We start from the raw sequence: 87,222 nt of genomic DNA on the forward strand, positions 1-87,222 counted from the left end.
CTCTTTTGGTGGTGAGAAACTTGGCAAACTGACAGGTCATAGCGATGCTATACAGAGTGCTATTACTACTTTTCCAACTTTCAAGGATGTGATTCTGAATAGCATCTCTGCCGAACTTGACAAATATAATGTAAAGTTCGACGAGAATGGTGATATCAACGGCGATATCCGCGTAAAGAATTTCCGTCCGTACGTCGGACTGGGTGTGGGACGCCTGGTACCCAAGCATCGCGTAGGTTTCCGTTTCGAGGCTGGCTGCCAGTTTATGGGAAAGCTTAAAGTATATCAGGACAATAAGGAGGTTAAGATAAACGAGTTGAACGATAGCGATGATGACTTATCAAAGATCATTGATAAATGGACCGTTTATCCAGTACTGAAACTTACGATTACTGGTCGCATCTTCTAAGCGAAAACAATAATCCCCACTCAAACGAGTGGGGATTGCTATTTCTGATAAAATAAGATTACTGCTTATCAAGCTCGGCCAGGTTTTCGGCAATCATCTCATCAGTAACGGTGTAGTTCTGTAGGTCGCCCTTGATGAATGAGTCGTAGCTTGGCATATCAATCAGACCATGACCTGAGAGGTTGAAGAGAATCACCTTCTCCTCGCCAGTTTCCTTGCACTTCTTAGCCTCGCGGATGGTGGCAGCGATAGCGTGACAGCTCTCAGGAGCAGGGATGATACCCTCGGTACGGGCAAACAGCATACCTGCCTCGAAGGTCTCAAGCTGTGGAATATCAACACCACGCATCAGTCCATCCTTCAACAGCTGACTGACAATCATACCAGCACCATGATAACGCAGACCACCAGCGTGGATGTTGCTTGGCTTGAAGTTATGACCCAGTGTGAACATAGGCAGCAGTGGGGTATAACCAGCCTCGTCGCCAAAGTCGTAGCGGAACTGACCACGTGTGAGCTTAGGACAGCTGTCGGGCTCGGCAGCGATAAACTCGGTCTTCTTACCATCGCACAGGTTGTGGCGCATGAATGGGAAGGCGATACCACCGAAGTTAGAACCACCACCAAAGCAGGCAATCACGATATCAGGATACTCGCCAGCCATCTCCATCTGCTTCTCGGCCTCAAGACCGATGATGGTCTGATGCAAACCTACGTGGTTTAATACCGAACCTAAAGTGTACTTACAGTTAGGAGTGGTAGTAGCCAGCTCAACAGCCTCAGAGATGGCTGTGCCTAATGAACCAGAATGGGTAGGATCCTTAGTCAGGATATCCTTACCAGCGCGGGTTGACATCGAAGGTGAACCCTCGACCACAGCACCAAAGGTACGCATGATGCTTGAACGGTAAGGCTTCTGCTGCATGGTAATCTTTACCTGATAAACAGCGCAGTCGAGACCGTAGATTTTTGCAGCGTATGAAAGGGCTGCTCCCCACTGTCCGGCACCGGTTTCGGTGGTTACGTTAGTGGTGCCTTCCTGCTTGGCATAGTAGCACTGAGGAATGGCAGAGTTGATTTTATGTGAACCCAGTGGGTTGGTACTCTCGTTCTTAAAGTAGATATGGGCAGGTGTTCCCAAAGCCTCTTCGAGCGCATAGGCACGAACCAATGGAGTTGAGCGATAGAACTTGTACTTCTCGAGCACCTCTTCTGGAATATCTATCCAGCGATGCTCTGTATCAAGCTCCTGTACACAGCACTCACGAGGGAAGATGTGTGCCAGATCGTCTACACCCAGAGGCTGCTTGGTTGCAGGATGGATGGGAGGCATTGGTTTGGTTGGCATGTCAGCCTGAATGTTGTACCACTGTGTGGGAATCTCACTCTCTTGGAGGATGAATTTTTTTTGTTTAGACATAATATAATACGTTTTAGAATTTGGAATTCTTGCTTAAGGCAAGCGGCAAAGCCGATCACCACTGCAAAGATAACATAATTAATTGAAAATTGATAAATGATAATTGATAATTTTGAAAAAAAGTGTACCTTTGCACACGATTATGTGGATGATTGCAATAATATTAGGCTATTTTGCAGTTTTGTTTGCCATCAGCCGACTGACTGCACGCCGTGCTACTAACGATACCTTCTTTCGTGGTAATCGTCAGTCGCCATGGTATATGGTGGCTTTTGGTATGGTTGGTGCGTCGATATCTGGTGTAACCTTTGTATCGGTGCCTGGTATGGTAACCAGTATCGATATGACTTATATGCAAACCTGTCTGGGTTTTATTCTGGGCTATTTTGCTGTTGCATTCATCCTGCTTCCGCTCTACTATCGTTTGAATCTCACAACCATTTATTCCTATCTGGGAAAGCGATTAGGCCCTCGTGCCTATAAAACAGGCGCCTCGTTTTTCCTGTTGTCGAAGATGACGGGCGCAGTGGTGCGTTTCTATGTGGTATGTATGATTCTGCAGCAGTTTGTGTTCGATGAGATGGGCATCCCGTTTGTGCTAACCGTATCGGCGATGGTGACCCTTATCTGGCTTTATACAAGGGGTGGAGGTATCAAAACACTGGTGTGGACCGATACTTTCCAAACCATCTGTCTGTTCTCGGCCCTTCTCCTTATTATATATAAGGTGGTGGGCGAACTGGGAATGACGATACCTGAGGCTGTTAGTGCGATAGCTGCCGACGAACATAGCCGTATGTTTGTGATGGACGATTGGGTTTCGAAGCAGAACTTCTGGAAGCAGTTTCTGAGCGGTGTGTTTATTGTGATTGTGATGACCGGACTTGATCAGGATATGATGCAGAAGAACCTGACATGTAAAACGCTGAAGGAAGCTCAGAAGGATATGTGTACCTATGGTGTGGCTTTTGTGCCTGCTAATCTGCTGTTCTTGTCGTTGGGTGTTCTGCTGGTGATGCTGGGCGAAACGGGCGTATCAGATACTTTGCTGCCTGGATTTGTTCAGCGTAGCGGATTGTCGGTACTGATTCCTTTCACAATAGGTATTGTGGCAGCCTCGTTCTCGAGTGCCGATTCGGCTTTAACATCGCTTACCACCAGTTATTGCGTAGATATCAGGGGTAGGGTAGGCGACGAGCAGTTGCGTAAGCGTGCCCATTTGGGTATCAGCATCTTGTTTGTGGTGATGATTCTGCTGTTCAGACTGCTGAACTCAACAAGTGTGATTGATGCCATCTATACGATTTGTGGCTATACATACGGTCCGCTGTTGGGACTCTTTGCCTTTGGCATGCTTACCAAGCGTATGCCACGCGATCGGTATGTGCCTTATATCTGCATCGCATCGCCTTTGCTATGCTATGCTATTGATGCGATAACCTGGCATTTGGCTGGTTATCGGTTCGGTTATGAGTTGCTGATGATGAATGGTACGCTTACCTTCCTGGCCCTTTTTGTTTCGAGTTCAGCAAACCCTCCAGGAACTCCTTCGGCTGAATGCCAAACTGTTTCTTGAAGCAAGTAGCAAAGTAGCGTGGGTCGTGGAATCCAACGCTATAAGCCAAATCGCTGACACGCAGATTGGGGTTCTCCATGCCCAGGCGTCGGGCCTCTTTCATTCTTACATCACGAATAAAAGCCGATACATTCATGCCTGTAATTGATCGTAACTTATTATATAAGGTAGAAGCACTGGTGCCCATGTCGGCAGCTAATGCATCGCGATCATAAGATTCGTCGTCGATGTGTTTATGGATGTTTGCCAGAACCTGATTAACAAAAGCTTCGTCGGGACTTGGGGCTTTGGCAATGTGTTTTACTTCTTCCTCAGCACTGAACTGACTGAATTCTGTCTGCATGCGTTTGCGATTCTCGATGATGTTATCGATGCGTAGTTTCAGATCGCCTAAGCGGAATGGCTTTCTCAGATATTCGTCGGCTCCGCTTTGTAATGCTTCCTTCTCGTCTTCCTCCTGTGTCTTGGCTGTCAGCAAGATGATGGGCAGGTGATTATAGTTAGGGTCGGCTTTAACGGCTTTGGTTAGTTCGATACCATCCATCTCGGGCATCATCACATCTGATATAATCAGATCGAGCTCTTTTTCATGTATCACTTTTATAGCCTCGGCACCATTGCGGGCTATGTATACATGATAGGTGGTCTTTAGCAGTTGCTGCATTAGCATCAGTAATTCCAGATTGTCCTCTACTACCAATAATTTATAGCCATCCTCAATAGGATCTTCTGGATCTGCATTTACATCTGGTACGATGGTATTGATATCTACGATGGTGTTCTTAGGAATATTGAAATCAATCTTATGCTTTTCGTCGATCTGATCAGGTGCAAAGGTTTCTTTCTTGATAGGGAGTCTGACGATAAACTCTGTGCCCTTTCCCTCTTCGCTGTGGCAGGTGATGGTTCCTCTGTTCAGATAAACCAGATCCTGCGTTAACGACAGACCTAACCCAGTTCCATTTGTCTGATGCTGTCGGTAATCGCCATCATGAAAGCGTTTAAATAGGTGTTTCATCTGTTTGGCAGAGATACCATCGCCATCGTCGCTCACCTTGATTTCTACCTCGTCGTATTTATCGTTGGTGATGGCGCTGATCGACACGGTGCCACCTTCTTTGCCATATTTGGCTGCGTTAGATAATAAGTTATAGATAATCTTATCCAACTTGTCGGTATCAATCCAGCCCATCATGCTTTCTGGCTGACAGTTGATACTGAACTTCATGTCTTTCTTGCCAATAAGTGGCTCCAAGCATTCGGCGGTTTGGCGTATATACTTCATCACATCACCCTGAGCAACCAGCAACCGTAGCTGGCCCGCATCAGATTTGCTGGTTTCCAGAATCTGCTGTAACAGTCTCACCATGCGCTGAATGTTGAATTGCATCAAGTCGTATTCATGACTGTACTGCGGTTCGGTGTCGCGCAACTTGTCGACAGAGGCCGAGATGACTGATAGGGGAGTTAGAAGCTCGTGCGTAATATTTGTAAATATGGCGCTGAGTCGTAATCTTCTTCGCACTTTTTGGCTTCGCAGGAATAAACGTCTTCCTACGAGGAGAATAATGGTCAGAATTACCATTATGATGAGGGCTAATAGTAAACGGTTGTCCATACTTTTATAATTATTGGTTGTGCAAAAATAGTTATTTTTTCGATATCAATCAACTTTTTTCGATAAAATTCGTCGTTTTAAGCGTTAAAATGTATAAAATTGGTGATTTTGTGTTCATTTTGCGTTAATTCACGCATTTTCAACAACAAAAAACTTAAATTAAACATCCATTTCAAAAACTTGCCATATCTTTGCATCAGAAAAAGATTTTAATGGTTAAGGTTTATGGTTGATTAATTTAGTTTTTTAAGTAATTTTTTTGGGGAAAAGGTTCGTCGTGAGACGAGCCTTTTCTCATTTATATTACTTATTCAACAAGAATCTCTCAGCCTCGATAGCCGCCTGGCAACCTGAACCTGCAGCAGAGATAGCCTGACGATATACAGGGTCGGCGCAGTCGCCAGCTACGAATACACCAGGAACCTTGGTCTTAGGTGTTCCGTCAATCTTCTTCAGATAGCCTGTTTCGTCCATATCCAGCCACTCCTTAAAGATGTCGGTATTGGGCTTATGGCCAATAGCCAGGAAGAAGCCGTCGATAGCAATGTCAACCAGTTCCTCATCGTCTTCACCCTTACGCTTAACCAGATGGGCACCTTCGACACCATTCTCGCCATAAAGACCAAGGGTGTTATGCTCGAACAGAATCTCGATGTTCTCGTTCTCCTTCACACGCTGCTGCATCACCTGTGAGGCGCGAAGGAATGGCTTGCGTACAATCAGATATACCTTCTTGGCCAATCCTGCCAGGTAAAGGGCGTCCTCACAAGCTGTATCGCCACCACCAACTACGGCAACTGTCTTCTTGCGATAGAAGAATCCGTCGCAGGTAGCGCAGGCTGATACGCCCTGTCCGTTATACTTGCGCTCATCGTCGAGACCTAAGTACTTGGCTGAGGCGCCTGTAGCGATAATCACGGTGTCGGCCTCAATCTCTGTACCGTCATCGGCTGTGCATACGTAGGGGGCCTTTGAGAAGTCGACCTTCACAATCTCGCCGTTACGGATATCGGTTCCAAAGCGCTGAGCCTGCTCCAGCAGGTCCATCATCATCTGGTTGCCGTCAACACCCTGAGGATAGCCAGGGAAATTCTCAACCTCAGTGGTCTGAGTGAGCTGTCCGCCAGGCTGCATGCCGCTATACTCGATTGGACTCAAGTTGGCACGCGAGGCGTAAATGGCAGCTGTATATCCAGCAGGACCGCTACCGATAATTAAACACTTAGTATGTTCCATATGATATCTGTTTATTTATATGTTGGCTATTACTTAAGCAGCTCTTCAATCTGCTTGGCAATATTCTCAATATTCTCAGTAGGCTCAAAACGAGCAACAACCTGTCCCTTCTTGTTAATCAGGAACTTAGTGAAATTCCACTTAATGTCAGCCTTCTGCTTATAGTCAGGATCCTCTTTCGAGAGCATGTCGTCGAGAATAGGAGCAATCTTGTGGCTCATGTCCCAACCAGCAAAGCCCTTCTGCTCCTGCAGGAACTTGTACAGAGGATCGGCGTCGTCGCCATTTACCTTAATCTTCTTAAAGCGTGGGAACTCAGTACCAAAGTTCAGCTTGCAGAACTCGTGGATACTCTCATCGGTACCAGGTGCCTGCTGTCCGAACTGGTTGCAGGGGAAGTCGAGAATCTCGAAACCCTGACTATGATACTGCTCATAGAGTTTCTCCAGTTCATCGTATTGTGGAGTGAATCCACACTTAGTTGCTGTGTTTACAATCAGCAGCACCTCGTTGGCGTACTCTTTCAGAGATACGTCTTTTCCTTTTCTGTCCTTGACAGTGAAGTCATAAACTGTTTTCATATCGTGTTGTAATAATATTCGGGTTGTTGTAATAAAAAAAAGATGCGGCCTTGGCATATGCAACTACCATGGACGCATCTTTTAATGTTCTTTGCGGTTTTATCTTACTTCTTCGCAGCCTTACCGTAGCGGCTCATGAACTTATCAACACGTCCTGCAGTGTCAACGAGCTTGCTCTTACCTGTGTAGAATGGGTGAGAGGTGCTTGAAATTTCGACTTTTACCACTGGGTAAGTTTCGCCTTCGAACTCTACAGTGTCATTTGTCTTTGCAGTAGACTTCGTAAGGAACATATCGCCGTTGGACATATCCTTGAATACGACGGGGCGATAGTTTTCTGGATGAATACCTTTTTTCATTTTGAGTTTAAATATTAATGTTAAAATACTATTTTCGCATAAAGCGGGTGCAAAGTTACGAAGATTTTTCCGAATTTACAAACTTTTTGTGCATTTTTCTTTGTTTACTCAATTTTTTGTGCTATTTTTGCAAGCATAAACAGTACTAATATGCGTAAATTTCAGTTTTTAACGTTTTTATTACTCCTTGTTTTGGTGGGATGCCAAGCCAAGAATAAAAAAGAGCAACAAGTGTATGGCATTGGTTTTTATAATCTTGAGAATCTTTTTGATACCACTCACGACGAAGGTAAGAACGATTATGAGTTTCTGCCTGACGGGTCGTTTAAGTGGGACACCGAGAAATATAAGTGCAAGCTGCATAACATGGCTCGCGTGCTGGCTGACATGGGTACCGATAAGTTGCCCGAGGTTGGTTGTGCTGCCATTGGTGTGGCAGAGGTTGAGAATGCCAAGTGCTTGACAGACCTATGCAATCAGCCTGCTTTGAAGGCTCGCAACTTTAAGTTCGTGCATATCGAAGGTCCCGATCAGCGTGGTATTGATTGTGCTTTGCTTTACAATCCCCAGCTTTTTAAGGTTAATCATGTAAAGCTTGTACCTTATATATATAATAGACCAGAGGATGCCGGTCGCGCTACTCGTGGTTTCCTGGTGGTTAGTGGTACGATGGCCAAAGAGCATGTTACTATTATCGTTAATCATCTGCCATCGCGTGGTGCACCATCGTATGCCCGTGAGGATGGTGGTTTGCAGTTGCGTGTAGTAAAAGACTCGTTGCAGAAGTATGATCCCAAGGTAAAGCTGTTTATCATGGGGGATATGAACGATGACCCCAACGATGCATCGATGGCAAAATGCCTGGGTGCTAGACGCGAAATAAGTGAAGTAGAGGAGGGAGGACTTTATAATCCTTGGTGGAATATGTTGGCCTCTGGTCAGGGTACACTTCAGTTCCAGGGCTCATGGAACCTGTTCGATCAGATTATCCTCTCGTCGAATCTGCTCAATAAGTCAGGTAAGGAGGATTACTCTACACTGAAACTCTTTGATTATCAGGTGTTCCGTCGCGATTACCTGATTCAGCAGGAAGGCGCATATCGTGGCAATACACTACGTACCACCGCTGGTGGCAAATGGCTGAACGGCTATAGCGATCACTTACCCACTTTGGTTTATTTGAAGAAGAACTGATGAGCGAAATAATAGAATCACATCCCTTCGAGCCTTTTATGCCTGGGCATGCAAAGCTATTGATGCTCGGCACTTTCCCTCCTGCTGAAAAGCGATGGTGTATGCGTTTCTATTACCCCAACTTCATCAACGACATGTGGCGAATCTTTGGCATCTGTTTCTTTGATAACAAGCAGCATTTTGTGTTGGAACAGGAGAAACGCTTTGATTTGGAACGGATAATCCCTTTCCTGAATGAAAAAGGAATTGCCATGTATGATACGGCCACCCGTATTCGCAGAACAAAGGATAATGCTTCGGATAAGGACTTGGAGATTGTAGAAGAGACCGATCTTGATGCCATGCTCAGAAGCTTGCCTTGCTGCGAGGCTGTGATAACAGCAGGCCAGTTGGCCACCGACGTTTTTTGTAACCATTATGGTATTAAAGGCCCTAAAGTTGGCGAATATGCAGAGTTTATACTTGACGACAGGGTGATACGACTCTATCGCATGCCAAGCAGTTCGAGGGCTTACCCCATGAAAACAGAGCGTAAAGCAGAATTTTATAACATCGTATTTAAATACTTAAGATTATGACAATCATTGGAATTGCAGGCGGTACCGGTTCGGGTAAGACTACCGTAGTAAAGAGAATATCCAAAGCGCTGCCTCCTCATTGTGCAGCAGTTGTTCCCCTCGACTCGTATTATAATGATACTACAGGCATGACTCCCGAGGAGCGTAAGGCTATCAACTTCGACCATCCAGACGCTTTCGACTGGAAGTTGCTCACCGAGCATATCAAGAAGTTGAAGAATGGCGAGGCTATTGAACAGCCCACCTATTCGTATATCGAGAGTAACCGCTTGAAGGAAACCGTTCATGTAGAGCCCAAGCCTGTGATTATTATCGAAGGCATCATGGCGTTGCATCACAAGAAACTACGTGATATGATGGACTTGAAGATATTTGTAGATACTGATAGCGATGTGCGTCTGATCCGTAACATCCGTCGCGATGTGGTAGAGCGTGGACGAACAGTAGAAATGGTACTGGATCGCTACGAAAAGGTGTTGAAGCCCATGCACGAACAATTCATTGAGCCAACAAAGAAGTTTGCCGACCTGATTGTTCCCTGGGGTGGAGATAACCGCACGGGTATCCACATCCTTAAGACATATATCGAAGGAATCGTTACGGGAGTGTAGTCACTTCCGTAACTTTTTCATCGCCATCTTTCACTTCCTCGGCTACAGGTATCTCCTGCGCTTTCTCTGCTCTACGCTTGTTAGAGTGAATCTTCAGCGAGTTGATGATTTCTGTAACTCCATAGAGCAGCGAGCACCAACCTAATATCGTCATAGCAATGCTGGCAGGACTCATGGGTTTAATCATCACATAAAGACCAGTGAGGAGAATGAACGATGGGAATATCCAATAACCAAAGCCGATACCGCCCAGTCGGCGTGCTCTTACCAATGCCATATACTGATTGATAGCACCCAGAACCAATATGGCACCGATGATGTACATCAGGGCAGTAATAAATATAGTTGGGGTGAGGGCCAACATCAGTCCAAGGATAATACTACCCAAACCAACAAGTGGGAAAGCCGGTTTGTCACCAGCTATCACCTGTCCGTTTTCGTCCATAATCTTATATTCGGCAACATGCTTGGTGGCATTGTAATATACCACCATCGAGATAACACCTGACAGCAGGAATAATATACCAATAGCAACTGTAATCCAAGTTACAGTATTATCTGGATACTTAATCAGCATGATACCAATGGCTATGGCGCAAATGGCACGGAAAATGGAACTCTGTAATATCTTCATATATAATAATTCTAAGTTTTACGCTGCAAAAATAATAAAATAAGGTGGAAAAAGCAAATTATTCTGTAATTTTGCAGCAAAATTTAATAGATGATGACAACTTTATACTTAGTACGACATGGCGAGACGGTAGATAACGCCAATCAGATTATGCAGGGACAAACTCAGGGCGAGTTGAACGAAAATGGTGTTCAGCAGGCTCGTGCGTTCAGTGAGCAGTGGAAGAATAAGGAGATTGATATTATATTGGCCAGCGATCTGAAACGCTCTATTGATACCGCCCGTATCATTGCCGAGCCACATCAGTTAGAGGTGCTTACTACGCCTTTGCTTCGTGAACGCGACTGGGGAAGCTTTACCGGGCGCTTTATTCCTGATTTGAAAGGCGAGGTTTGGCCTGATGATATCGAGACATTAGAAAACCTTCTTTCCAGGGCGGGCGAATTCATCGCGTATGTCAAGCAGACATTCCCCGGAAAGAAGGTGTTGGCCGTAGGCCATGGCATCATCAACAAAGCTATACAATCATTTTACTATCAAAAGCCAATGAACGAAATTCAAAGGATGCAGAACGCCGAGGTCCGCATCCTTGAGTTGTAAGTCTTATCGGCGTCCTCCCATGCGGCTACCCTCTGAGTGATTTGCACCAGACGAGTGGCTTGAGTTGCTGTGAGTGCTGCCGCCTATTGAGCGAGTTCCGTGAGAACTGCTGCTGTGCATGCTGCTGCTATTTGAACCACCGCGATAGCCTGAGAATGAACTGTTGTTGCGATGTGAATCAGAGTGGCGATATACATCGTCGTTACGATTGGTATTGTTGCGACGTTCGATGTTGCGGTTGTCGTAACGGCGCTGACTGTCGTTGTGACGATAGCTGTCGTGGCGACCATCGATACGATGACTATCGTGACGACCAGTTACACGGGTTGAACTGTGACGAGGGTTGCGGAAGTCGCCACGATTCCAGCGATCGTGCATTCCGAAGTGCTGTCTGTGAGTAGGACGGAAGTGCTCTCTGCGTCCATAGTAGTAGCCATGAGTGCCATGAATGTGCCAGGCATGTCCACCACGATAGGTTGCATAGAAGTGAGGACGGCCGAAGTAGAAGAAATCGCGATGCGGATAGCGGCGATAGATGCCGAAGTGCCAGTAACCAGCCTCCCAATAGAGTGGACGATAGAAGTAGCTGGCTGCAATGTATGCATTCCACTGCCAATCGTACAGGATATAACTCAAATCAAGATTTCTGCGCTCCCAGTAAGTGCCAAAAACATCATCGCGTCCGGCTACCCCCATCAGATAGTCGAGGTTTATCTCGTATGCAGCCTCATACTGCTCGTCGGTGAGGTTCAGCTCGTACGCCATCTTATCGGTGAGGAACAGGGCTTCGTTGCGGGCCTGCTCGTAGCTCATTGCACTCGCTGCCATTGTCGAGGTCAGCATCACCATCAGTGCGAAAAACATCTTCTTCATAATCGTATCATTTAAATGGTTTCACATTCTGTTTTGTTAATCACAGTGCAAAGAAACAACATTTTGGGTTTATACGCAAAGGATTTTCCCTAATAAGGTAGAGGAAATTCCCTAAAAGTATTTTTAAGAAAGAAAAAATTCGTATCTTTGCCCCCAGTATGAAGAAATTCTGGTCTATATTATTAATAATGTGTAGCCCTTTGGCTATATGCGCTCAGCAGCGTTCGCTTACCGATAGTGTTCAGTATCGGGTTGAGATGCAGGCTACTCTGTCGTCAGGCGATCATGAGCCCTTGTGGTTGAATGCCAACAAGTATGGACTTAGTTCGCTGAAAACCGCTAATGGCTATGTGCGTGGTGCGATAGAACGAAAGCTCAGTGCTGATGATGGGCGCAAGTGGGGGATTGGATACGGGGCCGATGTGGCTGTGGCTGCCGGTTTCACCAGTACGTTGGTGGTTCAGCAGGCTTATGTCGAAGGTCGCTGGCTGAAGGGAACACTGACTATTGGTGCCAAGGAATATCCGATGGAACTAAAGAATCAGGCATTGAGCTCAGGTTCTCAAACCTTGGGTATCAATGCACGTCCTGTGCCTCAGGTACGATTGGCGCTGCCTGAATACTGGACTATCCCTGGTACAAACAACTGGTTGGCGCTGAAAGGACATATCGCTTACGGCAAAACCACCGACGATGGTTGGCAAAAGGATTTTGTAGCTCCTCAGAACCGTTACACCGAAGGGACGCTCTATCATAGTAAGGCTGGATACCTGAAGATTGGTCCAGGTAACTTTTCTGCAGAGTTAGGCTTAGAAATGGCCTGCCAGTTTGGAGGAACTTCGTATATGAGATCGGATGATGGTGATAAGGTTTTCCATAATGCTTCTGGGCTAAAAGCATTCTTTCATGCTTTTGTGCCAGGTGGGGGCGAGGTTAACGAAAATACTTATCAGAATGACGAAGGAAATCAGTTGGGTAGTTGGATACTCCGCTTAAACTACGATGCCCCCCAATGGCGTATGAGTATCTATGCTGATAAGTACTTTGAGGACCATTCGGGTATGTTTATGCTCGAATATGATGGATATGGAACAGGTGCAGAATGGGAGGCTAAGAAGTCAAATCGCTATCTTTTGTACAATCTCAAGGATATCATGCTTGGAGCCGAGTTGCAATTGAAAGAAGTTTCCTGGCTGAATAATATTGTTGTTGAGTATCTCTATTCAAAATATCAGAGTGGTAGTGTGTATCACGATCACACACCTTCTTTTTCTGATCATATCGGTGGTCTGGACGAGTACTATAACCATCATATTTTTATGGGTTGGCAACATTGGGGACAAGTTATGGGAAATCCACTCTACCTTTCGCCCATTTATAACAGCGATGGAAAGATTGAGGTTAAGAACAATCGCTTTGCGGCTTGGCATTTAGGTGTAAGTGGTCAACCATTGCCCAAACTGCATTATCGCTTGTTAGCTTCATGGCAGGATGGGCTAGGCCGTTATAAGAGTCCTTATACCCATCGAAAGTACAATACAAGTGTTTTGGCCGAGATGGGATGGCAGTTCTTGGATGGCTGGAAGGCCGTATTTGCATGGGGCGCCGACTTTGGAGCTATCAGAGGCAATAATAACGGCTTTCAGTTTACAATCAGTAAATCAGGATTATTATAGATAAAATCATGAAACAGTTCTTATTATATATAATAGGTATAGGCCTGTTTTTTACAAGCTGTGATATCGAGACTTCCGATAATGGGAATCTAGATGGCTATTGGCATTTGGTTCGTGTTGACACCTTGGCCACTGGTGGCTATAGCGATTTGTCTGATACCCGTGTGTTTTGGGGAGTGCAGATGAATCTGATACAAGCCGTTGATCATGATAACGATACAGGTCATTACGGCTATCTGTTTAACTTCGACTATAATAATCAATCTTTACGCTTGTATAATGCTCATAAACACGATCGTGCTGCGGGCGATCCTTTGGTAAATGATGCTGAAGTGTTATCGCCCCTTGGTATCACAAAACTGGATGACTTGTTTGTGGTTGAAAAACTCAGTAATGACAAGATGGTTCTAAGAGACGATACCTTGCGTTTGTGGTTTGAGAAGATGTAGCCCTTAGAATTTCTTTCCAAACACAATACTGATAAATGTTTGGATAAGTATCTTTGCGTCGAGCCATAACGATTGATGTTCCAAATAGTTCAGGTCCATCTGTAGCCGAATCAACATTTTCTCCATTGTGTCTGTATAGCCATTATGCAGGGTGGCATAGCTTGTAACGCCTGGGCGCAGTACATATAGCAGTTCGTATCGTTTGTCGTGTTCCATAATCATATCGATATAATACTTTCTTTCCGGACGTGGTCCTACAAAAGCCATATCGCCCATCAGAACATTCCACAACTGGGGCAGCTCGTCTAAATGATGATCTCTAAGAAACCTGCCAACACGAGTTAGATTATTATTATGCTCGTGTTTAAACAGTGCGTATTCTTCTTGCTCAATATGAACCTTCAAACTTCTGAATTTCAAGATATAGAATGGGTTTCCGTTCAGGCCGATTCTTTCCTGTTTAAAGAAAGCGGGACCTCCGTCTTCTATACGTATAGCGACATAGATGAGTGCGAACAACGGCATAAATAGAATCAGGCAGATGAGTGCCAAACAGAAATCAATAGTTCTTTTCATGCCATCAAACTTTTAAAGGTTTTGAAGATAATCTTGAAGTATTCGCTAATGGTATAGTGGTTTATATACTTCATGTTCAGTTTAATCTTGTCTGGCATGATTGTTTCGATATATAAACGGTCTGGATCCTCTGCTTTTTCGAGTAATTCGCTTTCGTTTACATACTCTATTGAAGCATAATCGGTAATGCCAGGTCTTACGCTTAGTACTCTTCGTTGTTCATCAGAATACATATTAACGTATTTCCTTACTTCGGGGCGCGGACCTACTAAACTCATATCGCCTTTAAGCACGTTGAATAGCTGTGGCAGTTCATCGATTTTTGTTCTTCTGAGATAATAACCGATACGGGTTACTCGGTTGTCGCGTTTGCCAATAGTAAGTTGCCCATCAGCATCAGCACCAATTCTCATCGTACGGAACTTATATAATCCAAATGGTTGGCCATTTTTTCCAATTCGTTCTTGTATGTAGAATCCGTGTCCTTTACTCTCAATAATAATGAGAATATATATGAGTAGAAGCATAGGTGAAAGCACTACAAGCCCTACAAATGAGAAGATGATATCCAATAGTCTGATCAACTTATTATTTCTTTGAAGTTTTGTATGATATAATCCACTTCTTCGTCGGTAAGACGGGTGTAAAGTGGAAGGGTAATTTCGTTAATGAACTGATGATAAGCGTTAGGATAGTTGTTGATATCAAATCCTAAGTTCTTATATGCAGTCATCATAGGTAGCGGCTTAAAATGCACGTTACAGGTAATGCCTTGCTCGGCCATCTTTGTTATGATTTCGTTACGCACCTTGCCATCTTTGCCTAATAATCGTACCTGATACAGGTGTCCCGACGAGATGTGCTCGGATGTATAATGATCGCGCACCTGTAGATTCAGTCCATTAAGTTCCTGATCGTAATGCGTAATAAGCTCCTTTCGGCGTGCAAGCATGGCTGGATAGCGTTTCATCTGTACCAATCCGATTGCAGCTGTAAGGTCTGTCATGTTACTTTTGTAGGCAGGCGTCAGTACGTCGTACTCCCATGCACCAAGTTTTGTCTTGGTTAATGCATCTTTACTTTGTCCATGAAGTGAGTTTAACTGGAACTGGTTGTAAAGCCAATTGTCGTCGATGCCTTTTATGGGTTTCCACATCAGCGCTCCTCCCTCGGCAGTAGTGAAGTTCTTTACTGCGTGGAAAGAAAACGATGTAAAGTCGCTTACGCAACCTATTTTCTTGTCGTGCCAACTTGCACCAAAAGCATGAGCTGCATCGTCAACCACAATAACGCGTCCGATAGCTTCTTGCAGTTCGTTGCTGGGCCTGAATAAGTGCCGTTTGCTTTCTACTACACTGCTGATTGCTGTATAGTCACAAGGTACACCACCTATGTCTACAGGTATCACTACTTTGGTGTGTTCGTTTATAGCTGCAGCTAACTGGTCGTAATCCATCTCGTAAGAGTCGGGACTGGTGTCTACGAGTACAAGTTTTGCTCCAACATGGCACACAGGGCTGGCTGTGGCGGTATATGTATAGGCCGAGGTAATAACCTCATCACCAGGCCCTATTCCTAATATGCGCAGTATGGCTTCGAGACAGGCTGTAGCACTACTTTGACAAACTGCAACTCTCGATTCGCAGAAGTTGGCAATCTGCCTCTCGAACTCTTTAGTTCGAGGACCTGTAGTTATCCAGCCAGAAAGTAGTGCGGCTGTAACTTCCTGTGCCTCCTGTTCGGTGATATCTGGTGGCGAAAATGATATTTTCATCGTCTATCTGCTTGGTTTTACTTGAGCGGTCTTTTTACCTAATACGTTGAAGATGCCTACAAGGTATCCTATTCCGTAGCTCATGTGAATGTTGAAAAATACATATGGCATCAGCAATGCGAGTAAGGGCTGATGTGCACGAATCGCTCCCATGCTTCCTACTACTATACCAATGAAAAGATACAATAGCAGAACGGATGTATAAAAGTGCAGGAGTAATGGCCATATCATACATACGACTCCTCCGATGGTTAAGCCGAGAAGGAATAGAATGGGGAAGAACTGCCTTACTGTGGCTGGTGCTCCTAGTTTTTTGTTTACCAGGGGTTTGTATAGTCCGTACTGATAATACATCTTTCGCATTTTGCAGAGTGTATCGCGAGCAGTATAGTTTATGATAACCTGAGGTATCAGGTATATCTTTCCTCCAAGATTAAGCAGTCGTCCGTTAAACTCGTCGTCTTGGTTTCTTACCAGGTCGGTGTCAAACAGTCCTGTTTTGTCAAAGATCTCTCGTTTATAACAGCCGAAAGGCACCGTGTCTGTCTCCATTATTTTCGAGGCGCCGATTTTGTGCATGGAACCTCCTACACCAAACGGATGGCTTGAGGCAAAGGCGATAGCTTGACATATGGGAGTGTCTTTGGCAGGTTGTGTATTCCACACGCCTCCTACGTTATCGGCATTCAGCTGGTAAAGGTATCTTACCAGCTCCGAAATATAGTTGGTTGGATAGGTGCAGTGGGCATCTAAGCGCATAATCACTTCACCTTTAGCCGCCTTTAACCCTTTGTTCAATGCGTATGGTACAATACGCTCGGGGTTGTTCAGCAGTTTAAGGAAACTATATTGTGCTGTGTATCGTTTAATAATCCCGGTACTGTTATCTGTACTGTTTCCGTCGATAAATAACACTTCCATTGCCTCTTTTGGATAATCCTGCTCAAGAATGGATACAATACATGCTTCAATGTATTTCTCTTCATTGAATACGGGGCATATAATGGATACTGTATGAATGTTCATTACTTTAATAACGCAGAATTTCCAAAATCAGTGTGCAAAGTTACAACTATTTTTTTAATTATCTGCAAATTATTAATGATTATTGAGCTTTTGGCTTATTTCTTTCGTAGTACCATCCATGTAATCCATGAGAGCAGTCCTTGTATGCCAGATACTGCTACATAGGCCCAGGCAAAGTGAACGGGTGTGACGGATTGCATGAAAGTAACAACCATTGCCAGTAAACAAATACCTAGGATGATAGCGTTATAAGGTACTACGCTGATGGCATCGATGGTATTGCGGAATAGCATATAAGCTGCTTGTGGTAGTATAGCAAGAATCATGATACGTGTAAGATGGATGGTCGACACGTAGCTGCTTGAAAAAAGTAGCGTTGTGAGGAATTCTGTGAACAGCCAGAGTAGAGCGATGAAAACAAGGGCTGCCAGCGTGTATAATATTGATAAACGCATGATAAGGCGGTTGGCCGCAGCCATTTCGTGGCGGGCGATGGCTTGTGAGATATAAGGCAGCAGTATAATACCCAGGAATGAGAATAGGGGTGTAATGATGGTTACAAAGGTAATGCCAACAGAAAAGTAGGCTGTGGTTTGTAGGCCATAGTAGTTACTGATGTATATGAGTGGAAATGCGGCTAACGAGAACTGAAAGAAATCTGCTATCAGGCGCCCCGAAGAGTATTTGATAATGGTAGTAAGATGGGGGACCAGATTGGTATTCAAATTAATTGAACCACCTTGATGTATGTATCGCCATAATTCCCGGCCCATCAGATAAACTACAAGTAGGATAGTGATAACGAGCCACGAACCGAATACATTGCTTATGGTGAGTAGGGGCAGTAATACCAATGGAATGATGATGGCTAATTGCATGAATAGTTGGCTGCCATTGTACCACAAATACTTACCGCTGCCGCGATAATAGGCAAATACGTATTGTGCTATCGCCAGTATAAAGGCGTAGGCCATGGCAATAAGCATCAGATTACTATTGTTACTTTCACCAATGATGATAGGACGCATCTGCGATGAGAATAACAGGCAGATTGCCAATACTACAGTTGTTATACCAATAATATAAATAAGCGCAGCCGTAAGCAAAGGGGCTGTTTTACGTGGCGGGTTGCTGTTGCGGTAGATGGGGATGTAGCGTGGCAAGGCGATGCCAACACCTGCCAGCATAACAAACGAAAGGACCTGGACGGAACGCTTAATGACGTTGTACTGTCCGAACTCGTCGATGCTTAGTCGGTTGGCCAACAATTTGTTGATGGCAAATGAACAGAGCATGATGAGTATTTGGATGGTAAACGTCAGGATGATATCTTTACCCATTCCAGAATGCAGCTTCTCCTTAATATCTTTCAGCATGTTGGCTCCTTTTTTTGTAACAGATAAAGCAGGATAAATACTAAAGCAAACATGGCCAGATAGGTGGTGTAGGCATAGAATGAGGCCGAGAACGACCACATTAAGAATGCATAAAGTGCCACCAGTACTACCTGATTAAGGACTACCAAGCGATGGGCCGCCAGGGCTTTTACAGCCATGTTGCCTATGATGCCCATTACAAACATCACCACCATGGCTCCTGCCTCACCGAAATCCTCTACTAATGGGCGGAAAATAGTGAAGGTGTTTGAGATTCCAAAGAATCCGTTCTTGCCTATGTTGTTGTATTCCTGATAAATGCCCTGTACGCGATCTTCAAGTCCTAACAGGTTCGAAATGCCCATAAAGGTTCTGCTGCCCCATGTAAGGTCGGTGGGCATATACGACGTGTACCAGAAATCTACATTATGCATATGTCCGATGGTGTAGGTAATGAATTTCTCGCCGATCTCCAGAATCGTCTTTTCGCTCACTTCGCCCGTACGGAATACCATCGAGATAAAGAGGGTTAACAAGAAACCGACAACTATCAGTATGAATCGCAATATTATTTTTCCTTTGATGCGTATGGGGAGTTCGTATGTGTATGAACAAACAATATAGCAGGCAAAGAAAAGAATAAACGATGCTATCATACCCATCTTGAGCGATTGGGTAAGGGCTATGAAGGTGCAGGGGATAAGGGTGATAATACAGAGTGCCTTCTGCCATTTACCTACAAGCCGATAACAGAACCCACCGATGGCTGGTGCTGCATACGAAAATATAAGGAAGAACTGGCTAACTACGTTATACGCCTCGGCTCCTGCATAGCGGTCGCTTGATATGTCTTTATTCATTTCCAGAATCTCGCGCATATCCAGCAATGCCCTCAGGCTGAATCCATGAAGCACGATGGAGTAGAGTGGTGTTACCATAGCCGCTACCAGCATGAAGAGTAGTAATGGAGTAACCCATTGTTCCTTGAACTGTATCTGGACGCTTGTTGCTTCAGGCTGGTAGAAAGTATCGCTAAAGATGGTTCCTGCCACAAAGAATGTTACGCCTGCAAGTACAAAAACGCAGCCATCAAAACGTAGGTCAATATAGTCCTGTAACACTAGAGTTAAGATGCCAAAGCATACCCACATCGCAGCAAAGATACCCGCAGGCTCAAGCCTGAGGATATACTTCCACGATAGCAGAAGAATGATGGCGATTAATGCACAGAACAGGTATACCATGTGGCAGGTTGGTTATCGCTTTTTGCGCTCTCTTACTAAAATAACGCAGGCTGGGACAAACAATCCAAATAGCAGCGCGCCAAAAAGTACGCTTGCCTTTACTGGCGAGGTTTGTTTCTTAACACCTAATGGTGGTGTCAGTACGCGTATATCTGATTTTAGTGCCTTGGCCATCTGGGCTTCCTCCCGCTTCTGTAGCAGGAAAACGTAAACCTCATTCATAACTCTCCAGTCGCGTTCGTCAGATAGTCCGCCAATGGCTTTCTTAGGGGCCGATGCCAACATCTGTTTGCCTTCGCTCTCTTTGGCGCTTACGCTCTTGATCTGGAGCTGCAACTGCTTGATAGCATTCTCGGCAGACGAGAGTACGGCATGGTGCATAGCTGATAGCTGTTGATCGATATCTTTAACCAACGGACTGTTTTGACTTGAACTGGCAATTATCTTGTTTCGCTGCAATTGCAGTTTGTTGTATTCTCCTACCTGGTCGGCCAGTCCCTTGTTGTCGGTAATAAGCAGAGCCGGTAGTAATTCGTCTTTCTTCGATTCATCGCGCAGGTAGTCGCGTATGGCTTGGGTAACATAGAGTTGGTTGCTTAACGCAAGGTGAGCTGTCGAGATGTCTTTGGCTCCTTCGGCATATACTTTAGCCATCACCTCCAGGTCGGGCATCATGGTCTTACTCTTATAGTCGGCAACACGGTTGTCGAGTGTCCTCAGTTCATTTTCCAACGAGGCAAGTCGCTCTACGATATAACGCTCTGAAGCTGCCGATTGCGCCTCTTTGTCATCATTGGCCTCCTTGCGATATTCTGCAATAATAGTGTTGATGATATCGGCTGCTCGCTGTTTTGAAACATCCTTACATTTGATGTCGATGATTGATGCATCGCGACTGCTAACAGCCATCGTGATTGCTTTTTTCTTAAGTCTGGTAACCACAGCCATTGGTTCTGTTCGTTTAACGGTGATGGTTATTTCCTCATCTGTCATCCTGCTCAGGTTGGGTGTTGCTTTCACCTCGATATCGCCTATGCAACTTTTAACGGTATTGCCAACGTGGCCGTTTAGCTCATCGTTGTACTTATCGTCGTTCTTCTTAATCTTGTATATTTTGAAGTCACCGCTCTTGTTAAGATCCATTTTCAGGCTTACATCATCCTCATCTGTCAGCTGCTTGAAAGTGATGATGATGGGTAGCTGTTCGGCATACAGATCCTTGTTGCGGATGCCCTTGATGGTGTAAGTCATATCCAGATGCAGCTGATTTACTACATTAAGCAGTAACCAGGGTGATTGCATGGCATAGAGCTCGTTGTATACGTTTGACGAACCGAAGCCTATGATGCCACCAAGTTCGGCCAGTCCTCCTAATTGCCCCATAATGCCACTCATGCCGCCTTCGTCTCTAACCAGAATCTGTGCACTTCGTGTGTATTTGGGAGGGGTAACTACCAGATATACGATGGCCAGCAACAGGAATGTGACTACCGAAGTAGCATACCATTTCCATTTGTTGAGGCTTACTTTGATGAAGTCGCTGAGGGTAAATCTTTCTTTCATATGCTGTGGATGTTATTTTTAAATCGTCATATTGTAATGTGTTAACAATGCCTGCAGTTGCGTGTCGTTCTCGCCGCCAATGCGATTAGAGTTTGTAAGGCGGTCGTGGGTAAAGTACTGTCGCAGCAAGTCTGTATGATAACAGTTAATGCGCGAGTTGGTAAGTATTCGTTTCTCGGCTTTACAGCGAAGTCCCATCACATAAAGCCAGACATCATCTGCGTTAGGACATAGTCGGGTAAATACTGCCTCGTTTTTAACCTCTTCGTCGAATACGTGACTTGGATAGAAAACCCCGCCAACGCCTAGAGGAAAAAGCTTTGCACTATCGTAACTTAAACCAGCTGATGCGTGGTAATACTCCGGCCATTTGATATAGGGCTCAAGTTTACTATGAATATCTGTTGTTGGCATCTTGGCGTAATTGGTTATGATGGCCTGTGGATGTTTGTTGTGGGCCTCTATGAGTTCCTGAACGAGAAGACGTCCATAGAATACATCGTCGTCCACCGTGATGATATGCTTGTCTGCGAATTCCGATAAAGCATGTATTATTTTGGTGTACGATCTGATATCTTTGGCGTAGCGTATCTCTAAACCGTAATTACATAAGAAACGCAGATTACCTGGCAGATTCTCGTTGCAGAATTTCTGTTCGTTAAGCCATAGCACAATGCGCTCTGGGCGTATGGTTTGTTGTATCAGCGAATATATCGTATATACTACGCTGCTATTAACTCTTTTGTCATAGCTGGTAAGTGATACGATAACGGATGTGTCTTGTTGGGCCGATAACCTGATGGATTTGCGGATACGGATGTCGTACAGAGCTTTGAGTTTCATGAGATTTCCCATGAAAGCCCCCTTAAGAATATCCATCTTATTGCTCAGATACGACATGTTTACTTGAATACCAGAACTGCTATAGTGGTAAGTACAGATACGACCGAAATCCAGAACGAGCCGTTGGTCGTGTCGTTAGCATTAGCCGATTGGCGTTTGCGATAGTTGTTGGGCTGAACATAGATAACGTCGTTCTGCTCAACAAAATAGGCGGGCGACTTTGTCAAGGCTTCGGCATCCAGCATGCTCAGTACATAGGTGTCTTGTTGCCCCTTGGCATTCATTCTTAACACCTTTACTTTGTTGCGGTCGCCGTAAATCGTCATGTCACCAGCACGACTAAGTGCTTGTAGCAGCGTGGTACGGTCGTTCTCGATGGGGTAGAAGCCTGGTTCTTTAACCTCGCCAATTACCGAATAGCCTAGGTTCAGGTATTCTACTGTTACCACAGCATCCTTGGCCACACTCATTTCTTCCATTGTTTGTTTCAGGTGCTTAGCCAACTCTGTTCGAGTCAACCCTGCAGCCTTCGTTCGTCCGATTAATGGGAAGTCTATATAACCGTCTTTATCAATGGTATAACCAGATGTAGCTCTGCTTTGGTTTGTAGACTGAATCTCGTTGTAACCAATAATCTGTGATGTTACGGGCATGTTCAACACATTGTTCAGCTCGGCCGATTTTGTGTTAACCACAATCGATAATTTATCGGCAGGTTTTAAAACAATACTCTGCGTGTTGCTGGTGGCCAGTGTCCTTCCGTCTTCAAGTTCAGGAAAGTAGGCTACTGTTTTGGGTGTAAAACACGATGAGAGCATTGTTGCTGCACATAACGTTATGATTAAGTTCCTAATTTTCATTTTTTACTATTACTTTTATACTATATTTAAACGACTTTTCAGTCGGAATATTATAGAAATCGGCTACAAAAATACTAATTTTTTGCATAAAAACATGGTTTGTACCAGAAAAAGTGCTATCTTTGCAGCCGAAATTGTTAGCGAACAGTTCGATATTACGACATTTACGTCTTGGGGTTGACTGGATTTGACGGCGAGATGAAATGGTACGTAAGCACGCGGAGGCTTCTTTGGTTCCCTCCATAATCTGAGTCAAGGAAAATTTAATTGGCAACAATGAGTATGCTCTCGCTGCCTAATCGAAGTATAGTAGATTACTGGCTTTATTCCTTTACAAGGTAGAGGAACGAGACGTCGCTCCGAGGATGTTGTTCCGAATCCAAAGATCAAGCGGCGCAGGTTAAATCGGAAATAGTTTGTGCAGGCTCCGATGCACGGATGAAGTTTTAGGAGATAAGGTTGCGGTTGGTGGCTTGGGTCTTGCCGCAGCTCGAAAACGAAGGCCAAGATAAGCGTGTAGAAAGCGTATGGTTTCCTTGTGCGGACGAGGGTTCGACTCCCTCCAGCTCCACTATGTTACGCCAGAGGGGCCTCACCCTCGTGAGGGTTCTTCGCAAGCGAAGCGACTACGTCGATTACGACTCCCTCCAGCTCCACTATGTTACGCCCTCGCGAGGTCTCACCCTCGTGAGGGCTCTTTTTTTTCCATTAACCAGTAGAAATAATTACACGTTAATAATTATTAACAATCGGACTGATCCAAATTCAGATATTTCTTTTTATATTTGCAGCATCTATTAACTGAAAGATTGAAAACTTGTGATTATAAACGGTTTATGTGCTGATTATGGCAGCCGTTTCTGCCCATGTATTTTGGCGGTGACGGGTGGTTGTGTAGTTTGCAGTCAGGTCAATGGCAAGGCCTTTTGCGACTGTAAGGCCAGTGGTGGTATCTGCATCAAGCAGGAACTGCTCAGAAATGGTGGGAAGGCAAACCCCGGTAGGTTAACGTATGAATGCGAGGTGATATCGGTGATTCATTACGACGGCTTGGTATTTTTAAGGGTGAAGGTTCCTATATCATTAGAGAGGGAGGTGAAACGTCCGGGCGGCTTTGTGTTTGTACGCCGTAAAGATGCGGCTTCCTGGTACGATGTCCCATCTCCGTACAATTTGAGGAGATGATGGTGGGCAGCATCGGAATGACCCTTCTTTTTCGTGGTGTCAAGACGAACCAGTTCAAGGACTTGGCCGAGGGTGACACGCTACTGCTACGCGGCCCGTTCAACAACGGCCTGTTAGGATTGCAGCATCTGGAAGCGCAACAATCGAGTCGCTGCCTGATACTGACCAAGGGCATTGGTTTATTGCCATCGGTATCCGCAGTCAGATATCTTCAATCCAGACACAACGAAACAGAATTGTATGTTGACGAAGGAAATTTCTCACCTTCTATCCTGAAGTTCCAGCTCGATCTGTTTGAACTCCCATTTAAGCCTTTGACTCTGCTTGATGACGATGGTGAGCTCAGCACACCTGCCAAGCACGTTATCAGACGGTTCGTGGCCGATGGCGGCAGCCTGATTCATGTCGGTGCTTCGGAATATGTGATACACCAGGTGGCCGCCTATCTGCATTATATCGGCAACCGTCATGTAAAGCTTTCGGCCTGTAACAATGCCAGGATGTGTTGCGGCGAAGGTGTGTGCGGCGCATGCACAGAAATAACTGCCGACAGACGGGTTATTCATCATTGTAAAGAACAAGTAAAAATAAAATAAACGTTATATGAGAGTTATTATCATAGGAGGCGGATGGGCTGGTACAGCCGCTGCGATAGCTGCAAGAAAAGCTGGCGCCGAGGTTTGTCTGATAGAGAAAACAGATATGTTGCTGGGATGTGGCAATGCAGGTGGAATCATGCGTAACAACGGTAGGTTCACGGCTGCCGAAGAGATGATTGCGCTGGGAGGTGGCGAACTGTTCCAGTTGATTGACCGCATTGCGCTGCACCGCAACGTGGAGTTCCCAGGTCATCATCACGCCACACTCTATCCTGTCAACACCATCGAGGCGCATGTTCGTAGACTGGTTCTGGAAATGGGTGTTGATGTTCACTGTTCTACACACATCTGCGATGTAGTGTGTGATAACAATCAGTTGAAAGGTGTCTATGCCGACTCAGGCGACCTTTTCGAAGGTGATGTCTTCATTGAGACTACAGGTAGTGCCGGACCAATGGGTAACTGCTTGAAATATGGCAATGGTTGCTGCATGTGCGTGCTGCGCTGCCCAGCCTTTGGCCCGCGCATCAGTATCACTGAGCGCTGTGGAGGTCAGGATTATCAGGGCGAACGCCAGCCCGACATGTTCGGTGTGTTCTCTGGATCGTGCAAGGTGTCGAAAGAGAGTCTGTCGGCAGCGCTGCAGGAAGAATTGAACAGCAAAGGAGTAGCCTTGATACCACTTCCTAAGGAGGAAATCAACTACGACAAACTGAAGATAAAGGCCTGTAAGCAATATGCCATCAAGGATTTCTCTGAGAATATGATCCTACTCGATACTGGCGACGCCAAGCTCATGACCAGCTACTATCCCGTTGAGAAGTTGAGGCGGCTGCCCGGCATGGAAAATGCCCGTTACGTAGATCCATGTGCTGGCAGCAAGGGCAACTCCATACGTTACCTCTCAGTAGCCTACCGCTCAAATGCCATGACTGTGGATGGTATCAGCAACCTGCTTTGCGCCGGCGAGAAAAGTGGTCTGTTTATTGGTCACACAGAGGCCATTACCACAGGAACCTTGGCTGGTCACAACGCTGCACGACTGGCTGCCGCCAAGCCCTTGCTGACACTGCCGCAGACTCTTGCCGTAGGCGACCTCATTGCAGCGGCTAACAGTGCTATCAAGGAAAGGCACGACACCATGGAGCGCTTTACCTTCTCGGGGGGAAACTACTTCAACCGCATGAAGGAAAAGCAGCTATACACCACCGACATCGAAGCCATCAGACAGCGGGTGGAACAGGCTGGACTGCTGGGAGTGTATAATGAACATGTATAGCTATCAGAATGCGCTCCTATAAGGTTGACATAGAAGTCTTTGAGCGAATGCCTGTTGCAAGGGCTGTACTAGCTCAGAGTATCCCAGCCATTGTGGCTCAACTGATAGTGCTTCTTTACAACTGGGCCGACACTTTTTTCCTGGCACGTCTGAACAAGCCGGAACTGGTGGCGGCGGCTACTATTGTACTGCCCCTCTATCTGATGCTGACCGCCATCGGTAACCTGCCTGGAGTTGGCGGCGGAAGCCAGTTTGCAAATCATCTGGGCAAGCACGATTATACAGGGGCGCAACGTGTGGCATCGATCACCTTCTGGATGGGTATGATACTGGCATTGGTATGCTGTTTGTCCTTTCCGTTGTATAGTGACATACTACTGAGCCTCATCGGTGCCAACGAACGAACTCTTGCCCCCGCCCAGGAGTATGCGTTCTGGGTGATTACCATCGGCGGCATACCGGTCATCATGAATCTCGTGCTTGCCAATCTGGTCAGAGCAGAGGGCATGGCACTCCAGGCTTCCATCGGCATCTCGGCAGGAGGTATATTGAATTGCTTGCTCGATCCTCTGCTCATGCTGCCGAGCATGGGTAATATGGGTATTGTTGGTGCAGGTATCGCCACGGCAGTATCAAACATGGTTTCGGTATTGTGGCTGCTTGTCGTCATCTGGCGTCGCCGAAAGACTGGCGTGTTGACCTTTGCACCACAGCTTCTGCGCTACACCAGGCATTATATAGGCAGCATTTCCAAGGTTGGTTTCCCATCATCTATACAGTATATGCTGACGGTGGTTGCCGTAGCAGCCCTGACGCACTTTGTTGCCCAATATAACACTGAGGCAACAGCAGCCCTTGGCATTGTGAAACGGCTCGACTATCTGCCGCTCTACTTTACCATCGGACTTTCTCAAGGCATCTTGCCACTACTTGCCTACAACCACTCGTCGGGTAACGTTGTCCGGCGCAATCACGTGTTCAAGTGTGGCTGTATCATTTCGTTCGGATTTGCCATGCTGTGCTTCGCTGTCTTTGAAATTTGGGCATACCAATTGGCCATGTTGTTCACACAGGAATCGCTCACGGTATCATACATCGTACCTTTTCTCCGGATACAGGTAGTAGCCATGCCATTCATGGCGGTGTGCTATCCCTCCATCACGCTCTTTCAAGCTATGGAGCGTTCACGAGAGGCCCTTATCTGCAGTATCCTGCGAAAAGGTGTTGTCGATATTCCCCTGCTCATTGTCATGAATGCGCTATGGCCTTTGTTTGGCTGCATGTGGGTGCAGCCGATAGTTGATTTCACTTCAATGTTGGTTGCCTTTTACTTTGCCTCTCAGATTCGGGCTCAGATTCATGACTACTAATCAGCATTTCATTGCACCATTACAGCATGTGTTTTATTTCTCAATCAACCAGTATTCCATGTGGTTGGTTTTGCGTTTGCTCTTAAAATTGAACTGTACATCGTTCAGGGCGTTGCCTATCTTCTGGAATGGCGTTTCTGGGTCGAAGTTGGCATAGCGCGTGGCCAGCACCTGACTGATATCGCCCAGACTCCACCACTTGCCTTGCTCTGTTTCCTTGGGGCGGCGGAAGCTTTCGCCAATCATCTCAACCAGATCGTTCAGTTTCTGGAACGGCTCGTTCTCGGCCATCAGCTGCTTGATTTCATCATCGTTCAGCCAAAAGCGCTCACCTTTATTAAATAGGTATAGGGCCTGGGCAAATAGCTGCTCATGGTTCAGCGTGTCGCTGAAGTCGATGTTGCCCTCTACACCTACGCACACAAAACGGCGACTTCCTGTTGGGTCAACCAGAGGTTTCATTTGGTTGGTAGTGCCGATAAACGAGGTGTAACGGCGATACAACTTGATGGTCTTTCCGTATGGTGGACGAAACTTCACATCGCTCGACGACAGCAGATACTTCAGTACAATCTGCTGCGACGAGGTAGTCTTATCAAACTCATCAATGTTGATGAGGGCAAAACTAGTCAAGGCAATGTTCAGGTCGAACTCGTTCTTGAAGTTCAGCTTGTCGTTGTAGTAATCGCGCAGTTCGGGTGGCAGGATGATCTTGCAGAATCGCGTTTTACCACATCCCTGGCGACCAATCAATAGTGGCGTGAGTGCATTACCTGTCAACTGCTTATCGCTTTCGCGCCATTGTCCTACCATTCCCATCAGCCAATATCTCAGGTACTTGGGCCAATGCGGCTGCGAGGTGGGCACACGGGCTGCAAGTTCGGCTATGTAATCATGCCCGTCCCATTTGGGCAACTGATCAAGCCAGGTATTGATGGGGTCGAACTGCTCAATACGGGTCGAGTCGATAAAACGGTTCACGTTTCTGTCCCATGCTTTCAGTCCTAACTCGGTGGCTCTCAGCGTCATATCGTTACGCACATCTTCGGTAAGAGGCTTGAATCGCTGGTCGTTGCTGAACTTCTCGCGATACTCGGCCACACCTGTTAGCAGGTTCTTACGCATGTCGAAGTTCGAATTCAGGAATATCTCAGTCTTCATCGCCTGGATAGTATCTTCGGGCACACTCTTCAAGGGCTTAATCTTATGCTTCTCGCGATAATCCTCCTGTTCGGTCACGCTATAAACGGTCTGAAAAATCTTCTCAACCAGCATCTTGTCGCGATTCAGCACTGGGTGCAGCATCGTTAGCCCTTTGGCATGCGCCAATCGCCTTTGCGATTCTGGTAGTTGGCCACAAAGCAGATGCGTGGCAGTTTAATGCCACCCTCTATTTGTGTGGTAATCTGTCCGTCGCCCAGTCTGTGTGGATTCATCAAATGATATACCTCGCGTGTTTGGCGCACAGTATTCTCAATCATACCATTCTTGATGGCTGAGGCCATCTCAGCCAACTCTACACGGTTGATAACCTCTTTACGGCCTTCTTTTTTAAGTAATGTAATCTTCATATTTATGTTTATTAGTTATTTGTTTATGATAAAATCGCCCACAAAGGTACTACAAATATTCGAGAATTAATTACATTTTTAGAAATAATTTTTGCTATATAGCCTACATGCCTACATAAAAACGCTTGAAAACCGCATGTACAAAGGGTTTTGTGCGTTTTTAAGCCTACATAAAGTACCACAAAAGCCTACATAAAGCCTACATAAATTCGACCGAAAAGTAGCTTTTCGACATCCCAAAAGTAACTTTTTAAGGCACAAAAAGCTACTTCCTGCCTAGCGAAAACATACTTATTAATGTACTCGCAATATTTCTCCATAAAGGATGTAGTGAAATTCTCTAGAGAATTTTCGGCTAAGTGCCTTACTAAACATTGCTGAGTGCCTAGGCAGTAGCAAAATTCTCTAGAGAATTTTGTAACGAGTATTAAGGATAAAAGCTGCTAACCAGGCAAACAATATCTGTTAGTACGTGGGTAAACGGCAAAAAACATGTAGGCAGCATGTAGGCTTTATGTAGGCTTTTGTGGGGCTTTATGTAGGCTTTAAACTTTGTAACATATTGTGTAATAGGTGTTTAAGGCAAAAATATGTAGGCATGTAGGCTTATTGCATATTTTTTTATTGCAATTTCTCTGCCGCATTCAAAAATAATAATATTTTCATCGATTATTTTGTTTATTCTCTAGAAAATGTGTATTTTTGCAGCACTAAAAACGTATTACTTATGAAATATAGATTAAAGAAAGAAACCAAACCAACGTTGCCCACTTTTGGCAAGTACAAGGCTGTGGCAGTTCACTACCACACCGTAGAGAGCAGGCAACTTATTAAAGAAGTAGCCCAACGCATGGGTACACATACATCTAATGTATTAGCTGTCATGTCGAGTGTAGCCGAGGTTGTAAACAATCATTTACGTGAGGGCGATCGTGTGCGCTTAGAGGACTGGGGCATGATGAAACTCGAAATCGAAAGCGAAAAGGTTGACAATCTCAAAGATTTCAAAGCCAAGAAACACATCCGTGGTGTCCGCCTCCACTTCCTCCCTCAAAGCTACGAAGGCCACCAAGAACTCTACGAAGGTATCACCTTCGAGAAAGACAAAAACTATAGTGAAGAGTAAAATGTCAGACTTGGAAAAATAGTAGCGATATTTTGGTTGTTTCGAAAAATAGTTGTATATTTGCAGCAAAATCGGAATTAATTATGAACAATGCAGACTTTTGGACTTCCATCCACAACATAATTGCAGAGGGCTTTACGTCTGAAGGCCTGCAAAAACTTGATAGTTATGCAGAACAATTTATTAGCGGACGGTTGGTTTATCAACGATTTTCACCGCAGGAACAGCATGGCTGCGCAGCGGGAGGTGCTACAAATGTCATTGCATCCCTGCTCGCGGGAGCAGAAATTGGCTCAGATAGCCAGGATTCGTCAGCACTCAGCGACTACCAAAGAGAGTGCCAACTTGGAGCGCAGCAAGAAAGTGTAATAGAGCGATGGGCAAAAGCTGTTGGAGTCTGGACAGAAAGTGTTGATGAGCAGTTGCCCAAGGTTCTTGGCGAACAGATTGCAGAGGGTGGTGAGGCTAAAGTTTATGATCATGGCTCTACACTGATAAAATCCATTGGCCTTGATTATTTTATCCAGCCCATCTTTGCCCTCGACCGCATAACACTCCATAATACCTATTTCCCTGAGACTCGACTGACAGTTCTTGGCTTTGGACGCGACAAGAACGGGGAGTTTAAGATTATCGTTGAGCAACCCTTCATCGATGGTCAGCCAGTGAGCGATGAAGAGATTGCTGACTATATGCGTCAGATGGGCTTTGAACTAAAAAATCCTCGCAACTGGACCTATGCTACACCTGATATTTACCTCAGCGACATGCATGACGAAAATGTAATCCGTTCCAACAAGTCTGACGCTATTTTCGTCGTGGATTGCGACATTCGTATCAACACCCCTGAGTTAAGACAAGGAGGAACAAGACGGATTTCGAATATGATTGTTTTGAAATAATCAAATTTTGAGATTGCGCATCACCTTCGAGAAAGACAAACTTTACACAGAGGAATGAAAACGTCGCAAGAGTACATAGCTCTGTTACGAGAGCATCAGTCTGAGTTGCAGCAGCAGTTCGGAATAGTAAGCATGCGACTTTTTGGTTCAGTGGCTCGTGGTGATCATCGCGATGGTAGCGATATTGACTTATTCGTGGTTATGCCAGCCAAATTTTTTAATTACATTTTGGCTGCCCAGTATTTGGAGGAACTCTTAGGATGCAAGGTCGATTTGATTCAGGATCATGACAATCTGCGTCCATTCTTCCGCGAACAAATAGAACGCGATGGCATCGATATCTTTACTGTAGCTTAAAATCGTCGAGGATATTGCAGCAGTAACATGGCCAAAGGTCGTGGTTGGGAATAACTAAATAATAACTTCTACCTGCTCAACAAATTCTTTGGAAAGAGGCTGCATTTCAAGAAGAGGCTTATATAAGTTTTATGCCATCACGTACAACGTTGTCGTAGAATGGGGTAATGCTGCTGGCATCCCATTCGGCTTTGGTGTACATAACGGGATTGATTTGTTCGTTGAGTTTCCAACCTAACTCAACAAAGGGGAAACTTACATCATCGTAATCACTCTGTTCCAAGCGGTTCTTTGGCAGAACAATCAGGATATCCCAATCGGATCCTCTTTTTGCTTCGCCTCTCGCTCTTGAACCAAACAGAATAACCAGACTGCCTTTGGGGGCAGACTCACGTGCAACTGCTTTGATTTGGTCGAGTACCTTTCTGTTTTTATCTGTCATACAAAGATGTTTGTTTGTTCTGCTGCAAAAATAGACAAAATACTCCAAACATCCAAATGTTTTGCAAAATATTTCTATTCTTTAGTTGTGCCGCAGGTGAAGGGGTGTTACAGTCCACGTCATGTTAGTCGTTTTCTTCCAGCCACTTGGTAAGCACCTGGCAATACTCCTGGTGAGCATCGATAAAACAGGTGTGGCGCGAGTGGCGGAACAGATGCCATTGGCTGTGGGGGATATGCTCGTAGAGTGAGGCTGCTACAACGGGGGTACAGATGTCGCGTGTACCGCTACAGATAAGTGTAGGCTGAGAAATCTGGTCTAACTTATCGGTGTATTCGAAGTCCTTCAGACTGCCGAGGGGCTGATACTCGTTGGGGCCCCAGCCATAGAGGTAGGCTTCGGCACCAGCACGCTTGGGACGACGGAGACACTCGGGTGAGTGCTCATCAACACTAATAACAAACTGCTCAAAGTAATGATTGTTTGCCTGCAGATAGGCTTCATCATCCCATTTGCCTGTAGCTTCGGCATGGCGGATGGCTTCCTGATCTTCGTCCGACAGGTATTTGATAAGACGGTGCTGCTCGCTGGCCCATAAACTGCTGGAGGCATGGCCTGATGACAGAATGAGCGACTTGATGCCTTGGGGCTGATGGTCGATGACATAGGCGATGGCCTGCATGGCTCCCCACGACTGGCCTAGTATATGTACGGCATCGAGCTGAAGATACTCGCGGATGGCGATAAGTTCGTCAATCCACGTCTTCTGTGTCCAAAGTTCTGGGTGTCCGTCGAGATAAGAATTGCCGCAACCTATCTGGTCGTACGAGATAACCTGTCGTCCTGTTTCGGCGATGCAGTCGAGCACCTCGAAATAGTTGTGCGTACTACCTGGACCGCCATGCAGCAACAATAGCGGTGCTTTCTCCGATGCCTCACCTACTATGCGGTAGTAGGTTTGGTAGCCCATAAACGGCATGTAGCCTTCTGTAATCATATTCTATTCTTCGTCGTTGGATGTGCGAAGGATGATAGAGGTGGCACCAAGGGTGAAGAGGGTGCCATCGCTGATAACGCGACGCTCTTTTGGAGTGAGCTCTACGTTATCGATAAAGGTGCCGGTGTTGCTGTTGTTGTCTTTCAGCGTGTAACGCAAGCCACCTTTCTTATCACGACTAACGGTGATGGTGCAATGATTGAGATCGACGCTGGGATCTACTGTCTCGAAAGCGGTATTGGCGGGATTGCCTTTCTGATAACGCCCAATGATGTTGTCGCCCATACGAAGAGGGATAACCTGCTTGTAATGGAATACGTTTTCGATAACTACGATTGATCCGCAACCCTGTTCGTTGGCCTGCTCGTCGGGATTCTCGTCCTTCTGGCGCTCGCGAAGCTTGCTCACGCCGATACGGATACCAAACTCCTTGCCGCAGTCGGGGCATTTGAAAACCAACGACTGACCAGCCTCGTACTTGGTCTCATCGAAGGTGATGTACTGGTCGCACTTAGGGCAGCGTACTCTCTTCATTGATTATTTTTTCTCGTTATATTTGTAAACCCACGATTCGGCCAAATCCTTTTCTTTGGCTATCTTCTGTAACTGGGTATAAGCATCGGCTTGATTCTCATAGTGACCGTAAACGATACGGGTAATATTGTTGTGCACATAAATCTCGGCACCTTTGTAACCACGCTCTGCCAAGTTGTTGATGAAAATCTCAGCATTCTGCTTGTTAACATGGCTGGCCAGCACAATGCAGTAACCCTCGCGAGTACTGTCGGTCTTGATGGCAACGGGCTTGGTAGCCTCGGCTGGCTTAGCGGGCTTGATGGTATCGAGTATAGCCTCGGCAGTTTTAACTGCGGCAGGCTTCTGAGCATCCTTACGCTTAAAATCGATGGCGCTGGTGTTAGTGTCCTTCGAGGTCATCATGCCAAACAGAATCTGATTGTTCAGATTGTTGATGGTGCTCTTCATCAGCTCGGTCTTGCCAGTAGGCATAGCTACAAAGAACACAGCTAACAGGATGGCGGCAACAGCAACGGCATTGCGAATCCACGAGAACTTGATGCGAACCACATCGGTATCGTCGTCGTTGATATCAACCAAGTTCTGCTGCAGTACGCTGTTAACCTCGGGCTCGGGCTTGGGTTCGGGCTTCATCTCCACAACCTTGGCTTCAGGAGTTTCCTCAACCTCTGGTTGGGCGACACCCTTAATCATGCTCATCTCGAACGAGTTGAGTCCATACAAACTTGGCGTAAGAATGCCAGCCTCGCAAGGGGTGAACACGTAGTTACCATCCTCGTTAAGCTCTATTATACCTATATTATTAAGCTCGTAGCGACCTTCGTTCTGCAGGATTTGCGTCAGTTCGTTCACTTCGTCCTCAATACGCTGAAGGGCCTCTGGGTAGCTGATGTCGTAAGCCTCGATGTACGACTGGGCCAGAAGTGAATCGTTAATCTTAAGTTGTGGGTTAAAACCTAATGTACGGAGTGGGGGAAGGAAGGCCTGTTCGTCTTCCTCGTATCTTGCTTCAACATGGTGCGCCATGAATCCGCCCAAACCGGGCACAATCACGCAGTCGTTGTCGAGCAACAGTATCTCAATATGTCTTTCTAATTCAATCACGGGTGCAAAATTACTGTATTTTTTCGACATAAACAAATAAAAGAAACTTAAAATGCTTGTGATATTAAAAATTTAGTGTACCTTTGCACAAAATTTAGTTGTTAACAGTATGAATATTGCTATTGTAGGAACCGGATATGTAGGCTTGGTATCGGGAACATGCTTTGCCGATACAGGAGCAAATGTTACGTGTGTAGACGTTGATGAAAAGAAAATAGAACGCCTGAAGAACGGTGAAATCCCCATCTACGAACCAGGACTCGACGAGTTGGTAAAGAAGAATGTGGCCGCTGGTCGCTTGAAGTTCACTACCGACTTGGCCTCTGTACTCGATGATGTGGAGATTGTTTTCTCGGCTGTAGGTACACCTCCCGATGAGGATGGCTCGGCCGATTTGAAATACGTGCTGCAGGTGGCTAAGACCATCGGTCAGAACCTGAAAAAGTACGTGGTTGTTGTAACCAAGAGTACTGTACCGGTAGGTACTGCCAAAAAGGTACGTAAGGCTATCGAGGACGAATTGGCTAAGCGTGGTGTAGATATCGAGTTCGACGTGGCTTCGAACCCGGAGTTCCTGAAAGAGGGTAACGCCATTAAGGACTTTATGAGTCCCGACCGTGTGGTAGTAGGTGTTGAGAGCGAGAAGGCCAAGAAAACGCTGACCAAGCTTTACAAGCCTTTCCTGATTAATAATTTCCGTGTGATTTTCATGGATATTCCATCGGCCGAGATGACTAAATATGCTGCCAACTCGATGCTGGCTACCCGTATCTCGTTCATGAATGATATTGCCAACCTTTGCGAGCGTGTTGGTGCCGATGTTAACATGGTGCGCGCTGGTATCGGTAGCGATACGCGTATCGGTCGTAAGTTCCTGTATGCAGGTTGCGGTTATGGTGGCTCTTGCTTCCCCAAGGATGTAAAGGCGTTGATTAAGACTGCCGACCAGAATGGCTACTCGATGGAGGTTCTGAAGGCCGTTGAGCGTGTGAACGAAAAACAGAAGAGCGTGCTGTTTGAGAAGCTGGTTAAGGCATTTGGTAGCGTTGAGGCTCTGAAAGGTAAGACCATCGCCATGTGGGGACTCTCGTTCAAGCCTGAGACTGATGATATGCGCGAATCAACTGCCCTTGTGATGATTGCCAAACTGCTTGAGGCTGGCTGTAACGTACGTGTTTACGACCCCATTGCTATGGATGAGTGTAAGCGTAGAATCGGCGAAACGGTAACCTATTGTCGCGACATGTATGATGTGGTGCTGGATGCCGACGCTCTGTTGCTGCTCACCGAGTGGAAGGAGTTCCGCCTGCCAGGATGGGGGGTAATCAAGAAGGCTATGAAGCGCCCTCTGGTTATCGATGGTCGTAACATCTTTGATACAGAGGAACTTGATGAGAATGGCTTTGAATATCATTGTATAGGTAAGTAAATGAAGAGGTTATTAACGATATCAATGTTGATGGTTTTTCTGGTGTCTTGTAACCAGAAAAACTCATCAGCGTTGCCCGACGATAAGGCGGCAAAGGAGATGCTCCAGGGAGTTTGGGTAGATGAGGAGAGTGGCGATGTGTCGTTCCGTGTAAGTGGCGATACGCTCTACTTTGCCGATGCTACCAGTATGCCTACCTATTTCCGCATCTACAAGGATTCGCTTTATCTGGCATCGGGCACGGCTTATAGTATCGTTAAACATACCGAACATCTCTTCTGGTTTAATAATCAGAATGGTGATTTGTTGAAACTGCAGAAGAGCGACAATGCTGATGATGCTGATATAGAGACAACTGCTCCGAGTGTGCTAACCTATACCCATCAGGTTAAGATCGACTCGGTGGCTGCCTATAACGGCAATCGCTACCATTGGTATATTGCCATTAATCCTACCAAGTATAAAGTCACAAAGCGTACTTTTAACGAGGACGGACTGGAAGTAGAGAATGTGTACTACGATAACATCATGCACATTAGTGTTTTCCAAGGTGCGCGACAGATCTATTCGAGTGATTTCCATAAGCAGCAGTACCAAGGTCTGGTACCTGCCGAATTCTTAAACGATGCCATCCTGGCTAATATGACCTTTAGTCATATTGATGCCGCAGGCTTGCATTTTAACGCTACACTATGTATCCCTGATGGCGCTACCTGTTATATGGTGGAATCAACCATCAGTTATACGGGTGTGCTATCGATGCAGTTAGTAGAGTATTAATCTTTCTCGGCTAACCACGCATCGAGCAGCATACGTGCTATAGATAATTTTTCGGGGATAGTAGGCAGGTTGTCTTTACGGAACCAGCCACCTTTGGCTATCTCGCTAGCTTGCAGGTGAATATCGCCTGATACATAGTCGGCATTAAAGCCTACCATCAGTCCGCAAGGGTAGGGCCAAGGCTGCGAACCAAAATAGCGGATGTTGGTAATCTTTACGCCTGTTTCTTCGAAAGCCTCACGGGCTACCGCTTCTTCGAGTGTTTCGCCCGTCTCTACAAATCCTGCTACCAATCCGTAGAAATCAGTTCGGAAGTTCTTGGCGCGAACCAGCAGAACCTCGTCGCCTTTGTGTATCAGCACGATGACTGCTGTAGCTAATTGTGGCCATATCTCTTTGCCGCACTCAGTACATTTCTTTGAGATATCAGTATCCATTCGCATAGGGGCGCCACACACACCACAATACTTGGTGTTGGCATCCCAATACAGCAGTTCCTGACATTTGCCTGCCTTCTGGTACAGGGCTTTATCAAGTTTGTAATAGCTCTGTCGCAAACCGCACATCTCGTAGCGTGGGTCGTCGCAAACCGGACTGTCTATCTTATATGTTTTTACCTCAACGCCATCCAGCGGGGTTACAGTCATTACGTTGGTCCAAGGTTTTACCTCGGTGGGTGGTTCTTCCTGAAAGGGGATGGTATAACCGCCATCTGCGGTTTTTTCTAACAATAAGTCTTCTTTACAGAATACGAAATAATGTTGTTTCATTTTCCAAACAGTTGTTTACGGTCTCTCTCGAGGGCTGGTTTTACCCATGCCTCGGGTACAAACTTCCAGTTGTTATTTTTCTGTGGGTCGATAGTACCCAGACGTTTGATTTCTTCAGTCAGATAGTGGCGCTGATCCAGTTCGGTGTAGAAGAGCACACGACTCTCGAGCGAATCCTGTGGGATACCTGCGCCACGAGTCAGCAACTCGCCACCGCCATTGGCGCGATAGCTGTTCATTACTACCTTATACCATTTCTTCTCGTCGAATGGCTCACCGTTCGACATTCGTAGAATTCTTACCTTCTGTCCGTCGGGCTTGGTTACATCCACCTCGTAGTCGATGCCGCAAGCCGAGTCGAAATTAAAGGTGTAGTATTGGAATCCAGTACGCTGCTGATCTTCCTTCGAATCGTCGTTTAAGCGCAATGCGTGGTCGTTGGGCGATGTCATAGTGTTACACCACATATCGTACGAGAACTCCAGGTGTTTTCTGATTTCCTCGCCAGTCATCTTGAGCACAAACAGCAGATTCTCAAAGCGATACAGCTTAAACATATCGGCCTGTGTAACCTCGCCGGCATCGATGGTGGTATCGAATGCCAAGGGGGCGTTGAACGATATGTCGGCTTTCGAGATGCTCATCTGCAGATTGTGAATCAGATCAGTAAATGCTGAGTTGCCAAAGAAACTTTCGCGGGTGTAGATAGGATTCTTAAAGTATCCAATCTTCTGACTCACGTATTCCTTAACCTTATCGATGGTAGGCTGGAAGTAGGTAATCATCTGCTTGTCGATCTTCTCGTCGCGCACATTTACAATGTTGCCGATAATACTTTTCTTGCTAAGCTTGCCATTCTTGTATGTCAGCGTAATCTCTGCTTCAGCCACGTTGTTTACATAGCATGAGGGATCTACACAAAGCACCTTTTCGCCAGCCTTGTTGGTAACCAGCATGTTGTGTACCTGATGGTCGTGACCAAAGAAGATAATATCGAAACCAGGAACTTCGCGGGCTACTGATTCAGTTGCGTCTTCCTCGTATTCAGCAGTTTTGATACCGCCGTTCAGACCAGAGTGGAACAAACCGAAAATCAAATCAGGTTTCTCGTTCTCCTTTACATACTTAATCCATTTCTTGGCGCATGCGGTCATCTCCTCGAACTCCAATCCTTTCCAGATTGATTTGTTCAGCCAGTTGGGGATGGCTGGTGTAAGCATGCCGATAACTACAATCTTAACACCATCTTTGTAATGTACAGAGTAGGGCTTCAGTCCTGTATAAATATGCTCAGGACGGGCCTCTGCGTTCTTGTATTCCTCTTTAACGATGTTGGCGCCCAGCAATGGACAGCGAACCTCGCGGATCCACTTATCGTAAACCTTATGACCAGGCTCGATGTCGTGATTACCAACGGTTTCGGCATCGTATTTCATGTAGTTGATAACCGAAGCTGCGATGTTCTCGTCTTCGGGCATCACATAGTTCGACCAATATACGCAAGGCTGACCTTGCAGGATATCGCCATTATCTATCAGCAGGAAATGATCCTCACCATACTTTTTACGCTGCTTTTTGATATAGGTGTTGGCACGCGAAAGGGTTCCCTTAATGGGGCGCTGCTCCATAAAGTCGTAAGGAAAGAAATGTCCATGCACATCGCTGGTTTCAATCACCTTGATTTTGACGGTCTTTTTATCTTTTGCCTCGATGGGTGATATTGATAACAACATGGAAATCAGTAAGATAGTGATCTTTTTCATTAATTTTCTTATTTTTGTCTGCAAAATTACATAAATAAGTTGATATGCCCAAATATTTATTCGATTATTTTGAGTTTTGTTTGGCACATTTTTTGCTGGAAAAGTTGAAAAAATAGGAGGATTTTGATTATGGCATTTATTGATTATTACAAGATTTTAGGCGTAGATAAAACCATTGCGCAGAAGGATGTAAAGAAGGCCTATCTGAAACGTGCCAAACAGTTTCATCCCGATTTGCATCCTGATGACCCCAAGGCTCAGGCTAAGTTCCAGGCCTTGCAGGAGGCTTATGATGTAATTGGCGATCCTGAGAAGCGTAAGAAGTACGACCAGTATGGTGAGAAGTGGCGCGAGGCTGAACAGTTCCAAGGATTTGGAGGTGGCGGACAGGCAGGCGGCAACCCGTTTGGTGGTTTCGACTTTAGCAGTTTCCAGGGTGGCGGAGGCTTCTCATCGTTCTTCGAAGATCTGTTTGGGCGCAAAGGACAGCAAGGTGGCGGTTTTGGTGGTTTCCAAGGTTTTGGGGGCAGCAGGCAAGCTCGTACACATAGTGGTGAGATGAATGCTAACGTTACGATAGATCTTTACACTGCCATGTTAGGTGGCGAGGTGATTGTAACCCTGTCGAACGGTCAGAAGTTGAAGCTGAAAATTAAACCGGAAACGCAGCCAGGCACTAAGGTCCGACTGCGTGGTAAGGGGTATGATAGGGGCGATGGCACCTTTGGTGATCTCATCATTACCTATCAGGTAAAACTTCCAACAAATCTCACTGAGCGTCAGAAGGATCTTTTACGCCAGATGCTTCAGTAAGAACTCTTCGGCGCGGGTCAGATCCTCTGGGGTGTCGATACCAACCGTTTCGATATCGGTCATACCCACACGGATGCGGTAGCCGTTCTGTAACCAACGTAATTGCTCCAGGCTCTCTGCTTTTTCCATACTGCTTTGGGGCAATTTTGTTACTTCGGCCAAAACCTCACGGCGATAAGCGTAGATTCCCAAGTGTTTCAGGAATGGGTATACGCCAAACCACTCGTTACGCTCCTTGCCTCGGATATAAGGTATCACACTACGACTAAAGTAGAGTGCAAATCCGCGATTGTCGGTAACAATCTTTGGAGAGTTAGGATTCTCAATAGCCTCGATCGATTCGAACAGTTTGCCTAATGTGCCAATCTGAGTCTCTGGTGCATCAAAAAGGTGCATCAATGTCTCAATCTGCGAGGGCTGGATAAATGGTTCGTCGCCCTGTACATTGATGATCACATCTGCATCCGATCCGATTTTCTCGGCAGCCTCTTCGATACGATCGGTACCGCTCTTGTGGTCGGCACGTGTCATTACGGCTCTGCCACCAAAAGCCACTACAGCGTCAAAAATGCGCTGGTCGTCGGTTGCTACATATACTTCGTCGAGCACGCTTTTTACTTGCTCGTACACTCTCTGAATCACTGTTTTTCCGCCCAGTATTGCAAGCGGCTTGCCCGGATATCTTGTAGAAGCATAACGGGCAGGAATAATAGCCATAAACTTCATAACGGGTGCAAAGGTACGAATAAAAAGTGAAAAGTGAAAAGTGAAAAGTGAAAAATTATATTAATATATAGGTAAGTAATTTGGGCACCTCGATTATTTTATTTAAATTTGCACACTAAAATAGGATATATTGCAAATGAATATAAATAAACTTTCGATAATAGCACTTTCATTGTTTCTGCCTTTTACTGCAGATGCACAGAAGATAACACTCGGCTCGGCCACAACCAAGGATGGTGGCGAATATCAGGGCGAAATGGTCATGGGTAAACCCAATGGTAAAGGTAAGGCTGTGTATAAGAATGGCAACCTTTACGAGGGCGAATACGTTAAAGGTAAGCGTCAGGGTTTTGGTATTTTTACCTTTTTTGATGGCGAGAAATACGAGGGCGAGTGGTTTCAGGATCAGCAGCATGGTAAGGGAACATATTACTTTGCAAATAACAATCGTTACGATGGCTTGTGGTTCCGCGATTATCAGCAAGGCCATGGTGTGATGTACTACTATAATGGCGATAAGTATGACGGCGAATGGCGACAGGACAAGCGTTCGGGTTTTGGTACCTATACTTTTGCCAGTGGTGCTTTCTACAAAGGCGATTGGTTGAACGATAAAAAGAACGGCAAAGGCATCTACGACTGGGGCGATGGCTCTGTTTATGATGGCGATTGGAAGGAGAATATGCGCTCGGGCAAAGGTACTTTTAAGTATGCTGGCGGCGATGTGTATATTGGTCCTTGGACTGATGACGAGATGAACGGGCGTGGCATCTATAAGTTCCAGAACGGCGATGTTTATGAGGGCGACTACGTAAGAGGTGAACGTACAGGTCAGGGCATTTTTAAGTATGCCAATGGCGATGTATATACAGGTCAGTTCTTTAAGGGCGACAAGCAAGGTCAGGGCACGTTGGTATGGCAGAATGGCGATTCCTACGTAGGTCAGTGGAAGGCTGATAAGCAGGATGGTCGTGGTAAGCTTACCAAGAAGTGCGGCGATACCGTTGAGGGCACTTTCAAGGCTGGTCAGCCCAATGGCGAGTGCATTGCCCGTTTTGCCGACGGCTCTAAATTCAAAGGTATTTTTAAGAACGGTCGACGTAACGGTGCGGCTATCGAGGAGGATAAAGATGGCAATCGTTTCGAAGGCACCTATCTCGACGATGTGCGTGATGGCAACTTCGTAGAGAAAGACCGTAATGGTAAGGTAACAGCTCAAGGTACCTATACCCGTGGACATAGACAATTAAAGTAACAAACAACTTAAATATTTTACTGATTATGATTATTGATACAATTGAGAATCTGGGCAAATACGTAACACTTAATCCGTTGTTTGCCGATGTGGTTGAGTTCCTGAAAAGCAATGATCTTCAGACTGTAGAAGAGGGTAAGCACTTCATCAAGGATAAGGATCTGTTTGTAAATATCCAGGTGGCTAAGGGCAAAACCCAGGAGACAGCAGTTCTCGAAACACATATCGAGATGATTGATATCCAGATTCCTATCACCTGTGAAGAAACATTCGGCTATACCCCTCTGTGCGATCTGCCCGATTTTGAGTATAATGCTGAAAAGGATATTACCAAGTATGGCGACACCAAGTCTCAGACCTATGTAACGGTTAAACCTGGCCAGTTTGTCATCTTCTTCCCGCAAGATGGTCATGCCCCTTGCATCATCAACCAGCCTGAAATCAAGAAAGCCATTTTCAAGGTTAAGGCATAAACATTAAATGCAAAACAATAAAATACAATAACTATGGAAACAAAGAAACAATCTGTCAAGAAACCGGCAGCCAAAAAGACCTCGGCCAAGAAAGCTGCTCCTACACAGCCTGAACATATCGGCTTGGTACGTAACGATTCGTGGTTGGAACCTTTCGAAGGTGCTATCCGTGGACGTCACGACCATGCTGTCTGGAAGATGAACCAGCTCACACAGAACGGCAAGAAGACGCTGAGTCAGTTTGCATCTGGTCATCTTTATTTTGGTCTGCATAAGTTGTCAAAGGGCTGGGTGTTCCGTGAGTGGGCGCCTAACGCTACAGATATCTATCTGATTGGCGACTTTAATAACTGGCAGGAGAACGAGAAATACCGTTGCAAGCGTATCGAGGGTACGGGCAACTGGGAGTTGAAACTCAGCGAAAAAGCCCTGAAGCATGGCCAACTTTACAAGATGAAGGTAAAGTGGAATGGGGGAGAAGGCGAGCGTATTCCTGCCTGGTGCCGTCGTGTGGTTCAGGACGAGAATACAAAGATTTTCTCAGCTCAGGTTTGGAATCCTGAGGAGAAATACGAGTTCAAGAAAAAGAACTTCAAACCCAAGAAGAATCCCTTGCTCATTTATGAGTGTCATGTAGGTATGGGACAGGATGCCGAGAAGGTTGGTACCTATAAGGAATTTAAGGATAATGTGTTGCCACGCATTATCAAGGATGGTTATAACTGCATTCAGGTAATGGCCATTCAGGAGCATCCTTATTACGGTTCGTTCGGCTATCACGTATCATCATTCTTTGCACCAAGTAGCCGTTTCGGCACTCCCGAGGAACTCAAGGAACTTATTGATACTGCCCACAAGAATGGTGTGGCAGTTATCATGGATATCGTACATTCGCATGCTGTTAAGAACGAGGTTGAGGGTCTTGGCAATCTGGCAGGCGATCCTAATCAGTTCTTCTATCCTGGAGACCGTCACGAGCATCCGGCATGGGATTCGCTCTGCTTTGATTATGGTAAGGACGAGGTGCTGCACTTCCTGCTCTCAAACTGCAAATACTGGCTCGAGGAGTTTAAGTTTGATGGTTTCCGCTTTGATGGCGTTACCTCTATGCTTTACTACTCTCACGGATTGGGTGAGGCCTTTGGTGGTTATGGCGATTACTTTAATGGTCACGAGGATGATAACGCCATCTGTTATCTCACTTTGGCCAACAAGCTGATACACGAGGTAAATCCTGCCGCTATCACTATTGCCGAAGAGGTATCTGGTATGCCAGGCCTCGCTGCTAAGTTCGAGGATGGCGGATATGGCTTCGACTATCGTATGGCCATGAATATCCCCGATTACTGGATTAAGACTATTAAAGAGGTGCGTGATGAGGATATCAATGTATGCTCAATCTTCTGGGAGGTTAAGAATCGCCGTCCAGATGAGAAGACTATCTCGTACTGCGAGAGTCACGACCAGGCACTCGTTGGCGATAAGACCATCATCTTCCGCTTGATTGATGCCGATATGTATTGGCACTTTGCTAAGAAGGATGTGAACGATATTGCCCAGCGTGGTATCGCCCTGCATAAGATGATCCGCTTGGTTACCGCTGCAGCCATTAATGGTGGCTACCTGAACTTTATGGGTAACGAGTTCGGACATCCTGAATGGATAGACTTCCCACGCGAGGGTAATGGTTGGAGTTATAAGTACGCACGCCGACAGTGGAATCTGGTAGATAACAAGGATCTTTGCTACCATTGGCTGGGCGACTTTGATCGCGAGATGCTGAAGGTGATAAAGGGCGTGCGCAACTTCCAGGCTACACCTGTTACTGAGATATGGCACGATGATGGCGACCAAGTACTTTGCTTCATGCGTGGCGACTTGGTATTTGTGTTCAACTTCTCGCCCACACGTAGCTATACCGATTATGGATTCCTGGTACCCACCGGCTCGTATAAGGTGGTTCTTAATACCGATTCGAAAGACTTTGGTGGAAACGGCTTTGCCGACGACACTGTTACCCACTTCACAAACTATGATCCGCTTTATGTTGCCGATCATAAGGAGTGGCTCAAACTCTATATCCCGGCTCGCTCAGCCGTTGTGTTGAAGAAAATTTAAAATATGAATTATCGTAAAAAGAAACAAGAAGGTAGCGCCATAACCATACGCGTTGTGTGCGCTATCGTTTTTATTCTCTTCTCTTGGTGCTGGCTGTACTATTTCCAGTGCGATCTGCTGATGATGGCGCAGCATGTGCTCAGTCATGGCATAACGCATTATAACCGTTTGGTGGGTGCGATAGGTATCACCTTTGTGCTTTATCTGCTCCAGCACCTTATTCATAAGGTAACACACCTTAATAAGAGCTTTTATGCGCTTACTTATTTCCCATCTATGTTGGCTTTGGGCATGCTTACTGATATTGTGCCCGACCCAGCTAGTGGTATCACGCACAAGTTCTCGTGGTGGCTTATCATTGTTTATCTCTTACTTTGGGGTGGATGCACCTATTTCTTTACCAAACTGCAGGAGCTCGACGATGATCCAAATCCCCACATCCTGTCGCGTTCTATGTGGATGAACCTGCTTATTATGGTTCTCCTCATGATTATGACGGTTAGTATCGGCAATACCAATGCTGTATTCCATTATCGTATGCGAGCCGAACGCTGTTTGCTTGAGGACGATGTGGATGGTGCGTTGGCCGCAGGTAAAAAGTCTTTAGAGTGCGACGAGCATTTGGTGATGTTACGTATGCAGGCGTTGGCTCGTAAGGATGCCATAGGCGATAAACTCTTCGAGTATAAGGTGTGTGGTAACAGTAAGAGCATTCTGCCTACCGATAGACATTCTACCTTATTATTATATCCTGTCGACAGCGTGTATAAGTTCATGGGTGCAGCTCCTGCCTATCAGATGGAACCCATGCATTATCTCGAGTTGGTGCAGCACCATATGTTGTGTAAGGATACTGTACCCAGTAAGGTGGTAGCCGATTATCAGTTGACGGGTTATCTCATCGACAAGCAGATTGATAAATTTGCTGGTGAGGTAGGTAAGTATTACGCCCTGAACGATAGTCTGCCTAAGCACTATCGCGAGGCCTTGGTGCTCTATGGTCATCTGCGTTCCAAGCCTGTGGCTGTTTATCGTAACACCGTGTTAGACGAGGATTACGAAAACTTCCGCGAACTGCGCCGCCAGTATCCTAACAAAATGGAACAAAAAGGAAAGGTAGAAGACCAGTACTTTGGTACCTATTGGTATTACTACTGGTACGAGTGATAGAAAATAATTAAGCCTCCCAAAAGGAGGCTTAATTATTATTTGTAGAGATAGCGTTTGATACTTCTCTTTGGTGTCTTCTCGAATTCCTCTTCGTGGATTTCGATTTCAGAGATCTTCTCGTAAGCTGGAATCATTTCGTTCAAACCATTGCGGTTCTGCTCCATGATGTTCTTCAGATCCTCCTCTGAGAAGCCCATATTCTTAGCCTCGTCCATATCGGGGTGAACCAAAGCTACCAGTTTGTTATCACGCTGTACTACCACACTCTCAAGCACCATGGTCATCGAGTTCAACTTGTCCTCGATTTCCTCTGGATAGATGTTCTGTCCGTTAGGACCCAACAGCATGTTCTTCGAGCGTCCGTTAATAAATACGTTACCATCGGCATCCATTGTACCAAGGTCGCCAGTGTGGTACCAGCCATCGCGGTCGATAGTCTCGGCTGTGGCCTCAGGGTTCTTATAGTATCCCAACATCACGTTTGGACCCTTGGTGAGAATCTCACCAGGAATACGCTGTGGGTCGGGTGATACAATTTTTACCTCCTGATGCAGGGCTGCACGTCCGCACGAACCTGGGGCAAAAGTATGCCAGTCGCGATAGCAGATGATAGGTGCACACTCGGTAGCGCCATAACCTACGGTGTAGGGGAAGTCGATACGCTTCAGGAATCGTTCTACCTCCTGGTTCAGGGCAGCACCACCAATGATTACCTCGTACATGTTGCCACCAAAGGCCTTTAGCACTTCCTGACAGATCATCTCGCGAACCTTCTTTGAGATTACAGGCATCTGCAGTAGCAGTCGCATACGGTTGTTCTGTATCTTTGGGAATACCTTCTTGCGGATAATCTTCTCGATGATGAGAGGTACGGCGATGACGATACGTGGACGAATCTCAGCCAGGGCCTGTGCGATGATAGCGGGCGAAGGTACACGGTTCAGATAGTACACATGACAACCGTACAGGAACTCGAATATGAATTCGAATGCCATACCATACATGTGTGCCATTGGTAACATCGAGATAACCTTATCGCCAGCCTTGATGGTATTGCCCAATACGCTCACGGCAAAGTCGAAGTTCGACCAGAGTGCGCGATAGGGCAGCATAACGCCTTTCGAGAAACCTGTTGTGCCGCTGGTATAGTTGATAACGGCCAACTCCTCAGGACTCTCCTCCATATAATAGTGTACGTGCTCCTTACGGAAGTACTTGGGGAATTTCTTTCCATAGAGCTCATTAAGATGTTCGCGCGCATAGGTTAATTTGTCGGTACGCGAAATCATGAGTGAGTAATCGGGGTTGTTGATGATACCCTCGAGTGTTGGCATGGCTTGGGGATCGATGATGGTAGCCACATGGTCGCCCACAAACAGCAGGCGGGCTTCAGAGTGGTTCACGATGTTGTGTACCTGTTCGGCATTAAACTCATGCAGAATGGGCACAGCAATAGCGCCGTAGGTAAGTGTGGCTAAGAATGCCACTGCCCATTGTGATGAATTGCGACCGCAGAGGGCAATCTTATCCCCCTTCTGGATGCCGCTGTTTTCGAAAAGAATATGCAACTTTTCGATTTTTCTGGCTACGTCATGAAACTGCAGCGTCTGTCCCTTAAAGTCGGTCAGCGCGTCGCGATCCCAATTGTCAATAATACTCTTTTGTATAAGAGCGTTAAAACTAGGTATATGTTCCATAAGCTATTACTTATTCTTGTATAGATAGCGTTTGATACTCTTCTTTGGTGTCTTTGCAAACTCCTCTTCATGCAGCTCTATAGCCGAGATACGGCTGTAGACAGGAAGCATGTTGTTAAGCTCCTGACGATTCTGCTCCATGATGTGTTCCAATTCCTCCTGACTGAAGCTTACAACCTCGTCCTGGTCAGGGTGAACCAAAGCCACCAGTTTATCTCCACGCTGAATCACGATGCTCTCTGAAACCATAGCCATCGTATTCAGCTTGTCCTCAATTTCTTCTGGATATACGTTCTGTCCGTTGGCGCCCAACAGCATGTTCTTCGAGCGTCCGCGAATAAAGATGTGTCCGCTTGGCAGCATGGTGCCTAAGTCGCCAGTATGATACCAACCCTCTTCGTCGATAGCCTCGCGTGTGGCCTCTTCGTTCAGGTAGTAACCTAACATCATGTTGGTACCCTTGGTAACAATCTCGCCAGCCACGTTCTCTGGGTCGGAGCTCAGAATCTTCACCTCCATACGGTCGACAGGTTGTCCAACCGAACCGCCTATAAAGTCGTGGTAGTCTGAGAACGAAATCAGTGGGGCGCACTCGGTAGTGCCATAACCCACGGTGATGGGGAATCCGATTGAGAGCAGGAACTCCTCAACCTCCTTAGAGAGTGGGGCACCGCCAACAATCACCTCGTACAGGTTGCCGCCAAAGGCATTATATACCTCGTTGCAAATGCGGCTCTTAACCTTCTTGCTCACTACTGGCATGTTAAGCAATAGTCGCATGCGGTTGTTCTGTATCTTTGGGAATACCTTCTTGCGGATAATCTTCTCGATTATCAGCGGAACGGTAATAATACATGCTGGTTTTACAGTAGCAAACGCCTCGGCAATGATAGCCGGACTCGGAAGTCGAGTAAGGAAGAACAGATGGCATCCGTTACAGAATCCGAACAGGAACTCAACGGCCATACCATACATGTGTGCCATAGGCAGAATGCTCAGCATGTTGTCGCCGGCCTTCACGTTGCGACCAAGTACTCGCAAACAAAACTCTACGTTACCCCAAATAGCGCGGTAGGGCAGCATCACGCCTTTCGAAAAGCCCGTTGTACCGCTGGTGTAGTTAATCATCGACAACTCCTCGGCCGTATCCTCATGGTATTTTACATGCTCGGCACGGAATGCTTTGGGGAACTTGCTTCCAAACATCATATTAAGATGTTCGCGTGCGTATGTGATCTTCTCAGATCGCGATACGTGAAGCGAGAAATCGGGCAAGTTGAAGATAGCCTCCAAAGCTGGCATAGCTTCAGCGTCGATAGTCTTAACCGCAAAATCGCCTACAAACAGCAGGCGAGAGCCTGAGTGGTTCACAATATTCTGAATCTGCTCGCCGTTAAACTCATGCAGGATGGGTACGGCAACAGCACCATAGGTGAGTGTGGCTAAGAACGCAACAGCCCAATGGGCAGAGTTGCGACCGCAAATGGCAATCTTGTCGCCCTTTACTACACCGCTGTTCTCGAATAATATGTGGAGTTTCTCAATTTTGCGTGCAACGTCGTGATACTGAAGCGTGATGCCCTGATAATCAGTAAGGGCATCTTGATTCCAGTTGTCTACAATCGCTTTCTGTATTAAAGCATTAAAACTGCTAAATTCTTTCATTAAAACTGCACAATTTTTCAAATTTTGTGCAAAGGTAATTCATTTTTTGCACACTACCAAATGTTTTTGTGCAATTTTTAAAAAAATTACTCGTATCTCATTGATTTCGCAGGATGAATGTGCGAAATCAGGTAACTTGGTGCTATCAGAACAAACACACAGATAAGTAAGGTGGCTATGTTGATGAGTGCTATCAATGGCAGATTCAGCTCCATTGGTGCCTCGCTCACATAGTAGGTTTGTGGGTCGAGGGTGATAAAACCTGTGTATTTTTGGAGTAGCACGATGCCGATGCCCACGATGTTACCCCAGAACAATCCCTGACCGATGATGAATACCGAGAACCACAGGAATGTATGGCGAACGGTATTGTTACGGGCGCCTAAAGCCTTCAGGATACCAATCATCTGCGTGCGCTCCAGGATGATGATGAGTAAACCGCTAATCATCGTGAAGCCTGCCACGCAAACCATCAGTGCCAAGATAATCCATACGTTGATATCAAGCAGTTCCAACCACGAGAATACTTGTGGATACAATTCGTAAATGGTTTCGGATGTGAGCGAGTTGCCCTGTTCGTCGCTGGTGCGGTTGATGTTGTCGATAAACTGGTCGGCAGTATCGTTCACCTTCTCGAAATCCTTTACCAGCACCTCGATACCTGTTGCCTGATTATCAGTCCAACCGTTCAGTTTGTTGGCGGTATGCAGGTCGGTAAAACACAGCGTCTCGTCGAAGCGTGTCATATTGGTCTGGTAGATGCCGCTGATGGTGAACTTACGAGTGCGGACATCCTGGTTATCGATGAAATAGCCAAACACCTTGTCGCCTACCTTGAGGCGCATCTTGTCTGCTATCATCTTGGAAACCAGTAGTTTATACTTGCTTGTTTTATCACTAAATGAAGTAATGTTCCCTGCTGTAAGGTGCTGACTCAGAAAGGTAGTATCGTATTCTTCGGCGATGCCTTTGATGGCAATTCCTAAGAAATCTTCGTCGGTTTTTAGGATACCCTGTGTCATACTGAAGCGTTCAGCTTTGGCCACACCTGGCAGCTTGCTAACAGCCTTCATCAAGCTGTCGTTGGCGCAGATAGGGTGCGGATCAGAACCGCTGTAGTTCATGATGTTGTGTACCTGAATGTGACTGCCAAAGCCCACCACTTTGTCGCGAATGGTATGTTTAAAACCAAGTACTACGCTTACAGTTACTATCATCACAGCCAGTCCGATAGCCACACCGATGGTAGCTATACGAATAGCTGGGCGACTCACTTTTCGTTTGTCGCCCTGATCGCTATATATTCTTTTGGCTATGTATAGAGGAAAATTCAAAACTTCAATCCTTCAATTTTTAGTCCTCATCCACTCGTCCTGGGTAAGCTTCGAGTGCCTTGCGCAATACGATGAGTGCGCGCTCAAGGTCTTTCTTCTGTAATACGTAGGCGATACGTACCTGATTGATACCTGCACCTGGGGTGGTGTAGAATCCGGCTGCTGGGGCCATCATCACTGTCTCTCCCTCGTACTCGAACTCCGACAGGCACCAACGGCAGAACTTCTCGGCATCATCTACGGGCAGCTTGGCTACTGTATAGAAAGCACCCATGGGGATAGGTGAGTAAACGCCAGGAATGCGGTTCAGTCCGTCGATCAGGCACTTACGACGCTCGACGTACTCGTCGTACACATCGCGATAGTACTCCTCTGGGGCATCCAGCGAAGCTTCGGCCACAATCTGTCCGATGAGTGGGGGAGAGAGGCGGGCCTGACAGAACTTCATTACGGCCTTGCGTACCTCGGCGTTCTTGGTAATCAGAGCGCCGATACGGATACCGCACTCTGAATAACGTTTAGATACTGAGTCGATCAGGATCACGTTTTGCTCGATACCCTCAAGGTGGCAAGCCGAAATATATGGCGAACCAGTGTAGATGTACTCACGATACACCTCGTCGGAGAAGAGATACAGGTCGTACTTCTTCACCAGGTCGCGAATCTGGTTCATTTCGCGGCGTGTGTACAGGTAGCCCGTTGGGTTGTTGGGGTTACATATCATAATAGCGCGTGTGCGCTCATTAATCAGCTCCTCGAATTTCTCTACCTTGGGGAGCGAGAAACCCTCCTCGATGGTAGTGGCAATAGTGCGGATTTTGGCTCCTGCCGAAATGGCAAAGGCCATATAGTTGGCGTAAGCAGGCTCTGGTACGATAATCTCATCGCCAGGATTCAGGCAGCTCAGGAATGCAAACAGCACCGCCTCGCTACCACCACTGGTAATGATGATATCATCAGCTGTTACGTTAATATTGTACTTAGCATAATAGTCTACCAACTTTTCGCGATAGCTCTGGTAGCCCTGCGAGGGTGAATACTCCAGGATACTGCGATCTATCTGCTTCAGGGCGTCGAGTCCTACTTGCGGTGTTGGCAGGTCAGGCTGACCGATGTTCAGATGGTACACCTTGGTACCTCTTTTCTTAGCGGCTACAGCGAGAGGGGCGAGTTTTCTGATAGGCGACTCGGGCATCTCTAGTCCGCGAACTGATATCTCAGGCATCTTTCTATTTTACGATTTGACAATTTACTATTTCACTATTTTGCGGTGCAAAGTTACTAAAATATTTTTAAATCGTGCTTTTTTTCGATTTATTTGTTTACTTTTGCAGCAAAATTGTGAGCTTACGATGAATTTCGAGGAATTATTAGAAACGCGTGACGTTAGAAAAACCACGAAAGTCCGTCTTCCCTACGGTTACTTCTACAAGCGGTTGATCGATGGAAAGTACTCTAACTTCGTGGAGTTCCACGACGAGGTGGCCGATCATGTCGCCTTTAGTAATTGTGTGCGTACCGAGGCTGCCGATATGGATAAGGTAAAGAATAAGCACCAGTTGCACTTTGTGCCCAACGAGGGCGACGGTGGTGTTTATGCTATAGCGGTTGAGGTGGGTAACTTTGTTACTTTCGAGCAGCTGCTGAACGAGAATCCGGCTGTTGTGGCGCGCGAGGATTTTGCCAACAACACGTTGCGCGATCTGGTAGAACTCACCCATCAGCTTAACGAACAGGGCGTGTATCACGTATGTTTTGCCCCCTGTAATGTGCTGGCTCGCAAAAACGATGCTACCATCCGCCTGCTTTGTCATGGTTCGTTCTATGCCAAGTTGGATCAGGAGATACTGTATGACGGACTTGAGGATTACGTAGCGCCTGAGGTGCTGGCTGGTGGCGAGATTGATGCCCGTGCCGATGTGTACTCGATGGCCAAGTTTGTGGTGTGGCTGTTTCATTCATCTGGTCTGCCCTTCGAGTGGCGCCAGATTATCGCCAAGGCCACATCCGAGGATCCCGACCGTCGTTATCAGACGGTTCACGATTTCTACCATGCGCTTATCAGTCGCAAGCAGATGCGTCGCACAGCTCTGATAGGGTTTGCTGCAGTAGCTATTGCGCTGGCCATTGTGGGCAGCTATTTCTATATGTTGCCCCAGCCCGAGGACGTAGAGTACGTAAAGGCAGTTGAGGAGCCTATCCCCGATGATATGCTCGACGAGCAGAGCCTGCTTTACGGCTTGGGTGCCGATGCCGATTCGGCAACCATCGCCAATATCGTGGCCAAGCAGATGCGCATGAAGGATTCGCTCTCTATCGACGAGAAGGAGATGAAGGAGTATCAGGCCAAGGCCGAGCAGATATTCCGCAAGCAGTTTACCAAAGAGGCCGACCGCATCCTATCTAAGGTTTATAACAACAAGCAGATGAACCTTTCGGAAAAGGATTTTATGGCGCGCAGCCGTAGTATGACTCAGGAGTTGGCCAAGGCTGAACAGGATCTTGCCAAGCAGAGTAACCTGGGTAACGAGCGCTCGCAGCGCATTGCCAGTGAGATTATCGACCAGCTTACCACCAAGAAAATGGAGGCGCTGGACAAAGATTATATGGGAATTAAAAAGAATAAAACAGAAAACAAATGAGAAGTAGAACAGCAATGTGGTTTGAATGCAAGATCCGTTACGAGAAGGTAACCGAGGACGGCTTGCAGAAGAAAGTAAACGAAAATTATGTAGTCGACGCCCTGAGTTTCAGCGAGGCTGAGACCCGCATCACCGAGGAGATGTCGTCGTATATCAGCGGCGAGTTCGAGGTGGCCGATATAAAGAAAGCAGCTTACAAAGAGGTGTTCTTTACCGATGATAATATTGCCGATAAGTGGTACAAGGCTAAGCTCCAGTTCATCACGATTGATGAGAAGACTGAGAAGGAGAAGCGCTCAACCGTTAACTATCTGGTTCAGGCTGGTTCGATGAACGGTGCCATGAAGAATATCGATGAGGTGATGGGTGGCACCATGATCGACTATGTAGTTTCGTCGGTAGCCGAGACAACGTTGATGGACGTTTACGAGTACGGCAAGAAGAACGATAAGCCCGAATACGAGCAGCAGTAAAAACGCAAACGATACGATGATGGATTACGACGTTAAATCCCATCTGCACGAGGTGCTCGATACATTGCCACAAGGTGTTCGCCTTGTGGCTATCTCTAAATATCACCCTAACGAGTATATCGAAGCAGCCTACGAGGAGGGGCAGCGTGTGTTTGGCGAGAGTCACGAGCAGGAGCTGCGCCAGAAGCACCTTTCGCTGCCTCAGGATATCGAATGGCACTTTATCGGCCATTTGCAGACCAACAAGGTAAAGTACATTGCACCTTATGTAACAATGATCGAGGCTGTTGACTCGCTCAAGCTGTTGCGCGAGATTAACAAGCAGGCCGAAAAGTGTGGTCGCCGTATCAAGGTGCTGCTCGAACTGCATATTGCCGAGGAGGCTACTAAGTATGGTCTTTCGCTCGATGCCTGTCGCGAACTGTTGGCAGCTGGCGAGTGGCGCGAGATGCAGCATGTGCAGATTTGTGGTTTGATGATGATGGCTTCGTTTGTGGATGACGAAGCGCAGATTCGCCAGGAGATGCAGATCGCCCGCGATTTCTTCGACGAGGTAAAGGCTCAGTATTTTGCCGACGATGATGCGTTTTGTGAGCGTTCGTGGGGTATGAGCGATGATTATCCCATCGCCCTGCAGACTGGCTCAACCATGATACGTGTGGGCACTAAGATTTTTGGTCCCCGCGTTTATTAAAGTAGTACTGATCGCGCTTACGTGTAATCTTGCCAAAGTTGATGGCATGCACGGGGCAATAATGATAACAGGCTAAACAAGAGGTACACCGTCCGTTGTGAATCCACTCGGGCGGTGTTCCTTGTATATTATCCACAGGGCATACCTTTTCGCATTTGCCACATTTAATACATACATCCTCGTCAACCGTAAACTTCTTATCGTTTACCATACGGGCATTAAAGTAAGCACCAATCACGTACGAGTAGAGTCGGGGAGTACCGCCTTTCACTAGCTCCTCAACACCCGTCGTGCGCTCACGTATAACAGATATGATATGTGGCAGCATCTTTCGCGCCAGGTTAATCTTTGCGTGCTCCTTCTCCTCCGTGTCCGTGTACATAAACGGCAGGCACACGTAGCTCTCGGGCATCACAACGGCAAACTGTGTGGTGGCCTGTAAGCCGATAGCTGCTAAATCCTTGTTCAGTATCGTCATGGTTTCGCCCATGTTGTCGCCACATGTGGTCAGTGCCCAACAATAGGTGTTTTTTTTCGAAAAAGATAGTTTGGTGATAAACTCTCGTACGATTCTGGGTGGCTGCCAGCCATGGGTGGGGAAGCAGAAGCCGATGGTTTCGTTCTGCTTTAACTCAAACTGGTACTGTCCCTTACGTATCAAGTCGGGGATGTAGAATAGCTCTTCGCCGATGGCCTTTCTAATCTGCTGGGCCACCCATTTGGTGTTTCCTGTGCCTGTAAAATAGAATATCATGGTGCAAAATTACATTTTTTTGTTGATATTCTGATTAAAGTTTCGTGTTTTTCGCAAAAACAATATACCTTTGCATAGTCGAAACCTAAAAAAGCGACGAATTAAATATTATTAACGGTTAGTGATGCAAGATTTCGGGTTGTGGCGCATTAAGTGTGTGTACAATTCAAATCACAAAACAAAAACAATAAGTAAAAAATGAAAGCATTAAGAATTTTCTCTGTTGCATGCTGCATGGCAGCTGTTTGTTTAACATCGTGTATTAGTGATGATAGCAGTGAGGTTAAGAACCTTACTCCAAGCGAGATTGCTAGTTGCTTGAACGCCGTTCGTGGCACCCATAATGGTAAGGTGTACTATTCGGCTCCAACCCAGAAGGATGTAAATAACGTAGATTCAGTAGAGCTCAGCTGGTCTATCCTTACCGATAGCACCATGACCATCCACGATTTCCCTGCCCGTTTGCTGGCTCACAATATCGATAGCGTAAGTACTCAGGGTAAGGAGCTGCGTGCAGCCCTTCAGGCTGCCCCCGATCAGGACATTGATTGCTACATTGGTTTTATAAAGATTTCGCCTGTTTACTGGCTCATTAACCCCAAGGCTCCAAAATTCACCGTTAAGCTCAGCGATGGTGAGCACAAGGTACAGGTTGCTTTCTATTCTACCAACAGCTACTCAAGCGGTATCTATAACGCCAGCACTAAGGAGTTCTCGATGGAGATTATCGAGGGTGCCATCTATATGGACGATAAGCTTACCTCATATCTTAGCAAGAATACACCATTTGTTTTTTATCGCAACAAATAATAAGTGGTGATGAGCGATAATAGTGAGGAACTATTCCCTGTGGTAGCCGACGACGGCAGCGTTATCGGCTCAGCCACGCGAGGCGAGTGCCATAGCGGCTCTCGTCTTTTGCATCCAGTGGTGCATCTGCATGTGTTTAACAGTAAAGGCGAGGTGTATCTGCAGCGCCGCCCAGAATGGAAGGATATTCAGCCAGGCAAGTGGGATACCAGCGTGGGCGGTCATATAGATTATGGCGAGAACCCAGAACAGGCCTTGGTACGCGAGGTGCGCGAGGAACTTGGTATAACCGACTTTAAGCCCGAACGGGTAGGAATGTACGTGTTCGAGAGCGCGCGCGAGCGCGAGTTGGTATATGTGCATCGCACCGTTTACGATGGTCCTGTCACCCCTTCGGCCTCCGAGCTTGATGGTGGGCGGTTCTGGAGCATCCAGGAGATACGTTTGGCGATGGGCCGTGGATTCCTGACGCCTAATTTCGAGAGCGAGTTCCGCAAGTTCTTCTTGCCGTGATTTTTCTCCCTGTAATACTATATTTAAGCCCTGCAACCTGTGTTGTGGGGCTTATTTTTATACAGCATATATCCATAAAACCCAAACCCCAAAAATGGTTTCCTTAAAAATAATTAACAGACGCTTGGAGTACCAACTATAATGCTTACCTTTGCGCCACAAAAAAGGATTGTTTTCAGTAACACCAACACCAAAAAGGGAATTTTATTCACCAACACCAAACAAAAAGTTATGAGGTTAAAATGTATGATGGCCGCAGTGGCCTTATTGTTTTCAGGAGTTCTGCTATTCTTTACATCATGTGACAACCAACACGATTATCAGATTCAGGACGATGTTCTTTACACATTGCTTGCTCCCTACAACGTGGAGGGCATGGAACAACGTGGTGATAGCTTGTACGAGGCTGGACAGATTACCGACCTTTGCCGCAAGTTCTATCACGCTTACCCTCTTTGCAGTAAACATCACCAGTTTAACGCGGCCGTTCCCATTTTCCGTGAGATGCTGAAGGATGGTACTGAGGATTCGCTGGAGCGTTTGTTCCAGATTTATGCCGCTTCGGAGCTGACGATGATTCTGCGCTATCAGGGGCATATCGAGACCTCGATGCTCACGGCCATTGATGCCATGCAGCGATTCTCGCTCGACGAGGCGCTGCAGGATCAGATTGCCCTCGAGAGTTATATCCGCTTAGGAACCTTTGTGGGCGACGGTATGGTGTCGACAGGCGACTATGACGAGGCCGAAAAGCAGTTCCAGAAGTACTTCGATCTCTCGAACGAGATGAAGGCTGGCGTGCTGCGACTGGCCGAGTGGTATCCACGCCATTTCGAGCTGTTCGAGATTATCATCCGTGCCTATACCACCAGCGGTCAGTACGATCGTGTGCTGCCTTGGGTGGAGCGTTGCGAGGAGTCGGTTGATGAGTATTACAAGTCGCCCGAGTTTAAGGATATGCCTCATACCACGACTCAGTTTGTTGAGGGCTATCTTGCTGGTGCTCAGATATGTAAGGCCGTTGCGCTCGAGCATTTGGGCAGACCTGATGAAGCTGCTGAGGCTTACAATAAATACCTGAAGAGCGATATGGCTCACACCGTTATCGGTCGCCTTAATCGCGCCTTCTATCTCTCGGCCAGTCACCACTACCGCGAGGCTGCTATTATCTTCCAGAGTCTGGATAAGGCGCTGGCTGTTTATAGCCCCAGCATCTCGCTCGACTGGATTCACGAGTACTATCTGCCTAAGTTCGAGGCCAACCTGAATGCAGGTATGCGCGACTCGGCTTACGTGCAGGCCGCTATGATTTGCGAGCGCCTTGATACCACCCTGACTAAGTACATGCACGACGAGGGTAGTCAGCTGGGTCACATCTATGCCTCGCTGAAGAAGGAGGAGAAGATTATCGAGCAGGAAGAGCACATTATCAAGCAGCGCACCTGGGGCCTCTCGGGTTTCATTGTGCTGATGGTAGGCTTCTTCTCAAGCTATACCATTCGTAACCGCCGCCATGGTCGCCGTTTGGCCGAGGTAAAGGCTGCCCAGGAACGTATCGAGAGCGAGTTGCGAATTGCGCGCGACATCCAGATGAGTATGGTGCCTCACGAGTTCCCCAAGCACCACGGGCTTGATATGTTTGCCTTTATGGAGCCTGCCAAGGAGGTTGGTGGCGACCTGTACGGCTACGTGTTCGACCATAACAAGTTGTATTTTGCCGTTGGCGACGTGAGTGGTAAGGGTATCCCTGCCTCGCTGTTCATGGCGCAGGTTACACGTCTGTTCCATACCTTGGCCGACGAGCACCTGCAGCCCGCCCAGATTTGTAACATCATGAACAAGGAACTGTCGGGCGACGATAACATCAACGGTATGTTTGTAACCCTGTTTATCGGTCTGCTCGATCTCGATAGTGGTCACCTCAGTTTCTGCAATGCTGGTCATAATCCTCCTATCATTGATTGTGGCATCAAGGCTGCCGATTTCCTTACCATCGAGCCAAACGCACCTATTGGCTTGTGGCCCGAGGTAGAGTATATTGGCGAGGAGATTGAGAGTATCAAGGGCCGCACCCTGCTGGTTTACTCGGATGGTTTGAACGAGGCCGAGAATCTGGAGCAGAAACAGTTGGGTGATGAGCGCCTGCTCGAAATTCTGCGCTATACACCATTTGTATCGGCCCGCCAGATGATTAACCGTTTGCAGACCGAGGTTAACACCCATCGTAACGGAGCCGATCCTAACGACGATTTAACCATGCTCTGTTTGCGTGTAAGCTGATAATACCCAGCACAATCTTTCATACATAGAGTCCATGGGCGGGAGCTCGCAGTGATGCGGGTTCCTGCTCTTTTTGTAAAAAATATGGCAAAAATTTTGGTTGTATTAATTTTTTTTGTATCTTTGCCCCAAACAATCTTCTATTAATTTTGGAACAATGAAACCGAACATTCTATATACTATCATAAAATCACTATCTGCAAAGCTCAGTTTGTGGGTGGTATTGTTCGTGTCAATATTGTTTGCCGCCACTTTCTCCTTGATGTTCTATTATGCCCGCCAGGCGGTTCTCGACGAATCGCTGGGTAAGGCCGAGGATATACTTGATAAGTTTGAGATTTCGGTGGGGCAGAAGTTGCACGAGATTGAGGTCATAACCCGTCAGACCCATTGGTGGGTAGAGCAGAATCTGAACGACACACTCGAGATTGGGAAGTACACCCAGCAGATACTTGCCAACGAACCCACGATTATTGGCATTGCCACCGCCTTTGTGCCTGGCACCTATCCCGATCGTGGCGAAAAGGATTATATGATTTACTATCATCGCAAGAAAGGTAAGATAGTCAGAAGCGAGCAGTTTGCCCACGACTCGTATCTGCACCAGCAGTGGTACGAGGAGCCCATGACACGCGATAAGAATATGTGGACAGAACCTCGCGAGGATTACAGAACCGACGATGAGCCCATTATTACCTATGCCATGCCTGTACATAAGGATGGTAAGGTAGTTGGCGTGTATGGTGTTGATATCTCCATCTATTGGTTGACGAGAATCATTCACGAGCAGCGCCCGTTACCTAATGTAACTGGTTCGCTCATGACCCATTCGGGAGCTTTTGTCATCCATCCCGATACCTCGTTGTTGCGCCCACGCGCCATGTTTAAGCTGATGGAGATGTATCCTGAGGAGAAGTATAGCTTAACAGCCTATAGGATGATGAACGGCCAGAGTGGTACCGAGCAGCTCAGCCTGAACGGTACGCCCCGTGTGTTAGCTTATAAGCCTTTCGAGAAAACCCAATGGGAGATTACGGTGGCATGCCCCGAGGACGAGATTATGGGTAATTACAACACCATGATTCCACTGATGCTCGCAGTAGTGCTGCTGGCGCTGATAGCTATCGTAGTGTTCTGCTCAGTGTTTATCCATCGCGAACTGCACCCGTTGCGCGCTCTCGAGAAGTCGGCCCGTTTGATTAAGAACGGTCATTACGATGTGCCTATCAAGACCAGTAACCGCCAGGACGAGGTGGGTGTTCTGGCCAACAGTTTTATTACCATGCAACAATCCATCAGGCAGCACCTCGACGAGATCGACCACAAGAATCTGATGCTGGTTGAGCAGAACTGGCAGCTTACCGAGGCTCAGAAGCATAAGGCCGAGGCTGATAGGGTGAAGATGGCCTTCCTGCAGAACATGACCGATCAGATGGACGAACCTGTTAATGAGATATCGCGACTGGTAACCGAGGTGCGCCAGCATCATCAGGAGATGACCCACGAGCAGATTGTAGAGCTGGCCAATCAGGTTGATGCCCACACGTTTACCGTCACTCAGTTGTTGGGTAAACTGCTCGAAGTAGCCACTAAAAAACAAGAGGAGGACGAGGCATGAGTATATTATTAAATCGCATCAAACGCAAGCTGTCGCTCAAACTCAGTTTGGGCATCCTCTTGTTCCTGGTAGTGGTGTTCACATTCTCTATCGGCACCCTGTTCCTCTATTCGCGCCAGCTTGTAAAGCAGCAGGCTATGGCGCGCGCCAACCTTGAGCTCGAGAACTGTACCGAGCGTGTAAACGAGCTGATGAACGAGGTGGAAGTGGCCACCCGTACTGCCGTATGGCATCTGGGCGACGACATACGTCCCGACTCGCTGCTGAATTACATCCGATTGGTAGTAGGGCAGAATCCTAATTTCGATGGTTGTTCGGTGGCTATGGTGCCCGATTTCTTCCCCGATCGTGGCCGCTATTTCTCAGTTTATGCCTATAACCCGGAAAATGCCGATACGGTAGTGGCTAAGATCGAGAAGCCTTACGATTATTTCGACAAACCTTGGTATCGCACAGCCGCCACCTTAGGCAAACCCTGCTGGGTTGAGGCTTATGCCGAGGATTTGCAGGGCGTAGAGTCGACTGATTTCGACGATATGATTGTGTCGTACTGCGTGCCGATGTACGATCGCCACAAGCAACTGATGAGTGTCATCTCAACCGACTTGGCCATCGACTGGCTGTCGGAGGTGATATCGTCGTATAAGCCGTATCCTAAATCGTATGTCATGTTGCTGGGTGCCAATGGCCAGTATGTTGTGCATCCCGATACCACGAAGCTTAAGAGTCGTACCATCTTCAACGATGCCGACCCCACCAAGCAGCAGGATCTGATTTCGCTTGGTCACCAGATGATAGCCGGTAAGAAGGGTATGCTGAATGTAAAGGTGAACGGCGAGCCTTGTGTGGTGCTTTATCAGTCGCTTACCAAAGCCCCATGGAGCATGGCGCTGATTTGTTATGAGAGCGATATCTTTGTGAGCTACAACAAACTGCTCTACATTCTGATACCTGTGCTTACGTTTGGTTTGCTGCTCATTCTGGTATTCTGCCTCAATGTGGTGTCGATGATGGTGCAGCCGCTTAACGACCTGACCCGCCAGATCAGCTACATTACCGACGGCCACTTCCACGAGGCCATCAGCTTTAGTAGGCGTAAGGATGTGATAGGTCGCCTGCAGAATAATTTTGCTGAGATGCAACAGGCCCTGAGTAGTCATATCCTGAACCTGAAGCAAACCAACGTGGAGGCCGAGCGGATGAACCAGGATTTGGCCGAGGCCAACGAACAGGCGCATAAGGCCGACGAGAAGAAGAACGAGTTCTTGCAGGATATAACCCACCAGATACGTACGCCGCTCAACATTATCAATGGCTTTACCCAGGTGCTGCGCGACGATTACGAGAGCATCCCTCAGGAGGAGCTCGGCAATATTACAGAAACTATGCAAACCAACGCCATCCTCATCAGTCGTATGGTGGGTATGCTGATTGTAGCCTCGAATGCCGGTAAGGATGTAAAGGTGGATACCCATGAGCGTGTTTGTATTAAGGAGTTGATTCAGCATGTGGCCGATATCTATGCCTCGCGCCCGCCACATACCATCGACCTTACTACCGATGTGCAGGTGGATGATAAGCGTACGGTTAAAACCAATCGCGACTATCTTACCAAGGCCTTGAACGAGTTGCTGTTTAACGCCAAGAAGTTTACTACCGAGGGCCATGTAAAGCTGTCGGTAAAGACCGATGGACTTAAGGTGATGTTCTTTGTCGAGGATACAGGTCCTGGTATTAGTGAGAGTGTTCGCAAGAATCTTTTCGATACGTTCGAGAAGGGTGATATCTTTAGCGAGGGCTTAGGCTTGGGCTTGCCAGTATGCCGCCAGTTGGTGCGCCTGATTGGAGGCGAGCTGAAGCTGGATGCCACCTATACCAACGGCTCACGATTTGTGATTGTGATACCCGACGAAGAGGCATGGGTTGACCTGCACGACGACTTACGTTAACGTTTGAGTAAAAAAAACGTTCGCTTTCTCGTGTTGTTCGGCAAAAATGTGTATCTTTGCACCAAAAATCGACTAAAAACAATGGAACAAGTATTCAGTTACATTATCAGTCTTGGTGCATCGGTCATGATGCCCATACTGTTTACTATTATTGGACTTTGTATTGGATTAAAATTCGGAAAGTCCTTGAAGTCAGGACTTTACGTAGGTGTAGGATTTGTTGGTCTGGGCATTGTAACGGCCCTGCTAACTAACAATTTTGGCGATCCGCTTTCTGAGATTTCGCGTTTGTACAACCTCCAGCTCGGCGTGTTCGATATGGGTTGGCCAGCAGCAGCTGCTGTGGCTTACAACACGGCTGTAGGCGCACTCATTATCCCCATCTGTCTGGGTGTAAACTTCCTCATGCTCATCACCAAAACCACCCGCACCGTTAATATCGACCTGTGGAACTACTGGCACTTCGCCTTTATTGGTGCCGTAGCCTATTTCGTGATGGGTCAGAGTCTGGCATGGGGCTATTTTGCCGCAATCGTATGCTACATCAACACACTGGTAATGGCCGACCTTACAGCGCCAAAGTTTCAGGGCTATTACGAGGGTATGGAGGGCATCTCTATCCCGCAGCCTTTTGTGCAGAGTTTCACTCCGTTTGCCATGCTCGTTAATAAGGGCTTGGATATGATTCCTGGTTTCTCAAAGCTGGATATCGATGCCGAGGGATTGAAAAAGAAGTTTGGTGTGCTGGGCGAGCCCCTGGTATTGGGTGTTATCGTAGGTGCGCTGATTGGTGCTTTGGCTCAGTTGGATATTAAGAAAATCCTGTTCCTGGGTGTTACCATGGGTGCTGTGATGGAGCTCATTCCACGTATCACCAAGCTGTTTATCGATGGCTTGATGCCTATCTCAGAGAAGACACAGGAGGTGGTTAAGAAGAGGTTTAATGGTAAGAAGGTGTATATCGGCATGTCGCCAGCATTGGTTATCGGTCATCCCACCACGCTGGTAGTATCGCTGCTGTTGATACCTGTAACCCTGGGCTTGGCTGTTATCCTGCCAGGCAACCAGTTCCTGCCTCTGGCCTCGTTGGCTGGTATGTTCTATGTGTTTGTGATGGTGCTGCCTTACACCAAGGGTAACGTGGTTAAGACGTTTATCGTAGGTTTGGTGGCGCTGGCCATCGGCCTGTGGTTTGTAACCGATATGGCGCCCGCCTTTACGCAGGCCGCTCATACCGTGTTTGAGCAGACAGGCGATAACGCCGCCAAGATTCCTGAGGGCTTCGAGGCTGGTGCGCTCGACTTTGCTTCGAGCCTGTTTGGCTGGACTATCTACAAGTGCGTTAACAACCTGCAGTGGGTAGGTCTGGGCGTGCTTACTGTCTTTACTGCCGCTATGATGTGGTTCAACCGCAAGCGAATTATCGCCGATGAGAAGAATAATCAATAATAATTAATAACAATGAAGAAATCAATTTTTACTTTGATGCTTATGGGAAATCTGATGATGGCTTTTGGCCAGCAGAACATGACGTTCCAGACGGCTTGTCACCCTGCCGACGTGAAACATTACGACACGCAGACCCTGCGCGACCGTTTTGTGATGGAGAAGGTGATGGCGCCCAATGAGATTAACCTCACTTATTCGTACTACGATCGTTTTATCTACGGAGGCGCTATGCCTGTTAACAAGGATCTGAAGCTGGAGACTCATCCCCAGCTGCGTGCCGATTATTTTATGCGCAACCGCGAGCTGGGTATCATCAATACTGGTGGTCCTGGCGTGGTTATCGTCGATGGTCAGGAGTATCCACTTGGCTATAGCGAGGCCCTTTACGTAGGTCGCGGCTGGCTGGGTAAGGATAAGAAGGGTAACGATATCGACTGCAACAAGGAGGTTATCTTCCGCTCGAAGGATGCCAAGAACCCAGCTAAGTTCTATCTTAACTCGGCTACAGCCCACAAGCACTATAAAACACAGTGGGTTACACTCGATGGTCGTAAGAACGGTAAGGTACAGAGCCTGAAGGCTGTGATTGTTGGTACCAAGGAGAAGCCTCTGGGTAGCAAGGCCGAGAGTAATCTGCGCACCATCAACCAGCTGATTGTAAATACCGCCCTTGAGGAAGGTCCCTGCCAGTTGCAGATGGGTTTGACCCAGTTGCAGGAGGGTAGCGTATGGAACACCATGCCACCTCACACCCATGGTCGCCGTATCGAGGCTTATTACTATTTCAATCTGCCCGAGGGTCATCAGATCAGTCATGTGATGGGCGAGCCCCAGGAGACCCGTGTGGTATGGCTCAAGAACGAGCAGGCCATCATGAGTCCTGAGTGGAGCATTCATTGCGCTTCGGCCACCTATTACTATACCTTTATCTGGGGTATGGCTGGCGAGAACCTGAACTATAACGATAAAGATAATATCGACGTTAAAGACCTGAGATAATATGACACCAGTACAGACTACAAAAATGTCCAACTTCCGTTGGGTTATCTGTGCGCTGCTGTTCCTGGCAACCACAGTAAACTATATGGACCGTCAGGTTCTCTCTTTAACTTGGAAGGATTTTATTGCCGTTGATTTCCATTGGACCGATGCCGACTATGGTAAGATTACGGGTTTGTTCTCGTTGTTCTATGCCATTGCCAACCTGTTCTCAGGTAAGTTCATCGATTGGATGGGCACCAAGAAGGGTTATCTCATCGCCATCTTTGTATGGAGTACAGGTGCTGTGATGCACGCTGGTTGCGGATGGGTAGCCATGAATATCGAGGGCTACGACAGTATCGAGGCACTGCGTGCTGTTCAGGCTGGTAGCGATGCCGCTGTGGCCATTGCCACCATCTCAGTATGGTTGTTCCTCTCATGCCGTATGATTCTGGCTGTGGGCGAGGCTGGTAACTTCCCCGCTGCCATCAAGGCCACTGCCGAGTACTTCCCCAAGAAGGACCGTGCTTTCTCAACCTCTATCTTTAATAGTGGTGCATCGGTAGGTGCGCTGGCTGCGCCTGCCACTATCCCCCTGTTGGCTCGTGCCTGGGGATGGGAGATGGCCTTTATCATCATTGGTGTGCTGGGTTATGTTTGGATGGGCTTGTGGATGTGGTTGTACGAGAAGCCACGTAGCAACAAGTTCGTGAATCAGGCCGAGCTGAACTACATTGAGCAGGACAACGACCTTGAAGAGGTGAAGGATCGCGGCGAGGTGAAGGAGGAGAAGGCTATCCCATTCCTCAAGTGCTTTACCTATCGTCAGACTTGGGCTTTCCTCGTAGGTAAGCTCATGACCGATGGTGTGTGGTGGTTCTTCCTGTTCTGGGCGCCTGCTTACTTCAGCGACCAGTACGGCTATACCTCCGATTCGGCTATGGGTATTGCGCTCATCTTTACGCTCTACCTTATTGTAACCGTTCTCAGTATCGGTGGTGGTTATCTGCCTACCTATTTTGTTGATAAGAAGGGCATGAACCCCTATCTGGGTCGTATGCGTGCCATGCTGATATTTGCATGTTTCCCAGTATTAGGCCTGCTGGCTCAGCCTCTTGGTGCTTATAGCGCTTGGTGGCCAGCCATCCTGATTGGCTTGCTGGGTGCAGGTCATCAGGCATGGAGTGCCAACCTGTTCTCAACCATTGGCGACATGTTCCCCAAGAGCACCATCGGCACCATCGTTGGTCTGGGTACTATGACGGGTGGTTTCGGCTCGATGGCCATCAACATGGGTTCGGGTGAGTTCTTTACCTGGGCAGCCAATCAGGGTGCCGCCTTCCAGTTCTTCGGCTTCGAAGGCAAGCCTGCTGCCTACATGGTAGTGTTCTGTATCTGTGCAGTGGCCTACCTGATAGGTTGGTGCATCATGAAGGCACTCGTACCAAAGTACAAACCTATCACACTCGAGTAGTTTTTTAGGCACGGATTACGCGGATTACACGGATTAAGTCCTCGCGCTATATATTTAGGCACGGACTTAATCCGTGTCTAAATTTTCTGCAGCAGGATGTTGTGGGGGAGGAAACCTTGGCGTACTAAGGTTTGGAGGAGTGTGGTCGACATCGCTTCGTTGTCCTTGCGCGTGTAGCGGATATCCGTAAATATCTGGGCCAGGGTTTCTTTGTTGTTGATCTTCACAAAGTTCTTATTCTCCTCCAGGTTCTCCTTATAATTATAATAGGTATCGATATCAGCACCCAGATAGTCCTGATAGGTCTCCTGATGTACAAAGCTCTCCAGCGGCAGACGATCGCTCAGGGCGGGCTCCTCGTCGGGCCAACCCACAGTAAGCGTGGCCACAGGCATCACCAGCTTTGGCAACTGCAGCACGTCGATAATCTGCTGGGGCTGATACACGGTGGTACCCAGGTAGCAGTAGCCCAAGCCTTCCTCGTCCATCAGGTTGCACAGCGTCTGGGTGTAGAGTAGGGCATCGGTAGCCGCGTTGATAAACGACAGGAAGTTGTCGTAACCCGGCTCGGCCTTGCGGCACTTGGCCCATGTGCTGGTGCGGTTAAAATCGGCACAGATGGTAAGCACCACAGGCGCCTGTTTCACCATGGGCTGGTTGAAATGGGCTGGTGCCAGCTTGGCTTTCATCTCGTCGCTTCGGGTCACCACCACGCTGTAAAGCTGCAGGTTTCCCATGGTCTGGGTTCGTGCGGCCTCGTTCATCAGGCGGTTCAGCAACTCGTCGCTCACTGGCTCCTGGGTGTATTTTCTGATGGTTCGTCGTGTCAATAAATGTTTCATATCTCTTAATTTTGCTTATAAAAATCTGCTTTTTTGTATTATTTGGTTGCAAAAATACAAATAATTCGGCAAATTTATCTAACTTTGCACGCAAAAATAGTTTGATATGGAAGAAAACTTGCGTAGTGAACTCGTTGAGCGTATTGCTCACGAACTCACAGCCATAGGTCAGCACAGCGATGCTACTCTGTCCGAGGAGCGTGTGGCCAGCATCCTTAACCAGTGCCTCAAATCGGTTAAGGCCGATGATGCCGAATTGCTGCTCACGTTGGCCAATCAGGCATTCGATATCTTCTTGTTGGGCACCCGCCCCGAGGTAACCGAGGTGCGCCCCGAGGTGTTGGAGTGCGACGTAGTACGTTTCCAGAACAACCGCGAGAAATGGGTGGCATTGGTAGGCTTGCTGAATGGCTACCCTTACGAGATATTTACTGGCTTGGCCGACGACGAGGATGGCATTGTGCTGCCCAAGACCGTTACCACGGGTAAGATTATTAAGCAGGTTAACCCCGATGGCACCAAGCGTTACGATTTCCAGTTCGAGAACCGTCGTGGCTACAAGACCACTGTCGAGGGCCTCTCGGAGAAGTTCAACCCCGAGTACTGGAACTATGCCAAACTGATATCGGGTGTGCTGCGCTATCGCATGCCTATCGAGCATGTTATCAAGCTGGTAGCTTCGCTCTCGCTCAAGGATGAGAGCATCAACACTTGGAAGACAGGTGTTGAGCGCGCGCTGAAGAAGTACGCTCCTGGCTGCCACGATGAGGAGGAACTCCAGATGGAGGATTAAACATTCTTGGCGGAGCCAAGCGGCAAAGCCGAGCGAAAGATTAAACATTAAAGATTAAACATTAAAGATTGGAGATTGAGAGTTACATATATCTGGACGAGGTTAGGTTTTATGCCTTTCATGGGGTGATGCCCCAGGAGACTCAGGTGGGCGGCGAGTTTTTGGTTAGCTTGCGTGTGGGTTATCCCATCCAGGCGGCTATGGAGACTGATGATGTGGCCGACACGCTGAACTATGCCGAGCTGTTCCAGTTGGTAAAACAGCAGATGGACATCCCCTCAAAGCTGCTCGAACATGTGGCAGGTCGCATTGTAAAGGCCATCCACGAGCAGTTCCCGCAGGTGTCGAGCGTCCATCTACGTATCACCAAAAAGAATCCGCCGATGGGGGCTGATGCCGCTGGCGCGGGGGTCGAGGTAAATGTAAAAATGTAAAAATTAAAAAATTGAAGATTGGTTAGGAAAGTGATTAGGTTAAGATATATATTATGTGCGTTACTGCTGGGTGGGGCTATGATAGCCCAGGCAGCTGATAAAACTGGTTTTACACTCGTGATTGATGCCGGTCATGGCGGTCACGATACGGGTGCCGTGGGTGCTATCTCTAAGGAGAAGAACCTCACGCTGAAGTTTGCGCTGGCCTTCGGACGTATGGTTGAGCAGAACTGTCCCGACGTAAAAGTGGTTTATACCCGCAAAACCGATAAGTTTGTAGAGTTGTACCGTCGTGCCGAGATAGCTAATCAGGCCAAGGCCGATTTGTTTATCTCTGTCCACATCAACGCCTTGCCAAAGGGTAGGGTGGCACGTGGTTTCCAAACCTACACTCTGGGTACCAGCAAGCGTACAGGTAGGCAGACGGGGGTGCTGCAGAACCTGGAGGTGGCCAAGCGCGAGAACTCGGTTATCTTTATGGAGAAGGACTACCAGCAAACCTATCATGGCTACGATCCTAACTCGCCCGAGAGCGATATCATGTTCGAGTTTATCCAGGATAAGAATATGGAGAACAGCGTAGAGCTGGCCAAGTACATGCAGCGCTACGTGTGCCAGGCCACTGGCAGGCAGGATATGGGTGCCCAGCAGGACAACCTGGCTGTGCTGCGCCTCTCGTCGATGCCTGGTGCGCTGTTGGAGTTGGGCTTTATCTCAACCCGCGACGAGGAGGAGTTTATGAACTCGGCCCGTGCCGAAACGCTGTATGCCACAGGAATGTTTAATGCCTTCCTGAACTATCGCAAGCGTCATGGTGGTAGCATCACCATCCCTTATAAGAAGATTGATGAGCCCGGGCCTGAGCGCCGACTGGCCCCACTGCCCGATGCACAGGTAGAGGAGCCCCAGGAGCAGGTAGTCGAGGCCAAGGTAGAACCCGTTGAGGTGCGCCAGGTTAACGAACCCAAGCCCGCTGCTGCAGCTCCCACCAGCGATGCCCCTGTGTTTAAGGTGCAGATACTCTCAAGCTCCAGCAAGATCAAGGCTGGCGATGCTCGCTTTAAGGGACTTACCGATGTGGATTCGTATCGCGATGGCGGTATGTATAAGTACACCGTTGGCGCATCAACCGATTACAACGAGATCTACCGCTTGCGCAAGCAGGTGGCTGCCACCTTCCCCGAGGCGTTTATCATTGCCTTCAAGGACGGTCAGCGTGTAGATGTGAATGCGGCTATCCGCGAGTTTAAATCAAAGAAATAAATTATAAGCTATAAGATATGAAAAAGTTTTCGAAAGAAATTCAGATTGCCCTGGTGGCCGTTGCCGGTCTGTTGGTGCTTTATTTTGGTTTGCACTTCCTAAAGGGAATGACGCTGTTTTCTGGCGACAACAAATATTACGTTAAGTTCAAGGATGTTAGCGGCCTGTCAGTGGCCAGTCCTATCTTTGCCAACGGCTACCGTGTAGGTGTGGTCGAGGATATCATGTTCGACTATCAGAACACAGGCGAGATTGTGGCTGCTATCGATGTGGATACCGAGCTAGGTGTGCCCAAGGGCAGTCGGGCCGAGATTGCTACCGACCTGATGGGCAACGTAAAGGTGCTGCTGGTGCTGGGTAATGCTGCCGACGGTATGGTGGCCCCTGGCGATACCATCACAGGCAGTCAGCAGGTAGGCGCTATGGGTAAGGCTGCCGATATGATTCCAGCCGTACAGCAGATGCTGCCTAAGCTCGACTCTATCCTGGCTAGCGTCAACACTCTGTTGGCCGATCCTGCCATTGCCAACTCGCTGCACAATGTAGATCAGATAACTGCCGACCTGACACGCACCTCGCACGATCTCAGCCTGCTCACAGCCCAGCTGAACCGTCAGATGCCACAGATGCTGCAGAATGCCGATGGTGTGCTGGCAAACACCAACCAGATTACCAAGGATATCAGCAACATGGATTTTGCCGCCACCATGACCAGTGTTAACACCACGCTGAAGAATGTAGAGCAGATGACTGCCGCCCTGAACAGCCGCGAGGGCACCCTCGGACTGCTGATGCGCGACCCCAGTCTGTACTACAACCTGAACAGCACCATGATGCATGCCGACTCGCTGATGATTGATCTGAAGCAACATCCAAAACGCTATGTTCACTTCTCAGTTTTCGGCAAGAAAGACAAGTAAATTAGATTTCGTCTAAATAACAAGTTTTGGCCATAGGTGTATTTTTTATGCCTTGGCCATTATTTTTTGTGTGTTCGCACACGTGTAAGTGCTTGATTTTCAGGTATTGGCGTGTTTGCAAGTGGGTAGAATCGGTGCTACTTTTGTGAAACACCGTAACTATCACGTTTTTAGGCAGTTACATATTGTGTACACACGTCGGGGAAAATCGGGCATTTGCAAGTTTCAAAAATTTGTTTTACCTTTGCACTCGGAAACAACAATAAACTCTACAAGCCTAAGTCTTGTATATTGTTTGATAAAATTTAAAAATATAACATTCGCCAAATGAATAATAATCATCAGGCGCTCTGGGCCGACTGCCTTCGTCTCATCCAGGCTAACGTTACAGAGCAGCAGTACAAAACGTGGTTTGCACCAATCGTGTTCGAGTCGTTCGACGAAGCGAACCGTTCTGTTCTGGTGCAGGTTCCAAGCCGATATGTATTCGAGTTCTTGGAGCAGTACTACGTTGGATTATTAAGTAAGGTATTAGAGCGAGTGTTTGGTACCAATGTAAAACTCAATTACAGAATCGTTGAGGTAAAGGCTGCTACCGCTAAGGGTCGCGATGTAACAACCGATGTAGAGAGCGAGGGTCCCAGCTTGGAGACCGTTCCTGCCCGTCAGCATCTTAACAAGTCGCCCAATGTGCTCGATGCCCCCCGTCAGCAGCAGCTCAATCCCCAGCTCGACACCAAGAAGGGTTTCCATAACTATATCGAGGGTAACTCAAACAAGCTGCCCCGCACTGTTGGTCTCTCTATCGCCGAGCACCCAGGTAAAACCACCTTCAACCCCTTCTTTATCTATGGCCCATCAGGTTGTGGTAAAACCCACCTCATCAACGCCATCGGACTGAAGTGCTGCGAGCTTTACCCTAACAAGCGTGTGCTGTATGTAAGTGCCCGCCTGTTCCAGGTTCAGTTCACCGATTCTGTACGTCAGAATACCACGAACGATTTCATCAACTTCTATCAGAGTATCGACGTGCTGATTGTCGACGATATTCAGGAGTGGGTGAATTCGCCAAAAACACTCGACACCTTCTTCCACATCTTCGATCACCTGTTCCGTATCGGCAAGCAGATTATTCTGGCCAGCGACCGTCCCCCAGTAGATCTTACTGGTGTTAAGGACCGCCTGCTTACCCGTTTTGCCTGCGGACTGATTGCCGAGCTCGAGAAGCCCAACGTGCAGTTGTGTGTAGATATCCTGAACGCTAAGTGTAAGCGCGACGGCCTGAAGATTCCTGCCGACGTGATTGAGTATATCGCCCAGACTGCTAATGGCAGCGTGCGCGACCTGGAGGGTGTGGTAAATTCGCTGATGGCTTACTCGATTGTTTACAATTCTAATATCGATATGAAGTTGGCCGAGCGTGTTATCAAGCGTTCTGTTAAGGTGGATAACCATCCGCTGACTATCGACGATATCCTTGATAAGGTCTGCAACCACTATGGTGTCAGTCAGCAGAGTGTGTTCAGCAAGAGCCGCAAGCGCGATTTTGTGCAGGCCCGTCAGATTTCGATGTACCTGGCCCAGAAGCACACCAAGATGCCTTCGTCGCGTATTGGTCAGCTCATCGGCGGTCGCGATCACTCTACCGTTATCCACAGCTGCAACGCCGTAGAGCAGCGCCTTAAGATTGATAAGGCCTTCGAAGCCGAGCTCTGCAGCATCGAGAATTCGTTTAAGCTTAAAGGTTAATGCATCGTTGCATGAAAACAATATTTAGTTTTTGCCTGTTGCTGACAATATCCCTGCAGGGCGTTGCTCAGAACATGGCACAGCAGTTACAGGAGGGCGACCTCCTGTTTTGCATTTCTGCCCAAGGCAATCATATTACGCAGGTTACCCAGGGCGTTGATGATTTGGCTATCGATCATGTAGGCATGGTGCATTTTTGTAAGGATAGTGTTTTTGTGCTCGAGGCCATCCACCAGGGCGTAGTGCTAACGCCTATCGATAGCTTTCTGGTGCGTCGCGATTCGCTGGTCATCGCCACTCGGTTAAAAGATACCACTGGCGTGGCAAGTTCCGTTCAGCGTGCCCTGCAGTATTTAGGTCGCCCTTACGACTTTATGTTCATGCCTAGCGACGACGAGTTTTATTGTAGTGAGTTAGTGCAGAAAAACTATCTTGATGCCGATGGCCAGCTGATATTCGAGCCCATCCCCATGTCGTTCCATGATAAAACGGGCAAAGTAACCCAGTTTTGGAAGGATTACTATGCCCGTAAGGGTTTTCAGGTTCCTGAGGGCTGTCCGGGTAGCAATCCTGGCGATTTGTCGCGCAGCCCCAAGCTCAGGTTCCTGTTCAGTTTCCGTTAACTACAGTTGGATGTTAAATCCAGCCATCCACCATCTGCCTGGTTGTGGTATGTGGCCAAAGTCAACGTATGTTTTGTTCAGCAGATTGTTAGCCTCTACATACATCGTGTAGTTATCGGCATTCCAACTCAGTCGTGCGTCAACTATGCCGTACGGCTTGTAGTCTGTTATCTCGCCGTCGGCGTTGGTGTAGGTGCCCGTTCGGTCCTGCATGCGGTAGCTGATGTTTGCATGCAAGCGCTTCCAGAGGTTGGCCTGCAGCTGTGCCACCAGTTTGTGTCGCAGATACTCCAGCGTGTACTGGCTCTGTATGCCGTCGGTCTCCACCTTATCCTGGTCAATGTAGCTGTAATCTACCTGCAGGCGTTTCAGTATGTGTTGTGCAGGCATCATCTCCTGTAGGTTCAGGGCCAGTGTGGCCTCTATACCAGTGGCGTTCACCTTGGTAAAGTTTACCGATTCCCATGGTGCATCCACATCATCGCTGCGCCTAATCCAGTCAATCAGGTTCTTGCAGTGGTTACGATACACGCTCAGCTTGGCGTCAACCAGGTACGAGTTGTATTGCAGTCCGCCCTCTACGGCCGCCAGTTCCTCAGGTTTCAGGTGCTTGTCGGCCTTATGCCCGCCCACCGAGTAGTACAGCTCGGTAACCGATGGCATGCGTAGCGATGTGTTGTACGATGCATACACCTTCCAGTTGCTGCCAATACGGTAGCTGGCATCAATGCCTGGATACAGACGCATGTTCATCTCGTTCCACGAGTTTTTTACGGCCACCACGCCTGCCGAAAGGGTAAAGCGCTCAAGCAGTATGTTATGTTCCAGCACAAAGCTCATGTTGGTGCGGTTCAGACCGTACTCGTAGTTACGGTCGGTACCATGAATATGGTGTGTGCGCGATAGTGGCTCGCCCAGATTGCCGCTCACAAGGTCTTCGTTGCGCAGTTCGGCGCCTATGGCTGTGCGCCCTGCAGCCCAGTCAAAGTGGCTGTTCAGGTTCACGCCGTACACATCCGTGCGATGGTAGTTAAAGGGGTAGATATCGGGTGCATCTCTAAACAGCTCAAAGCGATCTTGCGATCTGTTCCAGTATATGGTTGGTTTCAAGTGCAGGCGCCCTTGTTTGTTCTCGGCTGTTACGGCAGTGTAGGTTTTCAGTGTGTGCTCAAACTGGTCGTCCCATTTGGCGCCATAAAAGGTGTTCGAGCCAAAATCCCTTACGCTTATACCTGCATGCCAGTTCACGCGTATGTCGTTGTCGTCGTACTGCCCCTGGTAAAAAGCCTTTCCGCTTTTGTAGTCGGCATTCAGTTTGCCAGCCTTATTGCGGCTGTAGCCGTCGCTTCGGGTATAGCTGCCTGACAGGCTGTGGCTGGTTTTGCCACCAAATGCCACTCTGCCTCCTACCTGAGCATACCCATACGAACCAGCTTCGGCATGCACGGCAATCTCCTTCCTCCTTTCTCCTTCGTCCTTCCTCGCAGAAGGAGTCGTCACGATATTAATCGCTCCCACCAGACTCGACGTACCATACACACGCCCTGCAGGTCCCTCAAGCACCTCTATGCGCACTATGTCGCTGATGTCTACAGGAAAGTCGAAGGCGTTGTGGCCCGTTTGCGGGTCGCAGATGTTGATACCATTCAGCAGGATGGTAATCTGCTCGTAGTTGCCTCCTCGAATCGACACGTCGGTCTGGGCACCGATGGGTCCTCGTTGCCTCACATCCACGCCTACAGCGTACTTTAAAAGGTCGTTTACACTTTGTACTGGCGCCTGCGCAATCTGCTGGCGGTCCAGTACAGTTACCATTCTCGCAGCCTGACTCTTGGTCAGTGGCGCCCTCGATCCGGTTACGCTAACCTCGTCGAGCATCATCTCGCGTGCAGTTGTCGTAGCGGTAGAGTCGCTCACCACAGGGTGTGTGCTCACGCTCTCGGCCGATGCGTAGGTAAGGGTGCTAACCGAAAGCACGCTGCAAACCACCTCGCGGCCCAGACAACTGAATAGCGAGTAGCCCTTGTTTCCGAAATGACGGAAAACCAGGCGCTGGCGCTTCATGTTGAATGCTTGTTTGTACATAAATAATTTTTGTTACCTAAAAAAAATCGGGTGCAAAATTAATGCATTTTTCTGTAACAAAACACTTAAAAGCTGTAAAACTTTGTAAAATTTTTAAGTTTTCTTTGTTTGTTTCAATTTATTTGTGCACCTTTGCAGCGCACTAAACATAGATATGTTTATCAACCAAATTAAGAAAGAAATGACACAAACTAAGGTAACCCCCGCCCAGGGTAAGTTGGGCATCCTGGTAGTTGGCTGTGGTGCTGTATCTACCACTTTTATCACGGGTGTGCTTATGGCTCGCAAGGGCTTAACCAAACCCGTAGGTTCAATGACTCAGTACGATAAGATCCGCGTTGGTCGTGGTGCCGATGCCCGTTATCTGCACTATGCCGACATCGTGCCTATGGCCAAGCTCGACGATATCGTGTTTGGCTGTTGGGATGTGTATCCGCAGAACGCCTATCAGGCAGCCATGTATGCCGAGGTGCTGAAGGAGAAGGATATCGAGCCCGTGCGCGATGAGCTCGAGAAGATAGTGCCCATGCCAGCCGCTTTTGATAAGAACTACGCCAAGCGCCTGGATGGCGATAATGTAAAATACGTCTATGATTCCTCTAAAAAGAGGGGAGCAATGCCCACCCGATGGGAAATGGTTGAGATGCTTCGAAAGGATATCCAGCAGTTCAAGGCCGCTAACGGTTGCGCCCGTGTGGTAGTGCTCTGGGCAGCCTCTACCGAAATCTACGTGCCCGTGTGCGAGGCTGTTCACTATCAGCTGAGCGACCTCGAAGCAGCCATGCGTGCCGACGACCGCGAGCATATCGCCCCCTCTATGTGCTATGCCTATGCCGCTTTGAGCGAGGGTGCGCCTTTCATCATGGGTGCGCCTAATACCACGGTTGATATCCCAGCCATGTGGCAGCTGGCCGAGCAGACCAAGATGCCTATCGCTGGTAAGGATTTCAAGACCGGTCAAACCCTCGTTAAGTCGGGTTTTGCCCCCATCATCGGCACCCGCTGTCTGGGTCTTAGCGGCTGGTTCTCAACCAATATCCTGGGCAACCGCGACGGACTGGTGCTCGACGAGCCTGCCAACTTCCGCACCAAGGAGGTATCAAAGCTCTCAACCCTCGAAACCATTCTCAAACCCGATGTGCAGCCCGACCTCTACGGTCATGGTAACGACGAGGACACCCAGTATTACCATAAGGTTCGCATCAACTATTATCCCCCACGCAACGACAACAAAGAGGGTTGGGACAACATCGATATCTTTGGCTGGATGGGCTATCCCATGCAGATTAAGATCAACTTCCTGTGCCGCGACTCAATCCTGGCAGCGCCTCTGTGTCTCGACCTCTGTCTGCTCAGCGATTTGGCCGCCCGTGCTGGTCGTTTCGGCATCCAGCGTTTCCTCTCGTTCTTCCTCAAGTCGCCTATGCACGACTACACCCAGGGCGAGGAGGCCGTCAACCATCTCTATCAGCAGTACACCTTGCTCAAAAACGCCATCCGCGAGATGGGCGGTTACGAGCCCGACGAAGAGATCGACTAAACTTTAAACATTAAATTAAGCACTAAGAGAGGTCTGTGAACTGGTTTGCGGGCCTCTTTTTGTTGTGGGGTATTTGTGCTTGTTAATATTTTTGTTTAGTTTTTGTCTGCAGCTATTCTGAAGGCTTTTTTGCGCCCACACGTGGCAGATTTTTCTCGTGCACGTAGAAGATTGTTTTCCCTCGCGTGGGAGTATCATCTCTATCTGTATTTTGATGATGCAAAGGTAAGAAAATTTTGTCATACATGGGAACTTTGATTGTTAATGATTTGTTAAAAGAGAAATTTAACAAAAGTGGACTCAGTACTCAGTACTCAGTACTCAGTTTTAAAATTCCCCCCGTTGTTCTAATCTGTTTTGATTATAAAATATTAATAATATATATATTATTAATATTTTAATATTATATTGATATTAATTCTTTATGATTCACATTTTGTCGGACTTAGTCCAAAAATAAAACTGAGTTCTGAGTACTGAGTCCATTAGATAGATTAATTTAATCAATTTTTGCAATTATATTTTTGGTGCTTTCATTTATTCTTAGTATCTTTGCATTGTGAACTAAAAACGTGATTGTGCACTATTTATAACATGATATGATGATGAAGAAATTAATAATCTTTTTACTGATGATGTGTGGCTGCTGTGGCGTTAAGGCGGCCGGACTGGATGGAAAATACCTGTCGCAGAGTGGCGAACTGATGTTTGTGTTTAAGGGCGACAGCCTGTATGTTGACGTGGCGCAGAGCATGCGCAACCTGTCGGCCTTTAAACTGGTGAAGAACAGCGTGAATAAGGCTACCACCTGCTATAATGCGTACGAAACGTACCTGAAAAACGGCGCAGTAACCTATCGCGAAGTGCTGATACGTGTAACCAAACTGGAGGAGGAAAAGACGTATCTGCTGGAGTACTTTGGTAAGGATAAGGATAGGGAGTATAACTCGAACGAGCGATACCATATTAAAAAAGTTGATGGCGAGTAACCATCAACTTTTTCTTATATAGTCTACGAAGGCGTAGCGGTGGGCGTGGCGGTCGTCGATGTCGTGCGATTCGCGGGCGGCCTCTTTCCACTCATCTTTGTAGGGAGGGAAGAAGGTGTCGGCCTCCTTTGGCGTGTCGTCGATCTCTGTCAGGCAGAGGCGATCGGCCAGGGGGAGGGCCTGCTGGTAAACGCTGGCACCACCGATGATATACACATCCTCGTCAGGTGCGCAATGGGCCAGGGCCTCGTCTAACGATGGATACACATCGCAACCAGGAAAGGAGCCTCTCCCGGCCTCCCCAAAGGGGGAGGAGAATGCGCTTTTACTTAACACTATATTTCGACGATTGGGCAGGGCGCCCTTGGGCAGCGACAGGAAGGTGTTGCGACCCATGATAATGGTGTGCCCGGTGGTGAGCGCCTTGAAACGTTTCAAATCGTTGGGCAACCAATATATTAACTTGTTCTGAAATCCAATGGCTCTATCCTGAGCCACCGCTGCAATAATATTAATCATACTGATACTTCGGCTTTGATGTGGGGATGGGGATCGTAACCCTCTAACTGAAAGTCCTCGAACGTAAAGTCGAACAGACTCTTAACATCGGGGTTGATAATCATCTTGGGCAGGGGGCGAGGCTCGCGGGTGAGCTGCAGCTTGGCCTGCTCGATGTGGTTGAGATACAGATGGGTATCGCCCGTGGTATGGATAAAGTCGCCTGCCTTAAAGCCGGTTACCTGTGCCATCATCTGCAGCAGCAGAGCATAACTGGCAATATTAAAGGGTACACCAAGGAACGTATCGGCCGAACGCTGATAGAGCTGCAGCGACAGACGATCGTCGGCCACATAGAACTGGAAGATGGTGTGACAAGGGGGCAGGGCCATCTTGTTGACCTCGGCCACATTCCATGCCGACACAATCATTCGACGTGAGTTGGGATTGTTTTTCAACTGGTCGAGCACATACTGTATCTGGTCGATGGTGCCGCCATTATAATCGGGCCACGAACGCCACTGGTGACCATAAACGGGACCAAGCTCGCCATTCTCGTCGGCCCACTCGTTCCAGATGCGAACACCATGGTCCTGCAGGTATTTTACGTTGGTGTCGCCCTTGAGAAACCACAACAACTCGTAGATGATACTTTTAAGGTGGAGCTTCTTGGTGGTGAGCAAGGGGAAACCATCGTCGAGATTATAGCGACTCTGGGTACCAAAGATGCTGATGGTGCCTGTACCGGTGCGGTCGCCCTTCTGGGTGCCCTCGGTCAGGATGCGGTTCAGGATGTCTAAATACTGCTTCATTTATAATGTAAAAATTTAAAAATTCAAAAATGTAAAATTTTGGGGGCTTCGGAGGGCAGGTGGGTGCTCTTGATGCGCCAGGGCTTGGGGTAGAGGTTGTTGGCACGGTTGCCGATGTTTTTGGCAGGTCCGAGCGGTTGCCCCTGATAGGTGATGGTGACAATGCCGCGAGGGGTATCGGCAGGCAGTACGAGTGCCTCGCCACGCAGGTACTTGAGCGCCTCGGCGTAATCGACATCTACTTTTGGAGGGAGGAGGGAGGAAGGAGGAAGGAGAATACCTGGGTCCAGAACTTTCAAGTTCTTGTTTTTGATGATATCTGCAGAACTAATCTCCTTCGTCCTTCCTCCTTCCTCCTTCCTCCCTCGTCCTTCGTCCTTCCTCGAAATCTTACGCAGGGCGCAGACAAACAGGCCCTCGCCACGGGTGATGCCAGGGATGAAACGATAAACGGGCTCGTTGAAGCCCTCGAGCAGCGAACCCGTGATGTTCCACGAGGGATCTACTGGGATATCCAGCACCTGGGCATCGTAGGTGTCCAGTATCCAACGGATATTCTCCTCGTTCTCCTTCGTATTATATGTACACGTACTATATATCAGCAGGCCTCCGGGGGTTAAGCACTCCCAGGCATCGGCCACAATCTCGCGCTGCAGTTGCCAGCACTTCTCCACATTCTGCGCACTCCACTCGCTGATGGCGTTGGGATCCTTGCGGAACATACCTTCGCCCGAACAGGGCACATCGCACAGGATGAGATCGAATTTAAGCTTTGATTTGCGGAAATCGCGCGGGTAGTTGTTGGTGACGATGTGGTTAGGACCGCCCCATTTGGTAACGTTCTCCAATAGAATCTGGGCGCGGTTGCCCATGGGCTCGTTGCTGATGAGCACGCAATCATCGGGCAGCACACTACGCAGGGCCGTGGATTTGCCGCCAGGGGCTGCGCAGAGATCTAATGCACATTGACCATGGACCATTGACCATTGACCATTACGAAGGATGTGGGTGACGAACATAGAGGAGGCCTCTTGTACGTAGTAGCAGCCGGCATGGAGTAGGGGGTCGAAGGTGAACTGGGGGCGATCGTTGAGATAATAACCCTCGCTGCACCAAGGAACCTGACTATCAGAATGGTCCATGGTCCATGGTCCATGGTCAATGGCTATTCGTGGATTCACGCGAATAGACACTGGCGCCTCGTTGTCGAAGGCTCCTACAAAGCGATTATATCTCTCATCGCCCATGATACGACGTGTTTCTGCTACGAAATCTGCTGGTAATTGCACCATTATATTTGAAATTTGTGGCAAAATTAAAAAAAATCTGAGAAAAAACACTATCTTTGCAACTAAATTTAATCTTGAAACGTCAAACAGATGTAGAATTTAAAAACAAAGGAGATATGAAACAGTATTTAATCGCAATCGCCATGGTGCTCGCACTTAGCACAAACGCTAATGCCACAGCACAGAAGCATCGCCACACCCCTCGCACGGAGCAGGTGAGCGATACAGTAAAGCACAACCAAGATGCCATCGAGGCATTCTCGGACACTACTGCTACTAACAACGCCAACGCTGACGACAACGACAACGACAGCGGCTACCGCCACCACGTGGTTTACGAGGGCGAAGACGCTGAGCGCGTGGTTAGCGGAATTTTTGGAGACATGGACGGCGCTGCCTTTATGGGCTTGCTCATCCCCATCCTGGCTATCGTTTGTGTGGGATTCCTGTTGCCCGTTATTCTGGTGCTGCTGGTGTTCTACTTTATCAATCGCAACCGCAAAGAGAAGTACCGTCTGGCCGAAATGGCTATCAAGAACGGACAGCCTATACCCGATGCGCTGCTGAAGGACGCTAAGAGCGACGACTGGGACAGCACCAGCTATAATGCCGGCATCCGACAGATGTTTACAGGCGTGGGACTGGCCATCTTCCTGGGCATCGTAGCAGGCGAGGTTGGTTTTGGTATCGGCGCACTGGTATTCTTTATCGGACTGGGTAAGTGGTATATAGCCCGACAGGACCGTAACAACCGCGATAATAATCAGACATTTAATAACAACAATAATATACAGAATTATGAATAAGCGACTGATGAGATCGAACGATAGAGTGTTTGCTGGCGTATGCGGCGGATTGGCTGAGTACTTCGATTTCGACCCAACAATGGTACGTTTGGCTTACGCATTCCTGACACTCTTTACCGCTTTTAGCGGACTGATATTCTACTTTGTACTTTGGCTGGTAATGCCTGAGAAGAACTACCTTCAAAATTGAACATTGAACATTGACCATTGAGATGGCAAGTTTAGGCGACATAGCATTAGTGACACAGGTGGCGGTGTTCCACAACAAGCAGGCCTTCGACCAGCTTGTGAGGAAGTACCAGTCGCCTGTGCGCAGGTTCTTCTTGAACCAGACACTGGGCGATGAGCAGCTGAGCGACGACTTGGCACAGGAGACCTTTATCAAGGCCTATGTGAACATAGCCAAGTTTCGTGGCATGAGCAGTTTCTCGACCTGGCTGATGCGTATTGCCTACAACGTGTTCTACGATCAGGTGCGCTCGAAACACCAGACCGATGATATCGAGGATTCGACAGCCGCTATGCGACAGACAGCATCTACTGGCGACTCGAACATCAAGATGGACGTACACGCCGCGATGGCGCTACTGAAACCCGACGAACGCACATGCATTACCCTGCAGCTGATAGATGGCTATCCCATCGACGAAATCAGCAAGATAACCGGCATTGCCGAAAATACTGTTAAATCGCATTTGAAACGAGGGAAGGACAAAATGGCTAACTATTTAAGAGAGAATGGATATGGAGGATAAGAATGATTTTTTACTGAAACAGTTGTTTGAGCAGGCTGCACAGCAGCAGATAGAAGACAACGGATTTACCGAGCGGGTGATGATGAACCTGCCTGAGGTAAAAGAGAGCCGCGTGCGTTGCTATACACGACTCTGGACGATGTTCTGTGTGGTGATGGCCGTAATGATATTCTGGCTGATAAGCGGCTGGGACATGATAGAAAGCGTGATGACTGGTGGCAAGCACATGCTGATAAACACCATCGAGGTGTTTATGCTGACTGCACCTACTACCGAGATTGAAATTAATCCTTGGACGGTGGTACTGCTGCTGGGCTTTGTATTAGTTTTCCTGCCTTATCAAACATACCGTAAGTTGTCCGCAGCACTTTAAACTCGGTGCGTCGGTTCATCTGATGGCACTGTTCATGCAGTTCCTCAGGGAGCGCGTTTATCTTCTCTTCGGTGAGTACGTCGCCCTCCTTGAGGAACTGATATTTTTCGGCCACACGCGCCTTGATACGCTTGGGCATGCTCTCGCCATAACCCTTTGGTGTCAGGCGATCGGCCGCTATGCCATGGGCTATGAGATAGGCCACCACGCTCTCGGCACGCTGCTGCGACAGGCGTTGGTTGTAGTCATCCGAACCACGACAATCGGTATGGGCCGACAGCTCGATGGTAACGTTTGGATTCTGATTGAGCAGCACCACCAGTTGGTCGAGAGCCGTTTTTGATTCAGGGCGCAACGTGGCCTTGTTGAAATCATAGAAAATATTCTCGATGAGCACAGGGGCTGAGATATTAGCCAATGGGAACTGTAGCACGTACTCTTTCGAGGCTTTTGCAGGCTGCACGCGTATCTGCTCCTGATGGTTCAGGTAGCCCTTGCAGGTGCCCAGCAGCACGTAATCCACATCGGGCTTGATCTCCTGCACAAACGAGCCATCGCTACGCACGCTGAGCTTGAGGTTGGTGCCGTCGTTGCCCACCATATACACCTGGGCAGCGGGCAGTTCGTAGCCGTCCTGCTCGTACACCCAACCCTTGATGGTTTGCACAATCTCAGGATTATAGAAGCTGTAGATATGGTCGAACCCACGCAGATCGCCACGATTGGAACAGAAGAAACCCTGATTAAGCTTGCCCTCGAAGGTCATGCCGAAATCATCGCCCTGCGAGTTGAGGGGATAGCCGGGGTGGTTTATTTTGCGGCCGTCGGTCGTAAAATAAATATCGAGGCCTCCTAAGCCGGGGTGGCCGTTGCTGGAGAAATAAAAATCGCCATTGGGACGGAAGGTGGGGAACATCTCGTCGCCCGGGGTGTTGATGGGCGCCCCCAGATTCTCCATCGCGCCCGCTTCGGTAGCGCTCAGCAGGCGGCAGCGCCAGATGTCAAGTCCGCCCATGCCGCCACTCATATCGCTGACGAAATACAGCCACTGTCCATCGGGACTCACAGCGGGGTGGGCGAAACTGCAGGTGGTATCGCTGGAGATGATAAGCTCTTGAGGTTTGCTCCAGGCGGCATCACTACGTTTCGACACCATGATACGGGCGTAACGCGGGTAGGTGGGGTCGGTTTGGCATTGGGTAAGGTACATCGTCTTGCCATCGGGCGAGAAGCAGCAGGCACCCTCGTCGAAGGCCGAGTTAAGCTCGGAGGCTATCACCTGCGGCTTGCCCCATTTGCCCTTCTCATCCTTCTGGGCATAGAAGATGTCGGCACTCTTGGTGCCTGTGATGCCATTGACTTCGTCGCCCTGCGCCTGATTGCGGGTAGAGGTGAAATACAGTTGGTCGTCGGCATCGCCTGCCAGCATGGGGGCGTAGTCGTCGCGTCGCGAGTTAAACAGGTCCATGCGCTTAACGGTATAGGCCGAGCCCTCTTTTTTCCAAACAGGAGCCTTCTGGGCCGATTCCAATCCCACCTTAGCCAGTTGCAACAAACCTCCTTCCTCCTTCCTCCTTTCTCCTTTCTCCAGACTATCGCTTGCGATAGCAAAAGCCTTCGCAGCTTCCTTATAATTGCCGTTGCGCATATACAACTGCCCCAGATACAGATGGGTGAGCGAGTCGGCTTTCTTATAGCGTACCACATTCTTATAGGCGGTGATGGCCTTGTTGGTCTGGTTCAATCGACGATAGCACTCGGCCAGTTTCAGGGCCCGTTCGCCACGGGTGGCGCGCTCCTTGCTGGGTGTTTGGGCATAGGCCTTGCGATATTGGGCAGCGGCATCGTAATATTCGCCCACAGCCCAGAACTTATCGCCCTTTTTCACAGCCTGATCGGCCCCACAGCCACCAAGCAGCAGGGTACACATGATGATAAATATAAAACAGAAGTCCTTCCTCATACTTATAATATAACGAAAGGACTCCTATTTTATTGCCTTAACAAGCCTTTATTTCCTTTTTCTAATCGGCTTCGGATTGGTCGACAATGGTGTTGGCAATGCCAACGGAACTGTTGGCGGTTGCGGTCTCACCTCCGCTGCTGGGCTTAGGCGTAATGTTGGTTTGTTCTGCTACAGGATTGTCGTCGAACCAGCACGATGTGGCGCCCACCATCAACAATAGCAAAAGAGCTATTTTCAATATCATATTCTTCTTCATAGTTGTTCCTCCTTTTATAGATTGGATTTCTTTAAAACAGCCTTGCAAGCAGGCACTTTAGAACTATTGTTCATGATAGAGTGGAACTCGTTGTCCTTGAGCACGAAGTATTCGTCAGAATTGTAGTTCTTTCTCTCGATAACTGGTTCCAGCATATTCTGGGCCCCATAGCTTTTGGCATCGCCAGTGGCAGGTCTGTTGCCTGTGGCCTCGTTTGTAGTTGCTGCTACTATGTCGTAGGCATTATTGTCGCTGTTGTCGGTACAGGCTATCAGTACGCCGTTGTTGGCCTTAATAACGCGTACACCATTTACTAACAAAGCGCTGTCGTCGATAGGGATAATCTCTACCTGGCTATTGCTTTCCATCCTGCAGGTATAAACGGTAATGCCATCGGGCACAATTACATCCACACCACAAGAGAACGTCCAGTAATGGTTGGGTGGGGTAACGGTAGCCTTCAGCTTGCCCGATTCTACGTTTTCCTTCAGACAGCCGTTGAGTGTGTAATCGTCGAGCAATTCAAGTGGCGATTTGATGGTAAGCACCTTATGGTTAGAATCGCCAGGGGGCAGATCATCCATTTTGAATGCATCATTTGCAATCTTCAACGGGTCGTCGGTTGCAGGTAACGAGATTTCTGTAATGGTAACAGATGATGAGATGTTGCTCAGTACGCCTGCTCCGATTTCTTTGATGGCATACTCTGTTGTGCCGTCGCTACTGGTAATTGTGGCTGGGATGGTAACTGCAACCTCTTGTGGGGTTCCGCCGCCAGTAGTGGTTTCTGGTATCGATAAGTTATCGAGTTTTACTTCTACCACGTTAACTGTTTTTGTTGTTTCCTCGCCTGTGGTTTCATCTACTACAGTCACCTCTTTCTGCTGCACATTGTTGTCTTGGCTCACGCTTAGTTCTAACGAGGCCTGAGGCGTTGCGCTGCCACTGCCGTCGGTGGCATTGGTCTGCACGTCGTTTGTCTCTATCTTCTTCTTTCTGAAGGTGGCTTCTACCTTATAGCTGTATTCATCACCTTGAAGCTGGAACGTATAGGTGCGTTCCTGACCTAAGTCGGATGGATCCTCGCCTTCGAGAGTTAAAGTGTTGCTGATACCAGGCCCATTGCCCGATGCGCGAGTTGCAGCATGCGAGGCATCGGCCAGTTTGCTTACTACTATATCATAGCGGGTGATATAATAGTCGTTATCGGGCTTTACTGTTAGTGTGCAGATATTGTTACTTGTGGATACGGATGCTGTTACCGTGCCATTTGTGGCTACGATGTCAACATCTACTGCAGCTCTTGCCATCAAGGCTAAGCCAGTGAACAGCATAAGCATCATGATGTTTTTCGCGTTCTGTTTCATATCTCTAATCTGTTTTATTATTAGCTGTACTTATTTTACTATAACCTTACGTCTGCCATGAATGTATAGGCCCTTGCGTACAGGGGCGTTGTCCAGTTTTCTACCGTCGATTGTGTACCAGCTGTCATCGGTAGTATTATCATCTGTATTTGGGGCTTCGATATCCGTAGTTCCCATGATGTTACCCCAACCAATGTTCATGGTTCTGGCCATCGTTTTGCCTGAATTCTTAATGATGGGCAGATAGCAGCGATGGCCTGCCAGGTTTCCGCCAGATGTGAGTACAAATTCATCTTTCATAAGAATGTAGCCACTTTCCTTTGTTAGTGTCATGCCGTCTATCGAACCTTTCAGCATGCTGAAGAAGCTTTGTTCGCTACCTGTATAGAAATAGGATTTCTGGATGGTGCCAGGTGTCTCGCTGTAAAGCAGCACGCCTACGTTAGCTGGAATATAATCGATGGCGCTCACCGTCACCGTGTTGTCTTCGATGCCGTTCGCTACAAAGGCTGTTACGCCATCAGGTGTTGTGATGTTCTCGTCCGAGTAGTAGGTGGCCCAGAATTTGTTCTCTCCGAATGAGATATCGGCGATGGTCAGTTCTTGCTGATAGGTGCCGAAGGTTCCACCTTTCCAAAGGAAGGAGTCGCCTTGGCGTTCCACTTCTGTTTTCAGGTTACTGGCGACATCACATTTCAGCGAACCATTGGTAACGATGCTTAGCAAGTTGCTGCCCACACCAGTTCCGAACGGGATAACGGTATTAATAATCACCGTTCCTTCGGCCATCGCTGTACAACCATCAAATGCGTTGGCGGCAGCAGCCGTCAGCTGGCAACCATCGAAAGTGATTGTATTCAGATTGGTCAAACCTTTGAAGGCATTTTCGCCGATGGTTGTTACACCAGCGCTGATGGTAAGTTTCTCTATCTGATCCTTCACGATACTGGGGGCCATGCTTGTTGTATAGTCTGCCGTCGCACCTGTACCAGATACTGTGAAGTTCTTCGTGTAAAGGTCGTACTTCCACTCTACATTCTTGCCGCTGTTTTCTGATGTTACGCCGCAATAGCCGCTTGTAGCCGACTTGAGGAAATCATTGTCAGAGCGCCAGTAGGCATATCCCTGTCCCTGATAGGTGGTGTTTTTGTATATTAGTTTTACAGCCATTCCGTTGTAGTAATTCTCAGAACCGGTAACTTCGATGATGTGACTTACAATAGCACCGCCTTCGTTGCTGCTGCTGATAGTGATGGTTTCGCCCTCTTCCAGGTCCATACCTACCAGGTTGTTTGTCATCGTGGCGTAAGACACCAGTCCAGCAATACCTCCTGCCAACCAGTTGGAGGTTACGTTAGCCTTACTAGTACATCCAGAAATGATAGAACCTGCTCCTGCCTGAGCAACAATACCGCCAGCGTATGATGTGGTTGCAATAACGGTTGCACCCATATTGTGACAGTTAATGATGTCGGTATAGTTTGTTATGGCGACGATGGCACCCGCATAGTCGTTATTGGCCGTAAACGAGCAACTGGCGTCGATTGTGATGTTACTGATTTCTGATTTAATATTATATGAGGTGGGTGTGTAATATGCACATCCGAAGAGTCCTACATATTCGTTTCCAGTAAGATTGAGATTCTTGATGGTTACACCATTACCATCGAAACGACTGGTGAACTTG

At 47.6% G+C, this 87,222-nt stretch carries 82 protein-coding genes, 1 other RNA gene and 1 pseudogene (1 of these 84 cut by a window edge); 45 read left to right on the top strand and 39 right to left on the bottom strand.

From position 1 onward, the window contains the following. A protein-coding gene (locus tag BLU97_RS14955) for a hypothetical protein (RefSeq protein WP_074762260.1) crosses the window boundary here: on the top strand, positions 1-409 show its 3' portion. It extends 377 nt beyond the left edge of the window; the window shows 409 of its 786 coding nt (coding positions 378-786); the start codon falls outside the window, past its left edge; it ends in the stop codon at positions 407-409. Between the two features lie 58 nt (positions 410-467). On the opposite strand, the gene BLU97_RS14960 is transcribed toward BLU97_RS14955, so the two are convergent. Beyond that, a complete protein-coding gene (locus tag BLU97_RS14960; RefSeq protein WP_074762261.1) occupies positions 468-1,829 on the bottom strand; it encodes a TrpB-like pyridoxal phosphate-dependent enzyme in 1,362 nt (453 codons plus the stop codon). 142 nt (positions 1,830-1,971) lie between these two features. Between BLU97_RS14960 and BLU97_RS14965 the strand changes: the two genes are divergently transcribed. Then, entirely contained in the window at positions 1,972-3,405 is a 1,434-nt protein-coding gene (locus BLU97_RS14965; RefSeq protein ID WP_074762262.1) for a sodium:solute symporter, read from the top strand. Here the strand turns inward: BLU97_RS14965 and BLU97_RS14970 are convergent. From BLU97_RS14970 to BLU97_RS14985, 4 genes are all read right to left on the bottom strand, one after another. Then, on the bottom strand, positions 3,326-4,930 hold the full coding sequence (locus BLU97_RS14970; RefSeq protein ID WP_175456399.1) for a response regulator: 1,605 nt from the start codon (positions 4,928-4,930) through the stop codon (positions 3,326-3,328). The two genes, BLU97_RS14965 and BLU97_RS14970, sit on opposite strands and share 80 nt — an antisense overlap. Before the next feature lie 396 nt (positions 4,931-5,326). Continuing rightward, positions 5,327-6,259 (bottom strand): thioredoxin-disulfide reductase, encoded by a 933-nt coding sequence (trxB, locus tag BLU97_RS14975; protein WP_074762264.1) that lies wholly within the window; start codon positions 6,257-6,259, stop codon positions 5,327-5,329. A 29-nt stretch (positions 6,260-6,288) separates the two neighbouring features. Then, positions 6,289-6,840: a glutathione peroxidase gene (locus BLU97_RS14980; RefSeq protein ID WP_028908565.1), complete on the bottom strand. Its 552-nt coding sequence runs from the start codon at positions 6,838-6,840 to the stop codon at positions 6,289-6,291. Positions 6,841-6,944: 104 nt separating this feature from the next. Then, complete coding sequence (locus BLU97_RS14985) at positions 6,945-7,199, bottom strand: type B 50S ribosomal protein L31 (protein WP_013064062.1); 255 nt, start codon at positions 7,197-7,199, stop codon at positions 6,945-6,947. 150 nt (positions 7,200-7,349) lie between these two features. On the opposite strand from BLU97_RS14985, the gene BLU97_RS14990 reads away from it, so the two are divergent. From BLU97_RS14990 to udk, 3 genes are read left to right on the top strand one after another with little or no spacing between them, the layout of a single operon-like run. After that, complete coding sequence (locus BLU97_RS14990) at positions 7,350-8,393, top strand: endonuclease/exonuclease/phosphatase family protein (RefSeq protein WP_074762265.1); 1,044 nt, start codon at positions 7,350-7,352, stop codon at positions 8,391-8,393. Further along, entirely contained in the window at positions 8,393-8,971 is a 579-nt protein-coding gene (locus tag BLU97_RS14995; RefSeq protein WP_074762266.1) for a uracil-DNA glycosylase family protein, read from the top strand. Before BLU97_RS14990 ends, BLU97_RS14995 begins: the two co-directional genes overlap by 1 nt. After that, positions 8,968-9,582: a uridine kinase gene (gene udk, locus BLU97_RS15000; RefSeq protein ID WP_074762267.1), complete on the top strand. Its 615-nt coding sequence runs from the start codon at positions 8,968-8,970 to the stop codon at positions 9,580-9,582. The genes BLU97_RS14995 and udk overlap by 4 nt, the downstream gene beginning before the upstream one ends. Here udk and BLU97_RS15005 read toward each other — a convergent pair. After that, positions 9,569-10,216 carry an HdeD family acid-resistance protein gene (locus BLU97_RS15005; RefSeq protein WP_074762268.1) on the bottom strand — a complete coding sequence of 216 codons (648 nt, stop codon included), beginning with the start codon at positions 10,214-10,216 and terminating at the stop codon, positions 9,569-9,571. The genes udk and BLU97_RS15005 overlap by 14 nt on opposite strands. Before the next feature lie 93 nt (positions 10,217-10,309). Between BLU97_RS15005 and BLU97_RS15010 the strand changes: the two genes are divergently transcribed. Continuing rightward, positions 10,310-10,816 (top strand): histidine phosphatase family protein, encoded by a 507-nt coding sequence (locus BLU97_RS15010; protein WP_041385866.1) that lies wholly within the window; start codon positions 10,310-10,312, stop codon positions 10,814-10,816. Between the two features lie 3 nt (positions 10,817-10,819). On the opposite strand, the gene BLU97_RS15015 is transcribed toward BLU97_RS15010, so the two are convergent. After that, entirely contained in the window at positions 10,820-11,689 is an 870-nt protein-coding gene (locus BLU97_RS15015) for a hypothetical protein (RefSeq protein ID WP_074762269.1), read from the bottom strand. 158 nt (positions 11,690-11,847) lie between these two features. Here BLU97_RS15015 and BLU97_RS15020 point away from each other — a divergent pair, with 158 nt between their 5' ends. Beyond that, positions 11,848-13,365 (top strand): capsule assembly Wzi family protein, encoded by a 1,518-nt coding sequence (locus BLU97_RS15020; protein WP_074762270.1) that lies wholly within the window; start codon positions 11,848-11,850, stop codon positions 13,363-13,365. Positions 13,366-13,472: 107 nt separating this feature from the next. Beyond that, positions 13,473-13,814: a lipocalin-like domain-containing protein gene (locus BLU97_RS15025; protein WP_410543916.1), complete on the top strand. Its 342-nt coding sequence runs from the start codon at positions 13,473-13,475 to the stop codon at positions 13,812-13,814. A gap of 3 nt (positions 13,815-13,817) precedes the next feature. On the opposite strand, the gene BLU97_RS15030 is transcribed toward BLU97_RS15025, so the two are convergent. From BLU97_RS15030 to BLU97_RS15070, 9 genes are all read right to left on the bottom strand, one after another. Continuing rightward, positions 13,818-14,390 carry a sugar transferase gene (locus BLU97_RS15030; RefSeq protein WP_074762271.1) on the bottom strand — a complete coding sequence of 191 codons (573 nt, stop codon included), beginning with the start codon at positions 14,388-14,390 and terminating at the stop codon, positions 13,818-13,820. Further along, complete coding sequence (locus BLU97_RS15035) at positions 14,387-14,974, bottom strand: sugar transferase (RefSeq protein WP_074762272.1); 588 nt, start codon at positions 14,972-14,974, stop codon at positions 14,387-14,389. The genes BLU97_RS15030 and BLU97_RS15035 overlap by 4 nt, the downstream gene beginning before the upstream one ends. After that, positions 14,971-16,164 carry a DegT/DnrJ/EryC1/StrS family aminotransferase gene (locus BLU97_RS15040; RefSeq protein ID WP_074762273.1) on the bottom strand — a complete coding sequence of 398 codons (1,194 nt, stop codon included), beginning with the start codon at positions 16,162-16,164 and terminating at the stop codon, positions 14,971-14,973. The genes BLU97_RS15035 and BLU97_RS15040 overlap by 4 nt, the downstream gene beginning before the upstream one ends. A gap of 3 nt (positions 16,165-16,167) precedes the next feature. Next, entirely contained in the window at positions 16,168-17,190 is a 1,023-nt protein-coding gene (locus BLU97_RS15045) for a glycosyltransferase family 2 protein (RefSeq protein ID WP_074762274.1), read from the bottom strand. A gap of 95 nt (positions 17,191-17,285) precedes the next feature. Next, positions 17,286-18,566, bottom strand: a complete 1,281-nt coding sequence (locus tag BLU97_RS15050) for a lipopolysaccharide biosynthesis protein (RefSeq protein ID WP_074762275.1) — start codon at positions 18,564-18,566, stop codon at positions 17,286-17,288. Further along, entirely contained in the window at positions 18,560-19,810 is a 1,251-nt protein-coding gene (locus tag BLU97_RS15055) for an O-antigen polymerase (RefSeq protein WP_081353056.1), read from the bottom strand. Before BLU97_RS15055 ends, BLU97_RS15050 begins: the two co-directional genes overlap by 7 nt. Before the next feature lie 12 nt (positions 19,811-19,822). Next, the gene (locus tag BLU97_RS15060; RefSeq protein ID WP_074762277.1) at positions 19,823-21,373 is read right to left on the bottom strand and encodes a GumC family protein; all 1,551 of its coding nucleotides are present in this window, start codon (positions 21,371-21,373) and stop codon (positions 19,823-19,825) included. Between the two features lie 18 nt (positions 21,374-21,391). Further along, a complete protein-coding gene (locus tag BLU97_RS15065) occupies positions 21,392-22,252 on the bottom strand; it encodes a hypothetical protein (protein ID WP_139209057.1) in 861 nt (286 codons plus the stop codon). Between the two features lie 23 nt (positions 22,253-22,275). Then, positions 22,276-23,034 carry a polysaccharide biosynthesis/export family protein gene (locus BLU97_RS15070; protein WP_175456400.1) on the bottom strand — a complete coding sequence of 253 codons (759 nt, stop codon included), beginning with the start codon at positions 23,032-23,034 and terminating at the stop codon, positions 22,276-22,278. A gap of 215 nt (positions 23,035-23,249) precedes the next feature. On the opposite strand from BLU97_RS15070, the gene ssrA reads away from it, so the two are divergent. The 4 genes from ssrA to BLU97_RS15095 all read left to right on the top strand — a co-directional run bounded on the left by ssrA (position 23,250) and on the right by BLU97_RS15095 (position 27,509). After that, positions 23,250-23,650: a transfer-messenger RNA gene (gene ssrA / locus BLU97_RS15075) on the top strand. Positions 23,651-24,278: 628 nt separating this feature from the next. Further along, on the top strand, positions 24,279-24,857 hold the full coding sequence (locus tag BLU97_RS15085; RefSeq protein ID WP_139209058.1) for a hypothetical protein: 579 nt from the start codon (positions 24,279-24,281) through the stop codon (positions 24,855-24,857). Positions 24,858-24,864: 7 nt separating this feature from the next. Next, the gene (locus tag BLU97_RS15090) at positions 24,865-26,139 is read left to right on the top strand and encodes an FAD-dependent oxidoreductase (protein WP_074762282.1); all 1,275 of its coding nucleotides are present in this window, start codon (positions 24,865-24,867) and stop codon (positions 26,137-26,139) included. An 8-nt stretch (positions 26,140-26,147) separates the two neighbouring features. Continuing rightward, positions 26,148-27,509, top strand: coding sequence for an MATE family efflux transporter (locus tag BLU97_RS15095; protein WP_074762283.1), 1,362 nt, complete (start codon positions 26,148-26,150; stop codon positions 27,507-27,509). 33 nt (positions 27,510-27,542) lie between these two features. On the opposite strand, the gene BLU97_RS15100 is transcribed toward BLU97_RS15095, so the two are convergent. Together BLU97_RS15100 and BLU97_RS15105 are read right to left on the bottom strand one after the other, a co-directional pair. Then, positions 27,543-28,814, bottom strand: coding sequence for a VapE domain-containing protein (locus BLU97_RS15100; protein WP_074762284.1), 1,272 nt, complete (start codon positions 28,812-28,814; stop codon positions 27,543-27,545). 2 nt (positions 28,815-28,816) lie between these two features. Further along, positions 28,817-29,080 carry a hypothetical protein gene (locus tag BLU97_RS15105; RefSeq protein WP_074762285.1) on the bottom strand — a complete coding sequence of 88 codons (264 nt, stop codon included), beginning with the start codon at positions 29,078-29,080 and terminating at the stop codon, positions 28,817-28,819. A gap of 727 nt (positions 29,081-29,807) precedes the next feature. On the opposite strand from BLU97_RS15105, the gene BLU97_RS15110 reads away from it, so the two are divergent. The 3 genes from BLU97_RS15110 to BLU97_RS15120 all read left to right on the top strand — a co-directional run bounded on the left by BLU97_RS15110 (position 29,808) and on the right by BLU97_RS15120 (position 31,465). Continuing rightward, the gene (locus BLU97_RS15110; protein WP_074762286.1) at positions 29,808-30,206 is read left to right on the top strand and encodes an HU family DNA-binding protein; all 399 of its coding nucleotides are present in this window, start codon (positions 29,808-29,810) and stop codon (positions 30,204-30,206) included. A gap of 83 nt (positions 30,207-30,289) precedes the next feature. Beyond that, on the top strand, positions 30,290-31,108 hold the full coding sequence (locus BLU97_RS15115; RefSeq protein WP_074762287.1) for a hypothetical protein: 819 nt from the start codon (positions 30,290-30,292) through the stop codon (positions 31,106-31,108). 54 nt (positions 31,109-31,162) lie between these two features. Then, positions 31,163-31,465 (top strand): nucleotidyltransferase family protein, encoded by a 303-nt coding sequence (locus BLU97_RS15120; protein WP_033150005.1) that lies wholly within the window; start codon positions 31,163-31,165, stop codon positions 31,463-31,465. A gap of 118 nt (positions 31,466-31,583) precedes the next feature. On the opposite strand, the gene BLU97_RS15125 is transcribed toward BLU97_RS15120, so the two are convergent. The 4 genes from BLU97_RS15125 to BLU97_RS15140 all read right to left on the bottom strand — a co-directional run bounded on the left by BLU97_RS15125 (position 31,584) and on the right by BLU97_RS15140 (position 34,545). Beyond that, on the bottom strand, positions 31,584-31,907 hold the full coding sequence (locus BLU97_RS15125; protein WP_074762288.1) for a nucleotidyltransferase domain-containing protein: 324 nt from the start codon (positions 31,905-31,907) through the stop codon (positions 31,584-31,586). 124 nt (positions 31,908-32,031) lie between these two features. Then, the gene (gene pepI / locus BLU97_RS15130) at positions 32,032-32,904 is read right to left on the bottom strand and encodes a proline iminopeptidase (RefSeq protein WP_074762289.1); all 873 of its coding nucleotides are present in this window, start codon (positions 32,902-32,904) and stop codon (positions 32,032-32,034) included. A gap of 3 nt (positions 32,905-32,907) precedes the next feature. Next, on the bottom strand, positions 32,908-33,438 hold the full coding sequence (locus BLU97_RS15135; RefSeq protein ID WP_013065595.1) for an FHA domain-containing protein: 531 nt from the start codon (positions 33,436-33,438) through the stop codon (positions 32,908-32,910). A 3-nt stretch (positions 33,439-33,441) separates the two neighbouring features. Beyond that, a complete protein-coding gene (locus tag BLU97_RS15140; RefSeq protein WP_074762290.1) occupies positions 33,442-34,545 on the bottom strand; it encodes an SPOR domain-containing protein in 1,104 nt (367 codons plus the stop codon). Positions 34,546-34,654: 109 nt separating this feature from the next. Between BLU97_RS15140 and BLU97_RS15145 the strand changes: the two genes are divergently transcribed. Both BLU97_RS15145 and BLU97_RS15150 read left to right on the top strand, forming a co-directional pair. After that, the gene (locus BLU97_RS15145; protein WP_074762291.1) at positions 34,655-35,974 is read left to right on the top strand and encodes a UDP-glucose dehydrogenase family protein; all 1,320 of its coding nucleotides are present in this window, start codon (positions 34,655-34,657) and stop codon (positions 35,972-35,974) included. Further along, complete coding sequence (locus tag BLU97_RS15150) at positions 35,975-36,754, top strand: DUF4738 domain-containing protein (protein WP_074762292.1); 780 nt, start codon at positions 35,975-35,977, stop codon at positions 36,752-36,754. It abuts the gene before it with no gap. Here BLU97_RS15150 and nudC read toward each other — a convergent pair. Both nudC and BLU97_RS15160 read right to left on the bottom strand, forming a co-directional pair. Then, positions 36,751-37,524 (bottom strand): NAD(+) diphosphatase, encoded by a 774-nt coding sequence (nudC, locus tag BLU97_RS15155; RefSeq protein WP_028908282.1) that lies wholly within the window; start codon positions 37,522-37,524, stop codon positions 36,751-36,753. The genes BLU97_RS15150 and nudC overlap by 4 nt on opposite strands. Beyond that, positions 37,521-39,287 carry a bifunctional metallophosphatase/5'-nucleotidase gene (locus tag BLU97_RS15160; RefSeq protein ID WP_074762293.1) on the bottom strand — a complete coding sequence of 589 codons (1,767 nt, stop codon included), beginning with the start codon at positions 39,285-39,287 and terminating at the stop codon, positions 37,521-37,523. Before BLU97_RS15160 ends, nudC begins: the two co-directional genes overlap by 4 nt. Before the next feature lie 129 nt (positions 39,288-39,416). On the opposite strand from BLU97_RS15160, the gene BLU97_RS15165 reads away from it, so the two are divergent. Beyond that, positions 39,417-40,100, top strand: a complete 684-nt coding sequence (locus BLU97_RS15165; protein ID WP_074762294.1) for a DnaJ domain-containing protein — start codon at positions 39,417-39,419, stop codon at positions 40,098-40,100. Here the strand turns inward: BLU97_RS15165 and kdsB are convergent. Beyond that, positions 40,080-40,826: a 3-deoxy-manno-octulosonate cytidylyltransferase gene (kdsB, locus tag BLU97_RS15170; RefSeq protein ID WP_074762295.1), complete on the bottom strand. Its 747-nt coding sequence runs from the start codon at positions 40,824-40,826 to the stop codon at positions 40,080-40,082. The genes BLU97_RS15165 and kdsB overlap by 21 nt on opposite strands. A 136-nt stretch (positions 40,827-40,962) precedes the next feature. Here kdsB and BLU97_RS15175 point away from each other — a divergent pair, with 136 nt between their 5' ends. Genes BLU97_RS15175 through BLU97_RS15190 form a run of 4 tightly spaced genes read left to right on the top strand, consistent with a single transcriptional unit; the run spans position 40,963 to position 45,839 of the window. Further along, on the top strand, positions 40,963-42,081 hold the full coding sequence (locus BLU97_RS15175; protein ID WP_074762296.1) for a phosphatidylinositol-4-phosphate 5-kinase: 1,119 nt from the start codon (positions 40,963-40,965) through the stop codon (positions 42,079-42,081). 26 nt (positions 42,082-42,107) lie between these two features. Then, the gene (locus tag BLU97_RS15180; RefSeq protein ID WP_074762297.1) at positions 42,108-42,554 is read left to right on the top strand and encodes a YhcH/YjgK/YiaL family protein; all 447 of its coding nucleotides are present in this window, start codon (positions 42,108-42,110) and stop codon (positions 42,552-42,554) included. Between the two features lie 33 nt (positions 42,555-42,587). Beyond that, the gene (locus BLU97_RS15185; RefSeq protein WP_074762298.1) at positions 42,588-44,672 is read left to right on the top strand and encodes an alpha amylase C-terminal domain-containing protein; all 2,085 of its coding nucleotides are present in this window, start codon (positions 42,588-42,590) and stop codon (positions 44,670-44,672) included. Positions 44,673-44,675: 3 nt separating this feature from the next. After that, positions 44,676-45,839: a DUF6057 family protein gene (locus BLU97_RS15190; protein ID WP_074762299.1), complete on the top strand. Its 1,164-nt coding sequence runs from the start codon at positions 44,676-44,678 to the stop codon at positions 45,837-45,839. Positions 45,840-45,877: 38 nt separating this feature from the next. On the opposite strand, the gene BLU97_RS15195 is transcribed toward BLU97_RS15190, so the two are convergent. The 4 genes from BLU97_RS15195 to BLU97_RS15210 all read right to left on the bottom strand — a co-directional run bounded on the left by BLU97_RS15195 (position 45,878) and on the right by BLU97_RS15210 (position 51,763). Then, positions 45,878-47,539, bottom strand: coding sequence for an AMP-binding protein (locus BLU97_RS15195; RefSeq protein WP_074762300.1), 1,662 nt, complete (start codon positions 47,537-47,539; stop codon positions 45,878-45,880). Positions 47,540-47,545: 6 nt separating this feature from the next. After that, complete coding sequence (locus BLU97_RS15200) at positions 47,546-49,204, bottom strand: AMP-binding protein (protein ID WP_074762301.1); 1,659 nt, start codon at positions 49,202-49,204, stop codon at positions 47,546-47,548. 86 nt (positions 49,205-49,290) lie between these two features. After that, a complete protein-coding gene (locus BLU97_RS15205; RefSeq protein ID WP_074762302.1) occupies positions 49,291-50,538 on the bottom strand; it encodes an ABC transporter permease in 1,248 nt (415 codons plus the stop codon). A 19-nt stretch (positions 50,539-50,557) separates the two neighbouring features. Then, positions 50,558-51,763: a pyridoxal phosphate-dependent aminotransferase gene (locus tag BLU97_RS15210; RefSeq protein ID WP_013064730.1), complete on the bottom strand. Its 1,206-nt coding sequence runs from the start codon at positions 51,761-51,763 to the stop codon at positions 50,558-50,560. A gap of 127 nt (positions 51,764-51,890) precedes the next feature. Here BLU97_RS15210 and BLU97_RS15215 point away from each other — a divergent pair, with 127 nt between their 5' ends. From BLU97_RS15215 to BLU97_RS15225, 3 genes are read left to right on the top strand one after another with little or no spacing between them, the layout of a single operon-like run. Then, positions 51,891-53,180 (top strand): hypothetical protein, encoded by a 1,290-nt coding sequence (locus BLU97_RS15215; protein WP_074762303.1) that lies wholly within the window; start codon positions 51,891-51,893, stop codon positions 53,178-53,180. Then, positions 53,177-53,653, top strand: coding sequence for a DUF4494 domain-containing protein (locus tag BLU97_RS15220; RefSeq protein WP_028908295.1), 477 nt, complete (start codon positions 53,177-53,179; stop codon positions 53,651-53,653). The genes BLU97_RS15215 and BLU97_RS15220 overlap by 4 nt, the downstream gene beginning before the upstream one ends. A 19-nt stretch (positions 53,654-53,672) precedes the next feature. After that, positions 53,673-54,347 carry a YggS family pyridoxal phosphate-dependent enzyme gene (locus BLU97_RS15225; protein WP_074762327.1) on the top strand — a complete coding sequence of 225 codons (675 nt, stop codon included), beginning with the start codon at positions 53,673-53,675 and terminating at the stop codon, positions 54,345-54,347. Here the strand turns inward: BLU97_RS15225 and BLU97_RS15230 are convergent. Next, complete coding sequence (locus BLU97_RS15230; RefSeq protein ID WP_074762304.1) at positions 54,319-55,101, bottom strand: EFR1 family ferrodoxin; 783 nt, start codon at positions 55,099-55,101, stop codon at positions 54,319-54,321. The two genes, BLU97_RS15225 and BLU97_RS15230, sit on opposite strands and share 29 nt — an antisense overlap. 198 nt (positions 55,102-55,299) lie before the next feature. Here BLU97_RS15230 and BLU97_RS15235 point away from each other — a divergent pair, with 198 nt between their 5' ends. The 8 genes from BLU97_RS15235 (at position 55,300) to BLU97_RS15270 (ending at position 66,175) form a co-directional block, all read left to right on the top strand. Next, a complete protein-coding gene (locus BLU97_RS15235; protein ID WP_074762305.1) occupies positions 55,300-55,911 on the top strand; it encodes a DUF4840 domain-containing protein in 612 nt (203 codons plus the stop codon). Positions 55,912-55,917: 6 nt separating this feature from the next. Then, positions 55,918-56,424: an NUDIX hydrolase gene (locus tag BLU97_RS15240; protein WP_074762328.1), complete on the top strand. Its 507-nt coding sequence runs from the start codon at positions 55,918-55,920 to the stop codon at positions 56,422-56,424. Between the two features lie 231 nt (positions 56,425-56,655). Continuing rightward, positions 56,656-58,704 carry a PP2C family protein-serine/threonine phosphatase gene (locus tag BLU97_RS15705; protein WP_254771742.1) on the top strand — a complete coding sequence of 683 codons (2,049 nt, stop codon included), beginning with the start codon at positions 56,656-56,658 and terminating at the stop codon, positions 58,702-58,704. Between the two features lie 157 nt (positions 58,705-58,861). Further along, complete coding sequence (locus BLU97_RS15250) at positions 58,862-60,322, top strand: HAMP domain-containing protein (protein ID WP_081353058.1); 1,461 nt, start codon at positions 58,862-58,864, stop codon at positions 60,320-60,322. Beyond that, entirely contained in the window at positions 60,319-62,271 is a 1,953-nt protein-coding gene (locus BLU97_RS15255; RefSeq protein ID WP_074762307.1) for an ATP-binding protein, read from the top strand. The genes BLU97_RS15250 and BLU97_RS15255 overlap by 4 nt, the downstream gene beginning before the upstream one ends. Before the next feature lie 81 nt (positions 62,272-62,352). Next, positions 62,353-63,720: a PTS galactitol transporter subunit IIC gene (locus tag BLU97_RS15260; RefSeq protein ID WP_074762308.1), complete on the top strand. Its 1,368-nt coding sequence runs from the start codon at positions 62,353-62,355 to the stop codon at positions 63,718-63,720. A gap of 12 nt (positions 63,721-63,732) precedes the next feature. Further along, the gene (gene kduI / locus BLU97_RS15265) at positions 63,733-64,719 is read left to right on the top strand and encodes a 5-dehydro-4-deoxy-D-glucuronate isomerase (RefSeq protein WP_074762309.1); all 987 of its coding nucleotides are present in this window, start codon (positions 63,733-63,735) and stop codon (positions 64,717-64,719) included. 1 nt (position 64,720) lies between these two features. Further along, positions 64,721-66,175 carry an MFS transporter gene (locus BLU97_RS15270; RefSeq protein ID WP_074762310.1) on the top strand — a complete coding sequence of 485 codons (1,455 nt, stop codon included), beginning with the start codon at positions 64,721-64,723 and terminating at the stop codon, positions 66,173-66,175. A gap of 77 nt (positions 66,176-66,252) precedes the next feature. On the opposite strand, the gene BLU97_RS15275 is transcribed toward BLU97_RS15270, so the two are convergent. Continuing rightward, the gene (locus BLU97_RS15275) at positions 66,253-67,017 is read right to left on the bottom strand and encodes a nitroreductase family protein (RefSeq protein WP_074762311.1); all 765 of its coding nucleotides are present in this window, start codon (positions 67,015-67,017) and stop codon (positions 66,253-66,255) included. A gap of 307 nt (positions 67,018-67,324) precedes the next feature. Between BLU97_RS15275 and BLU97_RS15280 the strand changes: the two are divergent. The 6 genes and pseudogenes from BLU97_RS15280 to BLU97_RS15305 form a co-directional block, all read left to right on the top strand. Further along, positions 67,325-67,765, top strand: a pseudogene (locus BLU97_RS15280) (ribonucleoside-triphosphate reductase); the annotation flags it as partial. A 119-nt stretch (positions 67,766-67,884) separates the two neighbouring features. Further along, positions 67,885-68,244, top strand: a complete 360-nt coding sequence (gene folB / locus BLU97_RS15285; protein ID WP_410543917.1) for a dihydroneopterin aldolase — start codon at positions 67,885-67,887, stop codon at positions 68,242-68,244. Positions 68,245-68,322: 78 nt separating this feature from the next. After that, the gene (locus tag BLU97_RS15290) at positions 68,323-69,507 is read left to right on the top strand and encodes an N-acetylmuramoyl-L-alanine amidase (protein ID WP_139209059.1); all 1,185 of its coding nucleotides are present in this window, start codon (positions 68,323-68,325) and stop codon (positions 69,505-69,507) included. A 17-nt stretch (positions 69,508-69,524) separates the two neighbouring features. Then, complete coding sequence (locus BLU97_RS15295) at positions 69,525-70,427, top strand: MlaD family protein (RefSeq protein ID WP_074762314.1); 903 nt, start codon at positions 69,525-69,527, stop codon at positions 70,425-70,427. Positions 70,428-70,754: 327 nt separating this feature from the next. Beyond that, positions 70,755-72,176: a chromosomal replication initiator protein DnaA gene (gene dnaA / locus BLU97_RS15300; protein ID WP_074762315.1), complete on the top strand. Its 1,422-nt coding sequence runs from the start codon at positions 70,755-70,757 to the stop codon at positions 72,174-72,176. A gap of 11 nt (positions 72,177-72,187) precedes the next feature. Next, positions 72,188-72,799 carry a YiiX/YebB-like N1pC/P60 family cysteine hydrolase gene (locus tag BLU97_RS15305; protein ID WP_074762330.1) on the top strand — a complete coding sequence of 204 codons (612 nt, stop codon included), beginning with the start codon at positions 72,188-72,190 and terminating at the stop codon, positions 72,797-72,799. On the opposite strand, the gene BLU97_RS15310 is transcribed toward BLU97_RS15305, so the two are convergent. Continuing rightward, positions 72,800-74,884, bottom strand: coding sequence for a TonB-dependent receptor plug domain-containing protein (locus BLU97_RS15310; RefSeq protein ID WP_074762316.1), 2,085 nt, complete (start codon positions 74,882-74,884; stop codon positions 72,800-72,802). A gap of 181 nt (positions 74,885-75,065) precedes the next feature. Between BLU97_RS15310 and BLU97_RS15315 the strand changes: the two genes are divergently transcribed. After that, complete coding sequence (locus BLU97_RS15315) at positions 75,066-76,424, top strand: inositol-3-phosphate synthase (RefSeq protein ID WP_074762331.1); 1,359 nt, start codon at positions 75,066-75,068, stop codon at positions 76,422-76,424. 599 nt (positions 76,425-77,023) lie between these two features. After that, the gene (locus BLU97_RS15320) at positions 77,024-77,413 is read left to right on the top strand and encodes a hypothetical protein (RefSeq protein ID WP_074762317.1); all 390 of its coding nucleotides are present in this window, start codon (positions 77,024-77,026) and stop codon (positions 77,411-77,413) included. A gap of 3 nt (positions 77,414-77,416) precedes the next feature. On the opposite strand, the gene BLU97_RS15325 is transcribed toward BLU97_RS15320, so the two are convergent. Genes BLU97_RS15325 through BLU97_RS15335 form a run of 3 tightly spaced genes read right to left on the bottom strand, consistent with a single transcriptional unit; the run spans position 77,417 to position 80,015 of the window. After that, entirely contained in the window at positions 77,417-77,932 is a 516-nt protein-coding gene (locus tag BLU97_RS15325) for a dihydrofolate reductase (protein WP_074762318.1), read from the bottom strand. After that, a complete protein-coding gene (locus tag BLU97_RS15330; protein WP_074762319.1) occupies positions 77,929-78,723 on the bottom strand; it encodes a thymidylate synthase in 795 nt (264 codons plus the stop codon). Before BLU97_RS15330 ends, BLU97_RS15325 begins: the two co-directional genes overlap by 4 nt. A gap of 23 nt (positions 78,724-78,746) precedes the next feature. Beyond that, positions 78,747-80,015: a methyltransferase RsmF C-terminal domain-like protein gene (locus BLU97_RS15335; RefSeq protein WP_074762320.1), complete on the bottom strand. Its 1,269-nt coding sequence runs from the start codon at positions 80,013-80,015 to the stop codon at positions 78,747-78,749. Positions 80,016-80,128: 113 nt separating this feature from the next. On the opposite strand from BLU97_RS15335, the gene BLU97_RS15340 reads away from it, so the two are divergent. Genes BLU97_RS15340 through BLU97_RS15355 form a run of 4 tightly spaced genes read left to right on the top strand, consistent with a single transcriptional unit; the run spans position 80,129 to position 81,946 of the window. After that, the gene (locus tag BLU97_RS15340; RefSeq protein ID WP_139209060.1) at positions 80,129-80,818 is read left to right on the top strand and encodes a DUF6249 domain-containing protein; all 690 of its coding nucleotides are present in this window, start codon (positions 80,129-80,131) and stop codon (positions 80,816-80,818) included. Then, on the top strand, positions 80,811-81,008 hold the full coding sequence (locus BLU97_RS15345; protein ID WP_074762322.1) for a PspC domain-containing protein: 198 nt from the start codon (positions 80,811-80,813) through the stop codon (positions 81,006-81,008). Before BLU97_RS15340 ends, BLU97_RS15345 begins: the two co-directional genes overlap by 8 nt. A 22-nt stretch (positions 81,009-81,030) precedes the next feature. Next, positions 81,031-81,573 (top strand): RNA polymerase sigma factor, encoded by a 543-nt coding sequence (locus tag BLU97_RS15350; protein ID WP_074762332.1) that lies wholly within the window; start codon positions 81,031-81,033, stop codon positions 81,571-81,573. Further along, positions 81,563-81,946 carry a DUF5056 domain-containing protein gene (locus BLU97_RS15355; RefSeq protein WP_175456401.1) on the top strand — a complete coding sequence of 128 codons (384 nt, stop codon included), beginning with the start codon at positions 81,563-81,565 and terminating at the stop codon, positions 81,944-81,946. The genes BLU97_RS15350 and BLU97_RS15355 overlap by 11 nt, the downstream gene beginning before the upstream one ends. On the opposite strand, the gene BLU97_RS15360 is transcribed toward BLU97_RS15355, so the two are convergent. The 4 genes from BLU97_RS15360 to BLU97_RS15370 form a co-directional block, all read right to left on the bottom strand. After that, positions 81,858-83,909 (bottom strand): OmpA family protein, encoded by a 2,052-nt coding sequence (locus BLU97_RS15360; RefSeq protein WP_074762324.1) that lies wholly within the window; start codon positions 83,907-83,909, stop codon positions 81,858-81,860. The two genes, BLU97_RS15355 and BLU97_RS15360, sit on opposite strands and share 89 nt — an antisense overlap. Before the next feature lie 61 nt (positions 83,910-83,970). Next, complete coding sequence (locus tag BLU97_RS15885) at positions 83,971-84,168, bottom strand: hypothetical protein (RefSeq protein WP_139209061.1); 198 nt, start codon at positions 84,166-84,168, stop codon at positions 83,971-83,973. Positions 84,169-84,182: 14 nt separating this feature from the next. Further along, positions 84,183-85,535 carry a hypothetical protein gene (locus BLU97_RS15365; RefSeq protein WP_074762325.1) on the bottom strand — a complete coding sequence of 451 codons (1,353 nt, stop codon included), beginning with the start codon at positions 85,533-85,535 and terminating at the stop codon, positions 84,183-84,185. A 30-nt stretch (positions 85,536-85,565) separates the two neighbouring features. Then, positions 85,566-87,222: leucine-rich repeat protein (locus tag BLU97_RS15370; RefSeq protein ID WP_175456402.1), on the bottom strand; the 1,657-nt coding region annotated here is incomplete at its 5' end.

Origin of the sequence: Xylanibacter ruminicola, from assembly GCF_900107775.1 — a bacterium.
GTDB classification, from domain to species: Bacteria; Bacteroidota; Bacteroidia; order Bacteroidales; family Bacteroidaceae; genus Prevotella; species Prevotella ruminicola_C.

Bases quoted from the DNA above. Each gene is read 5' to 3' on its own strand.
- BLU97_RS14960 (WP_074762261.1), bottom strand. From the start codon at position 1,829: ATGTCTAAACAAAAAAAATTCATCCTCCAAGAGAGTGAGATTCCCACA.
- BLU97_RS14965 (WP_074762262.1), top strand. From the start codon at position 1,972: ATGTGGATGATTGCAATAATATTAGGCTATTTTGCAGTTTTGTTTGCC.
- trxB (WP_074762264.1), bottom strand. From the start codon at position 6,259: ATGGAACATACTAAGTGTTTAATTATCGGTAGCGGTCCTGCTGGATAT.
- BLU97_RS14980 (WP_028908565.1), bottom strand. From the start codon at position 6,840: ATGAAAACAGTTTATGACTTCACTGTCAAGGACAGAAAAGGAAAAGAC.
- BLU97_RS14985 (WP_013064062.1), bottom strand. From the start codon at position 7,199: ATGAAAAAAGGTATTCATCCAGAAAACTATCGCCCCGTCGTATTCAAG.
- BLU97_RS14990 (WP_074762265.1), top strand. From the start codon at position 7,350: ATGCGTAAATTTCAGTTTTTAACGTTTTTATTACTCCTTGTTTTGGTG.
- BLU97_RS14995 (WP_074762266.1), top strand. From the start codon at position 8,393: ATGAGCGAAATAATAGAATCACATCCCTTCGAGCCTTTTATGCCTGGG.
- udk (WP_074762267.1), top strand. From the start codon at position 8,968: ATGACAATCATTGGAATTGCAGGCGGTACCGGTTCGGGTAAGACTACC.
- BLU97_RS15005 (WP_074762268.1), bottom strand. From the start codon at position 10,216: ATGAAGATATTACAGAGTTCCATTTTCCGTGCCATTTGCGCCATAGCC.
- BLU97_RS15010 (WP_041385866.1), top strand. From the start codon at position 10,310: ATGACAACTTTATACTTAGTACGACATGGCGAGACGGTAGATAACGCC.
- BLU97_RS15015 (WP_074762269.1), bottom strand. From the start codon at position 11,689: ATGAAGAAGATGTTTTTCGCACTGATGGTGATGCTGACCTCGACAATG.
- BLU97_RS15020 (WP_074762270.1), top strand. From the start codon at position 11,848: ATGAAGAAATTCTGGTCTATATTATTAATAATGTGTAGCCCTTTGGCT.
- BLU97_RS15030 (WP_074762271.1), bottom strand. From the start codon at position 14,390: ATGAAAAGAACTATTGATTTCTGTTTGGCACTCATCTGCCTGATTCTA.
- BLU97_RS15040 (WP_074762273.1), bottom strand. From the start codon at position 16,164: ATGAAAATATCATTTTCGCCACCAGATATCACCGAACAGGAGGCACAG.
- BLU97_RS15045 (WP_074762274.1), bottom strand. From the start codon at position 17,190: ATGAACATTCATACAGTATCCATTATATGCCCCGTATTCAATGAAGAG.
- BLU97_RS15050 (WP_074762275.1), bottom strand. From the start codon at position 18,566: ATGCTGAAAGATATTAAGGAGAAGCTGCATTCTGGAATGGGTAAAGAT.
- BLU97_RS15055 (WP_081353056.1), bottom strand. From the start codon at position 19,810: ATGGTATACCTGTTCTGTGCATTAATCGCCATCATTCTTCTGCTATCG.
- BLU97_RS15060 (WP_074762277.1), bottom strand. From the start codon at position 21,373: ATGAAAGAAAGATTTACCCTCAGCGACTTCATCAAAGTAAGCCTCAAC.
- BLU97_RS15065 (WP_139209057.1), bottom strand. From the start codon at position 22,252: ATGGATATTCTTAAGGGGGCTTTCATGGGAAATCTCATGAAACTCAAA.
- BLU97_RS15070 (WP_175456400.1), bottom strand. From the start codon at position 23,034: ATGCTCTCATCGTGTTTTACACCCAAAACAGTAGCCTACTTTCCTGAA.
- BLU97_RS15085 (WP_139209058.1), top strand. From the start codon at position 24,279: ATGACCCTTCTTTTTCGTGGTGTCAAGACGAACCAGTTCAAGGACTTG.
- BLU97_RS15090 (WP_074762282.1), top strand. From the start codon at position 24,865: ATGAGAGTTATTATCATAGGAGGCGGATGGGCTGGTACAGCCGCTGCG.
- BLU97_RS15095 (WP_074762283.1), top strand. From the start codon at position 26,148: ATGCGCTCCTATAAGGTTGACATAGAAGTCTTTGAGCGAATGCCTGTT.
- BLU97_RS15100 (WP_074762284.1), bottom strand. From the start codon at position 28,814: ATGCTGCACCCAGTGCTGAATCGCGACAAGATGCTGGTTGAGAAGATT.
- BLU97_RS15105 (WP_074762285.1), bottom strand. From the start codon at position 29,080: ATGAAGATTACATTACTTAAAAAAGAAGGCCGTAAAGAGGTTATCAAC.
- BLU97_RS15110 (WP_074762286.1), top strand. From the start codon at position 29,808: ATGAAATATAGATTAAAGAAAGAAACCAAACCAACGTTGCCCACTTTT.
- BLU97_RS15115 (WP_074762287.1), top strand. From the start codon at position 30,290: ATGAACAATGCAGACTTTTGGACTTCCATCCACAACATAATTGCAGAG.
- BLU97_RS15120 (WP_033150005.1), top strand. From the start codon at position 31,163: ATGAAAACGTCGCAAGAGTACATAGCTCTGTTACGAGAGCATCAGTCT.
- BLU97_RS15125 (WP_074762288.1), bottom strand. From the start codon at position 31,907: ATGACAGATAAAAACAGAAAGGTACTCGACCAAATCAAAGCAGTTGCA.
- pepI (WP_074762289.1), bottom strand. From the start codon at position 32,904: ATGATTACAGAAGGCTACATGCCGTTTATGGGCTACCAAACCTACTAC.
- BLU97_RS15135 (WP_013065595.1), bottom strand. From the start codon at position 33,438: ATGAAGAGAGTACGCTGCCCTAAGTGCGACCAGTACATCACCTTCGAT.
- BLU97_RS15145 (WP_074762291.1), top strand. From the start codon at position 34,655: ATGAATATTGCTATTGTAGGAACCGGATATGTAGGCTTGGTATCGGGA.
- BLU97_RS15150 (WP_074762292.1), top strand. From the start codon at position 35,975: ATGAAGAGGTTATTAACGATATCAATGTTGATGGTTTTTCTGGTGTCT.
- nudC (WP_028908282.1), bottom strand. From the start codon at position 37,524: ATGAAACAACATTATTTCGTATTCTGTAAAGAAGACTTATTGTTAGAA.
- BLU97_RS15160 (WP_074762293.1), bottom strand. From the start codon at position 39,287: ATGAAAAAGATCACTATCTTACTGATTTCCATGTTGTTATCAATATCA.
- BLU97_RS15165 (WP_074762294.1), top strand. From the start codon at position 39,417: ATGGCATTTATTGATTATTACAAGATTTTAGGCGTAGATAAAACCATT.
- kdsB (WP_074762295.1), bottom strand. From the start codon at position 40,826: ATGAAGTTTATGGCTATTATTCCTGCCCGTTATGCTTCTACAAGATAT.
- BLU97_RS15175 (WP_074762296.1), top strand. From the start codon at position 40,963: ATGAATATAAATAAACTTTCGATAATAGCACTTTCATTGTTTCTGCCT.
- BLU97_RS15180 (WP_074762297.1), top strand. From the start codon at position 42,108: ATGATTATTGATACAATTGAGAATCTGGGCAAATACGTAACACTTAAT.
- BLU97_RS15185 (WP_074762298.1), top strand. From the start codon at position 42,588: ATGGAAACAAAGAAACAATCTGTCAAGAAACCGGCAGCCAAAAAGACC.
- BLU97_RS15190 (WP_074762299.1), top strand. From the start codon at position 44,676: ATGAATTATCGTAAAAAGAAACAAGAAGGTAGCGCCATAACCATACGC.
- BLU97_RS15195 (WP_074762300.1), bottom strand. From the start codon at position 47,539: ATGGAACATATACCTAGTTTTAACGCTCTTATACAAAAGAGTATTATT.
- BLU97_RS15200 (WP_074762301.1), bottom strand. From the start codon at position 49,204: ATGAAAGAATTTAGCAGTTTTAATGCTTTAATACAGAAAGCGATTGTA.
- BLU97_RS15210 (WP_013064730.1), bottom strand. From the start codon at position 51,763: ATGCCTGAGATATCAGTTCGCGGACTAGAGATGCCCGAGTCGCCTATC.
- BLU97_RS15215 (WP_074762303.1), top strand. From the start codon at position 51,891: ATGAATTTCGAGGAATTATTAGAAACGCGTGACGTTAGAAAAACCACG.
- BLU97_RS15220 (WP_028908295.1), top strand. From the start codon at position 53,177: ATGAGAAGTAGAACAGCAATGTGGTTTGAATGCAAGATCCGTTACGAG.
- BLU97_RS15225 (WP_074762327.1), top strand. From the start codon at position 53,673: ATGGATTACGACGTTAAATCCCATCTGCACGAGGTGCTCGATACATTG.
- BLU97_RS15230 (WP_074762304.1), bottom strand. From the start codon at position 55,101: ATGATATTCTATTTTACAGGCACAGGAAACACCAAATGGGTGGCCCAG.
- BLU97_RS15235 (WP_074762305.1), top strand. From the start codon at position 55,300: ATGAAAGCATTAAGAATTTTCTCTGTTGCATGCTGCATGGCAGCTGTT.
- BLU97_RS15705 (WP_254771742.1), top strand. From the start codon at position 56,656: ATGAGGTTAAAATGTATGATGGCCGCAGTGGCCTTATTGTTTTCAGGA.
- BLU97_RS15250 (WP_081353058.1), top strand. From the start codon at position 58,862: ATGAAACCGAACATTCTATATACTATCATAAAATCACTATCTGCAAAG.
- BLU97_RS15255 (WP_074762307.1), top strand. From the start codon at position 60,319: ATGAGTATATTATTAAATCGCATCAAACGCAAGCTGTCGCTCAAACTC.
- BLU97_RS15260 (WP_074762308.1), top strand. From the start codon at position 62,353: ATGGAACAAGTATTCAGTTACATTATCAGTCTTGGTGCATCGGTCATG.
- kduI (WP_074762309.1), top strand. From the start codon at position 63,733: ATGAAGAAATCAATTTTTACTTTGATGCTTATGGGAAATCTGATGATG.
- BLU97_RS15270 (WP_074762310.1), top strand. From the start codon at position 64,721: ATGACACCAGTACAGACTACAAAAATGTCCAACTTCCGTTGGGTTATC.
- BLU97_RS15275 (WP_074762311.1), bottom strand. From the start codon at position 67,017: ATGAAACATTTATTGACACGACGAACCATCAGAAAATACACCCAGGAG.
- BLU97_RS15290 (WP_139209059.1), top strand. From the start codon at position 68,323: ATGATAGCCCAGGCAGCTGATAAAACTGGTTTTACACTCGTGATTGAT.
- BLU97_RS15295 (WP_074762314.1), top strand. From the start codon at position 69,525: ATGAAAAAGTTTTCGAAAGAAATTCAGATTGCCCTGGTGGCCGTTGCC.
- dnaA (WP_074762315.1), top strand. From the start codon at position 70,755: ATGAATAATAATCATCAGGCGCTCTGGGCCGACTGCCTTCGTCTCATC.
- BLU97_RS15305 (WP_074762330.1), top strand. From the start codon at position 72,188: ATGAAAACAATATTTAGTTTTTGCCTGTTGCTGACAATATCCCTGCAG.
- BLU97_RS15310 (WP_074762316.1), bottom strand. From the start codon at position 74,884: ATGTACAAACAAGCATTCAACATGAAGCGCCAGCGCCTGGTTTTCCGT.
- BLU97_RS15315 (WP_074762331.1), top strand. From the start codon at position 75,066: ATGACACAAACTAAGGTAACCCCCGCCCAGGGTAAGTTGGGCATCCTG.
- BLU97_RS15320 (WP_074762317.1), top strand. From the start codon at position 77,024: ATGATGATGAAGAAATTAATAATCTTTTTACTGATGATGTGTGGCTGC.
- BLU97_RS15325 (WP_074762318.1), bottom strand. From the start codon at position 77,932: ATGATTAATATTATTGCAGCGGTGGCTCAGGATAGAGCCATTGGATTT.
- BLU97_RS15330 (WP_074762319.1), bottom strand. From the start codon at position 78,723: ATGAAGCAGTATTTAGACATCCTGAACCGCATCCTGACCGAGGGCACC.
- BLU97_RS15335 (WP_074762320.1), bottom strand. From the start codon at position 80,015: ATGGTGCAATTACCAGCAGATTTCGTAGCAGAAACACGTCGTATCATG.
- BLU97_RS15340 (WP_139209060.1), top strand. From the start codon at position 80,129: ATGAAACAGTATTTAATCGCAATCGCCATGGTGCTCGCACTTAGCACA.
- BLU97_RS15345 (WP_074762322.1), top strand. From the start codon at position 80,811: ATGAATAAGCGACTGATGAGATCGAACGATAGAGTGTTTGCTGGCGTA.
- BLU97_RS15350 (WP_074762332.1), top strand. From the start codon at position 81,031: ATGGCAAGTTTAGGCGACATAGCATTAGTGACACAGGTGGCGGTGTTC.
- BLU97_RS15355 (WP_175456401.1), top strand. From the start codon at position 81,563: ATGGAGGATAAGAATGATTTTTTACTGAAACAGTTGTTTGAGCAGGCT.
- BLU97_RS15360 (WP_074762324.1), bottom strand. From the start codon at position 83,909: ATGAGGAAGGACTTCTGTTTTATATTTATCATCATGTGTACCCTGCTG.
- BLU97_RS15885 (WP_139209061.1), bottom strand. From the start codon at position 84,168: ATGAAGAAGAATATGATATTGAAAATAGCTCTTTTGCTATTGTTGATG.
- BLU97_RS15365 (WP_074762325.1), bottom strand. From the start codon at position 85,535: ATGAAACAGAACGCGAAAAACATCATGATGCTTATGCTGTTCACTGGC.